This is a genomic window from Paenibacillus antri (assembly GCF_005765165.1).
Taxonomy (GTDB): domain Bacteria; phylum Bacillota; class Bacilli; order Paenibacillales; family YIM-B00363; genus Paenibacillus_AE; species Paenibacillus_AE antri.
The window spans coordinates 57,672-171,840 of record NZ_VCIW01000015.1; the positions used below are offsets into that span (position 1 = coordinate 57,672).

Below are 114,169 nucleotides of genomic sequence, written 5' to 3' on the forward strand. Positions count from 1 at the left end.
TGCGTCCGGAACGGCGTCCCCGAGCGATCCGTCCCGGATGACGTCGCCCGACTCGAAGCCCGTCCCCTCGGCGGGCACGAAAGCCAGCGCGTGAAGATGCGGGTGTTCGGTTCTCATGTCGGCAAGCGCCCGCTTGACGCCCTCCTTCGTTCTCGGCATGTTCCGCGCCATGGAGGAGAGGTCGTCGCGGCACTGCAGCCGGCACAGCTCCTCCGTCATGGCGACGTCGTTAGCGAGAATCGTGCGCTTCGCGCGGTGTTCGTCCGCCGCCGCTGGCCTCATGCCGCTCGGCGCCGGGCTTTGCCCCGGCGGATCCGCCCGATTCATAAGAAAGCCGATCGGCAGCGCCAAGGCCGCGAGCCCCGCGATTAACCCTAACGGAAATTTTATCCCTTTCATGCGGTCGTTCCGCTCCCCTCTGTCGCTCGTTAGCTGTTCTTAGGGTGTCAATTGGAATAACGGTTATTCACGTGTACAAGGAGTACCGTTTTTTCGCGTTTTATGTTAGGATTGGGGTTGAGCAAGGCGCCCGCCGGGGCGAAATGAGTAAGGGGGAGAAATCCATTCATGGCTATCCATAACGTCCAACAATTGTGCGAAACGACGAAAGACAAATTGAAATCGGCGATCGAAGCGATCGAACCGTTCCTTAACAGCGTAACGCTGTCGGGACTGAACCCGGATCAAGATCCGGCCATGGACGAATTCAACCGCGGCTTCTTGTCGGACATGCGGCATTTGCTCGTATTTTCCGACGTCAACTATGAGAAGCTAGGCGTGGCGCTGCGCCGTCCGACGTTTAATAACGAATATGCGGAACGCGTATTGTACGACGTTTATCATAGCTCCGTTAACAACTTCTTCTATCCGAAGCATGAATGCTATTCCGAGGACGGCCGTTACGCCTACACCGGACAAGACGCGATTCGGTTCCGGAAGAAGCCGACGCGCGACGTTCGCGATTTGACGCTCGCCTTGTCCAAAATTTTCGAAGAGCTGCGCGAGGACTTGGCGTATTACGAGACGGACTACATTACGCAGCGACGCATGCAAGGCGAACGCGCATAAATATTGGACGACATAATCGCCCCCTGCCGACGGGAAACCTGAGGAGGGGGTGATTGTTTTGACACAAGTCAAATGCAGCGTGTCAAACTGTACTTTTTACAAGGAAGGCAATCGATGCGGCGCGGACTCCATTATGATCGACGTGGATAAGCATGCAAGGATGGACTTCAACGCGGAGTTCGCCGGCGAAAGCTTCGACACGGAGCATCAGGACGATGCCAAGACGTCGTCCACGACGTGCTGCCACACCTTCAAGCCGAAAGAATAACTCGAGGCGCGGCAGCTTCAGCGCCGAAGGAGGAGGGTTCGCGGTGAACGAATCGATGGAGGATCGGTCGGTCTCGGATGACGCCTCGTCGTCTTTCGGTCCGGAGACCGAATTCGAGAGCGAATCGTCCGTATCGGATAAGGCGTTCTTCCAGGAGGAAGCGGTCCATCCGGTAGCGGAGAAGCAAGCTGTGGAAACGTCGGAGCCGAAGGGAACGACGGTCTCGTTGTTCGGGCCGGAGGAGCGGGACACGGAGTTCGGATCCGATCTGGCGGTACCCGCGGGAGCGGCATCGAACGGCGCGGCGGCGAAACCGTTCGACGCGGGAAAGACGATCGGCTGGGTAGGCATCTTTCTCGCGATCGCATCTTTCTTTGTCTTGGGGAGCATTCTCGGGCCTGCGGCGATCGTGGTGGGATTCATGGCGTTCGCGAAAGGGCGCAAGAAACTCGGCATATGGTCGATGGGGTTAGGCATTATTTCTTTCGTTATTTTTTTGGCCCTACTTCCGAACAACGCGGTGTAGCGCAGACAGGGCAATGGAGGACGCCGTCCGTGCGCGGGCGGCGTTTTTTTTCCGTCGTACGCGGCTGGTCGGATTCTCCTTGGAAAAAACGATGGAGCAAACAGGGGAAATCTTTTATAATGAGGACAACCAATCCAAGAATCGGAGCGATAACGTCCCTATGAGCATCAATTCCGTCGACCCTAAGCTGATTACCGCCTGGCTGAAGACGCAGTTTCTGTCCACGACCGAGATTACTTCCGCGTCGCTGGGCGGAAGCGAGGTCGGCTCCGGCTCCTCGCCGAACTTCGCCGCGCTGCTGCAGCTGTTGACCGCGCAGGCCGGCAACGGCACGCTTGCGGACGAGGCGTACGAACGTTCGGCGACGTTCGGCCTCGACGGGCTCGTCGGCGCGATGCCGCTGAAGCTGGCGGGACTGTCCGGAACGACGTACGAAGCCGCGGCGCCCGCCCCCGGGGACATCGACGGCATCATTCAAGAGGCGAGCGCGAAATACGGCGTAGATCCTGCGCTCGTGCGCGCGGTCGTCCGCGTAGAATCCGGCTTCGACCCGACCGCGGAATCGCACGCGGGAGCGAAGGGGCTGATGCAGCTCATGGATGCGACCGCGAGATCGCTCGGCGTCTCCGACTCGTTCGACCCCGTGCAGAACGTCAACGGCGGAACGCGCTTCTTATCGTACCTGCTGACGAAGTACAATGGTAACGAGGGCGTCGCGTTAGCGGCTTACAATGCCGGCCCGGGCCGGGTCGACCGGCTCGGAATTCGAACGGACGCCGATCTGGCGACGGCGATGAACCGTCTGCCGAAGGAGACGCAGGCGTACGTCGGCAAGGTGCTCGGCGCGCGAGGATAATACAACGAAGGGGCTGTCCCAAGAGTAGAGATCAATCTGCTCAAGGGAACAGCCCCTTTCGTTTGCGTCCGACCCCAACATCGGTCGATACATAAAAAAAGCTGCCCCGGTCTTGACGACGTTCGGGACAGCTCCATTTCTCTTACATTTCGTGGTCGGTGGAGGTGGAAGGCTTACCGATGACGCCTCTGGCGTTGCGAAGCTTGCCGGCGACCAATACCCCGACGATGACGACGATAAGGAACGCCCAGTACACCGCAGGGTTCGCGAACCAATCGTGGATGAACGGCTCGTGCGTGATCATCTTCGCCGCGGTGAAGGCCAACACGCCGGAACCGATGTAGACAATCGGCGGGAAGCGGTTGACGATCTTGATGAACAGCGTGCTGCCCCAGACGACGATCGGAACCGATACGAGCAGGCCGATTACGACGAGGAGCAGGTCCCCGTGCGCCGCGCCGGCGACCGCGATGACGTTGTCGAGGCCCATGGCCGCGTCGGCGATAACGATCGTCTGCACCGCCGCCCACAAGTTGTCTTTCGCTTTGACGTCTTTATGCCCTTCGTCGCTCACGAGCAGCTTGTAAGCGATCCAGACGAGCAGCAAGCCGCCGACCAGCTGCAGGCCCGGAATCTTCAGAAGCTCCACGACGAGCACCGTGGCCAAGATCCGAATCGCCACCGCGCCGAACGTTCCCCAGAAGATCGCTTTCTTCTGCTGTTCGGGGGACAGCTTCCGCGCCGCCATCCCGATGACAATGGCATTGTCTCCCGCAAGCACGAGGTCGATGAAAATGATGGTGATTAAAGCTGCCCAGAAATCCGGAGACATGATGTCCATTTTTCTCCCCACTCCTTATAAAATGTATATAAAACACAAAAAGACCTCGCCTATGCGAAAAGAACGCATCGGCAAAGGTCTTGCTAACAACGGTGTCCGTTGCCAACAAAGCCGGGAACGCGGGGTTCCGTATTGACGACTTTGATGTGGCAGCTACTCCCCTTTTTCCAATGTCATAAGTATACGCGCATGTTCCGAAGTCCGTCAAGTGTGTATTCGCCCGTCTCGAAGAACATAATCGGACGGCTTGTCACATACAATGAAACGTAGAAAAGTGGGACGAACCCGAATCGAAGGAGGGAGGCGCGTGGAAAGCCTCTTCTTGATCGTAAAGATCATAATGGTCAATATCGTGCTGAGCGGGGACAACGCGGTCGTCATCGCGATGGCGAGCAAAAACTTGCCCGCCGCTCAAAGGGCGAAAGCCGTATGGTGGGGGGCGGTCGGGGCGGTCGCGCTCCGGATCGTGCTGACGGTGGCGGCAGTGTTCTTGCTGAAAATTCCGATGATCCAGCTGCTGGGCAGTCTGCTCCTGATGTACATCGCGGTGAAGCTGCTACTCGACGACGAGGGACACGAAGACATCAAGAGCGCGGCGACGCTCGGAGCGGCCGTCTGGACGATCATCGTCGCGGACTTCGTCATGAGCCTCGACAACGTGCTGGCGATCGCGGCGATCGCCGAAGGCAACTGGCTCTTGATCGTGATCGGCATCCTGATCAGCATTCCGCTCATCGTATGGGGCAGCACGTTCGTCATGAATTTGCTCCACAAATATCCGGTCTTGATCTACATCGGGGCGGGCATCTTAGGATTTACGGCCGGCGAGATGTTCCTGAAGGATCCGACGGCGGCGCGCTGGATCGGCACGGAATCGCAGGCGGTCCATTGGCTGCTGCCGGCGGCCGCGGCGGCGGTCGTCGTAGCGGCGGGATTATGGAAGAAACGGCGTACGGCGAAAGTAACATAGTGTGGAATTTTCGACAACATTCCGATACACTGGTAGCAAACGGCGTCGTAACTTGACGTCTACGTGTAGACGGGAGTGGTCGAAATGAAAAACCGTACGCTGCCGCTGGGAATCGCTATCATCGCGGCGGGCATCTTCATCGCATTGGGCAAGCTGGGATTTTTCCAAGCGCTCGGAGCCTGGTTTTGGCCGCTGCTTCCGCTCGCCGCGGGCGGACTTCTGCTTTGGGCGGTTTGGACGAGACGGCTGCCTTCGGCGGCTTACGTGCCCGCCGCGTTCCTCGTAGGCGCCTCGATCGCGTTCTTGTTGTGCGCTTGGTTCGGATGGCACTGGATGAAGGCGCTGTGGCCGCTGCTGCCGCTGTCGCTCGCCGCCGGAGCGTACCTCTTCGCCGAAGCGGAACGCATACCGCCGCTCCGCTCGCTGTCGCTCGGCGTCGGCGCCGCCTCGCTGCTCGCGCTGCTCGTGACGCTGCTCGTCTTCGTGAACGGCTTCGTCGTCGCCCTCGTTCTGATCGTGGCAGGCGTCGCCGTCATTGCAAGAAGACCGAATTTCCGCTAAAATGATTGCTTTTTCGCGAATATGCGCGTATAATTTGAAGGACTTAGGCGTAGCGTCGGATCAGTCTCCGGCGCTTCTTTTGTGAACAGATAAAGACATAAATCCAATTGGAGTGGAGAATACGAACATGATTTCAAGAGACAAAATTCGCAACATCGCCATTATCGCGCACGTCGACCATGGCAAAACGACGCTCGTCGACAAATTGCTGCAGCAAGCGGGAACGTTCCGCGAGAACGAAGCCGTCGTCGAACGCGCCATGGACTCGAACGATTTGGAACGCGAGCGCGGCATTACGATCTTGGCGAAAAACACCGGGGTTATGTATAAGGACCACTTGATCAATATCGTGGATACGCCGGGACACGCTGACTTCGGCGGCGAGGTCGAACGGATCATGAAGATGGTCGACGGCGTACTGCTCGTCGTCGACGCGTTCGAAGGCTGCATGCCGCAGACGAAATTCGTGCTTCGCAAGGCGCTGGAAGCGCATCTGACGCCGATCGTCGTGGTCAACAAGATCGATCGTCCGAACGCGAGACCGGCCGAGGTCATCGACGAAGTGCTCGACTTGTTCATCGAGCTCGGCGCGGACGACGAACAGCTCGAATTCCCGGTCGTGTACGCTTCGGGTCTCGTCGGCACGTCGGGTCTCGAGCCGGACGCGCAAGAGCCTACGATGCAGCCGATGTTCGAGACGATCCTGACGTCGATCCCGGCGCCGACCGAGAGCACGGTAGACCCGCTGCAATTTTTGGTCACGCTGCTCGACTACAACGAATACCTCGGCCGCATCGCCGTCGGCCGCATCAACCGCGGCACGATTCGCGCGGGACAATCCGTCGCGGTGCTCGACCGCGAAGGCAAGCAGCGCACGGCGCGCATCGAGAAGCTGTTCGGCTTCCAAGGACTGAAGCGCATCGAGATCGAAGAAGCCGGCGCGGGCGAGATCGTCGCGATCGCGGGCATTAAGGAAATCAACATCGGCGAGACGATCGCCGATCCGGCGAACCCGGAGCAGCTGCCGGTGCTTACGATCGACGAGCCGACGCTGCAGATGACGTTCGTCGTCAACAACTCGCCGTTCGCGGGCCGCGAAGGCAAGTGGGTCACGTCCCGGAAGCTGCGGGAGCGTCTGTACAAGGAACTGGAAACCGACGTCGCGCTGCGCGTCGAAGACACCGACAGCCCGGACGCCTTCGTCGTCAGCGGCCGCGGCGAGCTTCACCTCGGCATCCTGATCGAGAACATGCGCCGCGAAGGCTACGAGCTCCAGGTTTCGAAGCCGGAGGTTATCGTGAAGGAAGTCGACGGCGTGAAGATGGAGCCGATCGAACGGCTGCTCATCGACGTGCCGGAAGAGAGCATGGGCGCCGTCATGGAGAGCCTCGGCACCCGGAAGGCCGACATGGTCAACATGACGAACAACGGCAGCGGCAACGTTCGGATCGAATTCTTGATTCCTTCCCGCGGATTGATCGGCTACCGGACGGATTTCCTGACGTTGACGCGCGGATACGGCATCATGAACCATGCGTTCGACTCTTACGGCCCCTATGCGGGCGCGGGCGTCGGCGGCCGCCACCAAGGCGTGCTCGTGGCGAGCGAAACCGGCACGGCGACGTTCTACGGCATGGCGTCCGTCGAAGACCGCGGCATTTTGTTCTTGACGCCGGGGACCGAGGTGTACGAAGGAATGCTCGTGGGCGAGCATAACCGCGACAACGACATCATCGTCAACATTTGCAAGGAGAAGGCGTTGACGAACATTCGTTCTGCGTCGAAGGACGACACGGTCCGTCTGAAGACGCCTCGCCTCATGAGCCTCGAGCAGGCGCTCGAGTACCTCAACGACGACGAATATTGCGAAATTACGCCGAAATCGATCCGTCTCCGCAAGAAGATCCTCAACAAGAGCGAGCGGGAGCGGGCGGAAAAAAATAAGAAGTTGGTCAACACATGAACGAATGGCTCTTTGAGCACGTTTGGATTACGTACGCCATCATCTACGTGCTCGTAACTTACGTGTACAATAAGGTGTTTCGCGTTCGGAAGCTGCCCTTGCTCAAGGACGCGATCATCTACGTGTTGATCGGGATCGGGACGTTCGTCCTGCTTGTTTTCCAAATGTTCGGCCTGCCGATCGTCTTATGCCTGCTCGTCGCGGTCGGTCTGATGCTGCTCGTGCGCGTGCGATACTTCGTGGAAGGCCGGCAGAAGCGCAAGGCGGACGGCGAAGGACAAAGCGAAGCGAAAGGGTAGATGAGCCGATGTCGGGATATTGGCTGACGCCGATCCAGGGTGAAGATCCGGCGGTGCTGTCGAAGGAGCGGATCCGGCTGTCGCCGGAGGAAGGCGACGCGCTTCGCCGGCTCGCCGCCGAAGCCCACCCTAGACTGCTTCCCAGCTTTAAGCTGGGGATGCTGCTCGGCGACGACGAAGACGCTTGCGGATTCGGTCCTCCGGCGGAGGCGCTCCGGCTCGACGAGGACGTCGACGTCGCGTTAACGGGTCCGCTCGCCGTCTCGCATTGCGGGGCGGCGTTCTTGGATCGCCTGCTTTCTCCGGCGGAGGCGCTCGCTCTCGCAGCGGCGCTCCCGCCGGTTTCGCATGTCCGGACGCTTCTCGGATGGTGGCGCGAGGGCAAACAAGCCATGCTGTTGAAAGAGGAGTGAACCATACATGCGGCTCGAGGACGCCATCTTTAACTGGCTTCAAATCAAGCTCGTCGAGGAAGGCCGCCCGGACGACAACGCCGCCCGGGAGACGGTCGCCTTCTTCGAACAAGTGCTTAGGGAAGACCATGGTCTGGAGTTATTTGCAATTGGCAACGTCGACGACACGATGTATCATGTTAATTATGTAAAGGAAGGCAAGAAGAAGACGCGGATGATCGATCGGGAATCGGCCGAACAGCTGCTCGTCGACATCAACGCCAATCCGAAATATAACGAATAGACCAAGGTGAGAACATGACGAATCCGAATTCAACGTTGCCGCCTCGCGGCGATAAGGCGGTCATCCGGTCGCCGAAACCCGCGAAGTCGCGGGGACTTAGTTTGTTTAAGGGCGTCATCATTCTGATGGTGATCGCGCTGCTGGCGCTGGTAGGCTACGGCGTATGGCTGTACTTGCAGGCGAAGGACGTCGCGGCGGTCATCGGCACGCCGGAAGTCGTCGCGCCGGAGGAACGCGCCAGCGAACGGCCGATCTCGATGCTGCTGCTCGCCACCGACTATCGTGAAGAGCTGCGCAGCGCCAATACCGACACGATCATGGTCGCGACGCTCAACCCGAACAGCAAGACGGCGACCCTTGTCTCGATCCCGCGCGACACGTACATCGATCCGGAAGGGCTGAAGCCGAACAAAGCGAACAGCTTTTATGCCACTTATTTATACGGCAGCCTGAAGGAAGCTCCGAAGGATAAGGACGAACGCCAGAAGTACGCGATGGAAAAAGTCAAGGAGCTGTACGGCGATTATCTCGACGTGCCGATCGATTATGTGACCGTCATCGACTTTCAGACGTTCGTCGACGTCGTGAACGCCTACGGTGGCCTCACGATCGACGTCGATCAGAACATGTGTTATCGGGACCGCGCGGACGGCACGAACATCGATCTTCGAGCGGGCGTTCAGGACCTCGACGGTCAGCAAGCGCTCGACTTCGTCCGCTACCGCAAGTCGTCGTCCAGCTGCAGCCCGAGAACGGCGGAGTCGAACGACTTCGAACGGAACGCGCGCCAGCAGCAGGTCATCTCGAAGCTGTTCGAGAAGATGAAGACGCCGCAAGGGCTGCTGAAGGTCGGAGGGGTGTTCGACGCCGTGTCGAACAATGTCAAGACGAATATTCCTTCCGCGCAAATCGAAAACATGATTCAAACATATATCACGATCGACAACGATAAAATAGAGTACATCCACTTAGAGGGCAAGTGGGACGGCCAGTACGTCCGGCTGTCGTCCGAAGACGTGGAGGAAGCGTCCGTCCATCTCAACGACCAGTTGCTCGTAGACGGCCCGCCGCCGGCGGATCCCGTCCCGGCGGAAGGGGAAGCGAACGCGGACGGCGAGGCGTCCGAAGCAGCGGAATAAAGCCGCTTCGGGGGCGGCGGCAGGCGCGGAATGCGGCTGTCGCGACGGTCCGCGCTATGCTATAATGAGGGTACGGACGGCAACACATGGTATGACTGGGAGGCTAACGGACACATGTCGGAAGTCGTAACGGTTTTGTCACAGGAATTGATCGACCAATTCCAGAAGGAAAAGCTCGTCCTCTTGAGCACGATCGACGCGGAGAGCGGCGGCCCGGCGACGAGCGCGATCTCGTGGGTATTCGCGCCGAACGAGAAGACGGTGCGCTTCGCCGTGGACGGACGGTCACGGATCGTGTCGAACGTAAGAGCGAACGCGCGGGTGAACGCGACGTTGTTCGCGGAAGGCAGCGTGCACGCGGTGTACGGAGCCGCGAAGATCGTCACGGAGAAGCTCGAAGACGTACCTTTCGCCCTGGTGTGCATCGACATCGAGGTGGAAGCGGTGCGCGACGCGATGTTCTACGGCGCGCGCATCTCCGTGGAGCCGGAATATGAAAAAACGTATGACAAGCGCGCGGCCGAGAAGCTGGACAACCAGGTGTTCGCCGCCATGAAGAAAGCCTAGTCGACAATCGACTAGGCTTTCTGTGTTCTTCGCGCATGTTTCGACGTTTTTCAACGACGATTGGGGTGATCCGCGAAATCTCGATTGTCTCTCGGTTCGCCGGCATTCGACGGCGGGGTGGATCGACCGTCCCGGGACGATTCGATCTCCTTCACGCCCTGCTCCTGCGTCGCGGCTTTCGGATCGTTCGGCACCTGTCTTCGCTGTTCGATGTCTCTCGGCAGCTGCGGTACGATGCGTCCGACGATGTCCGCGAGCTCCTCGGCGATGCCCTGCATCGGCCGCCCGTTCTGCATATCTTGGCGAATTTCTTGAAGGCGGTGATTTAAGTCCATATCGGCGGTCACGATGGCGTTGATGCCTACGGGATCCTTCCGCAGCGCCTCCGCCACGGCGTATTTGATCGTTCCGACGCGGGAACGCTCGACGTCGCCGCCGACATCGATGCCGACGATGGCCGTATCGCCCACGATGACGCAATTGGCGTGCTTTACCTCTTGAATGCTCTCGGCCAGCTGCTCGAGCCGCGCTTCGGTCGCGCGGGAACGTTCTTCGTCCCGTTCGGGGGCCGATTGCTGCACCCGAACCCGATACGTATCGTCCGTCTGCTTCGCCTCGGCGCCGGCTCCGCCGTTCCCCGAGCAAGCGGCGACGACGGTCAGCGCGAGGAAGAGCGCGCCCGACAGTCCAAGTTTTTGCTTGCGCATCTCGGTTCCGTCCTTTCGGGAAAATGTATTTTCTATGCAGGTAGTGTTCTCTTTATCCGTTCCGACTATGTATTTCCCGAACCGCTAACCGATCTTGCTATGGAGGGAATTGCGATGAAGAAAATTTACGTGCTGGATACGAACGTGCTGCTCCATGATCCGAATGCCATCTACGCGTTCGAAGACAACGACGTTATCATCCCGGCGGTCGTGCTCGAAGAGATCGATACGAAGAAGCGGAACGCCGACGAGATCGGGCGCAACGCCAGATACGTCTCGAGATTGTTGGACGGTTTAAGGGATAAAGGACGGCTGCACGACTCGATTCTGTTGGACAACGGCGGAACGCTCAAGGTCGAGTTGAACCATAGAAGCTTCTCGCGCATGCAGGAACTGTTCGGCGAATCGACCGTCGACAACCGCATCTTGGCGGTGGCGCTCAATTATTATTACGAAGAACAAGAAAATCCGAATCCGAAGCCGGTCGTCATCGTCAGCAAGGACGTCCTCGTTCGTATTAAAGCGGATGTGCTGGGGCTGCGCGCGGAGGATTATTTGAACGATAGAACGGTCGGCCTGTCCGACCTGTACGCGGGATATTTCACGCTGAAGGTGCACCCGTCGGTCATCGACGAATTTTATTCGTATCGCTTCCTGCCGGTGTCCGCGGTGTCGACGTATACTTCGCTCTATCCGCATACGTTCGTCATCTTGAAGGATGAGATGGGATCGTCGAAGTCGGCGCTGCTGAAGGTGAACGCGGACGGCAAGAAGCTCGAGCCGCTGTATCTAAGCAACGATCCGGTCTGGGGCATCTCGGCTCGCAACGCCCAACAGCGGATGGCGATGGAGCTGCTGCTGAACGACGACGTGCCGCTCGTGACGTTGACGGGCAAGGCGGGCACGGGGAAGACGCTGCTCGCGCTCGCCGCGGGGCTGATGAAGGTGGAGGACGAACGAAAATACAAGAAGCTGCTCATCGCGCGCCCCGTCGTTCCGATGGGGAAGGATATCGGCTACCTGCCGGGCGAGAAGGAAGAAAAGCTGCGGCCGTGGATGCAGCCGGTGTACGACAATCTGGAGTATTTGTTCGATACGAAGAAGAGCGGGGACATCGATAAAATATTGGCGGGCCTCACGAGCATCCAGGTCGAGGCGCTGACGTACATTCGGGGCCGGTCGATTCCGGGACAGTTCATCATTATCGACGAAGCGCAAAACTTGTCCCGCCACGAGGTCAAGACGATCGTGTCGCGCGTCGGGGAGGGCAGCAAGATCGTGTTGATGGGCGACCCGGAACAGATCGACCATCCGTATCTCGACGCGACGAGCAACGGCTTGACGCATGTCGTCGACCGGTTCAAATCCGAATCGCTTTCCGGGCATATCACGTTGGAGAAGGGCGAGCGTTCGCACCTGGCGCAGCTCGCCGCCGATTTACTGTAATTCATTCTTTCTTATGAAAATTGTACCGACGCACCGTACCGCGAGGCGATCCCTTCGATCGTCTCGCGGAGATGCGATTCCGCGAAGTACGTCTTCGCCGCCGCATCATCGCCGCCCGCGGCGAAGACGACGAACTCTTCGATCTGCAGCAGGGCGGGCGCGAGCTCCGCGCCCGCCGGCTGGGGATCGGCGAACCGGAAGCGCGAGACGCGGTCCGCGTACAGGTAGGCGTTCCCGAATTTGCTGACGAAGCCGAAATCTTCCGCGCGAGCGTCAAGCTCCGTTCCTTCCGGGAGCAGCCATAACGCGATCGGCTCCCAATCGACGCTGTATTTCGCCAAGACGCCGGCGACGTTGTCGCGCTGTTGTTCGTCGTCCACGACGATAAGCTCCTTGTCTCGATCGAACACCGTCGCCGCCTCGGCGAGCGCCTTCACGATTTGAGAATAGTACCCCGCGCGTTTCCCTTCCGGCAAATCCATTTGCAAGCCGTATTTCAACATTCGTTTTTTTCCTCCGCCTTTCCCGAAATGTTCCGATGTAGGTCGTAAGTCATCATTCTAAAGCAGTCTTCCTTGTAACACAAATGAAATCCACGCCGCCTCCGACTTCTGGTAAGATGGGAAGTAGGCGGGAGGGAACGCATTCATGCGCAAATGGTTCGTCATCGTCATGGCCGCTATCGGCATGACGTTATTTATGTTGCTCGGCCTCGGCGACGTCGCGCGCGTAGAAGCGCCCGACCCGTTCGGGACGACGGCCGCGCCGGAGACGGGGTTGCCGGACGAAGCGACGGCGCCTCGCGTCGCGCTGCGAGCGGTCGTCTCCTTAGAGCCCGGCACGTTCGAAGGACTGCGGCGCGCGACGGAGCGTTACGAGTCGATTCGTCCGAACGTGGCCGTCTCGCTGCAGAACGTTGCCGCGGACGAGCTCCGGGGGAACGTGCGTACATCGACGGAAACGGGCGATGCGCCCGATATTATGTTATATCCGACCGAATGGGTGCGCCGCGAAGCGGCGGAGGGGCGTCTATTGTCCTTGGACGACTATGTCCCGGCCGAGCGGCAATCGCAATGGTTCGAGACGGTGCGGGGCGCTGTGCGTTGGAACGGCTATTTATGGGGCGTGCCGGCGGACTGGGACCCGTACGTCTTCGTGTTCCGGGAGGACGACGCGTTCGGCTCGTCGATCGCGGACGCGCCTCCCACGGCGTCCGCTTGGCTCGAGTACGCGGACGGAGGAGACGCGGGCGCGCTCGCCGGCGCGACGGCGGAATACGGCGCGGCGCTGCTGCGGCATTGGTCGGCGCGGCTCGAGGACGAAGCCGCCGAGAGCCCGGCGAATGACGAAGGGCCCGATGCCGTCGCCGCCGCGTCCGGCGAAGCCGAGGCGGCGGAGTCCGGCGACGCGGAGCCGCCGGAGGCCGCGGAAGGGGCGCAACTAGATGAGGCGAGCGCCGAGGCGGCGCCGATCCGCGGCACCGCCGCCGCGGTAGCGAAAGGGGAGGCGGTATGGGCGCTCGCGCCGCTCAGTCAAGCGTTGGCGGCGCAAGCGGCGGAGCCGTCGGCGCGGCTGACGGCGTCGGCGTTCGTGCCCGACCCGGAAGCCGCCGGCGGGCTGCCGCCCTTCGCGGGGCGCAGCTACGTCGTTTCGCCGGCGACGGACCATGCGGCCGAAGCGGCGGATTGGATCCGCTTCGTGACCGACGCGTCGACCGTGGAGGAATTCGGCACCGTGGGCGGCGAGCGGTGGCCCGTAACCCGGTCGTCGTTCGGTCTTCCGTCTTCGTTCGCGAGCGGGAAGCCGACAGTGCTCGGGGCGACCGGGCCGGCCGGCGCCTTGGCGCTTCCCGACGCGAACGGGCTCGACGCGAGAGACGCGATGAACGCGCTGCGTCCGCTCATCCGGATGATCGACGCGGCGCGCGCTTCGTACGGCACGCCGCCCGAGGAGCTTCCGCCTTCGGGGGACGGACCGTAACGGCGCGGCTTAGGAGCGCGAAGCGAAGTTGAAGCTGAGCTTCACGCGCATGCGGCCTTCCTCGTTGGCGAGCTCCGAGACGGTTAGACCCGCTACGAGCCTGCCGGGCTCGAACGAGAGATCGTATCGATTTTGCAGCTCGGTCCTCGTCGTATCCGGCAGCTCGTAGCCGTTGAACGCGACATTGTCGATTTGGAAGCGGAGCGTGTTTTCCGGTTCCTTTTCCAATATGTAAACCCCTTGAAGCGTTGCCGCGTTGCCGCCGATGCCTCCGGTTACCGTCATGCCGGAAGGCCCGAACCCGAAGTCGAAGCCTTCGAACAGCTCGTTCCGCTCCCGCAAGAAGTTGTTGAACACCTCGTCGGTGAGCCTGATTTCCATCGACGCGCCGCTCACCGTCATGAGCGTCGGGTCGGACAACAGCTCCGGCAAATCCTGCATCGCCGCGCTTAACGCCGTAAGGACGTCCTCGAACAGCGGCACCCCTTCTTCTTCCCACGCGCGGGTCGTCGCTTCGATCGCCGCCAGCTGCGCCTCGCGCTCGAGCTCGGTCAGCTCGGCCAGTCTCCGATCCAGCTCGGCCTGTTCCTCGATCAACCTCGTTCGCTGGCGTTCATGCTCGGCAATGACGAATTGGAGGCGATCTTGCCGCGCGGCCAGCTCCGCGAGCAGCTCCTGCTGCTCCCGATACGCCTCGCGATACGTCTCCAACGTCCGGAAGTCGTTGGTCACGATCGCCTGCAGATAGTCGATGGCGACCAACGCTTCTCCCAGCGAACGCATCCGGAACACCAACATCCACAGCCGATCCCGCTGCCCCATATAGTAAGCCCGAAGGATTTTGCCGGCGGCTGCCGTGCGCGCGTCCAATACGACTTTCTGGCGGTCGATCGCGTCTTCTTGCAGCGCGATGGATTCGTCGACGCTCGCTTCTTCCGCCTTGAGGCGAACCAATTCCTTATCCAGCTCGTGGATCGTCAACCCTTGCTGCACGAACGTCGACGCGTCGTCCGTTACGGCCGCCGCTTGCTCCGCGGGCCGTTCTTCCGCAGCGGGCCGAGGCAAGGCCGGACCGGCGAACGCGGGAACGGCCGCGCTCGTTATCGCCAGCGCCAAAGCCAATCCGGCGCCGAACCACTTCCGCATACTCTCCACCGCCCGTCCAAAATATCTTTATTCATTATGCCTATCGTTTACCGATCGCTTGCATGACAAAAACCCTCGAAAATCGAGTCGCTTTTCGAAGGGCATCGTCACGGGTTCGCCGCATCGGCGCCGGACAGCAAAAAGGCGAGCACGTCCTTGAACGGAATGACGTTCGGCGGTACGGTCTTCGTCAACTCCGGCGAGCCGTTCGGCTCCGTCAACCGTACGGCGTACGCGAAGCGGTCCGAGGAGGCGTTCTCCGCCGAGGAACTCGCGTCGGTCGCGCTTCCGTCCTCGGACGATGCCTCCGCGCCGCGGACGACGTCGAGCTCGACGGCTTGATCGACGACGTACCCGTTCTCGTCGAGCGAGATCGCGATGCTGCCGCCCGGCGCAAGCGAGAACGACGCGTCGCCCGCGATCGACAGGCGATCCGCGCCGAGCTCCGGCGGAAGTCGCTCCGCCCATACCGCGTAGCCTTCTCGGAATGCCGCCGCGACATGTTCTGCGTTCTCTTCCGTCACTTCGACGACGAAGCGGCGCGGTTCCTCCGCCGGATCGCTCTCCGCGGCGCCTCCGTCGCCGTCGAGAGCGACGTCCGGCGTCCGAATCCATTGCGGATCGACGCGATCGACGATTGCATAGGCCAAGTCGTCGAAGGCGGCGGCGGCGTCGAGCAGCGGCCGGATCGGAAGCGGGCCGGTTCCTGCTTCGGCTTCGGCCAAGTCGATGGCGAAATATTCGTCCGGCGCGTTCACCGGGGGGATGCTGACGTATAGCAAGCCGTCTTGCGCGAGCAGCGGAACGGATTGCGCCGCCGCTCCGTCGCCGCCCGCAGTCCCTTCGAAGCGTACGTCCGCTTCGAGCCGCAGCGGGTCGCGGTATAGGATGCCGCTCCAGGACAGGCCTTCGCCGAGCATCGGCAGCAGCGCCGCCGGTCCGGCGGCGGCCGTCGGTTCGCCCTTCGTAGGGAAGGCGATCGAGCCTTCGAATCGGTAATTGTCTAAGGAGGCGTTCCGCTCGTATGCATCGGCGATCCGCGCCTTCCACGCCTCGCCCTCGGCCGCGTAATCGCGCGCCGGGGTCCGTTCGCAGCCGGCGAGCAGCGCCAGCAGGGCGACCGCGAAGGCGGCTGCCCGAAGCAGCGGTTTCCGTCTCGCGCGTACGGTATTCATCATAAACGTGTGACTCCTCCCTAAAAGCCTAGTATTATTATAACGACGGCGCCGTCTTTTGTCTGTACGGGACGGATGCGAAACGATGGGAATTCGGAAAGGGGCGAACCGACATGGCGGAGCGGCGCAATCGGGCGGTGGAGGAAGCGCTCGCCGAGCGGCTGCGGCTTCAAGGCGGACGGATGACGTTCGCCGACTATATGGAATTATGTTTATACCTCCCGGAGGCCGGGTATTACCAACGGAGCGAGCCGAAGCTCGGCAAGAACGGGGATTTCTATACGAGCGCGCATATCGGCTCCTTCATGGGCGGCTGCATCGCGGCGAGTCTCGATGCGGCGGCACGGCGGCTAACGCCGGACGGAGGAGACGTCGCCATCGTGGAATGGGGCGGGGGGGACGGCCGGCTCGCCGAAGCGGTGCTCTCCGAGCTGCGGGACGTCTACCCGGAAACGTACGCACGCGTTCGATTTCTTGGGGCGGAGGGCAGTCCGTACCATCGCGCGCTGCAACGGGAGCGGCTGCGCGGACACGAGGAGAAGATCGAGGGCATCGTCGAACCGGACGACGACATCGTCGAACGGGCGTTCCGGGACTCGACGACGCTGATCTTCGCGAACGAGCTGTTGGACGCCTTCCCGGTTCGCCGTTTGGTTCGAGCTCGGGGCGAGTGGATGGAGCTGTACGTCGAAGGCGATCCGGCGGCCGGCACGCTGCGGGAGGCGCCGGGGCCGATCGGCGACGCCCGGCTTGCGGCGTGGCTGGCGGCGCATCCGGTGCGCGGCAAGGAGGGGCAGCGCATCGAGGTCGGCCTCGCCGGACTCGAATGGCTCTCGGCGCTCGGCCGGCGGCTGCGGCGCGGCTTCGTCCTGCTGGCGGACTACGGCGACGTGTCCGCGGAGCTGTATGCGCCGCATCGGATGACGGGGACGCTGCTCGCCTACCGCAAGCATGCCGCCGACGAAGCGTGGTTCCGCGAGCCGGGCGAGCAGGACCTGACGGCGCACGTGAATTTCGAATGGTGCGCGGCGGTCGCGGGCGAAGCGGGCTTCGGCGAGATCGGCGTGACGACGCAGAAGTCGTTCCTCGTCGAACACGGCATCTTGAACAAGCTGCGCAATCACGACGGAGCGGACCCGTTCTCGCCCGAGGCGAGAGCGAACCGGGCGATCCGGCAGCTGCTGCTGAGCGACGGGATGAGCGAGCTGTTTAAGGTCATGACGATGTGGAAGGGCGTAGATGCGGAATAATCGAAAAAAAAGAAGGGCTGTCCGAGATCGCGCCTCGGACAGCCCTTCTTTCGCATTTTCTAGATATCCATCTTGAAGAAAGACCAGTACGTGAATCCCGTGAACGAAAGGATCATGTACCCCCAGAACAGGAGTATGTAGGTCCGTTCCTTCAAATTCATGTAACCCAAAATGACGAAAGCGGCCGTCTGGAAAAAGAACAGCAAGGCCATCGTGTACATATCGCCCGCTAACGCCATCAAGCCGATGACGAGGGTCCAGAAGCCGAGAACGCGAAACATGCGCGGCATGACGCTCCCCCTCTCTACATGCAGTCATTAAAACACATCTATTCGTCATTATATCCTTTTGCGGCATCCATGTAAACGACGCAACCGTGACAGAAACGGAAACTTTTCCAGTAGGACCAAAGACGTATGTTCCGGAACCATTTTGGACATACAAATTAGTATGAAATAGATTCTATGAACTCTACTATGGGCATAGAGATAAAGTGTGCATCTATACCCGAAACATTGGTTAGGAGGTTTACGGAACATGTCGGCAGTGCGACAAGACGCTTGGAGTCCGGAAGACGATTTAATGTTGGCGGAGGTAACCCTTCGGCATATACGGGAAGGCAGCACCCAGCTGCTCGCGTTCGAGGAGGTCGGGGAACGAATCGGCAGAACGGCGGCGGCCTGCGGGTTTCGTTGGAATTCGTGCGTTCGGAAAAAGTACGACGCCGCGATTCAAATCGCCAAAGCGCAGCGGCAGAAGCGGAGCTCCCGCAAGGCGGTAGGCGCGGCGCTGGACGCCGAGCGGACGGCTTCCGTCGCGGCGCTCGAGGCGGATGCGGGGCGATACGAGAACGGGACGGAAGAGTCGGTGTCGTTCGACGGCATCATTCGCTTCCTGCGCCAGTGGAAGGGCACGCAGACGGAGCTGACCCGGCAAATCCGCCAGCTGGAGAAGGAGCTTCGAGAGAAAGACGAGGAGCTCGCGCGGCTTCGGGAAGAGAATGAGAGACTCTCGAGCGAAGTGAATCATGTTCAGACCGATTACCGTACGGTGAACGACGACTACAAGGCTTTGATTCAAATTATGGATCGGGCGCGCAAGATGGCGTTCCTCGTCGAGGACGAGGAAGAGCTGAAGTCGCGGTTCAAGATGGATGCGAACGGCAACCTGGAACGCATCGAGTAGACGAAAATGCAAGATCCCGAGCCTCGTATCGTAGAAGTAGGCTAGGGATCTTTTGCGTTTCCGGCGGACATGGTATAATTCGGCATATACGCGCTCCGCGGACCAAGCCGTTCGGAGGAGCGGGAAGCGGGTGCCGCAATTGTCTTGGATCGGAGCCGTCGCCGCCTGGGTCGCGGACGTATTCATACATATCTATGCCGTTCTGGCGATCGCGCCCGTTCTGCCGTTCGCCGTCGTCTGGCTGGCCGTGTATATATATAAGAAAGAGAAGAAGCTCGCGACAAAGCGGGCGATGGACGTCACCACCGCGCTGCTGATCGGCGTCGTAGCCGTATTATTTAACGAGGTTTTCGGTTCGACCTTCGGCATATACTTGTTGCTGCTCGTCTTCTTGCTCGGTTTCGGACTGCTCGGCAACTTGCAGCAGCGAGCCAAGGGCAAGGTCGATCTCCGGAGAACGGTCAGAGCGGTGTGGAGACTCGGATTCATGGGACTCTCGGCCGCTTACGTTCTTCTGATGGCGATCGGAATCACGAAAAATTTATGGTAAAGCGGGGGAACGCTCATGACGGTTCGCAATTTAATGGAGGAGATCGTCGGCAAGGTGTTGAAGGAGATGGCGGCGGCGCAGCCGGAGCTGGCGAACCTGGACCCGATCCATCGGGACGATATGATGGCGATCGCCCTGAATAAGCTGCCCCCGCGGTATACGACTACGACTCGCGGCGAAGTGATCGTGAAGTCGCAGGTGCGGGCCCAGCTCGAGAGCGACGTGTACCGCGAGCTTACGGAAGCCTTCAAAATTGTCACAAAATCGCCAAGATAATGCAAACGACCGGCCCGCGAGGCGGTCGTTTTCTTTTGCGTAAAAATTGTAAGCGTTTGCTTGCCTTTTCTTGCGCTTTTATTTAAACTACGGTTAATAGGGCCAAGGAAACGGGTCCATTCGAGTAGAAGGGGATGTTTTCCATGGATGTTATATCCATGTTACGTACGCGTTAGAATGCCTGACAAATATGGAAAATTCATTATTGACCTTTTTGACCGGTGGTTGTATATTAAACTGCAGTAGAACCACACTACTAAAAATTCTTGAGGAGGAAAAGCCTAATGTCGAAGGGGATCAAGCGCAGCATGCTCTCGCTGCTCGCCATCGTATTGATGATGGGAACAGTGTTGGCGGCATGCGGCACAAGCTCCGAGGGCGAAACAACGACACCGCCCGCGAGCGAAGGCAACACGAACACGGAAACACCTGCAGAGGAGCCTGCAGCCGGAGGGAAAGCGGACAACCAAGCATTCCGTATGAACATCTCCACGGAACCGCCTTCTCTCGACCCGGCGCAAGCGCAAGACCAAACGTCCTTCACGGTCATGGTCGGTTTGTACGAAGGCCTTACTCGCATGAACGCGGCAGGCGAACCGGAGCCGGCGGTAGCCGAATCCTGGACGACTTCCGAAGACGGCAAAACTTGGACGTTCAAGCTTCGCCAAGACGCGAAGTGGAGCAACGGCGATCCGGTTACGGCACATGACTTCGAATATTCCTGGAAGCGGACGCTCGACGCGAACCTGAATCCTCCCGCGCCTTACGCTTACCAGTTGTACTACCTTGTGAACGGCGCGGAGTATAACACGCCGGACAGCGGCGTAACGGCCGATCAAGTCGGCGTCAAAGCCCTTGACGACTACACGCTCGAAGTTCAACTCGTGAACCCGACGCCTTACTTCCTTAGCCTTACGTCGTTCTTCACGTACTATCCGGTACACAAAGCGACGGTCGAAGCGAACCCGGCATGGGCGACGGAAGCCGCTAGCTTCGTAGGCAACGGTCCGTTCACGCTTGCAGAGTGGAAGCACAACGACTCCATCAAGCTCGCGAAGAACGACAACTACTTCAATAAAGATCAAATCAACTTCACGGAAGTTTCGATGGCGATGATTTCCGAGCCGCAAACCGAGTTGAACTTGTACAACACGGGCGAGCTCGACTGGACGGGCGGTCCGAACGGCGAAATCCCGACGGAACAAATCCCGGTTCTCAAGAACGATCCGGAAGCGAACTTGGTCATTCAAGGTATCGCATCGACGTACTACATGAACTTCAACAACACGAAGAAGCCTTTCGACAACGCGAAAGTTCGTCGCGCGCTTGCGATGGCGGTGAACCGTCAGCTCATGATCGACAAGATCACGCTCGGCAACCAGCAGCCTGCATACGGCTTCGTATCGACGGGTATCAAAGGTTTGGAGAAGACGTTCCGCGAAGAAGTCATCGACACGAACTACTTCACGGAAGATTTGGAAGCGGCGAAGAAGCTGTGGGCGGAAGGCATCGCGGAAGCGGGCTGGGATCCGGCGACGGGCTTCACGATCACGCATAACACGGGCGAAGGCCACAAGAAGATCGCTACGGCGCTCGCCGACATGTGGAAGACGGCATTCGGCGTAACCGTCAAGATCGAAGAGCAAGAGTGGGCCGTATTCCTCCAAAACCGCACGGCGCTCAACTATGACGTCGCTCGCGCAGGTTGGGGAGCGGACTACAACGATCCGATGACGTTCATCGACATGTTCACGTCCACTTCGGGCAACAACGACCTCGGCTTCAACAACGCCGAGTACGATCAGCTCGTGAAAGACGCCTACGCGACGCAAGACAATGCGAAGCGCATGGAGCTCATGGCGAAAGCCGAGCAAATCTTGATCGGCGACAATACGGCGCTTCTCCCGCTGTACTACTACACGCGGATTTGGATGAACAAACCGTACGTGAAAGACGTTGTAATCGACTACTCCGGCAACATGGACTACACTCGCGGGTACATCGAGAAACAATAAGGTACAACTAGAGTTTTGCGCTGAAGGAGATCGGGGTATATATAGCGTCCCTATATATGCCCCTTTTTCTGTGCTATGAAAGAAAACACACCTGATTCTGATCATTCCGGTAATTATGGCAACATTTTAAAATAGCTTGATGCGTTGCCGCCGTTTACAATAATGAGAGAAATATAGACGGGAAGAGGTGTTCCGGGTTGGCTCGTTTTGTCATTCAAAAGCTCGTTTCAACGGTGGCTTCGCTGCTTGTATTGGCCACGGCGACGTTCGTTCTCATGAAATTAATCCCGGGGAATCCGTTTTTAAACGAGAAGACGCCCAGAGCGATTCAAGAGAGAATCATGTCTTTTTATGGCTTGGATCGCCCGATTTGGGAGCAGTATTTTAAGTATATGGGCAAGCTGCTCTCGGGCGACTTGGGCATTTCGATGAAATATCAGTACCGCTCCGTCGCGACGATGATCAACGAATCGTTCTACTTGTCCGCGCAGCTCGGCATCGTGTCGATCATCGCGTCGGTCATTTTCGGCGTCGGCATGGGCGTCGTCGCCGCGTTGTACCATCGGAAATTGCTGGACAACCTGACGATCGTCATCGCCGTTCTCGGCGTGTCCATTCCGAGCTTCGTTCTAGCGCCGGTTCTTCAATACTACTTCTCCGCGGAGCTTCGTTGGTTCCCGGTCACCGGTCTCAATAGCCCGTTCTCGTACGTGCTGCCGACGATCGCCTTGAGCGCATTGTCCGTCGCGTTCATCGCGAGACTGACGCGTTCGACGATGGTCGAAGTATTGAATTCCGATTACATTCGAACCGCGAGATCGAAGGGGTTGTCGGGCTTCGTCGTGACGACGCGCCATGCGCTTCGGAACGCGCTGCTCCCGGTCGTTACGTATCTCGGTCCGCTCACCGCGAACGTCATCACGGGTTCGATCGTCATCGAGCAAGTGTTCGGCATCGCCGGCATCGGCCAGCATTTCGTTACCAGCATCAACAATCGCGATTATACGCTCATTATGGGCCTTACTATTTTCTACGGCATTATTTTGATGGTTTGCAGATTCTTAACGGATATCGCTTATGCGTTGGTCGACCCTCGCATTAAGTTGACCGGCGGAAAGGGAGGTTGACCGACGTGACGCAATTGAAACCTTCGGATTTGCGTCCGGAGCTGTTCCGGAAAATTTCGAAAAACGAAGTGAGCGCGGAGAAGATCGAGCGCGAGAGCTTGTCCGCATGGGCGGATATCTGGTATCGATTCCGGAAAAACACGGTCGCGATGATCGGTTTGTACATTATAGGCGTGATGTCGCTGTTCGCCATATTCGGACCGATGATCGTGCCGTGGGACGCGACGGTCAACGAATTGCTCGCGACGAACGAGCCGCCGAATCTCTCGAGCTGGAACGCGCACTGGTTCGGCACCGACGATTTCGGCCGGGATATGTTCGCCCGCACATGGGAAGGCGCGAAAGTATCGCTCTTGGTCGGTCTTTGCGTCGCGGCGGTCGACTTGCTTGTCGGCGTCGTCTACGGCAGCATCATGGGTTATGTGGGCGGCCGCGTCGACGAGGTCATGAACAAGACGGCGGAAGTGCTGTACTCCATTCCGAACCTTCTCGTCTCGATTCTGCTCGTCGTCGTCTTCGAACCGAGTCTGCTGGTCATTATTCTCGCGCTTTCGATCACCGGCTGGATCAACATGGCCTGGATCGTGCGCGGTCAAATCATTCAATTGAAAAACCAAGAATACGTTCTGGCGTCCCGTTCGCTCGGCGCCGGCATGTGGCGCATCATGTTCCGCCACCTCGTGCCGAACGCCATGGGTCCCATTATCGTTACCTTGACGTTGACGATTCCGTCCGCCATCTTCGCCGAAGCGTTCCTCAGCTACCTCGGTCTCGGGGTGCAGGTGCCGAACGCGTCGTGGGGTACGATGATCGACAACTCGCTCGCCGTCATTCAAATTTATCCGTGGCGCTTCCTCTTCCCGGCGTTCTGTCTCTCGCTGACGATGCTCGCCTTCAACGTCATGGGCGACGGGCTGCGCGACGCGTTCGATCCGAAAATGAAGAAGTAGGAGGTGCCGACCATGGCCGAAACGATTTTGGAAGTCAAAGATTTACGCGTGTCCTTCAACGTCCGCGGCGGCGAGGTGCAAGCCGTGCGCGGCGTCGACTTCGAAGTCAAGAAGGGCGAAGCGGTCGCGATCGTCGGCGAGTCCGGCTGCGGCAAGAGCGTTACCGCGCAGACGATCATGAGATTGATTCCTACTCCGCCAAGCGTCATCAAGAGCGGTTCTATTAAATTTAAAGGCGAAGACCTGATCAAGAAGTCGGAAAAGGAAATGGAAGCCATACGGGGCAAGGATATCGGCATGATCTTCCAAGATCCGATGACGTCGCTCAATCCGACGCTTACGATCGGCCGCCAAATTACGGAAGGCCTCATCAAGCATCAGAAGATGTCGAAGCAAGCGGCGAAGGATCGCGCGATCGATATTTTGAAGCTCGTCGGCATTCCGAACCCGGAAGCGCGCTTCGCGCAATATCCGCACGAGTTTTCCGGCGGCATGCGGCAGCGGGCGATGATCGCCATCGCGCTCGCCTGCAACCCGTCGCTGCTCATCGCGGACGAACCGACGACGGCGCTCGACGTGACGATTCAAGCGCAAATCTTGACGCTGATGAAGGATCTTCAATCGACGCTCGGCACCTCGATCATCTTGATCACGCACGACCTCGGCGTCGTCGCCGATATGTGCGACCGCGTCATCGTCATGTACGCGGGCAAGGTCGTCGAGACCGGGACGAAATGGGAAGTGTTTAAAAACCCGAAGCACCCGTACACGAAGGGTTTGCTTCGTTCGGTGCCGCGCCTCGACCAGAAGAAGGACGAGGAGCTTATCCCGATTATCGGTACGCCGCCGGATCTCATCAAGCCGCCGGCGGGCTGCGCATTCTGCGCGCGCTGCGACGAGGCGATGGCGATCTGCCAGACGCAGGACGTCGACATGACGGAGGTCAGTCCGGGCCATAAAGCGGCTTGCTGGCAGCTCCACCCGATGGCGCAAAGCGCGCAGGTGGCGGCAGGGAAGGAGGACGCACGATGAGCGCGAATTTGCTCGAAGTTAACAATCTAACGAAGTTTTTCAACGTCGGCGGGGGCAACACCCTCAAAGCCGTGAACGATATCAGCTTCGCATTGAGGAAAGGCGAGACGCTCGGCCTCGTCGGCGAATCCGGCTGCGGCAAGTCGACGGCGGGCCGCACGATTCTTCGCTTGTACGAACCGACGAACGGCGAAGTGAAGTTCGAAGGCACGAACATCTACTCGCTGCGCGGCTCGAAAATGAAGGCGCTGCGCCGCAACATGCAGATGATCTTCCAAGATCCGTACGCGTCGCTCAACCCGCGGATGACCGTCACGGACATTATCGGGGAAGCGCTAGACGTGCATAAGTTGGTCGGCAGCCGCGCCGAGCGCAAGAAGCGCGTCGAGGAGCTGCTCGATCTCGTCGGCCTGAACCCGGATCACGCGACGCGGTACCCGCATGAATTCTCGGGCGGTCAGCGTCAACGGATCGGCATCGCCCGCGCGCTCGCGGTCGATCCGAAGTTCATCGTATGCGACGAGCCGATTTCGGCGCTCGACGTATCGATTCAGGCGCAGGTCGTCAACCTGCTCATGAAACTGCAGAAGCAATTCGGCCTGACGTACTTGTTCATCGCGCACGACCTTGCGATGGTAAAGCACATCAGCGACCGCGTCGCGGTTATGTATCTCGGCAAGATGGTCGAGCTGACGACGTCCGAAGAGCTGTATGCGAATCCGATGCATCCGTATACGAAGGCGCTCTTATCCGCGATTCCGATTCCGGATCCGGAGATCGAAGCGTCTCGCGAGCGGATCGTGCTGAAGGGCGACATCCCGTCCCCGATCAACCCGCCGAGCGGCTGCCACTTCCGGACGCGCTGCCCTGCGGCGACGGAGAAGTGCGCGAAGGAAGCTCCGGCGTTCGTCGAGACGAAGCCGGGCCACTGGACGGCTTGCCATTACGTTTAATCGTCTTGTTCGCGAAGAGCCGCGGCCGAAGGACTTTCCTTCGCGCCGGGCTCTTTTTTTCATGCGCTCGCGTTTTGACGGGAACGATTCGCGGGGGTACAATGATAGCATTGACCGGACAGGCAACGATGGTGAAAAGAGGGAATCCGATGCGGTTTGAAACGTATGAACATATGAAGGCGCACCCGATCGCGGCGGATTACGGCAAGGGCCTTGCCGCCGCGCTTTCGCGGTTCGATGCGTCGAGTCCGTACCTGGCGCCGGAGCGCGCCTGGATCGACCGAGCGGCGCGCGTCGACGCCGCGAGAGGGGCCGCGCCCGCCGCGGACCGCGGCAACGTCGCGGACGCGGTGCTGCGCTACAACCGGGCGCACAATGACGTGCCGGCGGCGATCGCCGCCGCCGAAGCGCTGCGCGACCCGACGGCGCTCGTCGTCGCGGGCGGGCAGCAAGCGGGCTTGTTTACCGGCCCGATGCTAGTCGTCTATAAGGCGATGACGATTTTGCGGACGGCGCGGCATGCGTCCCGCGTCCTCGGCCGACCGGTCGTGCCCGTGTTTTGGATCGCGGGCGAAGATCACGATTGGGACGAGGCGAACCATACATACGTCGTGACGCCGCAGCTGGAGACGCGGAAGATCGCCGTCCCGCACCCGGGGACCGACGGGCGCACGGCGGTCAGTCGTACGCCGGTTTCCCCGGAAGCGTGGCAAGCCGCGATCGATGCGCTCGGCGAAGGGCTGATGGACACGGAGTTCAAGCCTGGCGTGCTGGAGTCGCTGCGCGGCATCGCGGCGTCGTCGGCGACGTTGTCCGACGCGTTCGCGAAGACGATGTCGCTGCTGTTCGGACGTCACGGCCTCGTCCTGATCGACGCCGACGATCCCGGACTGCGCGCCGCGGAAGGACCGATGTTCGAGGCGCTGCTCGGCAAGCGGGACGAGCTGTCGGCGGCGCTGAAGGCGGGCGAACGCGAGGTGACCTCGCTCGGGTACCCGCTGCAAGCCGAATCCGCCGAGGACGGCGTCAATCTGTTCCTGTTCGACGGCGGAGAGCGCAAGCTGTTGTTCCGAGACGGGGCTGACGCGGTCGACCGCAAGGGGACGTTCCGCGTTCCGTTCGAGGAGCTGCTTCGACGGGCGGGCGCCGAGCCGACCGCGTTCAGCAACAATGCGTTGACGCGGCCGCTGATGCAAGAGTTCTTGTTTCCGACGGTCGCGACGGTGCTCGGGGCGAGCGAGATCGCCTACTGGAGCACGCTGAAGGAGGCGTTCGCGCTCTTCGGCTTCTCGACGCCGATTATCGTGCCTCGCCAGCAGTACACACTGCTCGAAGGCACCGTGCAGAAGCAGATGGACAAGTTCGGCGTGTCGTTCGACGACGCGTGGCAGCGGCTTCCGGAGCTTCGCGACGCGTGGCTTCGGGCGCAGGACGCTTTGGGGCTGTCGGCGCGGTTCGCGCACGCCAAGGAGTCGTTCGCCGACGTATACCGTCCGCTCGTGGACGCCGCGGCTTCGATCAACCCGGGGCTGCGCAAGCTCGGCGAGACGAATATGGGCAAGATTCTCGAGCAGATCGATTTCTTGGAGACGAAGGCGACGGACGCGCTGAAGCAGCAGCATGAATCGGGGCTGCGGCACTGGGAGCGCATCCGCACGACGACGGCGCCCGCGGGCAAGCCCCAGGAGCGGGTCGTGAACGTGTTCCAATACGTGCATCGTTACGGCTTCCCATGGCTGGACGACTTGATCGAGCGGGCGGAGCTCGATTTCGGAGCGGGGTACAAGCCTCACGAAGTGATTTACTTATAATGAAGGAGATGGCGTTTCGATGACTATGCTAACGAAGAGCATTATCGCGAACCCGGCATTGGCCGCGGAAGGAAAGCTGAAGATCGATTGGGTGGAGGCGCATATGCCGGTGCTGAACCGGATTCGCGCGACGTTCGAGAAGGAACAGCCGTTCAAGGGACTTCGCGTCGCGATCTCCCTCCATCTCGAGGCGAAGACGGCATACTTGGCGAAGGTCGTGCAGGCCGGCGGCGCCGAAGTCGTCATCACCGGCAGCAATCCGCTCTCGACGCAGGACGACGTCTGCGCGGCGCTCGTGCAGGACGGCATCACCGTCTTCGCGAAATACAATCCGGAACCGAAGGAATACAAGGATCTGATGATCAAGACGCTGGAAACCCGGCCGGATCTGATCATCGACGACGGCGGCGACCTCGTGACGATCTTGCACGCCGAACGCCAAGATTTGCTTTCGCAAGTGCGCGGCGGCGCGGAGGAGACGACGACGGGCATTCTGCGTCTGAAGTCGTTGGAGCGCGACGGCAAGCTTCAATTCCCGATGGTCGCGGTGAACGACGCGTATTGCAAGCACTTGTTCGATAACCGTTACGGTACGGGGCAGTCGGTATTCGACGGCATCAATCGGACGACGAATCTCGTCGTCGCCGGCAAGACGGTCGTCGTCAATGGCTACGGCTGGTGCGGCAAGGGCGTCGCGATGCGGGCGAAGGGACTCGGCGCGAACGTCGTCGTGACGGAGATCGACGCGATTAAGGCGGTAGAAGCGTACATGGACGGCTTCGCGGTCATGCCGATGGCGGAAGCGGCGAAGGTCGGCGATTACTTCGTGACGGTAACGGGCAACAAGGACGTCATTCGCGGCGTACATATCGAGAATATGAAGGACGGCGCCATTCTGTCCAATGCCGGCCACTTCGACGTCGAAGTGAACATTCCGGAGCTTGAGGCATTGTCGGTGTCGCGCCGCACCGTGCGCAAGAACATCGAGGAGTTCCGGCTGAAGGACGGGCGTAAAATTTACCTGCTCGCCGAAGGACGCCTCGTCAACTTGGCGGCGGGCGACGGCCACCCGGCGGAAATCATGGACATGACGTTCGCGCTGCAGGCGATGGCGCTGAAGTACGTGAACGAAAACTACGAGAAGATCGGCAAGCAAGTCGTGAACGTGCCGTACGAGACGGACGAGCAAGTCGCGCGGTATAAGCTCGAAGCGCTCGGCACGAGCATCGATACGTTGACGGACGAGCAGAAGGCGTACTTGGACAGCTGGGCGGAGCATTAATCGGGACGGCGAGCCGACGCGATGGAGGGGTTGTTTCCCTAAGTAGAAAGTTTACTTAGGGGAACGGCCCCTTCTTTCTTTTTCGAAAACATTCAGGGCCGTTCGTTTATTGACATCTTATGAATAAAATAATATTATATTCATGAATAAAAATAAAATATATTCATTGGTGGCGAGCGGAGTGGTCAAAAGGTTTTCCGAATCCGAGAAGGAGTCTATTCGCAGCAAGCTAATAGCCGTAGGCCGAGAGCTGTTCGCGGAACGCGGCTTGCAAAAAACCGGCGTAGCCGAAATTACGTCTCGCGCGGGTATCGCGCAAGGCACGTTTTATTTGTTTTTCGAAAGCAAGGAAGCGTTGTTTTTCGAAATTTTGCAGCGGGAGGAAGAGAGCATCCGAACGTCGCTTTTCGACGAGCATCTGTCGGGCGACGGTCGCGTTACGCGAGAGGGATTCGAACGATTTCTGACGGACTCGTTGTTTTCGATCCGGCGCCACCCGCTGATCCGTCACCTCTACGACGAACGGACGATGGAATCGCTGTTTCGCAAGCTTCCGCCGGAAACGTTAGCCGCCCATGCTTCTAAAGACGAAGAGACGCTTCTCCCGTTCATCGACCGAGGACGGCGGGAAGGATGGCTCGTTCCGGCGGAGCCGAGCGCGATCGTAAACCTCATTCGTTCGGCGGTGCTGCTATCGTTCCAAAGGGAGCGCATCGGGGAACCGTCGTACGACGCGACGCTTCGCTTGTTGGCGCACTGTATCGCATGCGGTTTAATTCTGGAGGAGGGCGACAACGATGCGTCTTCGCGTTGAGGGGCTGCAATATACGTATCCGGGGGCGTCCGAACCGACGCTGCGCGGCATCGATCTCGAGGCGGAGGAAGGCGAGATTATCGGCATCCTCGGCGCGTCCGGCGCCGGCAAGACGACGCTGCAACGGGTGTTGATCGGTTTGCTTCCGGGGTACGAAGGAGGGGTATACGCGTTCGGAGCGGAGATCTCCTCGCTGGGAAGAGAATACAACGAGCGAATCGGCGTCGCGTTCGAGTTTCCTAATTTTTATCAACGGCTTACGGCCGCGGAAAATTTGCGATTTTTCCGTTCCTTATATCGTTCGCCCGGCCCTTCCGTCGAAGCGCTGCTCGCTTCCGTCGGTTTGGCGGAAGACGCCGGCAAACGCGTGTCTTCCTTCTCTAAAGGCATGCGCATGCGCCTGAATTTCTGTCGAGCGCTGGTGAACGATCCGGAGGTATTGTTTCTGGACGAACCGACGTCGGGGCTCGATCCGGAGAACGCCAGGCGGATGAAGGATTCGATTCTCGCCTTGAAGACGCGCGGGAAGGCGGTGCTGCTGACGACGCATAACATGGCGTTAGCGGAGGAGCTGTGCGATCGAATCGCTTGGCTCGAAGGAGGCCGGTTCCGATTGTTCGACAGTCCGGCGTCGTTGAAGTCGGGGCGAGGCGCCCGACGCGTGCGCGTCGAATACGCGGACGGCGGCGCGGTCCGAAGGGCGGAATTCGATCTAGCGTCGCTCGGCGACGACGGCGGCTTCGCCAAGCTGCTCCGAAGCGGCGTCATCCTGACGATGCATACGACGGAGGCGTCGCTCGAAGACGTGCTGTTGGATTCGTCCCGGGAAGGGAGACGATCGTCGTGATTCGATTGCGCTCCGCGCTCCTGTTCGATGCGCGGCTGCAAGCCCGGCACGGATTTTATGCAGCGTACGCGATCGTGTCGCTCTTGTATGTCGCGATGCTCCGCGCCTTGCCGGAAGCATGGAGGGAGCTCGCGCATCTGCTCGCGACATTCTCCGATCCGGCCGCGCTCGGCTTCTACTTTGTTGGGGGACTTGTGCTTTTGGAGAAGCAGCAGCGTCTCTTCGACCCGCTGTTCGCCACGCCCTACGCGGCGTCGGAATACGTTCTGTCGAAGACGGCGACGTTGACCGGGCTGTCCGCCGCCGCGATCGTCGCCGTGCGCCTCGGCGCGTTCGGCTTCGAAGGACGATGGGCGTTGTTTTTGTACGGGTCCGTCGCGACGGCCGCTTTCTTCACCCTGCTCGGTCTCGGCATCGCCGTAAGCTGCCGTACGCTGAACGGCTATTTCGTCGCCTCGACCGTATATACGTCCGTCTTCGCCCTCCCGCTCGTCGAGCCGTTGGGGCTTGCGTCCTGGCCCGCGCTGTCGATGCTGCCTACGCACGCGTCCCTGCTCGCCCTGGAATCCGCGTTCGGCCCCGAACCGACGGTTCGAACGACGATATACGTCGTCGTCTGGTTGGCCGGATGGACGGTCGCGGCGTACGCATGGGCGCTGCGGCGGCTAACGAGGGAGAGGGAGGCGGGCGCCGAATGATCTGGCTGCGAATGTCCGTCGTCGACGCGAAGCAGACGCTGCGCGATCCGATGCTGTTCTTTATGACGGCCGCCCCGTTGCTCATCTTGGCGGCGCTGCGTTACGCGGCTCCTTACGGGCTCTCGCTGCTGCCGGGCGATCCGGAATCCGGCGCGCTCGACTTCGCGGCGATCGTCTCGGCCGTCGCCTTGCTGCTCGTGCCGCTGCTGCCGGGAACGATGGCGGGGCTGCTGCTGCTCGACGAACGAGACGAACGCCTCGTGGCGGCGCTGGCGGTAACCCCGCTGCGGAAGAGCGGTTACTTCGGGTACCGTTTGGCCTTTCCGTTCGTCTTGTCCGCCGGGTACGCGGCGGCGCTGCCTTCCGCCTCGGGGCTATTGCCGCCGGGGGCGAACGCCTTATCGCTGGCGCCGTCGCTCTTCGCCGCCGCGGCGCTCGCGCCGATGTTCGCCGTTCTGATGGGCGCGCTGGCCGCGAATAAGCTGGAAGGACTCGCCGTCTCGAAGCTGTCCGGCTGGGTCGTCTTCGCTCCCGCGCTGCTGCTTGCGCCGGAACCCGCGCAATGGGTCGGGGCGCTCGTACCGACGTATTGGATCGCGAAGTCCTACGTTTCGGCGGCGAGCGGAGACGCCGCAGCCGCGTATGGATGGGGAATAGGGGCATTATTATACCTCGTCGCTTTGTTTGTCTGGCTGTTCGGAAAATACTTGCGCCGGATCGAGTAATGCTGCAACCTTCGTACCGCTTCCTACCGTCTAGGAGGTAACCGGAAATCCGGGAACGATTAGGAAAAAGGCGGGGGTCGCGATGCAACGGAAACGGAAATGGGAAGGGAAAAAGTGGATAGCGGTCGCGCTGCTGGCGTTGGCGGCGCTGACGGCGGGCTGCAGCGGCAGCGGCGGATCGAGCGCCGACCGCGCGTCGAGCGGAACGGCGGAGATGGCGTCGTCCGAGTCGGCGAACGTCGCGATGGAGACGCCGGCGGAGGCGCCGATGGCGGACATGATGTACTCCAAAGCGGAAGAAGGGGCGGCCGCCGGCGAAGGCGCGTCGAGCGGGGACGCCGTTTTGGCGGGAGGCGCCGCGCCAAGCGGGACGGCCGTCGCGCCGGTCGCCGCGCAAGGACGGATGCTCATCTACAAGGCGAACGTAACGATGGAGGTAGAGAGCTACGCCGACACGTATACGGCGGTGCAAAACTTAATCCACTTGTCCGGCGGCTATTTGCTTCAGTTTTCGGAGCAAGCCGGCGGCTCGGAGAAGTCGGGGCTGTTCACGATCAAGGTACCGGCCGCGGACTTCGGCGGATTCATGGATCGGCTGGAGGAAATCCCGAACGCGGGACTCAATCGCAGTATGAACGCGCAGGACGTGTCCGAGGAATTCGTGGACCTGGAAGCCCGGTTGAAGGCGAAAGAGCTCGTCGAGTCCAGATATTTGAAATACATGGAGCAGGCGAGCCGGTCGGAGGATCTGATCCGGTACACGAACGAGCTCGCGGCCATCCAGGAGGAGATCGAACGGCTGAAGGGACGGATGCGTTACCTGCAGCAAAACGTCGACTTCTCCACGATCGAGCTGCGCGTCTACGAGCGGTCCGGCCTCGGTCTGGCGAGCCAAGGCGGCGACGCGACGCTGGCCGAAAAAATGAGCGCGGCATTGAAGAGCAGCCTGAACGCGCTCGTCGTCGTCGCGGAAGGCGTCATGATCGTCGTCGCCGGCGCCCTGCCCGTGATCGTCGTCGCGATCCTCGTCGGAACGCCAATATACTGGTTCGTTCGACGGCGAAAAGCAAAAAACGAAAAAAACCGACCCTTAATTCCATAAAATATTTTTTTGAAATCCTGTTTTTTAAGCAGGATTTTTTCTTTTGTCATCGAATTTGAGTAAAAGTGGTGGAAAGTGGGGGTAAGTGGGGGATAAGGGTGAGTAGGTGGTGAAGTCGGTATGTTCATGGGTGAATTTCAACATAGCGTTGATGATAAGGGCCGCATGATCATCCCGGCGAAATTCCGCGACGAGCTCGGTTCTTCCTTCGTGATGACCCGCGGCCTCGATCAATGTTTGTTCGTATACCCGATGTCGGAGTGGGCGGTCATGGAACAGAAGCTGAAGTCCCTGTCGCTTATGAAGTCCGACGCGCGCGCGTTCACCCGGTTTTTCTTCTCCGGGGCGGTCGAATGCGAGCTGGACAAACAGGGAAGGGTAAATATACCAAGCAATCTCCGGGAGCACGCGAAGCTCGACAAGGATTGCGTCGTCATCGGCGTCTCCACCCGCGTGGAAATTTGGGGCAAAGAAGCTTGGGAAGCGTACTCTCAGCAGTCGGAGGAATCCTTCAACGAAATCGCCGAGAAGCTGGTCGATTTCAACTTCGATCTGTAAGCGAGGCAAGGAAAAGGGGTTACAACATGTTTACACATATAACGGTGCTTAAAGAAGAGGCGGTCGACGCTCTGGCGGTGAGGCCGGACGGCGTCTACGTCGATTGCACGCTCGGGGGAGCCGGGCACAGCGCGATGATCGCCTCCCGCTTAAGCGGCGCCGGGCGCCTGATCGCCTTCGATCAAGACGACGCGGCGCTCGCTCACGCCGGCGAGGTCCTAGCGAAGTACGGAGACCGGGTGACGTTCGTTCGGTCCAACTTCCGAAGGCTGAAGGAGAAGCTGGCGGAGCTGGGAATCGAGAAGGTCGACGGCGTGTTATTCGATCTCGGCGTGTCGTCGCCGCAGCTGGACGAAGCCGATCGAGGCTTCAGCTACCACCATGACGCGGACCTCGACATGCGGATGGACCGCAGCGGCGGCATTACCGCTTACGACGTCGTGAACGATTGGTCGGAGGCGGAGCTGGCGCGTATCTTGTTCCAGTACGGCGAGGAGAAATTTTCGCGGCGTATCGCTCGCGAGATCGTCGCCGCGAGAGAGAACGCGCCGATCCGCACGACCGGAGAACTGACTGAGCTGGTGAAGGCGGGCATTCCCGCCGCCGCGAGACGGACGGGGGGGCATCCCGCGAAGCGATCGTTCCAAGCGATCCGCATCGCCGTCAACGACGAACTCAGGGCGTTCGAAGAGGCGCTCGAGCAAGCGATCGACGTCGCCTCGCCCGGCGGGCGCATCGCCGTCATCACGTTCCATTCGCTGGAGGATCGCATTTGCAAGACGGCGTTCGCCGCGAAGCTAGGCAAGTGCATCTGCCCGCCGGATCTTCCGATGTGCGGCTGCGGCGCGAAGGGCGTGCTGAAGCTCGTCTCCCGCAAGCCCGTGGAGCCGTCGGCGGAAGAGCTGGAGCGCAATCCGAGAGCGCGTTCCGCAAAGCTGAGAGTCGCTGAGAAGTTGTAGAGACGCCGAAGCCTTTTCTGGAAAATAGTACATAAGCCGAAAATCGGGACGCGCCGGCGTCGACCGATTATAATAAGGGGGATTTATATTATGTCCGCATACATACATGGCAGCTTGGCGCTCGACGAGCGCCGGTCGCAGCCCGTCGAGCCGGGCAACAAGCGCAAGCCCGACATCAAGAAGGAGACGCGCGCCAAGACGATTTCCGGCGCGGAGAAGCTGGCCTGGATCGGGCTGGTGTTCTTCGTGTGCGGCGTCGCCGGAATCTATCAATTCCGCGAGGCGTCGAAATACGAGATGAACGCGGAGATCGTGAAGGTAGAAAGAGAGATTCGCGCGTTGGAAGACGAGAGCGCCAAGCTGAAGAACGAGGTCGCTCGACTCGGGAGCCCGGAGCGCTTGATCGAGATGGGCGTCCAACTCGGACTTGCGGAGCAAGGCAGCGTACCGGCGGCCCAAGCGACGAACGAAACGGCTGTCGCGCTCGGCGCGGCGGAATAACGGTCATTCGATAAGGTGGGATATACACATGCCGCAGAAAATTAGAGTGCGTTCGCTCCTGCTCGGGGCAGCGTTCACTCTTCTTTTTATTTTGCTGATCGGTCGACTCTATTGGCTGCAAGTCGTAGAAGCGTCTTGGCTGACGGCTAAGGCGGAGGCGATGTGGGAGACGGGCGACACGCTCCCCGCGAAGCGCGGCACGATCTACGATCGTAATATGGAAGTGCTTGCGGGCGACGCCAAGGGCTATAACGTGGTGTTGAATCCGAAGCTCATCAACGAATTGGGACTGGAGCGCGAGGTGGCCCGAGGGCTGTCGGAAGTGATCGGCGTCAGCGAATCGTTCCTGCTCGAGCAGGCGACGAATCGGGATGCGAACGGCAATTTCCGCATCTACCGGCAGATCGGCAACGAAGGCCGCAAGCTGACCGAGGAGAAGGCGCAAGCCGTCCGCGACTGGAAGGCGGCGTTCGTCGAGAAGCACGGCATCAAAGGGAACAACTGGCAGGGCGTCACGCTCGAGGAAGATCAGGCGCGATTTTATCCTAAAGGCTCCTTAGGCGCGCACGTAATCGGATTCGTCAACAAGAACGGGGACCCCGGCTCGGGGCTCGAGCTTGCGATGGACGAGCTGCTGCGCGGCACGCCGGGATCGATCGCGTACGAGAAAGACCGCCTCGGCCGCAAGCTCCCGGATTCGAAGCCGGAGCTGATCCAGCCGGTGGACGGCCAGAGCCTCGTGCTGACGATCGATCAGACGATCCAGCATTACACCGAGACGGCGCTGAAGAAGAGCTACGATCAGTACAAGCCGAAGAACATGACCGCCATCGCCGTCGATCCGCGGACGATGGAGGTGCTCGCGTTGGCGAACTTCCCGACGTTCGATCCGAACGAATATTGGAAGTACGACCAGAAGGATTTTAAGAACATGGCGATCCAGTCGCGTTACGAGCCGGGTTCGACGTTCAAGCTCGTGACGTTGACGGCGGCGGTCGATCAAGGCGTGTTCGATCCGAACGCTACATACAAATCCGGCTCGATCCGAGTGCCGGGGCGAACGCTGAACGACCACCGCCGCGGCGGGTGGGGCGACATCACGTATTTGGAAGGGCTGCTGCGCTCGAGTAACGTCGCCTTCGTCAAGCTCGGATACGAGACGCTCGGCGAGAAGCTGCTGCGCGACTATATCGAGAAATTCGGATTTTCGCGCAAGACGGGCATCGACTTGCCGGGGGAAGTCGGAGGTTTGATCGACTTCAAATATCCGGCGGAAATCGCGACGACGACGTACGGTCAAGGCGGCGCCATCGTAACGCCGATCCAGCAATTGGCCGCTTACGCGGCGATCGCGAGCGGCGGCAAGCTGATGCAGCCGCACGTCGTCAAGAAGGTCGTCGACTCCGCGACGGGCGAGGTGCTCTCCGAGACGAAGCCGAAGGTCGTCGGCCAGGTCGTGTCGGAGGACGTCGCGAAGCAGGTAACGGAGTACTTGAAGCAAGTCGTGTCGGACGACCGCGGCACCGGCCGGCGCGCGCGGATCGAAGGATACGAGGTCGCGGGCAAGACGGGAACGGCGAACGTCGTCGTGAACGGCGGCTATTCGGCGGACACGTGGGTCGTGTCGTTCATCGGCTACGCGCCCGCCGACGATCCGCGCATCGCGGTGGCGATCATCGCGGACCAACCGGATCTCGGCGGCGATTCGAACCGCGCCGGCGAAGTGACGGGGGCCGTCTTCAAGGAGATCGTCTCGCAGAGTCTCCGTTATATGGGCGTGAAGCCGGATACGGAGCTGCCGTCGGCGCTTGCCGCGTCGGGCGGCGACGCGCTCTCCGCGGTGCCGGACTTGATCGGGCTCGCGCCGGATGCGGCTGTCAAGGAGCTTGACGCGCGCGGCTTCGGCGCGCGGCTCGTCGGCGACGGCGCGAAGGTCGTCGGTCAGTATCCCGCGGCGGGCGAGAAGGTAGCGGGTTCGACGCAAATTTTCTTACTGACGGTGCCGCAGGAGGAAGCGCCCGTTCCGGACGTTATCGGCGCGAGCTTACGCGATGTCGTGCAGCTGTGCGCGCTGCTGGGCCTGAAGTGCGACGCGCAAGGCGAAGGTTACGTCATCAAGCAGGAGCTGGCGGAAGAAGGCGGCGCCGCGACGCTGCGCGTGAAGCTGGAGCCGCTCGGGAAAGCCGCGAGCGGCGGCGCGACGGAAGACGGCTCGGGCGAGGCGTCGGACGACGGCGCCGGCGGGGAAGGCGAAGCCGACTCCGACGCCCCGGACGCGAACGCCGACGAAGAAGCGCCGCCGGAAGACGGCGGCGAGGCGGAAGGCGAAGGCGCCCCCGTGTAATAGGCTTGTTCTACCCCCCGTACGACTTGAATAGTCTAAATCTAGGAACATTGTAGACGGGCTTTTCGAGTGAAGGGGAGGGTGGACATGCGCGTTTCGAACGTCACGCTGCGCCGTAGACTGTACTTGGTGCTGCTGCTCGGATCGGTGCTGTTCCTTGCGTTGATCGCGAGGCTGGCTTGGGTGCAGCTGGTGATGGGGCCGGAATTGACGGAGCTGGCGGAGGAATCCTGGCGCCGGGAGGTACCGTTCGCGGCATCGCGGGGCGAGATCTGGGATCGCAACGGAGAACGGCTCGCCTATAACGTGAGCACGCCGACGATCATGGCCGTTCCCGCGCAGATCAAGGAGAAGGAAGCGACGGCGAAGGCGCTGGCGCCCGTGCTCGGCATGACCGAGAAGAAGGTGCTGGAGACGATCGGCAAGCGCGAGTCGATCGTTCGGCTCCAGCCGGGCGGCCGCAAAATTACGCAGGACAAAGCCCAGCAGGTCCGCGATCTCGCGCTGCCGGGCATCTTCGTTGCCGAGGACAATAAGCGCTATTATCCGTACGACGGACTGGCCGCGCACGTGCTCGGCTTCACGGGCATCGACAATCAGGGACTGACAGGCGTCGAAGCCCGGTACGACGAGCTGCTCAAGGGGATCGGCGGCAGCGTGGCTTATTTGTCCAACGCGAGAGGCGAGGAGATGCCGGGTTCCTCGGAGGAGTACATTCCGCCGAAGGACGGGCTCAACCTGCAGCTGACGATCGATAAGCAAATCCAGACGATCATGGAGCGCGAGCTCGATCAAGCGATGGTGAAATATCAACCGAAGCATATTATCTCGATCGCCGTCGACCCGAAGACGGGCGAGGTGCTGGCGATGGCGAGCCGCCCGGGCTACGAGCCGGGGCAATATCAGCAGTACGATTCCGCCGTGTATAACCGGAATCTGCCGATTTGGATGACGTACGAGCCCGGCTCGACGTTCAAGATCGTAACGCTGGCGGCGGCGCTCGAGGAAGGCAAGGTCAGCTTCGCCGAGAGCTTCCACGACAAGGGCGCCATCGAGGTCGGCGGCGCGAGGCTGCGCTGTTGGAAGCCGGGCGGCCACGGGGCGGAAACGTTCCTCGAGGTCGTGGAAAATTCCTGCAACCCGGGCTTCGTCGTCATGGGACAGCGGCTCGGCGCGGAAACGCTGTTCGACTATATCAAGAAGTTCGGCTTCGGCTCCAAGACGGGCATCGATCTCGGCGGCGAAGAGAACGGCATTATGTTTAAACCGGAGAGAATCGGTCCGGTGGAGCTGGCGACGACCGCATTCGGCCAAGGGGTATCGGTGACGCCGATCCAGCAGGTCATGGCGGTGTCGGCCGCGATCAACGGCGGCAAGCTGTATAAGCCGCATGTCGGCAAGGCGTGGGTCGATCCGGTGACGGGCGACGTCGTCGACGAAATCGAGCCGACACTCGTGCGCGAGAATATTATCTCCGAGGCGACGTCGAAGCTCGTCCGAGAGGCGCTCGAGAGCGTCGTGGCGAAAGGGACCGGCCGGAACGCCTTCATCGAAGGCTACCGCGTCGGCGGCAAAACAGGGACCGCGCAGAAAGTCGTGAACGGCCGGTATTCGCCGACGGAGCACATCGTTTCGTTCATCGGCTTCGCGCCGGCGGACGATCCGCAGATCGTCGTCTATACGGCGGTAGACAATCCGAAAGGGCTTCAATTCGGCGGTCTTATCGCGGCGCCGATCGTCCAAAATATAATGGAAGACAGTCTTCGGTATATGGGCGTGCCGCCTCGGAAGGATCAAGTCGAACCGGAATATCGATACGGCCTGGACGTGATGATGGCCGAGGTGCCGGATCTCGTCGGTCGGACGACGACGGAAATTTACCAAAGCCTTAATATGAACTTTACGCTCGCGAAATACGGCGCCGGCAATACGGTCGTCATGCAGGAGCCGAAGGCGGGAACGAAGGTGCCGGTCGGCTCGACGATCCAGATTTATTTGTCCGATCAGGCGGCGCCTCCGCCCTCGGACTAAAAACGCCGAAGGGGTTCTTTTTCCGGCTATGCACGTTGCAATCGCCAAATCTTGTCTATAATAATGATCAACCTTTCTGAACGGAGGGGAATCCCATGCTGCTGCAAGAGCTTGCCTCGTTGTTTTTAAAGAAGGAGCTTCACGGAGACGAAGCCGTAACCATATCCGGCCTCGCCGTCGATTCGCGGCGAGTGTCCGCCGGCGACTTGTTTATATGTATCTCCGGCTTTACGCAAGACGGACACGACTACGCGGCGGCGGCCGTCGAGAGCGGCGCCGCGGCGCTCGTCGTCGAGCGGGAGCTGCCGCTCCCGGTGCCGCAGCTGATCGTATCGAACGCGCGATACGCCTCCGCGGTGATCGCGCGCCACTTCTACGGCGACCCGAGCAAGCAGGTGCGCGCGATCGGCGTCACCGGCACGAACGGCAAGACGACGACGTCGACGCTGATCGAAGCGATTCTGTCGGCGGCGGGCCAGGAGACGGGACTGATGGGGACGATCCGGGTGAAGATCGGCGGCCGGACCGAGACGGCGGAGCGCACGACGGCCGACGCCGTCTCGCTGCAACGGACGCTCCGCCGCATGGCAGACGCCGGCGCGTCGTATTGCGTGATGGAGGTGTCGAGCCATGCGCTCGATCAAGGGCGGACGATCGGGATCGACTTCCGGACGGCCGTCTTTACGAATTTGACGCAGGACCATCTCGATTACCACGGCACGATGGAGCGTTACGCGGACGCGAAGGGGCTGTTCTTCTCCCGACTCGGCAACGCGTCGGAGCCCGGGGAAGCGGCGCGCAAATACGCGGTGCTGAACGCGGACGACCCGGCGCACGAGCGCTTCAAGGCGATGACGGCGGCGGAGACGATCCTGTACGGCATCGACGCGCCGGCGGACGTGCGCGCGAGCGACATCCGCCTTACGGCGCGGGGCACCGCGATGAAGGTGTCTACGTTCGCGGGAGACGTCGAGCTCAGCGTCAACATGCTGGGCAAATTCAACGTGTATAACATATTGGGCGCGATCGCCGCAACATTGGCCGAGGGTGTACCGTTATCCGTTATTAAAGAGGCGTTGGAGCGGCTGCCGGGCGTGGAAGGCCGCGTCGAGCCGGTCGACGCGGGCCAGCCGTTCACCGTGCTCGTCGATTACGCGCACACGCCGGACGGCCTGCTGAACGTGCTGGATACGGTGAACGAGTTCGCCAAAGGCCGCGTCATTACCGTGTTCGGCTGCGGCGGCGACCGCGACCGGAAGAAGCGTCCGATCATGGGGGCCATCTCCGCCGAGCGGAGCGACTACACGATTCTGACGTCCGACAATCCGCGATCGGAGCGTCCGGAAGCGATTCTGGCGGAGATCGAAGCCGGCGTGCTCGAAGCCGGCGCCGACGCCGCGAAGTACGAGATCGTCGAGGACCGGCGCCGCGCGATCGAAAAAGCGGTTGAAATGGCCGAGCCCGACGATGTAGTATTGATTGCGGGCAAGGGACATGAGACGTATCAAATCATCGGCGGCGTCACGCTGCCGTTCGACGATCGCGTCGTCGCGAAGGACGCGATCCTCGGGAGGTCGAAGGCATGACGCGGAAGGCTTTAGGTCACAAAGATGAACGATCTTACGAACACTATATGACGCGTGCGAGGGGCACCGTAGAAGGGGGACGGCAGTGGAACTGAATCCGATATTGATTACGACAGGCGTTTCCTTCGCGCTGGCCGTCATTCTCGGGCCGCTATGCATTCCGATTCTAAGAAGGTTGAAGTTCGGACAGCAAATTCGCCAAGAGGGTCCGCAAGGGCATCAGAAGAAGGCCGGCACGCCGACGATGGGCGGCATCATCATCTTGATCGCGCTCACGCTGGCGTTCCTCCGGTTTTCCGACCGTTCGCTCGAAGTGTATATTTTGCTAGTGGCGTGTCTCGGGTTCGGGCTCATCGGCTTCCTGGACGATTACATCAAGATCGCCTTCAAGCGATCGCTCGGCCTCACCGCGAAGCAGAAGCTTCTCGGGCAGCTGTTTTTCTCCCTCGTCGTCTGCGCGATGCTGTACATGGACGGCCATAATACGGATCTCGGCATTCCGGGCACCGATTTCGTCCTTCCGCTCGGCTTTCTGTATTATCCTTTCCTCGTTTTGTTAATGCTTGGAATGAGCAACGCGGTCAACTTCACCGACGGCCTCGACGGCTTGTTGTCGGGAACGAGCGCCATCGCGTTCGGCGCGCTCGCCGTCATCGCGATGATGCGGACGGAGCCTGAGGCTGCGTTCTTCTCGGCGGCGATGATCGGCGCGGTGCTCGGCTTCCTCGTATTTAACGCGCACCCGGCCAAGGTGTTCATGGGCGACACCGGCAGCCTCGGCATCGGCGGCGGCATCGTCGCCGTCGCGGCGCTGACGAAGACGGAGCTTCTGCTCTTGCTCGTCGGCGGCGTCTTCGTCGTCGAGGTGCTGTCCGTCATTATCCAGGTCGTGTCCTTCAAGACCCGAGGCAAGCGGGTGTTCAAGATGAGCCCGATCCACCACCACTTCGAGCTCGTCGGATGGTCCGAGTGGCGCGTCGTCATCACGTTTTGGCTGACGGGACTCGCGTTGGCGGGGCTCGGAATCTATATCAACGAGGGGTTGTAGACGTATGCAACATCCGGATCGGTATCAAGGCCGCCGGGTCGTCGTGCTCGGCTTGGCGAGAAGCGGCGTCGCGGTCGCCGAGCTGCTCCACCGGCGCGGCGCGGACGTCGTCGTGAACGATAAGAAAGAACGCTCTTCATGCCCTGAGGCCGATCCGTTGTCGGCTCTGGGTATTTCTGTTGTTTGCGGGCATCATCCGGACGACCTGATCGACGAGAACGTCGCCCTCGTCGTGAAAAATCCGGGAATCCCGTATTCGATCCCGCCGATCCGCAGGGCGCTCGAGCTCGGCATCGAGATCGTGACGGAGGTGGAGGTGGCGGACGCCGTCAGGCGCTCCCCGATGATCGGCATTACCGGCTCCAACGGAAAGACGACGACGACGACGCTCGTCCACCTGATACTGAAACAGGACGGGCAAGGCGCGATCGTCGCCGGCAACATCGGGCGGGCCTTGACGGAGGCGGCGCTCGAGGCGCGTCCGGACGAATGGCTCGTCACGGAGCTCAGCAGCTTCCAGCTGAAGGGGACGGTCGGATTCCGTCCGAACATCGCTTGCCTCTTGAATTTGTACGAGACGCATCTCGACTACCACGGGACGATGGACGACTACGCCGCGTCGAAGGCGAAGCTGTTCGCGAATCAGACGGCGGACGATACGGCGGTGTTTAATTGGGACGACCCGTTCTGCCGTTCGCTCGCGCCTCGGCTGTCGGCGAGACCGTTCCCGTTTTCGTCGAAGGAGCCGCTCGAGCAGGGAGTATACATACAGAACGGCGTTATCCGGGTGGCGGACGGGAACCGCGAGCCGGAAGAGCTGATGCCGGTCCGGGAGATCGCCGTTCGAGGCGGCCACAACGCGGAAAACGCGATCGCCGCCGCCGCCGTCGCGCTGTCGGCGGGCGCGAGCCCGGAGAGCGTGCGAACCGTGCTGCGGACGTTCCGCGGCGTCGAGCACCGGCTCGAATTCGTGCTCGAGAAGGACGGCATCGCGTATTACAACGATTCGAAGGCGACGAACCCGACCGCGACGTCGAAGTCGATCGAATCGTTCGACGGCGGCGACATCGTGCTCGTGTGCGGCGGGCTCGACCGCGGCTCCGATTACATGGAGCTGCTTCCCGTCTTCGAGCGATCCGTAAAGGCGGTCGTCGCGCTCGGCGAGGCGCGGGAGAAGCTGCTTCGCGTCGCCGAGCTGGCCGGCGTCGCGAAGCGGACGGCGGTGGACGCGGCGGACCCCGAGGAGGCGGTGCGCCTCGCGGCGGAGGCGGCGCGAGGCTTCGCGGAGCCGGGACAGACGGTGCTGCTGTCGCCTGCATGCGCGAGCTGGGATATGTTCCCGTCGTACGAGGACCGAGGACGCATGTTTAAGCATTCGGTGCATACCTTGTAATAAGGGTTGTACTACTGAGTGCGAAAGGGTGTCTCGTATGTCCAAAGCGCGTTCCGCGCCAGACGTGTACCTATTGATCGCGACGCTCGGGCTGCTGGCTTTAGGCGTCGTCATGGTGTACAGCGCCAGCGCGGTTATGGCGTTCCGCGAATACGGCGATTCGTTTTATTACTTGAAGCGCCAGCTGATCTTCGCGGGACTCGGTCTCGTAGCGATGTATTTCACTATGAACGTCGATTATTGGGTTTGGAAGAAGTATGCTAAGATCGGATTGATCGTGTGCTTCGCGCTGCTCGTCGTCGTGCTCGTCCCGGGCATCGGGGTCGTGCGCGGCGGGGCGCGAAGCTGGCTCGGCATCGGCAGCTTCGGCATTCAGCCGTCCGAGTTCATGAAGCTCGCCATGATTATTTTCCTCGCGAAGCTGTTGTCCGAGCATCAAGCCCGTCTGTCGAAATTCGTGACGGGCCTTCTTCCGCCGCTCGGCATCGTCGGCCTCGCGTTCGGCCTCATCATGCTGCAGCCGGATCTCGGCTCCGGCGCGGTGCTCGTCGGCGCGTCGCTCATCGTCATCTACGCGGCCGGGGCGAGAATGTCCCACATGGCCGGGCTCGCCGCGCTCGGCGCCGCCGGCTTCATCGGCCTCATCGCCGCGGCGCCGTACCGAATGCAGCGCATTACCGGTTATTTGGACCCATGGTCGGACCCGCTCGGCTCCGGCTATCAGATCATCCAATCGCTCTTCGCGATCGGTCCCGGCGGCCTCGTCGGCCTCGGTCTCGGCGCCAGCCGGCAGAAGCACAGCTACTTGCCGGAGCCGCAGACGGATTTCATCTTCTCCATCGTCGCGGAGGAGCTCGGCTTCATCGGAGGCGCGCTGCTGCTCGCGTTGTTCCTGCTTCTCGTCTGGCGAGGCATGCGCGCGGCGATTACCGCGCCGGACACGTTCGGCAGCTTGCTCGCGGTCGGCATCGTCGGCATCGTGGGCGTGCAAGTATTCATCAATATCGGCGTCGTGATCGGCATGCTTCCGGTCACCGGCATTACGCTTCCGCTCATCAGCGCGGGGGGGTCTTCTCTCACGCTGCTGCTTACCGCGATCGGCGTTCTGCTGAACGTATCGAGGTTCGCGAGATAGGCTGTTGTCACACTTCCGCGTGCGGAACATACCATAACGTATGACTGTGACGTCGGGAGCGAAGCATTCCGGATCACGCGTCGTTTTCTAGTAAGGAGGTACGGCCTATGAATCATTGGATCGACGAACTTCGCGAGAGAGGCGTCGGCGAGATCCTGACGGAGGAGGCGCTGGCGCCCCATACGACTTGGAAGATCGGCGGACCGGCCGACGTTCTCGTCATCCCTTCCGGGAAGGAACAGTTGGCGGCGACGGTCGAGATATTGCACCGGCACGGCGTCCCGTGGACGCCGCTCGGTCGCGGCTCGAACGTACTCGTGTCGGACCGCGGCATCCGCGGGGTCGTGATCAAGCTAGGCGACGCGTTCGATTACGTTCGTTTCGACGGCGAGCGGGTCATCGCGGGCGGCGCGTATTCGTTCATTAAGCTGTCCGTCATGGCCGGCAAGGAAGGACTCACGGGCCTGGAATTCGCAGGGGGCATTCCGGGCAGCGTGGGCGGCGCCGTCTACATGAACGCAGGTGCGATGGCTTCCGACGTCTCACGCATCTTGATATCCGCCGAAGTAGTGTTGGAAAACGGGGAATTGGCCGTGTGGAGCCGCGACGATTTTCGCTTCGCGTATAGACATTCGGCGCTGCACGGCAGCCGTGCGATCGTGACGGAGGCGGAGTTCCGTCTCGCTTACGGCGATCGCAGGGAAATCGCCGCCGCCATGGCGGCTTATAAAGATCGCCGCAAACGGACGCAGCCGCTGAGCTCGGCTTGCGCGGGAAGCGTCTTCCGGAACCCGGAAGGCCATCACGCCGCGAAGCTGATCGAAGACGCGGGATTGAAGGGACTTCGCGTCGGCGGCGCGGAAGTGTCGACGCTGCACGCCAATTTTATCGTCAACACCGGCAATGCTACGGCGGAAGACGTGCTCACCTTAATCGAACGTATCCAACAGACGGTAGAAAGCCAGACGGGAATTCGGCTCGTGCCGGAAGTGTTGGAGGTCGGTGAGCGCTAATTCCGGAGGTGGGACTTTGGAGAAGTTAGTAATCGACGGCGGCCGGCCTCTACAGGGAACGGCGCGGATCGAAGGAGCGAAGAACGCGGCCCTGCCGATCTTAGCGGCCTCCCTCTTGGCGGATGGCGTCGTTGCGATCGACAACGTACCGGATTTGCTGGATATCCACGTGATGTTAGATATTTTGCGTTCGCTCGGTCTCGAAGCGACGCTGACCGGCAAGACCGCGGTCGTCGACGCGACGAACGTACGGACGACGGAAATTCCGGAGACGCTGATGAGCCGAATGCGTTCTTCCATCTTCTTGATGGGGCCGCTTCTCGCCCGATTCGGCGAAGTGACGATCTCCCAACCGGGCGGATGCGCCATCGGTGAACGGAAAATCGATTTGCATCTCAACGGCCTGAAAGCGCTCGGCGCGAACATTACGGAAACCGACAGCAGAGTCGTATGCCAGGCTAAGAGATTGAAAGGCGCCGACATCGTGCTCGACTATCCGAGCGTCGGCGCGACGGAAAACCTGATGATGGCCGCCGTGAAGGCGGAAGGCATCACTACGATTTCGAACGCGGCCCGCGAGCCGGAGATCGCCGACCTGCAGCTGTTCCTGAATCGGATGGGGGCGAAAATCATCGGCGCCGGCACGGACACGATTACGATCGAAGGCGTCGAGCGGCTCTCCCCTTGCGAGCATCGCGTCATCTCCGATCGGATCGTCGCCGGCACGCTTATGGTGGCCGCCGCAGCGACGCGCGGCAACGTTACGCTCGAAGGCGTCGTCCCGAGCCACTTGACGTCGGTCATTCACGCGCTTCGCAGAGCGGGTATTCAAATCGCGATCGACGATGATATAATGAATGTTGTCGGCGCCGGACGGCCGCGGGCCGTCGAGCGGATCGTCACCAGCCCGTACCCGTCGTTCCCGACGGACCTGCAGGCGCAGATGATGGTGCTGCTCTCGCTCGCCGACGGCCTCAGCGTCATGAAGGAAACCGTGTTCGAAGGCCGGTTCAAGCATGTGAACGAATTGACGGTCATGGGCGCCGATATTCGGGTCGACATGAACTCCGCATTCATTCGCGGCGTGCCGCGCTTGTACGGGGCTACGGTCGAAGCGACCGATCTGCGCGCGGGCGCCGCGCTCGTCATCGCCGGTCTCGCGGCGAACGGCCGAACGGTCGTCGAGCAAATTCATCACATCGATCGGGGTTACGAATCGATCGAGACGATGTTTCGCCGGTTGGGCGGACGCATCGAACGCACGTCGTCCTTGGCGACGAACCGCATCGCCAGCTCCATGTAATTCTTCTTACCTAATATGCGAAGTACGACGCACGTCCCTTCCGGACCCGGAGGGGACTGTCTTATTGCAGGGATTGGGACAATCTGGTATGTAAGGCGGTGTTTATCCTTGCCCGGAATCGAGCCGATGCCCGTCGTCCGCGGCGAACGTCCGCGACGAAGAGGGAACCGGAAGCTTTTGTTTTTCTTGTTCGTCTTTTTCGTAGCGTTGCTTGGCGTCTTGTTCTTTCAGTCGTCGTTCAGTAAAATTCATCAGATCGAAGTGGAAGGGAATCGGCTGCTCACGAAGGAACAAATTATCGAAGCCGCGGGCATTGCTGTCGGGGATCACTTCTTTGCGGTAAGCGGCGGAGAAATCGACGAGCGCGTCTCGCGCCTCGGCGCAGCGGAGCAGGTGACGACGGCGAAGCGGTTTCCGGGCATGGTGACTATCATCGTGAAGGAATACCCCGTCGTCGCGCTCGAGTTGACCGATACCGGCGACATCGCGGGCATTCTGACCAACGCGACGTCCGTGCCGTACGGCAACGTCGAGAACGCGGCGTCGCGACCGATTTTGTCAGGGTGGGAAGATGCGGATCTCAAACGGCGCTTGACCGAAACGCTCGCCTCGATCGAGACGGAGCATCTTCAAGACGTGTCGGAAATTCGGCCGAGCCCGACGGACTCGTTCCCGGACCGCATCGTGCTATACACGCGTTCCAAGTACGAAGTGGTGACTCGAATTTCTTATTTGAAGGAGAAAATATCCCTCCTCGACGATTATGTATATGATTTGCGGAACGAGGATAGAACGTCCGGGCGGATCGTTCTGATGGATACGAACTACGCGGAAGCGCTGGAAGAGGAGACGGAACAACCGTCCTCGGACGCGGAGGAATAAGGGGACCGCGCAATTCCTCTCTATTCAAGCGGTGGTTAACATGTTAGAATTGTCCTTATGGATTTTCGGCATTTTTCACAAAAGTTTTCATAACGAATCCCTACGACAAGCGAAAATAATTTTCTGCGTTAATAAAAAGAGTGATATAAAAAAGAGGGAATCGAACGATCGTGTGGAATATGTATAAAGTTATTTTCTTCTTCTTTTCTTTGAAGTCTTTATCACTGCGGGAGGTGCCAACGCTTTGAGCGGCAACGACATCATTGTGAGTTTGGACATCGGAACGTCCAAAGTCCGCGCCATCATCGGGGAAGTGACAGGCGGCTCCATCAATATCGTAGGCGTCGGCTCCGCCGATTCCGAAGGTATCCGAAAGGGAGCAATCGTTGATATAGATCAAACGGTGCAATCGATTAAGAGCGCCGTCGATCATTCCGAGCGGATGGTCGGCGTCACGATATCGGAGGTTTTCGTCGGCATCGCCGGCAACCATATTCAGCTTCAATCGAGTCACGGCGTCGTCGCGGTGTCCAACGAAGATCGAGAGATCGGCGGCGAGGACATCGAGCGGGTGCTGCAAGCCGCTAAGGTCATCGCGCTGCCCCCGGAGAGGGAAATCATCGGCATCGTTCCGAAGCAGTACATCGTCGACGGCTTGGAAGGCATTCACGATCCTAGGGGGATGATCGGCGTTCGGCTCGAGGTCGAAGCGATCGTCATCACCGGCGCCAAGACGGCGATACATAACCTCATCCGATGCGTGGAGAAGGCGGAGCTCAAGGTCGCCGGCCTCATCTTGATGCCGCTCGCGGCAGGTCATCTGGCACTCTCCAAGGACGAGAAAAACTTGGGCACCGTTCTGGTCGATATCGGGGCGGGCGCGACGACGATTTCCATCTTCGAGAATGGCACCATCACCGCCACGGCAACGCTGCCGATCGGCGGAGAATACGTATCGAACGACATTACGATCGGACTTCGGACGCAGCTGGAAATCGCGGAGAAGATTAAGCTGAAGTACGGCTGCGCTTCGATTCAAGACGCGGATCCGAGCACGACGTTCAAGGTCACTCGCATCGGCAGCAACGTCGAGAAGGAGTTCTCGCAAGCGGATCTCGCCAGCATCGTCGAACCGCGGATGCAGGAAATCTTCGAGTTGATCAAAGCCGAAGTGAAGCGGATGAAGCCGGGGGGAGAGCTCGCGGGCGGATACGTTCTTACGGGGGGAGCCGTTTCGATGCCGGCCGTCCTGTCCGTCGCGCAATCGGTGCTCGAAACGTCGGTTCGGATCGCTTCGCCGGATTTCATCGGCGTGCGGGAGCCGGCTTACGCGAGCGGCGTCGGCGTCATCGCCTACGTCGCCAAGTTTTTGCGGACGCGCAGTACGGTTTCCGTGAAAACCTCGACGGGTCGTAAAGCGGCGGCAGCCAACAAACCGAGTTTGATCGAACGGATCAAAAATTTGTTTAGTGAGTTCATCTAGGGCCAAGGGGGACCTTTCATGTTAGAATTCGATCTCGACATGGACCAATTAGCGCAAATTAAAGTCATCGGCGTCGGCGGCGGCGGCAGCAACGCCGTCAACCGAATGATCGATAACGGCGTTAAGGGCGTCGAATTTATTACAGTCAACACGGACGCGCAGGCGCTCCATCTGGCCAAGGCCGAAACGAGACTTCAAATCGGGGACAAGCTGACGCGCGGTCTCGGCGCCGGCGCGAACCCGGATGTCGGCAAGAAAGCGGCGGAAGAATCGAAAGATTTGATCGTGAACGCGCTGAAGGGCGCGGACATGGTGTTCGTTACGGCGGGCATGGGCGGCGGCACGGGCACGGGGGCGGCGCCGGTCATCGCCGATATCGCACGCGAGTGCGGCGCGCTGACCGTCGGCGTCGTCACGCGTCCGTTCACCTTCGAGGGCCGCAAGCGCCAAGCGCAAGCGGAGCTCGGCATCGCGGCGCTGAAGGAGAAGGTCGATACGCTGATCGTCATTCCGAACGATCGGCTGCTCGAGATCGTCGATAAGAAGACGCCGATGCTCGAAGCGTTCCGCGAAGCGGACAACGTGCTTCGTCAAGGCGTCCAGGGCATCTCCGATCTGATCGCGGTGCCGGGTTTGATCAACCTCGACTTCGCCGACGTGAAGACGATCATGACCGAGCGCGGTTCGGCGTTGATGGGCATCGGTCGCGCGAGCGGGGAGAATCGCGCCGCGGAAGCGGCGAAGCGGGCGATTATGAGCCCGTTGCTCGAGACGTCGATCGACGGTGCGCGCGGCGTTATCATGAACATCACCGGCGGCGTCGACCTGAGCTTGTACGAGGTTAACGAAGCGGCGGAGATCGTCATCGCCGCAGCCGATCCGGAAGTGAACATGATTTTCGGCGCGATCATCGACGAGTCGCTGAAGGAAGAAATCAAAGTGACGGTCATCGCGACGGGCTTCGAGCATAAGCCGCATACGCCTGCGCCTGCGCCGCGCCGTCCGGGTATCGCCTCCGAGCCGGAGCAGCGTCATACGCCGAACGTGCGTCCATTCGGCGGCAATGCGCCGAGCAACGATCAGTTGGACATTCCGACGTTCCTTCGGAACCGGAACAAGAACTTCTTGGACGATTAAGACGACGGTCACCCTTGGCCGTGTGAAGCCTCACCTTATCCGGGTGGGGCTTTTTGTCGTTTTCCGGCTGGTTGTCGTCGTTGAGAGGAGGGGGAGGTGTGTCTCCCGGAACCCCTTAGCAGGGTTATCCCATCGGCTCAGCTTGCGTACGCCCCTAGTTCATGCAAGTAGGTGTATACCTGGCTTAACGGTGTTGAATAGAAAGTTGTATCAGGAGCCGCGAATGAGTCTTAGCGGTCCGTACGATAGGACCATATGCCGCATCCGGGGTGTCGAGTTATGCGACAGATGAAAGACTATCGAACTGCGCAGGATTCTTGCAGACAATATTCATACTGCATGCGGCGATCGTCTCGAACGGGTCGAGGCGATGAAGCTTCGCGTTTCTTCTAAGGCAAAACTCGTCCAAATACGATTCGAGATAGCGCCGACTGACGCCATGGAAGACGCGGTTCAACCAATGTACGGCTTGTTTGAACAGGACCGGTAATAGGTCGTGTTTGCAAAACGGGATGTTCCGTAGGATCTTAACGGGACGATCCGTTCGGACATGCCGATTCCGGAAAGCTTCTTCTCCTGGATAACGAAGGATGAAGTCCGGGTAATGCTCGGGTTTGATGGGTTTCATCTTCATATATATCGTTTCGTGATTGTCGTTGTAAGCCAAGCCGACGATCACCGGGTATATTCGCGGATGTGCGATGAAGCAGCGAAGTCTTCTGGCTTCGTAATATCCGACGCCGGCCTCGACCTTGTTCGTTAACGGCTGCCGCTCGTCCATCGCGTGGATCGCTTGGCGCAGCTTGCGGAGCATGGACCACGCCGTCTTATAGGTTACCTGAATCTCTTCCATCAGTTGGACTGCGTTCACGCTATGTTCGAGCGACATCGCCTGGATGGCCGCAGCCCACTTCGATAGAGGCGTTCTGCTTTTCTCCAAAGCGGTGCCGGCTCTTAGGGAGGTCTGGTGCCGACATGCCAGACATTGATAAAGCGGAAGCGAACGTCTGCTGCCGACGATCGTATATGCGTGCGGATGCTGACATCTCGGGCAACGAAACCCGTGCGGCCACTTCATTCGATAGAAAAAGGCGATCAGTTCGTCCATTTACCCACCGCCGAACATTTGTTCTTGTTTTGATAATAGCAAACAAATGTTCGTAAATCAAGTATTGTTTTCAACAAATAATGGTGTCATTGCCAATGCGACTCTATGCTGAACTGACGGGATAACAGGCATAAGGGGTTTGCGGAGAGACGCCGCCTACCCGTTGCTGAGCCGATGGGATAGCGCTGCTAAGGAGGCCGAGGAGACACGCCCGACGCTCCGACTGGAAGCGTAACGCCGCACCCTTAAGGCGCGCCGCCGCCGTCGAACAACTCGATCGGGACCTCCGGAGGCGGCATCGTCGACAACTCTCGACCGGCTTCTTCGACAAAAGAAGCCCCTATTTTACAGCGGGATTAGACAGACTTTGGATGGGGGATTCGATATACTAGCTTTCGTAGACGAGAGAAGCGGTCGTCCCGACCGACGAGGGCAGGCAACGGAGGAAGAACGAATGGTCGTATACGTGGACATCGTATTTTTGACGAACTTCGTTCTCGATTTCGCGATGCTCCTTGCGGCGGCGAAGGTTCGCAGCGTATCGCCTTCTTATTGGCGAGTGGGCGTCGCTTCGGCGATCGGCGCTTCTTATGTATTGCTGATGTTCGTTCCTGCGCTTGCGGTGTTTTACACATTTGTTGTTAAATGTTTATTTTCGGCCGTAATGATTATGACAGCTTTCGGCTACAAAAGTTTCTCCCGATTCGCCGGACTCTTGGCCGCCTTCTATGCGGTGAACGCGGCGGCGGCGGGGACGATCGTCGGCTTTCATTATATGCTTCAGTCGTCCAACGACGTATGGAGCGGCATCTTGTTCTCGCAAACCGGCGGCTATCAATACGCGTTGGGCGTATCGTTATGGCTCGTCGCGCTAGGGGGAGCGGTCGGCGCCGTATTGTTCCGCAAGGTGAACGGCGGAGCGAAGCGCAAGGAGAAGAAGGCGGAGTTTCTCGCCGAGGTGGAAATTCGGATCGACGGCGCGTCGTACCGCTGCACAGGGTTGATCGATACGGGCAATCATCTGTACGATCCGTTGACCCGAACGCCGGTCATGGTCCTCGAAGCCGCCGTTTGGAAGGACGCGATTCCGAAAGCTTGGCTGCAAGCGATCCGCGCCGACGAGGCGGACCGGATCGTTCAGTTTTTAAGCGAGGCGGACGAAGCCGAGACGGAGGCGGCCGCCGCGGGATCGGAAGGACCGCCCAGGGCGCCGTTCCCGTGGCGAGAGCGCATCAGGCTCGTGCCGTACCGCGGCATTAACGGGAGCGCGAGGTTTATGCTGGCGGTCAAGCCCGACGCGGTTTCCATCCGCCAAGGCGAACGAGAGTCGACCGCGGAGAAAGTGTTCGTCGGCATCGAAGGCGGTACGCTCAGCGCGGACGGGACGTATCAAGCGATCATTCATCCGGCCATGGTCCCATAAACGAATCCGAATGTCGCAACATAGAAAAACCGAGGAGGAAATGGCTTATGCTGCTACGATGGAAGTTGACGATGACGATTTGGTATTATCGCCTGTTGTTCCTGCTTCGGTTGAAGGGCGAAGAAATTTATTATATCGGAGGCAGCGAGGCGCTTCCTCCGCCGCTGACGAGGGAAGAAGAAGAGTATCTGCTCGCGAAGCTGTCGACGGGCGACGCGGCCATCCGGTCGATGCTCATCGAACGCAACCTGCGGCTGGTCGTATATATCGCGCGGAAATTCGAAAACACGGGCATCAACATCGAAGACCTCGTGTCGATCGGAACGATCGGACTGATCAAGGCCGTGAACACGTTCGATCCGGAAAAGAAAATCAAGCTCGCGACGTACGCCTCCCGCTGCATCGAAAACGAAATTCTGATGTACCTTCGCCGCAACAGCAAAATTCGGACGGAGGTATCGTTCGACGAGCCGTTGAACATCGACTGGGACGGCAACGAGCTGCTGCTCTCCGACGTGCTCGGCACGGAAAACGATACGATCTACCGCAACATCGAGGAGCAGGTGGACCGCAAGCTGTTACATAAAGCGCTCGACAAGCTGTCGGAGAGGGAACGAATCATCATGGAGCTCCGCTTCGGCTTGCAGGACGGGGAGGAGAAAACCCAGAAGGACGTCGCGGACCTGCTCGGTATCTCGCAATCGTACATTTCTAGGCTGGAAAAGCGTATCATTAAACGGCTTCGCAAGGAGTTCAATAAGATGGTTTAGCCCGCCGATCCGGCGGGCTTGACTTTTTTCTGGGAGTTGTTCAAGAATATTCTCCCACCTCTCGGAGATAATGTTCATTAATGTCTCTCCTTGGGAGGTATTTACGCATGACCCGCAATAAAGTCGAGATTTGTGGTGTGGATACTTCGAAACTACCGGTATTAACCAATGCCGAAATGCGCGAATTGTTCGTCTCGCTGCAACAGAAGGGGGACCGGTCCGCAAGGGAGAAATTGGTGAACGGCAATTTGCGCCTGGTATTAAGCGTCATTCAACGGTTCAATAACCGCGGGGAGTTCGTAGACGATCTGTTCCAAGTCGGCTGCATCGGCTTGATGAAGGCGATCGACAACTTCGACCTCAGCCAAAACGTAAAGTTTTCCACGTACGCGGTGCCGATGATTATCGGCGAAATTCGGAGATACCTTCGGGACAACAACCCGATTCGCGTCTCTAGAAGCCTGCGCGACATTGCTTACAAAGCTCTGCAAGTCCGCGATCAGCTGACGAACCGCAACTCGCGGGAGCCGACGATTACGGAAATTTCGATCGAGCTGAACGTACCGAAGGAAGACGTCGTCTTCGCGCTCGACGCCATTCAGGATCCGGTATCGCTGTTCGAACCGATCTACCAAGACGGCGGAGACCCGATCTACGTGATGGATCAGATCAGCGACGACAAAAGCAAGGACGTCTCGTGGATCGAGGAGATCGCGCTGCGCGAAGCGATGCAGCGGCTGAACGACCGCGAGAAGATGATTTTATCGATGCGCTTCTTCGAGGGCAAGACGCAGATGGAAGTGGCGGAGGAAATCGGCATCTCTCAAGCGCAAGTATCGCGGCTCGAGAAGTCGGCGATCAATCAGATGCAGAAGCACGTCAAGACGTAACGCTCCATTGTCCGTTCCGTTCCGCTCTCCGCGGCGGGACGGGCCTTTTTCATTGAGAACGGAAACTTTCGGGACACAAATGACGACCCGCTACATATAGTAGTAGAGATAGGCGGGTGTCCGTGATGAAAATTTCCGACTTCCAAACGAAAGACGTCATCAACATCGTTGACGGCAAGAAGCTCGGCCAAATCAGCGACATCGAGCTCGATTTGCGCGTCGGGCGCATCGATTCGATCGTCGTCCCGAGTTCGGGACGGTTTTTCGGCTTCTTCGGCGGCGGGACCGACGTGGTCATCCCGTGGCGTTCGATCGTGAAGATCGGCGCCGACGTCATCTTGGTGAAGCTGGACGACCCGAAGGTGTATCGGGTGGACGAACGAGGCAAGGACAGTGCGAAAACCTACCGCGAGCGGGAACGGGATCGGGAACGAGACCGGGAGTGGCAGCAACGCGAGCGGGGGCGGGACGAACCGGAGGACGACGAATACCGGTAGTCTCCCGATGCGGCATACGCGCGAAGCGGATCCGGCCTTGCCGGCCGGGTTCGTTCGTATGCCGTTCGGTTTTGTGATACACTGTTGAAAACCGCGTTGCGTATCGAACCGCTTCGAGGACGGAGGGATGAACATGGCCGAGGCATGGCGCGAACCGCTCGAGCTGCGCCCGTCGGACGATGGCGCGACGTTGTTTCGTTGGCGCTCTTGGGAAGAGAAGTTTCCTTGGCTGAGCGCCGGCTTCTCGTCGCGCCGCGGCGGCGTCAGCGGCGAACCCTGGGGCAGCCTGAACTGCGGGCTGCACGTCGGCGACAACGACGACGATGTCGCGGAAAACCGCCGCCGCGTGGCGGAGGCCGCGGGCTTCGACTTTCGGCGCTGGACGTGCGCCGAGCAAGTGCACGGCGTCGCCGTGGCCGTCGTCGCAGAGGCGGAGGCCGGCGCCGGACGTCTCGTACGGGACGACGCGCTGCCGTCGAAGGACGCCCTCGTTACGGACGTCCCCGGCGTCATGCTGAACGCGTTCTACGCCGATTGCGTCCCGATCTGGTTCGTCGACCCGGTCCGCCGGGCGGTCGGCGTCGCGCACGCCGGTTGGCGCGGCGCGGTCGCCGATGTCGCCGGCGAGACGGTGCGCGCCATGACGCGCGCCTACGGCTCCGAACCGTCGGAGCTGCTCGCCGCGATCGGGCCGTCGATCCGCGGCTGCTGCTACGAGGTGGACGATCAAGTCGCGAAGCATATTCCGGAAGGCAGCGAATCGATCAAGCCGTCCGCCTCCCCAGGACGGTATTTGCTCGATTTAGCAATTTTCAATCGACAAAAGCTGACAGAAGCAGGAATTTTGGCGAATCATATCGAAATAACACAATATTGCACCAGCTGCCGGACGGATTTGTTCTTCTCCCACCGGAAGGAGAACGGCCGAACCGGACGGATGACAGCGTGGATCGCGCGGAAAGAGTGAGGTGACGCGGTCGTGAACCGATCGCTGCGGGAAGCCGCCGACGAGGTCGAACGCCGGATCGCGTACGCCTGCGCAAGAAGCGGCAGGCGACGCGAAGAAGTGAACGTGATCGCCGTAACGAAATACGTCTCGTTGGAACGAACGATCGAGGCGATCGAAGCGGGGTATCCGAACGTCGGCGAGAATCGCTGGCAGGACGCCAAGGAGAAGTGGGAAGCGCTGCAAGGACGGCCGGACGTCGTCTGGCATTTCATCGGCCATCTGCAGACGAACAAGGTGAAGGACGTGCTGGGACGCTTCTCGACGGTACATTCCTTGGATCGATGGTCGCTTGCGGAGGAGCTGCAGAAGAAGGCGAAGCGGCTCGGCATCGTCGTTCCGTGCTTCGTTCAACTGAACGTATCCGGCGAGCAGACGAAATACGGCCTTGCGCCGGGCGAGCTCCGGTCGTTCTTATCGAAGCTGACCGCGTGCGACGCGATCGACGTCGTCGGTTTGATGACGATGGCGCCGCACGAGGAAGATCCGGAGCGGACAAGACCCGTGTTCAAGGCGCTTCGCGAGCTGCGGGACGAGGCTAATGCGAAGGGCTCGTACGGCAAGCCGATCGAGCATCTTTCGATGGGCATGTCGAACGACTTCGAGATCGCCGTAGAAGAAGGCGCTACGTGGATCCGATTGGGATCCACTCTTGTGGGAAAATAACGATAACAAGGTAAAGGATAGTCGGGGAGGACTAGCAATGGGTATGATGAACCGTATTTTTAATTTTCTCGGACTGCAAGAGGAAGAAGAGGTCGCGGAACGCGAGCCGGCGTACGAAGCTCACGATGAATCCGAGCGGGAGCGGGATCGGGAACGCGAAACCGGCGAATATCGAAAGGTGAAAAATAACGTCGTCTCGCTGCATGCCCAAAAATCTTCGAAACTTGTGCTGTGCGAGCCTCGTAATTATGAGGAGACGCAAGATATCGCGGATCACCTGCGTTCGCGCCGCGCGATCTTGGTGAACTTGCAGCGGGTGCGCCCGGAGCAAGCGATGCGCATCGTCGATTTCTTAAGCGGCACGGTGTACGCGCTCAACGGCGCGATCTCCAAAGTCGGTCCGAACATCTTCGTATGCACGCCGGACTCCGTCGAGATTCAAGGCGTCATCTCCGACATGATGAACGACAATACATAGAACAGAATTGAGGTGGCGGGACGTTGTTGGAATACCAGATTAGTTCCCTCGTTTGGACGCTGTATAACATTTACTTCTACATGATTATCGCGTACGTCTTGCTGTCTTGGGTGCCGAACGCCAGGGACAGCTTCATCGGCCAGTTGCTCGGACGCGTGACGGAACCGTACCTCGGGATATTCCGCAAATTCATCCCGGCGATCGGCGGCGTCATCGACATCTCCCCGATCGTAGCGATCTTCGCCCTTCGGTTTATCGCCTTAGGCGTTGAAGCGGTCATCCTGTTTTTGATTCCGGGCTGATATGCGATCGATTCCTTACGAGCACTTCCATCCCGACGAGAAGTCGTTCGTCGACAGAGCCGCCGAGTGGATCGAGGATGCGGCCGTACGCAAGCAAGTGAAGCGAACGGACTTCCTCGATCCGAGACAGGCGTTCATCGTCGAGTCGCTCGCGAACCGTACGGACGACGCGCTCGTTCGAACGGACGGCGGATACGCGGAGGCGGAGCGGCGACGCGCGATCGTTACGCCGGACTTCCTCGATCCGATCTACAAACCGATCGGGATCGTCGTACTATCGGTAACGAGCGAGGACGAGCGCGTCTCCGAGCTCGAGCACGGCGACTATTTGGGCGCGATTCTCGGCCTCGGCATCAAACGCGATAAAATCGGCGACATCCACGTGCACGAGTGGGGCTCCCACATTCTCGTCGCGGAAGAGATGGCGCCTTTCTTCTCTCTTCATCTGTCGCAAGTCGGCCGCACGCACGTGTTCACCGAGCTGTTGCCCGCGGACAAGCTCATCGCGGCCGAATCGGCGTTCGAAGAGATGTTTTGCACGGTCGCGTCGATGCGGCTCGACGGCGTCGTCGGCGAGGCGACGCGCCTCTCCCGCGCCAAAGCGGCCGCACCGATTCAGGCGGGGCGATGCAAGGTGAATTGGAAGGTCGAGGAGGACCCTTCTCGGCAAGTGAAGGAGGGAGACGTCGTCTCCTTGCAAGGCTTCGGCAGGTTTAAGATCTTGTCCGTGGACGGCGTTTCGAAGTCGGGGCGCATCCGTCTGAAAATCGGGAAATTTGCGTAACCGTGCAGGAATCGGGCGCTTTATGTCGAAATCGTATCGCTAGCGACTTATTCCATATTAAGGTTCGTTCAATGCATTCAGGAGGTGCACCATGCCCTTAACGCCGCTCGATATCCACAATAAAGAATTTAGCAGACGACTTCGGGGTTACGACGAGGACGAGGTGAACGAGTTTCTCGACCAAGTCATTAAAGATTACGAAGCTTTGATTCGGGAAAACAAGGAGCTTCAATCCCAGCTTCAAGCGCAGTCGGAGAAGCTCGGCCACTTCTCGAACATCGAGGAGACGCTGTCGAAGACGATCATCGTAGCGCAAGAGGCGGCCGACGAAGTGAAGTCGAACGCGAAGAAGGAAGCGCAGCTGATCATTCGCGAAGCCGAGAAGAACGCGGATCGCATCGTGAACGAAGCGCTCGCGAAGTCGCGCAAGGTGGCGCTCGAAACCGAGGAGCTCAAGAAGCAGGCTTCGATCTATCGGACGCGCTTCAAGACGTTGATCGAGGCGCAGCTCGAGATGCTCGGCCACGACAGCTGGGACACGCTCGAGTCGAATCCGGCGCTCCATTCGGCCTCAGGCGACCTCAATCGCTGACCCATTGATTTCCCGTCGGAATTCTGATATTGTATATGCAATTCAATGATTGACACCCAAAGCGTAGAATGGAACGAGTACGTCGCAAGCGTCATCCCAGAGAGCCGGGGGCAGGTGAAAGCCCGGCGTTGACGATCGGCGGAAAATCATCCAGGAGCGCTCGGCCGAACGCGTATCGTCGCAAGTAGCCCGAGCCGGTTCATCCCGTTACCGATGACAGAGTGGTCGAGGGCTTGTCATGCATTTCGTTATGCCTCGATCATAAGGGTGGTACCACGAAACCGAAACTTTTCGTCCCTTGGGCGGAAAGTTTTTTTGCGTTTTCAGGAAAGTAATCGAAAGGTGGAGTTCAAGATGGAGAAGATGGACTACAGCAAGACGCTGAATTTGCTCCAAACCGACTTCCCGATGCGGGGCAATCTGCCGTCGGCCGAGCCGGCGATGCAGGAGCGATGGGCGGAGATGGACGTATACGAGGAAGTGCGGAAGGCGCGCGCCGGGAAACCGAAATTCGTGCTGCACGACGGACCTCCGTACGCGAACGGCGACATCCATATCGGGCATGCGCTGAACAAGGTGCTGAAGGATATCGTCGTACGTTATAAGTCGCTGCAAGGCTTCGACGCGCCGTACGTGCCGGGATGGGATACGCACGGCTTGCCGATCGAGCAGGCGATCGCCAACAGCGGCCGCGCCGATCGGAAGAAGATGTCGACGCTCGAATTCCGGAAGCTGTGCGCGGAATACGCGTGGGAATGGGTCGAGAAGCAGAAGAAGCAATTCCAACGTCTGGGCGTTAGGGGCGATTGGGGCAACCCATATGTCACGCTGCAGCCGAAATACGAAGCGCAGCAAATCCGCCTGTTCGGCGAGATGGTGAATAAGGGCTATATCTATAAAGGCTTGAAGCCGGTGTATTGGTCGCCGTCCTCCGAGAGCGCGCTCGCGGAAGCGGAAATCGAATACCGCGAGAAGACGTCGCCGTCGATCTACGTCGCCTTCCAGGTGAAGGACGGCAAGGGCAAGCTGCCGAACGACGCCGAGATCGTCATCTGGACGACGACGCCGTGGACGCTGCCGGCGAACCTCGGTATCTCGGTGCACCCGGAACTCGAGTACGTCGTCGCCGAAGTCGACGGACGCAAGTTCGTCGTCGCCGAAGGGCTGCTGGAGAGCGTGTCGAAGGAGCTCGGCTGGGAGTCGGCGAACGTCGTCTCGCGGCTCCGGGGCGCGGAGCTCGAGTACGTCACGTGCAACCACCCGTTCTACGAGCGCGAGTCGCTCGTCATGCTCGGCGAGCACGTTACGCTGGAAGCGGGCACCGGCTGCGTTCATACGGCGCCGGGCCACGGCGAGGACGACTTCATCGTCGGACAAAAATACGGCATCGGCGTGCTCAGCCCGCTCGACGATCAAGGGCATTATACGGCTGATGCTCCCGGGTTCGAAGGCATGTTCTACGACAGCGCGAACAAGGTCATCACGGAGAAGCTGAAGGGAAGCGGCCATCTGCTGCACATGAGCTTCATCAAGCATCAATACGCGCACGATTGGCGGACGAAGAAGCCGGTCATCTATCGGGCGACCGAGCAATGGTTCGCCTCGATCGACGCGTTCCGCGACAAGATGCTGGAGGAAATTCGCAACGTGAAGTGGACGCCGAGCTGGGGCGAAGTGCGGCTGCATAACATGATCGCCGACCGCGGCGACTGGTGCATCTCGCGTCAGCGCGTCTGGGGCGTGCCGATCCCGATCTTCTACTGCCGCTCCTGCGGCGAGCCGCTCGTCAATGAGTCGACGATCGCGCACGTCGCGGACATCTTCGAATGCGAAGGCTCCGACGCGTGGTTCGCGAAGTCGGAAGCGGAGCTGCTTCCGGCGGGCACGGCTTGCGCCAAATGCGGCCATGCGGAGTTCCGGAAGGAGACGGACATCATGGACGTCTGGTTCGACTCCGGCTCCAGCCATATGGCGGTGCTCGAAGCGCGCGACGACCTGCAGGCGCCGGCGGATCTGTACTTGGAAGGCTCCGACCAATACCGCGGGTGGTTCAACTCGTCGCTCATCACGTCGACGGCGGTTCACGGCAGAGCCCCATATAAGGGGGTCCTTAGCCACGGCTTCACGCTCGACGGCGAAGGGCGGAAGATGTCCAAGTCGCTCGGCAACACGGTCGACCCGCTGAAAGTATGCAACCAGTTCGGGGCGGACATCCTACGACTGTGGGTTTCTTCGACGGATTACCAACAGGACGTGCGGCTGTCGGATAATATCCTGCAGCAAACCGCGGAGGTATACCGAAAAATCCGCAATACGCTGCGCTTCTATCTCGGCAACTTGTCCGGGTTCGACCCGGCGAACGACCGCTTCGCGGCTTCGGAGCTGTCCGAGCTCGATCGGTTCGCGCTCATCCGCCTCGAGCGGATGAAGGAGAAGGTGTTGAACGCGTACGAAAATTACGAGTTCCACACCGTCTACCAAGCGGTGCATCATTTCCTCGCGGTGGAGATGAGCGCGTTCTATCTCGACATCATGAAGGACCGTCTGTACGCGGACGCGGCGGACAGCGTCGCCCGGAAGCAGACGCAATACGTGATGTACGAATCGCTCCTCGCGGTCACGCAGCTCGTCGCGCCGATCTTGCCGCACACGGCCGACGAAGTGTGGCGGTACATCCCGGGCGTCGAAGGCGCGACGGTGCAGACGACCGTCTTCTCCCCGGCGCGCACGGAGTTGTACGACGCGACGCTCGAGCGGAAGTGGGAAGCGTTGATCGACGTGCGCGACGAAGTGCTGAAGGCGCTCGAAGTCGCGCGCAAGGAGAAGCGCATCGGCAACAGCTTGAGCGCGCGCGTGACGTTATACCCGTCGACGAAGGAAACGGCGGAGCTGCTCGGCCGATTCGACGGAGAGCTGGAGAAGCTGTTTATCGTTTCCGAAGCGGCCGTCGTCGGCGGCGAGGCGCCGGCGGACGCCATGGCGTTGAAGGGGCTTGCGGTTAAGGTGGATCAGGCGAGCGGGGAGAAGTGCGAACGCTGCTGGATCGTCACGCCGGAGGTCGGCGCGAACGCCGAGCATCCGACGCTGTGCAACCGTTGCACGCACGTGATCAAACACATTAACGTCTTGTAAGGAGTGAGGGCATGGCGACGGCCGACAAGGTGCAACATCAAGTCGAACGGATCGCGGATCATCTGGAGCGGGTGCAGCTGGCGGAATACGTACAGCTGCTCAATTCTCCCCGGAAGCTGATCGTAAGCAACTTGATCGCGGGTACGGCCCGGGGGGTGGGCATCGCGATCGGCGTCACGATCTTCTCGGCGACGATCGTCTATGTACTTCGCCAGATCGGGGCGTTGGATTTGCCCATCATCGGGCATTACATCGCCGATCTGGTCGAGTCGGTGCAGGCGCATATGAGCGGCGGCGGCTTTTACTATTAGTAATAGCCGTCCGTCAGCTCATCGTCGTCCTCGCGGGCGTCGGGCTCGAGCAGTCCGAAGCCTTCGCCATGCTCCATATATTTTTGATACACGTCGTTCCGGACGAAGGTTACGTTATTGCCGTATATGTCGGTAGCTAAGAAGCTCTCGAGCGGCTCGACGTAACCTTCGTTTTCGTCCGACTCGATTTCCATATCGTTATAGTCGGTGTTGTCCCGGCCTTCCTGCATCGCCGGCGTGTTCGAGGTTCCCCAGCGCTCGACGATCTGCCATGCGTCCTCCCCGTCGAACTGCGTGGTGTCGTCATGGTCCATATCGGAACGCATCGCCGGGGCGAGGAACTTCTCCTCGAGCGGGCGCCGGAACGACGTATCGTCGTCGGGCACGTGCTTCACGCAATATTCGGCGGACGGCAGCGCCTGCAGACGTTCGAGCGGGATCGGCTCCCCGCATTTCAGACAACGGCCGTACGTGCCGGCGTCCATGCGGGCGAGGGCGGCTTCGGCCTTTTCCAACTGGTGTTCCCACAATTCGGCGAGCGCCAAATCTTTGCCCCGTTCAAACATCTCGCTGCCGATGTCGCCGGGATGGTTGTCGACGAGCGAGAGCTCGCCCAACTCGATGCCCATGGGCTCGTTCATGCCGAATTTATCGCTGCGTTCGAGGCGGCTTGCGATTTCGTCTCGTTCGCGAGTGAGATCGCCACGCAATTTTTCGATTTGCGTCGGTTGCAAATGCTTCATGGCTGCGGTCTCCTTCTCCTCGGTAGTAACGTTATGGTTTGCGGGGAGGGAACGTTTTACGAGCGGCAAATGCTAGGCGGACTGCTACATTCGTGGACGTTCTGGGGAATGCTATGGTACAATGACGGTTGGAATTCGACGATTCCGACAGGAGGTTCGGACTTTGATCTACTGGTTGATTGCGCTCGTCGTGTTACTGCTCGATCAATGGTCCAAGTGGCTCGTCGCCACGCGAATGGACCTTGGACAAGTCATCCCGGTGCTGGGCGACTTCTTTATGCTGACGTCTCACCGGAACCGCGGCGCGGCTTGGGGGATCTTGCAAGGCCAACGATGGTTCTTCGTCGTCGTCACGATCGTCGTCGTGATCGGCATCGTGTATTATTTGGTGCGTACGATTCGCGAAGGGCGACGGCTGATGCCGCTCGCGCTGTCGCTGCTGCTCGGCGGCGCGCTCGGGAACTTCATCGACCGCGTCCGGATGGGCGAGGTCGTCGACTTCTTTCACTTCGTCTTCGACTTCCGCGCCATCGGCATCAATTTCGTGTACGATTTCCCGATTTTTAACGTAGCGGATGCGGGCATCAGCGTGGGCATCGCGCTCATCTTCGTGGACACCTTGTTGGAAGCGCGCCGCGAGAAACGGAGGTTAGCCCATGATTCCGTCAACGGATGATATCGAAACGTTCGGCATCGAGATCGGATCGGACGAGGCGGGACAGCGGATCGACAAGCTGTTGGCCGACGCGCTCGAAGACGTCTCGCGGTCGCAGCTGCAGGATTGGATTCGAGACGGGCATGTGCTCGTGAACGGCGCCGCGGTAAAGCCGAATTATAAGGTAGCGGTTAGCGACGAAGTCGTCGTCCGCCCGCCCGATCCGGCGCCGACCGAGCTCGTGCCGGAGAACATCCCGTTGGATGTCGTCTACGAGGACGGCGACGTCATCGTCGTGAACAAGCCGCGGGGCATGGTAGTCCATCCCGCCGTCGGGCATCCGAGCGGAACGCTTGTGAACGCCTTGATGTATCATTGTAAGGATTTATCGGGCATCAACGGCGAAATTCGCCCGGGGATCGTGCACCGGATCGACAAGGACACTTCCGGTCTGCTGATGGCGGCGAAGAACGACGTCGCCCATACGTCGCTCGCCGCGCAGCTCAAGGAGCACTCCGTGACGAGACGGTATGTCGCCGTCGTACACGGCGTGCTGGAGCACGACCAAGGCACGGTGGACGCGCCGATCGGACGGGATCCGCAGGATCGGAAGCTGTTCACGGTAACCGACAAGGGCGCGCGTCATGCGGTGACCCACTTCGTGGTAACCGAGCGGTTTCCGGAATTCACGGTGCTCGAGCTGCTGTTGGAAACCGGACGCACGCATCAGATTCGCGTCCACATGAAGTTCATCGGACACCCGTTGGTCGGAGACCCGGTGTACGGCCGATCCAAGGGACGGGCGATGGAAGTGCCGGGACAAGCTTTGCATGCAGCCGTTCTCGGCTTTACCCATCCGCGAACGGGCGAACGTCTCACGTTCGAGGCGCCGCTGCCGAGCGAGATGCAGTCGTTCATCGAGCAGTTACGTTTAATGTAGATTCTCAATATTTACATATCTAGGAGGGCTTTTTCGCATGGATACGATGGAAATTATTAACTTTATCAAGAACAGCAAGAAAGTAACGCCGGTGAAGGTATACTTCAAGGGCTCGATCGCTTCCGGCGAGCGCGGCAACGTGAAAGTATTCGACTTCGGCGAAGGCGGCGGCGTCTTGTTCGGCGACTTGGCGGAAGTGCATCCGCTGCTCGAGGCGAACGCTTCGACGATCGAATATTACGAGATCGAAAACGACCGCCGCAACTCGGCGATTCCGTTGCTCGACACGAAAAACATTAACGCTCGCATCGAGCCGGGCGCGATCATCCGCGACATGGTCACGATCGGCGACAACGCCGTCATCATGATGGGCGCGTTGCTCAACATCGGCGTCGTCGTCGGCGAAGGCACGATGATCGACATGAACGCGACGCTCGGCGGCCGCGTCCAAGTCGGCAAGATGTGCCATGTCGGCGCGGGCTCCGTCCTCGCGGGCGTCATCGAGCCGCCGTCCGCGCAGCCGGTCGTCATCGAAGACGACGTCATGATCGGCGCGAACGCGGTCATTCTTGAAGGCGTGCGCGTCGGCGCGGGCGCCGTCGTCGCCGCAGGCGCCGTCGTCGTCGAAGACGTACCGGCGAACGCGGTCGTCGCGGGCGTGCCTGCTCGCATCATCAAGATGGTCGACGACAAGACGAAATCGAAGACGGAAATCATTAAAGAGCTTCGGAACCTGAAATAATGAGCGGGGCGACGACGGCAGGCGAGCTCGATCTGATCGCCATCCGCAGAGCGCTGCACCGCATTCCGGAGCCGGGCTTCGAGGAGTACAAGACGCAGCGATTCGTGTTGGACGTCATCGGCCGGTTTCCGTCGGAGCGCATCGAGGTCAAGACGTGGCGCACCGGCGTGCTCGTTCGCGTGAAGGGCCGCGTCGGCGCGCGCTGCATCGGCTACCGCACGGACATGGACGGGCTCGCGATCGAGGAGGATACGACGTATCCTTTCCGCTCCGAGCATCCGGGCTTCATGCACGCCTGCGGCCACGACGTCCATATGTCGATCGCCCTCGGGCTGCTCGCGAACGTGGTCGAGTCGCCCGTGGACGACGATGTCCTCGTCGTCTTCCAGCCGGCGGAAGAAGGGCCCGGCGGCGCCAAGCCGATGCTCGAGAGCGAAGAGTTTCGCGCATGGAAGCCGGATACGATGCTGGCGTTGCATATCGCGCCGGAATATCCGGTCGGTACGATCGCTACGCGTCCCGGCACGCTGTTCGCGAACACGTCCGAGCTGTTCATCGATCTGAAGGGCGTCGGCGGTCATGCGGCGTTCCCGCATCGGACGAACGATACGATCGTCGCGGCGGCTTCGCTGATCCTGCAGCTGCAGACGATCGTATCGCGCAACGTAAACCCGTTGGAATCGGCGGTCGTGACGCTCGGGGTCATTCAAGGCGGGACGCGGCAAAACATCATCGCCGAGAACGTCCGACTCGAAGGGACGATCCGAACGTTGTCGGAGGGCTCGATGCCGGCGGTGAAGGCGCGGATCGAAGCGTTATTGGCCGGCCTTGAGGCCGGATTCGGGGTCGCGGCGAAACTGGATTACGGTTCGAATTATTTTCAAGTGTTTAACCACGAGGCGGTGACGGCTTCGTTCATGCGGTGGGTTCGGGAAGAGATGCCGGACGTGCGCTTGATCGAATGCGACGCGGCGATGACGGGAGAGGACTTCGGGTATTTCTTGAAGGACATTCCCGGGTTCATGTTTTGGCTCGGCGTCGACACGCCTTACGGGCTGCATCATGCGAAGATCGAACCGAGCGAGGAAGCGATCGGCGTGGCGGTGCGCTTGATGAGCTCTTATATTCGGAAAATGGGAACCTCCGCGCGATCTTAGGATCGCGTCGGAGGTTTTTTCGAGGGCGGGGGAGAGGCGGGTATTCCTTCGGAGAGTCCTTAGCAGCGTTATCCCCGTGGCTCAGCAAGGAGGGGGGTGGTATCTCCCACGTAAGTCCTTAGCAGCGTTATCCCGTCAGGTCAGAAAGCGGAGGCGGAATAGCGCACAATTTGATACTATACCCGGTGATAGCGTCATATTTGAGCTTATTACTAAGGGGACGGTGGAAGGGAGGCGGGTGAACCGAAGAACGGAGTGCGAAAAGGTGTGCGGGGAGAGCGGAATAGTGCACAATTTGATCCTATACCCGGTGATAGCGTCATTTTTGAGCTTATTGCTAAGGGGACGGCGGAGGGGAGGCGGGCGAGCCCAAGTATGGAGCGCGACGAGGTATGCGGGGGAGGTGGAATAGTGGACAATTTGATCTTATTTTCGGGAATAACGTCATATTTGAGCTTACCATAAGATCAGTAAAAAAGTGTGTAGAATCCTACTGACCTTTTTACTGAGCCGATGGGATAACGCTGCTAAGAAGCGCGGGGAGAGGAACCCCTCCCCGCTGCTGAGCCGATGGGATAACGCTCCTAAGAGACGTCAGGAGGACGACAGCCCGTCGGCGAAGCGCTCGATCCGATCCAACGCGGCGGCGAGCGTCTCCATCGAGCATGCATACGACAGTCGCACATATCCCTCGCCGAGCGGCGTGAAGGCGCTGCCCGGCACGACGGCGACGCGCTGCTCGTCGAGCAGACGGTAAGCGAACGACGTCGAGTCGAGGCCGAATTTCCGCACGGACGGGAAAATGTAAAACGCGCCTTCGGGTTTCGCGACGTCGAAGCTGGCCGCGACGAGCCGCGCGTACGCGTAGTCGCGGCGGGCGACATACGCCTCCCGCATCGGGAGGGCGTCGTCGATGCCGGCGGTGAGCGCCTCGAGCGCCGCGTATTGGCTCACCGACGCCGCGCAGGTGACGTTGTACTGCAGCACCTTCACCATGTGCTGCGTGATCGCCGCCGGCGCGAACGTGAAGCCGATGCGCCAGCCGGTCATCGAATGCGACTTCGACAGCCCGTTCACGACGATCGTCCGCTCCCGCATGCCTGGATACGAGGCGATGGAGGCGTGGGGACGATCGTATACGAGCTCGCTGTAAATTTCGTCGGAGATGACGAACAGATCCCGGCGCGACAGCAGCTCGGCCAGCGCCGACAGCTCGTCCGGCGCCAGCGCGGCGCCCGTCGGATTGGACGGCGACGCGAGAATGACGCAGCGCGTCCGCTCGGTGAGCGCCGGCTCGAGCTTCTCGGCGGTCAGCTTGAAGCCGCTGTCCGTTACGTCGACGTACACGGGGATGGCTCCGCACAGCCGGATGAGCGGCTCATAGCCGGGGTATACGGGGCCGGGGAGCACGACCTCGACGCCGGGCTCGAGAATCGTCCGCAGCGCCATGTCGATCGCCTGGCTGGCCCCGACGGTAACGAGCGTCTCGTCCGACCCGCGATACTCTAAGCCGTATTTCGATCGAACGAAAGCGGCGGCGGCGTCTCGCAGCTCCGGCAGGCCGGCGTTCGGCGTATACACGGTCTTCCCGTCCCGAGCGGCCCGGGCGGCCGCCTCGACGATATGCGGGGGCGTCGGGAAATCCGGCTGACCGATCGTCAGCGAGAAGACGTCCTTATATTGGGCGACCCGGTTCGCCATCTGGCGAATGCCGGAAATCGCGATGCCGCGAATGTCGCCGCGAATCAAATGTTCTACCATGAATCGACACCTGCCTACATAAAGTAACAACATCATAGCATAAAATGGGTTGACTTGAACGCCGCATCATGTCATAATTCTTTCTAATCGAATAAGCACCTTTAAGGACAGTCCCGTGAGGCTGGCAAGGTGAACGATATTGCGACGAAGAAGCCGAAGGCGGTACTTCGCGGCCCGTGTGCGCACGGATTCCGCGGCGAGCCCTGGAGGTATGTCTTCCTGCGCGCAACAGCGTCTCCTTACCGGACCCGGTAAGGAGATTTTTTTATATGCCTGAGCGAAGGGGCGTGGGAACGTTGGCGGAGACGAAGACGCTTTTGATGGACGAAACGGCGGTAAGGCGGGCGCTGACCCGCATCGCGCACGAGATTTTGGAAAAAAATAAGGGCGTTGATAATTGTACGTTCATCGGCATCCGAACGCGAGGCATCTATCTGGCGCACCGCATCTCGCAAAAGATCGCCGAAATCGAAGGGCAGCGGGTGCCGGTCGGCGACATCGACATCACGAACTTTCGAGACGACGTCGGCGGCGCCCCCTCGAAGCGGACGGACGACCCTTCGATCGATCCCGCGCTCGTCGTCGGACGCAAGATCGTCTTGGTCGACGACGTGCTCTACACCGGACGCACGGTCCGCGCGGCGATGGACGCCTTGATTCGCGGCGGACGGCCGCAGATGATCCAACTCGCGGTGCTCGTCGACCGAGGCCATCGCGAGCTGCCGATCCGGCCCGACTACGTCGGCAAGAACGTGCCGACCGCGAAGCTGGAGTCGATCGACGTCAGCCTCCTCGAGGTCGACGGCAAGGACGAAGTGACGATTACCGGCAAACGGGGGGACGGCGAATGACGACGACGGCGGTAAAGTCGAGGCACTTGATCGGGTTGAAGGGAATGCCCAAGTCCGAGATCGAGGCGATCTTGGATCGGGCGGGGTATTGGGAAGCGCAGCCGGTCGCGGCGTCGAGCGCGCTGAGCGGGAAGTTCGTGGCGAACATGTTTTTCGAAAACAGCACGCGGACGCGCTTCTCGTTCGAGGTCGCGGAGAAGCGGCTCGGCGCGGAGGTGCTCAACTTCGCCGCGGCGGCGTCGAGCGTCCAGAAGGGCGAGTCGATCTACGATACGGTGAAGACGCTCGAGTCGATGGGCATTCACGGCGGCGTCGTCCGCATTAAGGCGGTAGGCGTAATGCAGGAGCTCGCGGAACGCATCAAGGCGCCGCTCATCAACGCCGGCGACGGCAACAACGAGCATCCGACGCAGGCGCTGCTCGACTTATACACGATGCGCAAGCACTTCGGCGCGATCGAAGGGTTGACGGTGTCGATCGTGGGCGACATCCGACACTCGCGCGTGGCGCGCTCGAACTTGTGGGCGCTGCGGGAGATGGGCGCGAGCGTGCGGTTTTGCGCGCCGGACAATATGCGCGCGACGGAGCTTGCGGAGTACGCGCCTTACGTCGGCATCGACGATGCGCTGCAATCGGACGTCGTCATGATGCTGCGAGTACAGCTCGAGCGCCATGAAGGCGGACTGTTCGGCTCGGCGGAGGAATACCGCGCGGCTTACGGGCTTACCGAGGAGCGCGCCGGGCGGATGGCGCCGCACGCGATCATCATGCACCCGGCGCCGGTCAACCGGGACGTCGAGATCGACGACGCGCTCGTGGAGTGCGGGAAGTCGAAAATTTTCGAACAGATGGCGAACGGCGTTCCGATCCGCATGGCGGTGCTGGAGCGGGCGTTGTTGGGATAATCGAAAACCGAAGGGAGAATTGCCGGAATGGGGATATGGATCGTTAACGGTCGAACGGCCGAAGGAGAGAAAATCGCGGTGCTCGCGGAAAACGGCGTCATCGTCGACATCGTTCGCGGCGACGCGGCGGATGCCGTAACGACGGACGGCCGCGAAGTCGTAGACGCAGGCGGGAGGCTCCTCACGGCGGGCCTGATCGATATGCACGTACATTTTCGCGAGCCGGGGTTCGAATATAAGGAAGACATCGAGACCGGGTCGAGGTCGGCGGCCAAAGGCGGCTTCACGACGGTCGCCTGCATGCCGAACACGCGGCCGGTGCTCGACAAGGCGGAAACGGTGGCGAAGGTCGTCGCGCGAGGCGAAAGCGTAGGTCTCACTCGCGTGCTGCCGTACGGCTGCATCTCGATCGGCGAGCTCGGCCGCGAGCTGGCGGATTACGAGGCGCTGCGGGACGCGGGCGCGATCGGCTTCACGGACGACGGCGTCGGCGTACAGAGCGCCGGTATGATGAAGGAAGCGATGCGGCGGGCGGCCGCGCTCGGCATGCCGATCATCGCGCATTGCGAGGACGACACGCTGCTTCCGGGCGGGGCGGCCTTTAGCGTTGGGGAATTCGTCAAGAAGCACGGACTGCCGGGCATCCCGAACGAATCCGAAGCGATTCACGTCGGACGGGACATTTTGCTCGCGGAAGCGACGGGCGTCCACTACCACGTGTGCCATGTCTCTACGGAGCAGTCGGCGCGGCTCATCCGCCTCGGCAAGCAGGTCGGCGTCAACGTGACCGCCGAGGTATGCCCGCATCATCTGCTGCTGAGCGACGAGGACATTCCGAACGCGACGGACGCGAATTGGAAAATGAATCCGCCGCTCCGTTCCCCGCGCGACGTCGAAGCGATGATCGCCGCGGTCGAAGACGGGACGATCGACATCTTCGTCACGGATCACGCGCCGCACAGCGAGGAAGAGAAGGCGCGGGGCGTCGAACGGGCGCCGTTCGGCATCGTCGGTCTCGAGACCGCGTTCCCGTTGCTGTATACGAAATTCGTCGCGACGGGGCGTTGGACGCTGCCGTTCGTGCTCGAGCGGCTGACAAGCCGTCCGGCGCAGCTGTTCGGGCTGCCGACCGGGAAGTTGGAAATCGGCGCTCCCGCGGATCTTACGATCATCGATCTCGAGGAAGAACGCAAGGTCGATCCGGCGACGTTCGCGAGCAAGGGCAAAAACACCCCGTTCGCGGGATGGCATTTGAAAGGCTGGCCGAAGCTCACAATGCTCGGCGGCGACATAGTATGGTCAGAGCTAGCGGAAAAGGGGAGTGACGAGTTTGTTAGCTAAGTTGTACCTAGAGGACGGAACGCTGTTCGAAGGCACCTCGTTCGGGGGAGAAGGCGGACAAGTCGGCGAGGTCGTTTTCAATACGGGCATTACGGGATATCAAGAGGTACTGAGCGACCCGTCCTACTGCGGACAAATCGTCACGATGACGTTCCCGCTTATCGGCAACTACGGCATTACGCGCGACGACTTCGAGGCGGTGCGCCCGTTCGTGCACGGCTTCGTCGTGCGCCGGCACGAAGAGGTGCCGAGCAACTGGCGCGCGCAATACTCGCTCGGCGACTTGCTGAAGGAGTACGGCATCGTCGGCATCAGCGACATCGACACGCGCATGCTGACGCGCAAGCTGCGCAGCTACGGCACGATGAAAGGCATTATCGCGACGGGCGACGTCCGCGTGGAGGAGCTGCGCGAGCGGCTACTTGCGAACGATCTGCTGCGCGACCAAGTGTCCCGCGTGTCGACGAAGAGCGTGTACAACTCGCCGGGCAAGGACCAGCGCATCGTGCTGATGGACTTCGGCTCGAAGAGCGGCATTTTGCGCGACTTGACGCGCCGCGACTGCGACGTCGTCGTCGTGCCGCACGACGCGACCGCGGAGCAAATTCTCCGCCTTCGCCCGGACGGCGTCCTGCTGTCCAACGGACCGGGGGACCCGAAGGACGTGCCGCACGCGGTGGAAACCGTGAAGGCGCTGCTCGGCAAGCTGCCGATCTTCGGCATCTGCCTCGGCCATCAGCTGTTCGCGCTCGCTTGCGGAGCGGACACCGAGAAGCTGAAGTTCGGCCATCGCGGGGGCAACCACCCGGTGAAGGACCTCGAGTCCGGACGCTGCTACATCACGTCGCAAAACCATGGCTACACGGTGAAAGAAGCGTCGCTCGCGGGCACGGGATTAGTGAAGACGCATATCAACAATAACGACGGCACGATCGAAGGGCTGAAGCATGAGAGCCTGCCGGCCTTTTCGGTACAGTATCATCCGGAAGCGTCGCCGGGACCGTTCGATTCGAGCTACTTGTTCGACGATTTTCTTACGATGGTACGGAAGTTCCAATCGGAGCGTCCGAAGACAGCGCGACAAACCGAGCTTGAATTGCTCGCACGGGGGGTGTGACGGGAATGCCGAAAAACGAAAAGCTGAAGAAAATCTTGGTCATCGGCTCCGGTCCGATCGTGATCGGGCAAGCGGCGGAATTCGACTACGCCGGCACGCAGGCGTGCCAGGCGCTGAAAGAAGAAGGCTATGAGGTCGTCCTCATCAACAGCAACCCGGCGACGATCATGACGGATACGAACATGGCGGACCGCGTCTACATCGAGCCGATCACGCTCGAGTTCGTCTCCAGCATTATCCGCAAGGAGCGTCCGGACGGCTTGCTGCCGACGCTCGGGGGCCAGACGGGCCTCAACATGGCCGTCGAGCTCGCGAAAGCCGGCGTGCTCGAGAAGGAAGGCGTGAAGCTGCTCGGTACGCAGCTGACGGCGATCGAGAAGGCGGAAGACCGCGACTTGTTCCGGGATCTGATGCGCGAGCTCGAGCAGCCGGTACCGGAGAGCGTCATCGTGACGACGGTGCCGCAGGCGGTCGACTTCGCGAGCGAGATCGGCTACCCGATCATCGTGCGCCCGGCGTACACGCTCGGCGGCACGGGCGGCGGCATCTGCCAGACGGAGGAAGAGCTGGTCGAGATCGTCTCCTCGGGTCTTCGTTACTCGCCGATCGGCCAGTGCCTCGTCGAGAAGAGCATCGCCGGCATGAAGGAAGTCGAATACGAAGTCATGCGGGACGCGAACGATAACTGCATCGTCGTGTGCAACATGGAAAACTTCGACCCGGTCGGCGTTCACACGGGCGACAGCATCGTCGTGGCGCCGAGCCAAACGCTGTCCGACCGCGAATATCAGATGCTCCGCACGGCATCGCTGCGCATCATCCGCGCGCTGAACATCGAAGGCGGCTGCAACGTGCAGTTCGCGCTTGACCCGCATTCGTATCAATATTACGTCATCGAAGTGAACCCTCGCGTCAGCCGTTCCTCGGCGCTCGCATCGAAGGCGACGGGCTACCCGATCGCGAAGATGGCCGCGAAGATCGCAGTCGGCTACACGCTGGATGAGCTCGTCAACCCGGTCACGGGGCAGACGTACGCTTGCTTCGAGCCGACGCTCGACTACATCGTGTCCAAGATTCCGCGCTGGCCGTTCGATAAGTTCATCCACGCGAACCGCAAGCTCGGCACGCAGATGAAGGCGACAGGCGAAGTGATGGCGATCGGCCGCACGTTCGAAGAGTCGATCCATAAAGCGGTCCGCTCGCTCGAAATCGGCGTACACCGCTTGTTCCTGAAGGACGCGGTAACGCTTGACGACGAGACGTTGAAGCAGCGGCTCGCGAAGCCGGACGACGAGCGTCTGTTCCTGATCGCCGAGGCGTTCCGCCGCGGCTGGGATTTGCTCGATCTGCAGGATCTGACGAAGGTCGATTGGTGGTTCCTGCGCGGCATCCAATCGATCGTCGGCTTCGAGAATCGTCTTCGCGTCGAAGCGCTGACGCCGGAGCTGCTGAAGGCCGCGAAGCGCAAAGGCTTCACCGACCGCGCGATCGCCGAGCTGCGCAAGGAAGGCGGGCATTCGGACTATACGGTCGAATCCGACATCCGCGCGCTGCGCTTCCAGCAAGGGCTGAAGCCGGTATATAAGATGGTAGACACGTGCGCCGCCGAGTTCGAAGCGTCGACGCCATACTACTACTCGACCTACGAGACGGAAAACGAAGTGATCGCTTCCGACAAGCCGAAGGTCGTCGTGCTCGGCTCCGGTCCGATCCGGATCGGCCAAGGCATCGAGTTCGACTACTCGACCGTGCACGCGGTGTGGGCGATCCAAGACGCCGGCTATGAAGCGGTCATCATCAACAACAACCCGGAGACGGTGTCGACGGACTTCAACACGTCCGATCGTCTGTACTTCGAGCCGCTGTTCTTCGAGGATGTCATGAACGTCATCGAGCAGGAGCAGCCGATCGGCGTCATCGTGCAGTTCGGCGGTCAGACGGCGATTAACCTGGCGGGTCCGCTCGCTCGCGCCGGCGTCCGCATCCTCGGCTCCGACCTCGAGTCGATCGACTCCGCGGAAGATCGCAAGAAGTTCGAAGCGCTGCTTCGTTCGCTCGACATCGCGCAGCCTCCGGGCAGTACGGTCATCTCGATCGACGAGGCGGCCGGCACGGCGGCGAAGCTCGGCTATCCGGTGCTCGTGCGCCCGTCGTACGTCCTCGGCGGACGCGCGATGGAGATCGTCTACAGCGAAGACGAGCTGCTCGGCTACATGGTCGAAGCGGTGAAGGTAAACCCGGAGCATCCGGTCCTGATCGACCGATACATGCTCGGCAAGGAAGTCGAAGTCGACGCGATCTGCGACGGCGAGACGGTGCTCGTGCCGGGCATCATGGAGCATATCGAGCGCGCGGGCGTTCACTCCGGCGACTCGATCGCGGTGTACCCGCCGCAGACGCTGTCCGCGGAAATCAAAGCGCAAATCGTCGAAATGACGACTTCGATCGCGAAGGCTTTGAACGTCGTCGGCCTCGTGAACATCCAGTTCGTTATCTATAAGGGCAAGATTTATATCATCGAAGTGAATCCGCGCTCGTCGCGCACGGTGCCGTTCCTTAGCAAGGTAACGGGCGTGCCGATGGCGAACGTGGCGACGAAGGTCATCCTCGGCGCGAAGCTGAAGGATCTCGGCTTCAACAACGGCCTGTGGGCGGAAGACGACAACGTCTCGGTGAAGGTGCCGGTGTTCTCGTTCGCGAAGCTGCGCCGCGTCGACACGACGCTCGGGCCGGAGATGAAGTCGACGGGCGAGGTCATGGGCCGCGACCGCAACTTCTCGAAGGCGTTGTATAAGGGCTTGATCGGCTCGGGAATGAAAATTCCGATGTCCGGCAACATTATCGCGACGATCGCCGACAAGGACAAGGACGACGCGGTCGACGTGTTCCGCGGCTTCGTCGAGCTGGGCTACCGCATCTATGCGACGGGCGGCACGGCGCAGACGCTGACCGACGCCGGCATGCCGGTCGACCATGTGCATAAGCTGAGCGAGGGCAGCCCGAACATCCTCGACATGATCCGCACCGGAGACGCGCAGTTCGTCGTCAATACGCTGACGAAGGGCAAAGCGCCGGAACGCGACGGCTTCCGGATTCGCCGCGAAGCGGTCGAGAACGGCGTCGTCTGCATGACGTCGCTCGATACGGTTCGCGCGCTGCTCAACATGCTGCAGGCGATCAACTTCTCGTCCGAAAGCATGCCGGGCTTCGTCAGCTCCGGCAGCTTCTCGAAGGCGTCGAAGTCGGCGCTGGAGCCGGTGAAGTGATGCGGATATCTGCCGCGGGGCGGGACACGCATCCGATCATGGTCGCGCTGGACGTTCCCGGCGCGGACGAAGCGCTCGCGCTGGCGGCGCGCTTCGAGGGCATTCCCGTATGGATGAAGGTCGGGATGGAGCTGTATTACGCGGCCGGCCCCGACCTCGTCCGCCGGCTGAAGGCGCAAGGTCATCGCATCTTCCTCGACCTGAAGTTTCACGACATCCCGAACACGGTGCGGGGCGCGGCGCGGTCGGCGACGCGCCTCGGCGTCGACATGTTCAACGTTCACGCCGCGGGCGGGTCCGCGATGATGCGGGCGGCGCTGGAGGGCGCGCTCGAGGCAAGCGCCGGCTCCGGCGATGAGACGCCGCTTGTCATCGCGGTGACGCAGCTGACGTCCACGAGCGAGGAGACGATGCGCCGCGAAATCGGCATCGACGCGCCTCTCGCCGACGTCGTCTTGAAGTATGCGCGGCTTGCGAAGGACGCCGGCTTGCACGGCGTCGTCTCCTCCGCGCAGGAGGCCGCCGCGGTGAAGGCGGCGTGCGGCGCCGGCTTCGTCACGGTGACGCCGGGCATCCGGCCTTTAGGCGCCGACGTCGCCGATCAGGCGCGCGTCATGACGCCCGCCGATGCGCTCGCGAACGGGGCGGATTACCTCGTGATCGGGCGGCCGATCACGGCGGCGAACGATCCCCGCGAGGCGCTGGAGCGCATCGTGCGGGAGATCGGCAACGGGAACGCAGCACAACAGTAGAGGAGGACGAAGCACGTGAGCAAGCTGGAACAGGACATCGCCTCGGCGCTCTTGTCGATCGGCGCCGTCTCGCTGCGGCCTCAGGAGCCGTACACATGGACGAGCGGCATCCGCTCGCCGATCTATTGCGACAACCGGCTGACGATGTCGCATCCGAACGTCCGCGAAAGAATCGCGAACGGCTTCGCGGCGCTCATTCAGGAGTATTATCCGGAGGCCGACGTCGTCGCCGGGACGGCGACCGCCGGCATTCCGCATGCGGCGTGGGTCGCGCAGAAGCTTGGCCTGCCGATGATTTACGTCCGGGACAAGGCGAAGGGGCACGGGAAGCAAAACCTGATCGAAGGTCAGCTGGCTCCGGGACAGAAGGTCGTCGTCATCGAGGACTTGATCTCGACCGGGGGCAGCTCGCTGAAGGCCGCGCAGGCGGTGAACGAAGCGGGTGGACAAGCGCTCGCGGTGCTCGCGATTTTCTCGTATCAGTTCGAGAAGGCGGAGGAAGCGTTCCGCGCCGGCGGCATCCCTCTCCGGACGCTGTCGAACTATACGGCGCTCATCGAAGAAGCGCTCCGCGCGAACCGGATTCGTCCCGAGGACGTCGCCGCTTTGTCCGCGTGGAGACTGCAGCCGGAGACGTATTACGCGCAATAAATTTTGGATGGGCCCCGCCAGCGACGGCGGGGCCTTTTTTTGCGTTCGTGTGACGTTCCTCACATCCGAAGGCGCGCCCGAAAGGTACGATAAAGTCAGAAGAAACAAGGAGGCGTTCTTATGAAGAATACCTTGATCGAGAGACAAAAGGAACTTGCGGCGCTGCTGGATAAGATGAAGCCGTTCGAGAAGGAGACGATCGTGCGGTGCGCGGAGGACGCGCGCGCCCGCTTGACGGAAGTGAAGCCGATCGTGGCGGACGTCGTCGAGGCGCTCGAACAGCTGCGCAAGTGGGAAAACGACAATTGGTATCAAGCGGCGCACGCCTACAGCATAGAAGCGCTCGTTCCGCATACGGATGCGCTGTTCGACGACGCGGAGGAAGCCGAGGTGCTTGCGCTCTGGTTCGCCCGCGCGTATCTCGCGAAGATGGAGCTGATGCCGGAGGCGGCGCGGTGGGAAGAGCTGCAAGACGCCCGCGCGCTGCTGCTGCAGGCGGGCAAGGCGCTCGGCGATTTCCTGCGGCGCGAGGCCGAGCTGCCGGAGCCGGCGGGCGTGTAACGCGCCCGGAAGGCTCGCAAGGGCACCCTCTTCAGCGGTTCATATTACAACAAGATCGAAAGGGACGATGACCAATGAGATACAACGTTCGCGGCAAACAAACGACGATCACCCCAGCTCTGCAGGAGTATGTCGAACGCAAGATCGGACCGATCGAAGAGTGGTTCGGCGTCGAGAAACGGGAGGCGGCCCAAGCGCATGTGCTGCTGAGCGTCGAAGGGCAAGGCGCCGTTCATCGGGCCGAAGTGACGATCGCGCTGCCGGGCGTCGAGCTGCGCGCCGAGGTGAAGGGCGGAGATATGTACGCTGCGATCGACGAGGTCGTCGAAAAGCTGGAGCGTCAGGTGCGCCGGCATAAGACGAAGCTCGATCGCGCGCTACGCCATCGCGGCGGCTTGCGGCAGGCGGTGCAGGCGGCGGCGGACGCGGCGTTCGCCGACGTCGCGACCGCGGACCCGGCGGACGAAGCCGCGGCGCCGTTCCCGATCCGACGGACGAAGCGGCTCGATCTGAAACCGATCGACGTCGAGGAAGCGATCTTGCAGATGAATCTGCTCGACCATCAGTTCTATATGTTCCTGAACCGCGAGACGAACGACACCGAGCTCGTCTATCGGCGGAACGACGGCACGTACGGCTGGTTGACGCGCTGATCGATTGGAGGAGACCCGGGGAACCGGGTCTTTTTTGCGCATGAGTGCGCATCGCGTCGGGCGGTCGGGGGTTTGACCCGAAGCGGGTCAGCGGCGCCGGACGGCCGTGGGCGTGGCCCGTTTCGGGTCAGGAGACGGTGCGAGTCGTGCCGTGGTGATCCGAAACGGGCTGGCGGCGTCGAGCGGCCGTGGGCTTGACCCGGATCGGGTCAGGAGACGGCGCGCGGTTGGCCGTGGTGACCCGAAACGGGCCAGCGGCGCCGGACGGCCGTGGGCTTGGCCCGGAACGGGTCAGGGGGCAGCGTGTGGAGTGCCGGCGGCTTGGCCCGGATCGGGTCAGGGGGCAGCGTGAGGAGTGCCGTGGTGACCCGAAACGGGCTGGCGGCGTCGAGCGGCCGTGGGCGTGGCCCGGAACGGGTCAGGAGACGGCGCGGGGCGAGCCGAGGTGACCCGGATTGGGCTAACGGCGCCGAGCGGCCGTGGGCTTGGCCCGGAACGGGTCAGGAGGCGGCGGGAGTCGTGCCGTGGTGACCCGAAACGGGCTGGCGGCGTCGAGCGGCCGGCGGCTTTGCCCGGAACGGGTCAGGAGACGGCGCGGGGCGGTCCGAGGTGACCCGAAACGGGCTAGCGGCGCCGGACGGCCGTGGGCGTGGCCCGTTTCGGGTCAGGAGGCGGTGCGAGTCGTGCCGTGGTGACCCGAAACGGGCCAGCGGCGCCGAGCGGCCGTCGGCTTGGCCCGGAACGGGTCAGGAGGCGGCGGGAGTCGTGCCGTGGTGACCCGAAACGGGCTGGCGGCGTCGAGCGGCCGGCGGCTTTGCCCGGAACGGGTCAGGAGACGGCGCGGGGCGGTCCGAGGTGACCCGAAACGGGCTAGCGGCGCCGGACGGCCGTGGGCGTGGCCCGTTTCGGGTCAGGAGGCGGTGCGAGTCGTGCCGTGGTGACCCGAAACGGGCCAGCGGCGCCGAGCGGCCGTCGGCTTGGCCCGGATCGGGTCAGGAGGCGACGGGAGGCGGTCCGTGGTGACCCGAAGCGGGCTGGCGGCATGGGCGTACCGTCGGCTTGGCCTTGATCGGGTCAGGAGACGGCGCGGGGCGGTCCGAGGTGACCCGAAACGGGCTAGCGGCGCCGGACGGCCGTGGGCGTGGCCCGTTTCGGGTCAGGAGGCGGTGCGAGTCGTGCCGTGGTGACCCGAAACGGGCCAGCGGCGCCGAGCGGCCGTCGGCTTGGCCCGGATCGGGTCAGGAGACGGCGCGGGGCGAGCCGTGGTGACCCGAAACGGGCCAGCGGGGCCGAACGGCCGGCGGTTTGACTCGTTTCGGGTCAGGAGACGGCGCGGGGCGAGCCGTGGTGACCCGAAGCGGGCCAGCGTCGCCGAACGGCCGGCGACGGAACGAAAAAAGACCCGCCTCCGACGAACCCCGGGTTCGCTTCGGCAGGTCAAGCGGAGGGCCGGCGTTCGAGCCCGGCGATTAAGCCGTATACTCGTCCAGCAAGCCGCAGAAGGCGAGATCGGTATCGAGCGGGCGGAAAGCGTCGTCCGTCGGATCGAGGCCGCCGGCTTCCGCCAACGCGAAACCGAAGTCGAAGCAAAATTCGTTCCGAAGCAACTCGGCTCTTGTGATTGTCGTCGTCGTGCGTTCCATAACGATCATCTCCTTGTTGGTATGGTTTTAGTATAAGCCATCGGCGCCCCACAGTATGTGATTGTTTTCACAAGCGACCGTACAACTTTCCCTCCCGATCGGGAGGGGGAGATCAGATGCGGCAGATGTCTACGGGGCAATTTTCGCAATGGCAAATGTCCTTCAAATACTGCAAATCGTGAATGACGATGTACCCGTTATCGTTCGAGACGACGTTCGCGTTCTTTAAATCCGCCAGCATCCGGTTGACGCTTTCTCTCGTCGCTCCGATCATGTCGGCGAGCTCGGTGTTCGTCAGCTTCTTGCCGATCAGCACGGCGCCGTCCTTCCGCTTCTCGCCGTACGTGTTATGCAGCCGGATGAGCGTCGAACAGAGCGCGCCGGGCTTGCCGAACATCATGAGGTCGCGGAATTTCGTCTGCGTCATGCGGTGAATGAGTCCCATCCATTTCATGAATTCGACGGCCAAGTCCCCGTGCTGCCATAAGAGCACTTCAAGGTCTTTCTTCTGAATGACGCCCACGGCGGACGCTTCCGCCACTTCGGCGTTGAAGCCTTGCGTGGAATCTTGATACGGATCCACCTGCCCGAACATGTCGCCGTCTTGGTACATGTACAATATGAAATGGCGTCCTTCGTCGGACGTCTTCGTAATTTTTACGCGGCCTTTGATCAGATAATACAGCTTGTCGGCCGTATCGCCTTCCCAAAACAAATGCGTCCCGGGTTCGGCTTTCATTTCGTACATGATGCTCTTCAGACGCTTGAAGTTTTCTTCGGAGAAGCAACTCGTGTTGTTCACGTTACTTATATCCGTCGGTTTCGTCGCCATCGGGCGTCAGTCCCTTCGTATCTATAACTTTATATCGATATCTTACCCGATCCGTTCTCGCCTTCATGTGACGAATATCACTGCCGGGAAACAATCCCTGATCCCGAACGCCGCGTCGATTCGGCGCAGCCCCCTGTGACGTTGCTCACAGCCGGAAGCGCTTCAAAAATGGTGTAATGGCTATGACAAGTTCGAGCGAGTTAGAAAGCGAGGTGCGACAAGCGATGTTAAGCGGCATTATTTTGGCCGGCGGACCGAATCGCCGCATGGGCGGATCGCCGAAGTCGCTGCTGCGATTCGGCGGCGAGTCGTTAGTCGAGCGGCAGGTCCGGGAGATGCGTCGCCTGTGCGACGAGATGATCGTGGTAACGGACGACCCGCTTCCGTATTTACGTTTATTAGACAGGAACGTGCGCATCATAACCGATTACTACAAGGCTAAGGGACCGCTCGTCGGCATTCACGCGGGATTGATGCTCGCTACGCATCCCCAGGCTTGGATCGTCGGCTGCGACATGCCGTACGTCAGCGCGGACGCGGCGGCGGTGCAGCGGGAGACGCTGCGGTCGGGCGCGCAAGCGGCGGTGCCGCATGTGAACGGCGGATTGTATCCGCTTCACGGGTTGTACGATAGATCCTGCGCGCAGGACGCGGCGAAGCTGATCGAGTCGGGCGAGACGTCGGCGACCGCGCTGCTGAAACATGTAGCGTGGAAAGAGGTCAGGGAGTCCGCCTTCGTAGAGCGGGGGTTGTCGATTCGATTCGTCGCCAACGTGAATACGAAGGAAGACTACGAAGCGATTCGAAGCGAGCTGGAGCCGTCCATGACGATAAAAGAATGCGAAGTATCGTAAGCGCGGGCCGGAGTGATATCGATCACATCCGGCCCGCTTCTTGTGCCGTACAATGAAAATGTAATGAAGCGAGCCGGGCGAAACCCGCCCTTAGAACGCTCGCTCGAAACGATACGGAGGTGCGGGAGAAATGGCAGTAGCGGAACAACGGTTGCAGCAGTCGCCTGAAGCATGGAGAGACTTCGTCCCGGGCAAGTGGGGCAAGTCGATCGACGTCAACAATTTCCTCTCGTTAAATATGACGCCTTATTACGGAGACGAAGCGTTCCTCGCCGATCCGACGCCGGAGACGACGGCGCTCTGGAAGCGAGTGAGCGAGCTGCTTCGCGAGGAGCGGGAGCGCGGCGGGGTTCGGGACGTCGACGTGAACACGATCTCCACGATTACGTCGCACGCCCCGGGATATATCGATCAAGCGTACGAGAAAGTCGTCGGTCTTCAGACGGACGAACCGCTCAAGCGGTCGGTTCAGCCGTTCGGCGGCATTCGGATGGTGGCGGACGCTTGCGCCGCGTACGGATACGAGCTGCCCAAAGAAATCGAGCGGCTGTTCACGGATATTCGGAAGACGCATAACCAAGGCGTATTCGACGCCTATACGACGGAGATGCGGCTCGCCCGCAAAGCCGGCATCGTGACGGGCTTGCCGGACGCGTACGGCCGCGGCCGCATTATCGGCGACTACCGCCGGGTGGCGTTGTACGGCGTGAACCGCTTGATCGAAGGCAAGAAGCGGGATTTGATCGACCTCGAGCTCGATCCGATGACGGAGGACGTCATTCGCCTCCGCGAGGAGCTGAGCGAGCAGGTGCGCGCGCTCGGCGAGCTGAAGAGCATGGCGGCCTCCTACGGCTTCGACATCAGCGAGCCGGCGAACAACGCCCGCGAAGCGGTGCAATGGCTGTACTTCGGGTACCTGGCGGCGATCAAGGAGCAGAACGGCGCGGCGATGAGCCTCGGCCGGGTGTCCAGCTTCCTCGATATTTACATCGAACGCGATTTGAAGGAAGGCGCGCTGACGGAGAGCGAAGCCCAAGAGCTGATGGACCACTTCGTCATGAAGCTCCGCATCGTGAAGTTTCTCCGGACGCCGGACTACAACGAATTGTTCAGCGGCGACCCGACTTGGGTGACGGAATGCGTCGGCGGCATGTCGGCGAACGGGACGCCCCGCGTCACGAAGAACAGCTTCCGGATGCTGCACACGCTCTATAACCTTGGACCGGCGCCGGAGCCGAACTTGACGGTGCTCTGGTCGACGAAGCTGCCGCAGGCGTTCAAGGATTTCTGCGCGAAGGTGTCCATCAAGACAAGTTCCATTCAATATGAAAACGACGACCTGATGCGCCCGATTTACGGCGACGACTACGCGATCGCCTGCTGCGTCTCCGCGATGCGCGTCGGCAAGCAGATGCAATTTTTCGGGGCGCGGGCGAACCTGGCGAAGGCGCTCTTGTACGCCATCAACGGCGGCGTCGACGAGAAGCTCGGCGTACAGGTCGGGCCGGCGACGGCTCCGCTTACGGGCGACGTGCTCGAGTACGGCGAAGTGATGCAGCGGTTCGAAACGATGATGGAATGGCTCGCGGGTCTGTACATCAACACGCTCAACGTCATTCATTACATGCACGACAAGTACAGCTACGAGCGGATCGAGATGGCGCTGCACGACCGCGACATTCTCCGTACGATGGCATGCGGCATCGCGGGCTTGTCGGTGGCGGCGGACTCTTTAAGCGCGATCAAGCACGCGAAGGTGCGTCCGATCCGCAACGAGAAGGGCGTCGCGGTCGACTTCGAAATCGAAGGCGACTACCCGCAATACGGCAACAACGACGACCGCGTCGACGCCATCGCCGTATCGCTCGTCGAATCGTTCATGAAGAAGCTGCGCAAGCATAAGACGTACCGGGACTCGATGGCGACGCAGTCGGTGCTGACGATTACGTCGAACGTCGTGTACGGCAAGAAGACCGGAACGACGCCGGACGGCCGCAAGGCCGGAGAGCCGTTCGCGCCGGGCGCCAACCCGATGCACGGACGCGATAAGAAGGGAGCGCTCGCGTCGCTCGCGTCGGTCGCGAAGCTGCCGTACGACGAGGCGCTGGACGGCATCTCGAACACGTTCTCGATCGTGCCGAAAGCGCTCGGACGCACCCCGGAGGACCGGACGCGCAATCTCGCTTCGATGCTCGACGGGTATATGGGCACGGGCGGTCATCACTTGAACGTCAACGTGTTCGACCGCCGGCAGCTGATGGATGCGATGGAGCATCCGGAGCTGTATCCGCAGCTGACGATTCGCGTGTCGGGGTACGCCGTCAACTTCATCAAGCTGACGAAAGAGCAACAGCTTGACGTCATCAATCGGACGTTCCACGGCAACATGTAACGCCAAATTATCGAAGCAGGAGCGTGGCTGACTATGAAAGGACGAATCCACTCCTTAGAAACTTTCGGCACCGTAGACGGACCCGGCATTCGCTTCGTCCTCTTCATGCAAGGCTGCGCCCTGCAGTGCGCGTATTGCCATAACCCGGACACTTGGGATACGACCGGGGCCGGCTGGCAAGCGACGGTCGAGGACATCGTAGCCGAGATCGAGCCTTACGTCCCGTATTATATGAATTCCGGCGGCGGGCTAACCGTCTCCGGCGGCGAACCGACGCTGCAGGCGCCCTTCGTGGCGGCGCTGTTCCGCGAGGTGAAGCGAAGATTCGGCATGCACACGGCGCTCGATTCGTCGGGCTTCTGCGATCCGGAGCATGCGAAAGAGCTGCTCGACGCGACGGACCTCGTCCTGCTCGATCTGAAGATGATGGATCCGGCGGGCCACGCGAAGCTCACGAGTCAGCCGAACGATCGGATTCTAAAGTTCGCCGAACACTTGAAGCGCATCGGCAAGCCGATCTGGGTACGGCGCGTCGTCGTTCCCGGGCTGACGGACGGTCCCGACGAAATGCGCGCCCTCGGCGCCTACCTCGCGACGCTCCCCAACGTGACGAACGTGGAGCTGCTGCCGTACCATCGGTACGGCGTGTCGAAGTGGAAGGAGCTCGGGCGGGCGTATCCGCTCGAAGGCGTGCCGGAAGCGACGGAACAGGACGTCGAGATCGCCAGAAAGTACTTGGAGGAAGGAAGAGGATCCCCATGGCCGCAATCGAAACCGCAGCAACCCCGAACCGTCATGTCTTAACCCTCGTAAGGAGGGCGCTGCTCGAACACGAAGGCATCCGCAGCCGCATTCGCCGCATTGAGGACGCCATGGCGTCGATGCACCGGTGCCCGGAACAAGCGATGGCGATCGGGCTTCGCCGCGAGGCGATGTCGCTGCTCGCGGAAACCGGCGTCCACGCGAACTGGGAGGAGCGAACACTCGTCCCGGCGCTCGCCGAAGCGGGAAGAGACCGCGGCGGACCGGACGTCGCCTGCACCGCTTGGATGCTGGAGACGAACCATACGCTCGCGGCGGAGCTGCTCGACGGGTTTCTGAACGCCACGAAGTCGGTCGCGCTGTCGTTCGACGACGTCGTCTGGGCGTCGGCGGCGCTGCCGCTGCGCCAGGCATGCGCGCTCATGAAGGAGCAGGTCGAGTTGGAGGAAGCGCTGTTGTTCGACCCGGCGCTCTATGCTGAAGGAGATTGTGAATAAATACACAAATAACATCTAGAGACAGAAGTCCCTCTTGGGGACGAATCGGGAAGGAAGCAGGAACGATGAACAAGACTGCCGAGCAACAAGGGAACGGAGAGACGCTCGTCGCCAACGGAAGGTTTTGGTTGATTTCGCTCGTGTTCGCGGCCAATTTGTTGGAGCCGGCCGTTCGGGACATCCCGCTCGCGAAGTCGATCCATCTATGGATCGTCATGTTCCATATCCCGGCGTTCGCTTTCGCCATGGGATACTATGCGAAAAATTTCACATGGAACGAAAAAGGAGTCGGCTCGCTGCAGCAAATTCTGCTGCAGTACGCAGTGTTCCAGACGATCTACTCGGCCGCTGACGCGTTTGTGTTCCGAACGCCGGACGTCTTATACTCGTTCTTCTTTCCGTTCGGACTGCTCTGGTTTCTGACCGGCCACTTGTTCTGGAAGCTGCTGCTGCTTCCGTTCCGCAAGATCCCCGCTCCCGTGCTGACGGCGGCCGCGCTCGGCGTCGGCATCGGTCTCGCGGCGATGACGCCGAACTGGCTCGGCCTGTCGCGCACGCTCGTCTTCTTCCCGTTCTTCCTCGCGGGGCACGCCTTCGATTACGAACGCTTCTCGCGTCTGCGGGAGCATCGCTTCGCGGTCCCGGCCGCTTGGCTCGCGCTGAGCGCTCTGATGGTCCTCGCGTTCCAAGGCGCGTTCGACGTGTCGGCTTCGTGGTGGTACGGGAACGCCGGCTACGAACAGCTCGGCGCGTCGCCGCTGCAAGGCGTCCTGACGAGAGCGGCCATGTACGTCGTCTCCGCGGTCGGCGTCATCGCTTTCTGGTTCGTCGTACCGACGAAGCGCAGCTTCTTCACGGAGCGCGGCAAGCTGTCCGTATTCGTGTTTTTACTGCACGGCTTGCTCGTGAAGACGATCGTCTGGATCGGCGTCTACCGCTGGATCGAGGGCGACGCTTGGGCGCCGGCGCTGGCGGCGGCCGGCGTGCTCGGGGCGGTACTGCTGTCGCACCCGGCGGTCGCGAAGGCGACGAGGCCGATCGTCGAGCCGAATCCCGAGTCGTGGCGCCGCGCGTTCGCGGGGCTGAGGGCGGTCCCCTTTTCCAACAAAAGATAAGGTATCGGCGCTTCAACGGAACGTCTCTCTCCGGAGGGGCGTTCTTTTTTCATTTTCCGCGTTCGCTGTGATCGTTGTCACTGTGACGGGCGGCGCGCTCCGGTACGATAACCGAAGAAACGCAAGTATGTAGAAGCGGGGGAAGCGACGATGGAACAAAAGAAGCATAGCGAATCGATGACGAACAACGAAGAGAACTCCACGCTGAAGAGCACGTTCGCGCACGTCATGCTGCTCGGCGGATTTATCGCCCTGACGTGGGCCGGCGCCTTCGCCTTGTATTTGATTCGGTCGTAACAGAGGGGAGACAGAGGGAGCATGCATATTCATCGGTTAGAGAAAATTTGGCTCATGTTCGGCTTTGCCATGTTGGTCGTGTTTCTGGTCGTGCTCGGGATCGGCGCGTACGCCTTCGGCATGGGGACGCCGACGTCGCACCATCATTCCGTGGACCCGTCCAAGGTGACCGAGACGGCGCCGTTCGACCAGCCGGGCATCCGCCATGTGGAAGGCAGCGTCTACGAGGCGAACTTGATCGCGTACGCGTTCGGTTATAACCCGGACAAGATGGAGGTGCCGGCCGGCGCGACGGTGCGCTTCAACGTAACGAGCACCGACGTCGTGCACGGCTTCCAGATTCCGGGTACGATCGTCAACTTCATGGTCGTTCCGGGCGAAATCAATCACGTCGAATATACGTTCGACGAGCCGGGCGAATATCTCGTGCTCTGCAACGAGTATTGCGGCATCGGCCACGAATACATGTACACGACCATCGTCGTGAATTAAGAAGAGGAGCGGTGTTCCATCCATGATGAAAATAACGATGAACGAGACGACGCCGTTCCGGAAAGCCGACGGGTCGCTCGTGATCGCCTTCCTGCTCGTCGCCTACGGGGCGCTCTTGATCGGCGGCATCGCCGGGCTGCTGCAAAGCTTGGTGCGGGCCGGCACGATCACGCTGCCGTTCGGAATCGGGTACTATCAATTGCTGACGGCGCACGGCGTGCTGATGGCGCTCGTGTTCACGACGTACTTCATAATCGGCTTCTTGTATTCCGCGGTCGTACGCACGACGGGGCGGCATCTGCTGACCGGCGCGCTGCGCCTCGGCTGGGTCGGCTTCGGCGTCATGACGATCGGCACGGTCATCGCCACCGTGTTCATTCTGCTCAACCAGGCGACGGTGCTGTACACGTTCTATGCGCCGATGAAGGCGTCGCCTTGGTTTTACGTCGCGCTCGTCCACGTCGTCGTCGGCTCCTGGATTTGCGGACTCGGGCTGTTCCTGCAATACGGCTATTATCGCAAGCATCATCCAGGCAAGCCGTCGCCGCTGCTCACCTTCATGGCGGTCGTGACGATGGCGCTGTGGATCATCGCGACGCTCGGCGTCGCCGCGGCGGTGCTCATCCAATTCATCCCGTGGTCGTTCGGCTGGGTCGAGACGATCAACGTCATGGTCAGCCGCACGCTGTTCTGGTATTTCGGCCATCCGCTCGTGTACTTCTGGCTGCTGCCGGCGTACATGTGCTGGTATGCCATCATTCCGAAGATCATCGGCGGCAAGCTGTTCAGCGACGCGCTGGCGCGCCTGTCGTTCCTGATGTTCCTCATATTCTCCATTCCGGTCGGCTTCCACCATCAGCTGATGGAGCCGGGCATCTCGCCGACGTGGAAATACATTCAAGTCGTTCTGACGTTCATGGTCATCATTCCGTCGCTCATGACCGCCTTCTCGTTGTTCGCGACGTTCGAGCGGTACGGCCGCTCGCGCGGCGCCAAGGGGATGTTCGGTTGGTGGAAAACGCTGCCCTGGAAAGACGTCCGCTTCTTCGCGCCGTTCATGGGCATGCTGATCTTTATCCCCGCGGGAGCCGGCGGGGTGATCAACGCCAGCAACCAATTGAACGCGACGGTGCACAATACGCTCTTCATCACGGGCCACTTCCACTTGACGGTCGCGACGAGCGTCGCGCTGACGTTCTTCGGCATCACGTATTGGCTCGTTCCGGCGATGACGGGACGGGTGCTGACCCCGCGCCTGAACAAGCTCGGCATCGCCCAGACGTGGGTATGGGTCGCAGGCATGACGATCATGTCGGGGGCAATGCATATCGTCGGTCTGATGGGCGCGCCGCGCCGTACGGCCTATACGACGTACGGAGGCCATGCCGACGCGACGTCGTGGGTTCCTTACCAAGTCGCGATGGCCGTCGGGGGGACGATTCTGTTCGTCGCGGTCGTGATGATGACCGTAAATATCGTCATGCTGCTGCGCGCGCCGCGAGGGTTTACCGAATATCCGGTCGCCGAAGAAGCCGAAGCGGCGGATGCGGAGCGCGTGCCGGCCGTATTCGAGCGGTGGAGCGTCTGGATCGCCGTCGTCGTCGCGCTCATTTTGTTCGCGTACACGGCGCCGATGGTCGAGATGTTGAACACCGGGGTGCCGGGTTCTCCGCCGTTCCGCACGTGGTAAGGAACCGACAGCAAGACAGCCGAATGCGTTCGGCTGTCTTTTTGGCATTTTCTACGCGCGCGAATGTTGTGGACGTCAAGAAGGACAATGGAGGAAAATGGCAAATGTATAGTACCATCACGAAGTTGCGGGAAGGCCGGTGGGCGAACTGTTTACTTGGTATTATCGTGTCTTTCTTCCGTTGTACGCCGTGTTTATCATCGGTTCGTCGATCGCGCTCCATAAGACGACGTCGACCTTCATGCTGCTCGCCGTCGGCGCGTCGTTCATCGGGAGCGTATATCCGGATCGAAACATCCGGTCCGTTCGCTGGCTGTCTCTCGCGCTCCTCGCCGCGCTGCATTGGTACAGCCAGTTGAATTGGTGCAATATGCTGTATTTGACCTTGCTCGCGAAGGAGGTCGTCACCGCGCGCGGGATCGTCCGGATCGGCGCGTCGGCGCTGTTGTACACGGCCGTCTATTCCTTCGTACGGCTTACTTACATGGAACCGACGGCGTACAACATTCTCGTGACGGGCGCGGATTTCTTCGCTTCGTTCGGCTTAGTCATCGTCATCCGGTATTTGGCGGAGGCGGAATACGTGAAGCGGAGATGGAGGCAGAGCAAGCTAGAGGCGGAAGCGTCGGCGCGGGCGGAGAAGCTGCGGGTCGTCGGAGAGCTGGCGGCCGGCATGGCGCACGAAATCCGCAACCCGCTGACGACGGTCAAGGGATTCGTGCAGGTCGCGCATCGCGACGGGAACCTCGGCAGGTGGTACGAGCTCATCATGGACGAAATTACGAGGATGAACGAATTGACATCGGAATTTCTTCAATTTTCCAAGCCGAGTCTCGCGAACATGAAGCCGCATCCTCTTCAGAGCTGCGCCCGCCGGGCGTTCCAGCTGCTCGAGCCGGAAGGGCTGCGTCAGGGCCACGCGCTCCGGTGCGACTTCGAGGAGGAAGCGATCGTCGTTCGGATGGACCGCGACAAGATCGTGCAGATGCTCATTAATTTAGTGCAGAACGCGTTCGACGCGATGGAGGAGAGCGGGGCCGTGACGATCGCGGTTCGCCGGGAAGGGACGAGCGCCGTCATGACGGTGCAGGATACCGGGAAGGGGATTCCGGCTCCCGCGCTCGAGAAGCTGTTCGATCCGTTCTACACGACCAAGGAACACGGAACCGGTCTGGGACTGTCGATCTCGCAGAAGATCGTGGCGGACCATGGCGGCACGATGGACGTTCGGAGCCGCATCGGCGAGGGAACCGCATTCGTCATGAGGTTCCCGATCGCCGAGGAAGCGAACGAATCGGACGATTAGGCGAATCGATAATACAATAAGATCATTGTGCCGAGCGTAAACAGGAAGTTCAAGCTGACGAACACGATCTGATCGAGCACAGACTTATGCATCTTGATCGGCGGATGGTAGAAGCTGACGCCTTCGATGATGAACAGGATCAAGATGATATGCGGCATCAGGTGGCCGATGATTTCGACCCAGCCGAAGACGGTCGTCGTCAGGATGAAGATGCCGGTCAGCACCATGGCGAGGAATCGGTTGAGCAGACCGACGACGAGCAAATACCCGACGACGAACTCGATGAACGCCGACAAATTGACGAACACGTCCGCCGGGAAGCCGAAGGTGGGGACTTCGTATTCGCGCACGATGCCGATGCTCATGCCGGGAAATACCCATTTCTCGACCGCGACCCAGCAGAGCGACAGCCCCGTGCCGAGGTATAGGAAGGGCATCCCGAATTCCCGATACTTCGTATGGCGGACGGCCAGCGCGACGGCGACGGCGACGTAGAAGCCATAGTCGAGCATGTGGAAGACGCCGTATTCGGCGACGCTGAGCGCGAACAGCGCCAAGATGCCGACGGCGGCGAGCATCGCCGACGCAGCGAACGGCAACAGCAGCAGGACGACGACGACGGCGCCCATATAAAGCTGAAGCTGCGTGACGTGTATGTCCGGCGCGAAGACGGCTCCGGTCGCTAGCTGGATGACCAGCGCCGCGGCCGTCCCGAACCGGAGAATCGGGTACGTCCATTCGCGCTTGCGGTCGAACCAGCCTTCAAGCCGCTTGACGCCGCCGACGCCGGTCAGCTTCGCGTCCACTTGCGGGAGCAAGCCTAGAATGACCGCGGCCAGGAGCGCCACGGTCATAAACAGCGGAGACAGCACGTTCTCGAGCGTCTCCTTGACGGGCGTCTCCGCGCCGTCGAACCACTTGACATGAGCGAACGCGGGCAGCGGCAGCAAGACGAGCAGCGCCGCCGCGAGCGCCGCGGAAATCCGTTTCATGTAAGCAACACCTCTTCCGAATTAGAGTCCGTAATCTTGCTTGGCGATATGCATGAATGCATTCCCCCCACTTGTACCATAAACCGGATGGAAATGCTATGCTTGGGGCATCTAAGAAGGAACGGAGGCGATGCGGATGACGGGACGAAGCGTCGTCATCCTCGCCGGCGGCGGGAGCCGGCGCATGGGAACGGATAAATGGCTGCTCCCCGTCGGGGGAACGCCGGCGCTGGGGCGGCTCGTGGCAGCGCTCGACGGGGTCGCGGACGACATCGCGATCGTCCTGCCTTGGGGAGCGGACGAAGGTCTGCGGTCGCGGGCGCAATCGGCGGCGGCGGTCGCTCGGCCGCGTACGCCGGTGCGGTGGCTCGCGGACGCGGAGCCGGACGCCGGGCCGCTCGCCGGTATCGACGCGGCGTTCGCGGCGGGCGTAGGCGAGCGGTGCCTCGTCGCCGCCGCGGACTTGCCGTTCGCAAGGGCCGAGCTGGCCGAAGCGCTGTTCCGGCTGTGTCTCGCGACCGGTGCGGACGCGGCCGTACCCGAACGCGGCGGACGGCCGCATCCGCTGTTCGCCGTCTACGGCGCGTCGTCGTACGAGCGCCTTCGGGCATATCGCGCCGGGGGCGGTCGCAAGGTCATGGATTGGGTGGCGGCGCTTCGCGTCGCGACGATGCCGGAGGCCGAGACGGCGGCTTACGATCCGCAGGGGGCGGCGTTGTTCAATATGAATACGCCGGACGAGTACCGGCGGGCGCAATCGTTGGTTGACGATTCGCAGTTTCGGTAGTACAGTTGGTTACAAATAGTAACCAATGTGAATGAGGACGGTGGATCGGGATGGAGATGCCATCTTTGTTTTTGGCGCACGGGTCGCCGATGCTGGCGATCGAGCAGTCGCCGTATGCGAGCTTCTTAGAGGCGTATGCCGCGAAGCTCGGCAAGCCGAAGGCGATCGTCATCTTTACGGCGCATTGGGAGACGGAGCGCACGACGATCTCTTCCTCCGACGACGTCTACGAGACGATCTACGACTTCGGCGGCTTCCCCGATGAATTGTATCGGGTGAAATACCCGGCGCGCGGCTCGAGCGTCGTCGCCGGGCTCGTGGCGGACCGGCTCGCCGCCGCCGGCTTGCCGGTAGAGCGGGATTACGAGCGAGGGCTCGATCACGGCTCGTGGACGCTGCTGCGCCGCATGTACCCGGAGGCGGACGTGCCTGTCGTGCAGGCGTCCGTCAATCCGTATGCGCCGCCGGAGCGGCAGTTCGCGATCGGCGCCGCGCTCCGCGGGCTCGGCGAGCAAGGCGTTCTCGTCATCGGCAGCGGCGTGACGGTGCATAATTTGCGGGCGGTGAAGTGGGGGCAGGAGACGCCGGAGCCGTGGGCCGTCGCGTTCGACGATTGGCTGCTCGAGACGACGAACGCCCGCCGGTTGGAGGACTTGTTCGACTACGAAGAGCAAGCCCCGATGGCCCGCATGGCGGTACCTCGCGCGGAACACTTCGTTCCGTATTTCATCGCGTTCGGCAGCGGCGATCCGTCGCGGGCGCCGGAGACGATTCACCGCAGTTACATGTTCGGCACGTTAAGCAATTTGAGCATGAAATTTTAGAGCGAATCGCCGCGTAACGTTCGCCTCCTCGGGGAATCGTAGGGTGAGGAGGTGATTCGGATGGAGCAAGATTGCGACCGCGGGGCGGACTGCGGGATGTCCGCCGAGTCGTTGAAGACGCTGCTCTCCCATTCGATCGAACGGGAGACGGACCTGCTGCGCGACTATACGATCGCCGCGGAGCGAATTCACGACGACGACGAATTGAAAGACAGGCTGCGAAATTTCGCCGAAGGGAACGCCAAGAGATCCAAGCAGCTGACGGACGAATTGAAAAAACTGAAGTAACCGCGCCGCGCTTCCTATTCAGGGATGCGCGGTTTTTGTTTTCCGAAACTTCCGATCCGATACGGGGAACGCACTCTGTAGAAATCAGGAGTTTTCGGCCGAAGAATCAGGGATTTCCCCGAAGTTCAATTTTCGTCCGACGTTCTACAATGAAGGACGTAGGACAATTGAATTTCTGGAGGATGACTCTTATGCAAACATCGATTCAACGTTGGGAGCCGGAAAACGCGGCCTTCTGGGCGGAACAAGGCAAGAAGGTGGCGAACAGAAATCTTTGGATATCGATTCCGGCGTTGTTGTTGTCTTTTGCGGTATGGCAGCTTTGGTCGGTCGTCGCGGTCAATCTGAATACGATCGGGTTCGCCTTTACGACGGATCAGTTGTTTACGCTGGCGGCGCTTCCGAGCTTGGTCGGCGCGACGCTGCGCATTTTTTACAGCTTCTTGGTGCCGATCGTCGGCGGACGTAACTTTACGATTTTGTCCACCGGCACGTTGTTGATCCCCGCGATCGGGATCGGCCTCGCGGTGCAGGATACGACGACGTCGTTCACGACGATGGTCGTATTGGCGGCGCTTTGCGGCTTCGGCGGGGGGAACTTCGCGTCCTCGAGCGCGAACATCAGCTTCTTCTATCCGAAGCGGGTGAAGGGCGGGGCGCTCGGCATGAACGCGGGCCTCGGCAACTTGGGCGTCAGCGTCGTCCAATTTCTCGCTCCGGTCGTCATCACGATGTCGCTCTTCGGCGGTCTCGGGGGCGATTCGCAGACGATGGTCAAGAACGGCGTCGAGAGCGTCGTATGGATGCAGAACGCGGCATTCGTCTTCGTCGTACCGATCGTGTTGACGATGATCGCGGCATTTTTCGGGATGAACAATCTAGCGACGGCCAAGTCTTCGATGAGGGAGCAGTTCGTCGTCTTCAAGCGCAAGCATACCTGGATCATGAGCTTCTTGTACACGATGTCGTTCGGTTCGTTCATCGGGTATTCGGCGGCGTTCCCGCTGCTCATGAAAACCCAATTTCCGGAGATCAACCCGCTTCAATACGCGTTCCTCGGGCCCTTGGTCGGCGCGCTCATTCGTCCGGTCGGCGGCTGGTTGTCCGATAAGCTCGGAGGCGCGAAAGTAACGTTCTACGATGTGATCGCGATGATCGCGGCTACGTTCGGCGTCATTTATTTCATGAACGCCGGCAGCTTCGCAGGCTTCTTGACGATGTTTATGGTTCTGTTCGTCACGACGGGCATCGCGAACGGCTCGACGTTCCGCATGATCCCCGTCATCTTCGGCAAAAATCCGAAGGAAGGCGCGGCGGTGCTCGGCTTCACGTCGGCGATCGGCTGCTACGGCGGCTACTTCATTCCGAAGACGTTCGGGATGTCCATCGAAGCGACGGGCGCTCCCGATTTGGCGTTATACGCATTTATCCTCTACTACGTCGCGAGCCTCATCGTCACTTGGTATTGGTACGCGCGTAAAAACGCGGAAGTGAAATGTTAACGCGTCACGCCTCTTCGATCCGCGCGGAGCTCGCCGCGTTGCGTGAAGCCGCGGGCTGCGATTTCGCCGCTCTCGCTTGGAAGGATTCGAACGGGTACGCGGTTCGCTGGCGATTCGCCTCCGGCGAAACGAACGATCGGTATACGCGGATCGTTCTGCAGCCCGGTCAAGGCATCGCCGGAACGGTACTGCGAACGGAGCGTCCTTATCTGGTGAATACATTGGAGCTGCGTTCCGGAGAGGATCCACGGCAGTACGCGATTATGCTGGCGGAGCAGCTGCAGTCGGCCGCGGGGCACCCCGTGACGGCCGGCGGCGCCGTCCGCGGCGTCGCGCTGCTCGGGTTCCGCGAATCGAACCGGCGGATCGAGGAACCGGAATTGGCGGCGCTGCGCGACGCCGCCGCGCGGATCGGCGCGGCGATCGACGGCGCGGCGATCGACGGCGCGGCGTCGGGCGATCGAAGACGAATAGCGCCGTGAAGGAAATCACGGAGAGAAGCTCAGGGTTTTTTCCGAGTCGAAATCGGGAGAAACCCTGATATGTTTTTAGACGGCTTCGAGGTACGATGAGTGCAGATCTTTTCGAGGAGGGCTTCTTGTGTTGAAATCGACAACGGCGCATTCGAAGCGGTTCGGCAGTTTCGATCGGGCGTTCGCCGGAAAATACGCGATGCGGATGTTTTTCGCGGTGCTCGTCATTCTTGCCATGACGTACGTAGGGACGCGGGCGTTCACGCACATCGATTTGAACTTATACGGGTATATGGTCGGCACGTTCGTTTTTCTGGGAGGGTTGTTCTACCGGTTTCTGTCCTGGAGCGAACGGCCGCCGGCGAAGGCGTTCATTTCCAAAGGAATGAAGCTGCTGCTTCGGCGCCGCGGCGGAATCGAGACGGCGGTCGAGTCGGTCGACAATCTCGGCATGTTCCGCTTTATTTGGAACCGAGGCCCGTACCGTTGGGTTCAGCATATGCTGATGGGCTGGGGCTGCGTCATTTCCTGCCTGGTGACGTTCCCGCTCGTGTTCGGCTGGATGTACTTTACGATGGAGGACAACGGGACGTACACGGTCGTCTTTATGGGGATCGACCTCATGCGCATCGCGGCCGAAGGGCTGCTCGCCTACTTGTTTTATAACGCGCTGAACATTTCGGCGGCGATGGTCATCGCCGGCGCGTCGATGGCGCTCTACCGCCGCTTGAAGAACATGCAGGCTCGCGCGGAGCAGACGTTCCTGTTCGACTTCCTGCCGCTCTATATGCTGCTTCTCGTCAGCGTGACGGGGCTTCTGCTTACGCTCAGCAACTTCGCGCTGCACGGCTGGGGGCATGCCGAGATGTCGCTCGTCCATCAATGGTCGGTCATCGTCACGTTGATCTATCTGCCGTTCGGCAAGTTGGCGCATATCCCGATGCGGCCGCTCGGCGTTCTGGTGAAGCAATATAAAGCGCACTACGCCGAGCAAGCGATGAAAGCGTGCAAGACATGCGGCACGGACTTCATCTCCGTCGAGCAGTCGAACGACGTGATCGACGTCTTGAAGCAGAACGCCATCGCGTTCGAGTCGCCCGAAGGCTTCCACCTTGCCGAGCTATGCCCGGCCTGCCGAAGGAAATACCGGATCGCCCAATTCAGCGGGGCGCCCACGCATCGAATTCCCGTAAAGGAGGCTAACCAAAATGCTAAAGGATAACGTCTTTCCCGTGAAGGATATTCCGAACGTCGTGCATCCGAACGAGACGTTGGTGGCGACGCACTGCTGTTACTGCGGCATGCAATGCGGCATGAACCTTCGCGTGAACACGAAGTCGAACCGAATCGTCGGCGTCGAGCCGCGGTACGATTGGCCGGTTACGCTCGGGAAGATGTGCCCGAAGGGCGTCACCGCTTACCAGACGGTGAACCATCCGGAACGGTTGACGACGCCGCTCATTCGCGACGACGCGTCGAAGAAGGGAACGCCGGACGGCTTCCGAGAAGCGACTTGGGAGGAGGCGCTCGATCGAATCGTCAGCCGATTCAAGGAGCTGCAAGCGAATTACGGCAAAGACAGCTTGTCGGTGTTCAGCGGGGTGTCGATGACGAACGAGAAGTGTTATCTGACCGGCAAATTCGCTCGCGTCGGCTTGCAGACGCGGTACATCGATTATAACGGACGGTTCTGCATGTCGAGCGCGGCGGCCGGGTTCATGCGCTCCTTCGGCGTCGATCGCGGATCGACGGTGCCCTGGACGGACATCCCGGAGACGGATTGTTTGTTCGTCGCCGGCAGCAACGCGGCCGAATGTCATCCGACGTCGATGTTCCGCATCTGGGCCGTGCAGGAGCGCGGCGGCTACTTGATCGTCGCGGACCCCAGGGAGACGCCGATCGCGCGCCGCGCCGACGTTCATCTGGATTTGCGCCCGGGGACGGACCTTGCGCTCGCGAACGGCATCCTGCATCAGCTGATCGAGCGGGGCTTCGCGGACGAGTCGTTCGTCGCCGCGCACACGAACGGATTCGAAGAGACGAAAGCGATCGTCTCCGCGTTCACGCCGGAATACACGAGCGAAATTACGGGCGTAGCGCCGGACAAAATCGTGCGCGCCGCCGAGCTCTACGGGAAGGCGCCGAACGCGATCGTCATGTTCGCCCGCGGCATCGAGCAGCAGCACAAAGGCGCGGACAACGTCTCGGCGTATACGAACCTGGCGCTCGTTACGGGCAAGATCGGCCGGCCGAAGTCCGGCGTCGCGACGTTCACCGGCCAAGGCAACGGTCAAGGCGGCCGCGAGCACGGTCAGAAGGCCGACCAGCTTCCCGGCTATCGAAAGCTGACGGAGCCGAAGCACGTTCAAGCGATTTGCGACGTATGGGGCATCGCGCCCGAGGAGATGCCGAAGCCGGGCGTCTCGGCGTACGAAATGTTCGGGCTGATGACGGACAAGACGATCCGCGGGTTGTATCTCGTCTGCTCGAACCCGGCCGTGTCGGCTCCGAATCAGAACTTCGTCCGCGCGGCGCTGCGCGAGCTGGACTTTATGGTCTGCAGCGATTTCTTCTTGTCGGAATCGGCGGAATACGCCGATGTCGTCCTCCCGGCGACGTCTTGGTCCGAAGACGAGGGGACGGTTACGAATCTGGAAGGCCGCATCATTAAAATCAATAAAGCTCAGGAGCCGGTAGGGGAAAGCAAGCCGGATTGGGCGATTCAGATCGCGATCGCCGAGCGGATGGGCCGAGGCCGCTATTTCAGCCACTTAACGGACCCGAAAGCGATCTACGACGAGCTGCGCCTCGCGTCGAAAGGCGGTTACGCCGACTATTACGGAGCAACTTGGGAGAAGATCGAGCGGCAGCAAGGCGTCTTCTGGCCGTGTAAGAGCGAGGAGGACGAGGGAACGCCGCGGATGTTCCTCGATCGGAAGTTTTTCCACGCCGACGGCAAGGCGAACATCTGCGCGCTGCCTTACCGGCCCGCGGCCGAGGAGCCGGACGCGGAATACCCGCTGCGCCTGACGACGGGCCGCGTCGTGTACCACTACTTGTCCGGCAATCAGACGCGCCGCGTGCCGTTCCTTCGGGACATGTGTCCGGAGCCGTTCGTCGAGGTGCATCCGGCGCTTGCAGCTCAATACGGGATCGCCCACGAGGACCGGGTGCGGCTGTACACGCGGCGGGGCGAGGCGGTATTCGCGGTGAAGATTACCGAGGCGATCCGCCAGGATACGGTGTTCGTTCCGTACCACTTCGGTAAGGAGCAATCGATCAATCTGCTGACGAACGACGCGCTCGATCCGATGTCGCGCATGCCGGAATTCAAAGCGTGCGCGGCGCAGATGGTCAAGATCGGGTAATAACGAACACGAGAGGAGAGGGAAGCCCCATGGAAAACACCGCCAAGAGCGTCTTATATATCGAGCTCGACAATTGCATCGGCTGCCGATCCTGTCTCGCGGCTTGCACGCAATGCGGCGGACACGAGGAGCGGAACCGGAACTACGTATACGACGTGAATCCGCTCGTGAACCGACAAACGATGCCGATCATGTGTCTGCACTGCGTCAACCCCGCCTGCGCGCGCAGCTGTCCGGTGCAAGCGATTCAAGTGCACGAGACGGGCGCCGTCCTGTCGGCGATGGTCGAGAAATGTCTCGGCTGCCAAAATTGCACGATCGCTTGCCCGTACGGCATCCCGAAGTTCGACGAAGAGCAGAAGCTAATGTATAAGTGCGACTTGTGCATCGACCGAACGAAAGACGACATTCCGCCGATGTGCGCGAGCGTCTGTCCGACGAATACGCTGCAGTGGATCTCGAAGGAGGAGCTCGCCGCGAAGAAGAAGAAACATACGCTCGATAATGAGAATTGGGTCGCGAGCGCACCCTATCTTGAGAACGAAACGAACGTGCGCATCAACCTGCCGGGCATTCTGCAGGGCACGGCGAAATTATTCTGAATAAGGAGGGCGAAACGGAATGAGCGAAAAACAACCGGACCGAAATAACAAGATTCCGTTCGAAGAGGATAACTACACGCACAATATCCGCAAGAACGAGGAACGGAGATTGGATCGGCGGACGTTCATGAAGACGATCGTCGGAGCCGCCGGCGTGTTCGCGGTCTCGACGCTGCCTTGGGGGGCGCTCGCGATGCGCGAGCTCGCGAACGGCGGCGAGAAGTCGTACGCGAAGGCCGCGATCCCGGGATCGGCCGGGCTACGCGTCGGAGAAGCGGTCGAATTCGCTTACCCTTCGGAGCATGATACGGCGCTGCTCATCCGGCTCGGAGAGAACGAATACAAGGCGTACCAGAACGCTTGTACGCACTTGCGCTGCCCCGTCGTCTGGGACGGAGGCCGTACGGAGCTCGTGTGCCCGTGCCATCACGGCTTCTTCGACCCCGCGAACGGCGCGCCGACCGCCGGCCCGCCGCGCCGGCCGCTGCCGGAAATCGCGCTGTCCGTCGAGGCGGACGGCGTATACGCGATCGGAGTGAAACGATATGAAGCGTAGCTGGCGCGGCGTTCTGCTTATGTGTCTGGTCTTGTTCCTGAACATCGTCTTCACGCAGAAGGCGATTCATCAATATTATTATGAACATTATGTCGCGACGATCGTCTACGCCGCGTTGAACGTGATTTTGTTCCCGATCGCCGTCTGGTTGTATCGCGTCGAAAGGAAGGTGCGCTGATGACGGCCTTCAACGCATTCGTATTGGAGCTTTGCTTCGTGGGCGGGGAACGGGACGCGTCGGCGATGGGATCGAAGGTTCGAAGCGACGTTCGCGCGTTGTTCGGCGACGCGTTCCTGCACGTCGAGGAGAAGGTCGCGGAGGGCGCGCGGATCGTGACGGCCGAAGTTCGCGGCGTCGGGGAATGGGAGGACGAACGCGAGCTGGTCGAATACGTCGAGCGGGCGGCGGACGAGGAATTGGCCGCCGCGCTGTACGGGTACCGGGTCGAAATTTTCCGAACGAAGCGGGGGAAAGGCGGGTGCAGAGCCTGTGGATAACGGATGGAGCCCGGAGTTGATCGAGCCGTTCGTCGGAAAGTCGGTGCTCGTCTCGATCCAGGGCCCGGCGGGCGAGGCGGTCGGGAAGCCCGTGCCGAAGCGGGTGGCGAAGATCGTGGAAGACGGAGCGTACGTGAAAGTGTATTTCGACGCCGCGACGTTCGTGGCCGTCCCCCGCAGGGGCGCGGCCTCCGTCACGAACGAATCCTTCACCGCGGTCGACGAAACGAAGGAATTGACGTATAAGATGACTTTATGCAAGTCGTGGCTCGTCTGAGCGGCGGAAGAGGAAGATCATGCGGGAGAGGAGGGCGTTGGCGCCTATGATACGCATCTTAATCGTGGACGATCATGCGCTCGTTCGTTCCGGCTTGTCCGCGCTGCTCGGGTCGAAGCCGCATTTGAACGTCGTCGGAGAAGCGGCGGAAGGGAACGAAGCGATTCGCAAAGCGGCGGAGCTGTCGCCGGACGTCGTGCTGATGGACCTGAGCATGCCCCTGGGCAAGGACGGTTTAAGTACGACGTCGGAACTGAAGAAGGCGCAGCCGAACGTACAGGTTCTAATTTTAACGATGCACGACGACGAGGAATATTTATTCCGCGCGATTCATGCGGGAGCGTCCGGATACCTCTTGAAGAGCGCGCCCCACGACGAGCTCGTATCCGCGATCGAGACCGTCTACGGAGGGAATGCGTATTTAAACCCGAACGCCACCAAACGGCTCATGTCCGAGTACCTCGACCGTCTAAAGCGCGGCGAAAACATCGATACGTACGAGTCGTTGTCCGACCGGGAGAAGGAGGTTTTGGCGCTGATCGCCAAAGGGTATTCCAACAAGGAAATATCCGAGCACTTGATGATCAGCGTCAAGACGGTCGAGACGCACAAAGGGAATCTAATGGAGAAGCTGAACGTACGCACCCGGCCGGAGCTCGTGAAATACGCGGCGAAGAAGGGGCTGCTTCACTTCGATTAATAGGGAGGAAGGTTTCCTTGCCCCATCGGCGAAAACAATTCGAACATCCGGTGTATCCCGAGGTGATCGGGGAACACGTCAATACGCTGTTGCGGCGGATCGACGACGGCGGCTTGGAGGGCGAGGCGAAGGAGCGACTAAGAGACACGTTGTATCAGCTGCTCGATTTAAAGACGGCGCTCGACGAGTCGTCGATCGTGGCCGTCACGAATCGTCGGGGCGACATTACATATGTGAACGATACGTTTTGCCGCGTCTCGAAGTATTCCAGAGAGGAGCTTCTCGGGCAGGATCACCGGATCATCAATTCCGGTCACCACTCCAAGGCGTTCTTCCGAGAGCTGTGGGCGACGATTTCGCGCGGCGGCATCTGGAAGGGCGAGGTGAAAAACCGCGCCAAGGACGGGACTTTCTATTGGGTGAATACGACGATCGTCCCGTTCCTAGGAGAAGACGGCGTCCCGTATCAATATCTTGCGGTTCGCAGCGAGATTACGCAGCTCAAGGAAGCCGAGGAAGAGCTTCAGCTTATGATGAACAAGATGATGCAAGTGCAGGAGGAGGAGCGAAGGAGATTGTCCCGAGAGCTGCATGACGGGCTCGGGCAGTCGCTCTTCTCCCTCTTGATCCGCATCGACAAGCTGGCCGACGAGACGGGGCGCGAGGAGTTCGGCGACGTGCGCAGGCAGATCGAGCACTTGATTCAAGACGTACGGGGCATGTCGTGGGCGCTCCGTCCTTCCGTGTTGGACGATCTGGGCCTCGCGCCCGCGATTCGAAGCCATGTCCAAATCTACGGCGAGCATTACGGCATCGAAGTTCGCACCCGCATCGGGCTGAAGGACCGGCTGCCCGACGACGTCGAGACGGCCGTGTACCGCGTCGTGCAAGAGGCGCTGACGAACGTCGCGAAGTACGCGGACGTGACGGAGGCCGATCTGGAGATCGTCGCGAAGGACGGCTTCGCTTCGGTCGTCGTCGAAGATCGCGGCGTCGGCTTCGACGCGTCCGCAATCCGCCGCGGCGTCGGGTTGTTCGGGATGGAGGAGCGCGCGAAGGCGGTCGGCGGATCGCTGCGCGTGTCGTCGACCCCGGGAACCGGGACCCGCGTCGAGCTGTCCGTGCCGATCGCGGCGCCGGAGGAGGACGCGCTCGATTCCGGGAGAGGCAATTCCGGAAAAATATAGTATACTGTCTGGTATCGAGTACAAGTACCATGACGGCATGGGCGCGAAACGGGGGACGGTTACGATGTTGAACATCTTGATTTTTGCAGGGCTGGCCGAAGCGGTCGGCGCCTCCGCGGTCCGGCTCGAGACGGAGCTGCCCGCGACGGTGGCGGACGCGAAGCGCGCCTTCGCGGAAGCGTATCCGGTCGCGTCGGATCGGCTCGCGAGCTGCTTCGCGGCGATTAATCAGGAGTACGCCGGCGATGAGGCGATCATTCATCCGGGCGACGAGGTGGCGTTCCTGCCGCCGGTCAGCGGCGGATGAACGAGGCGTCGAGACGATTTCAACGCACGGCCGTCGGCGTCGAGGAGGCGCGCCTTCGCCTCCTCGCGCACGCCGCGCCGGTCGGCGTCGAGCGAGTGCCGCTGGCGGCGGCGTACGGCCGGCTGGCGGCCGAGCGGGTCGCCGCGGCGGACCCGGTGCCGCACTTCCGCCGCTCGGGCATGGACGGCTACGCCGTTCGGGCCGCCGACACGGCGGGCGCGGCATCGGAGTCGCCCGTCTTGCTGCGCGTCGTCGGCGCGGTCGCCTGCGGCGACGTGCCGGAGACGGCGCTGGCCCCCGGCGAGGCGATGCGCGTCATGACCGGCGCGATGCTGCCGGAGGGCGCCGACGCCGTCGCGATGCTCGAAGCCGTCGCGGAGACGACGGTCCGGGGCGCCGCGCACGTCGTCCTTCGCCGCTCGGCGGCGCCCGGCGCGAACGTGAGCGCGATCGGCTCCGACGTCGAGGCCGGGACGACGGTCGTCGAGCCGGGCCGCCGGCTCGGTCCGGCCGAAATCGCGCTGCTCGCGACGGTCGGCCGGACCCATGCGAACGTGTATCGCAAGCCGCGGGTAGCGATTCTGGCGACCGGCTCGGAGCTGCTCCCTCCCGAAGCGCCGCTCGTTCCGGGCAAGATCCGCAACAGCAATGTCTACATGTTGGCGGCGCAGACGATCGCCGCGGGCGCGGAGCCGGTGCCGCTTTGCGCCGCCCCGGACGACATGGCCCGCATCGCGGCCGCGGTGGAGGAAGGGCTGTCGTCGTGCGATCTTACGATTACCACGGGCGGCGTGTCCGTCGGCGATTACGACGTCGTTACGGACCTGCTCCACGAGTGGGACGGCGAGCTGCTCTTCAATAAGGTGCGGATGCGTCCCGGGAGCGTCACGTCCGCAGGCGCCCGCCGAGGGAAGCTGCTGCTTGCGCTGTCGGGCAATCCGGGCGCTTGCTTCGCCGGCTTCGAGCTGTTCGCGCGGCCGGTCATTCTCGCGCTGCAAGGCGATCCGCGGTCCGGGCCCGCGGCGTTCGAAGCGCGGCTCGCCGAGGCGTTCCCGAAGCCGAACGCATACCCGCGCTACGTGCGGGGCCGCTGGTGGAGCGAGTCCGGCGTCCTGTACGCCGCGGCGGGCGGCGGCGACCGGTCGAGCCGGATGCTGCCGGGGCTCGGCGCGGACTGCTTCGTCGTCATCCCGCCCGGCGGAAGCGGGACCGCGGCCGGCACGCTCGTGACCGTCGTACCGTTGCGCGGATAAGAGAGGGGCTTCTGCGGTGAAGGAACGACTTACGGTGGTGCAAATCGTCGGATATAAGAAAACCGGGAAGACGACGCTCGTCTGCGACTTGGCGGAGCGGTTCGCCGGGCTCGGGCTGCGGGTCGGGACCGTGAAGCACGACGGTCACGACTTCGACCCGGACGTCCCCGGCACCGACTCGTGGAAGCATCGCCGCGCCGGGGCGGCCGTCACGGCGGTCGTCTCGGCGCGGCGGACGGCTTGGTTCGAGGAACGTCCGTCCGAACTCGACGACGTCTTGTCCCGCATGGCGGGGCGGGTCGACCTAGTACTCGTGGAAGGCTGGAAGCGGGAGAAGTATCCGAAGCTGGCGCTCGCCCACTCGGCGGAACAGCTGTCGCTGCTGAACGAGCTGGACGGCGTAATCGCGGCCGCGAGCTGGGATGCCGCGACGCGGGAAACGTTGGCTCGGGAGGGGCGCCTGCCGACGTTCGACTTCGGCGAGACGGAGCGGATTGCAGCTTACTTAATTGAACGTTTGAAGCATTAATTGGAAGGCGGGGCCGACATCGGCTGCGCTTTTTTTTGTTGAGCCGGAAGTCCTCCATTCCAAATTGGCTTGTTACGGTGCGGGGCGGCGTCGCGCGTCTCTCCCGACTCCTTCTCCTCGAGCTCCCTTGGCTCAGCTGTCGGACCTTTTCGGAGGAAGCTGACTGAACGTGAAATCGAGGGAAAACGCATAATGAAAACAAACAATTCTGTACAAAAACGAACCCAAACGGTACAATGGGGTATGAGAACGGAACAAAACGGAAAACGGAGGCGTTACGATCATGGAATTTCGTCAAGCGGCTACGGCCGAAGCTTCGAAGAGCTACGACACGGAGAAGCTTCGCAAAGAATATTTGGTGGAATCGTTATTCGTCCCGGGCGAGCTGAAGCTCGTGTACAGCCATGTCGACCGGTACATCATCGGCGGCGTCGTGCCGACGAACGCGGCGGTCGCTCTTGAAGTCGACCTGAAGCTTATCGGCGCGAACTCCTTCCTCGAGCGCCGCGAGATCGGCATCGTCAACATCGGCGGCGCCGGCACGGTGACGGCGGACGGCGTCGACTACGCGATGGACGCGAAGGACTGCCTCTACATCGGACGCGGCACGCAGGCGGTCTCGTTCGCGAGCGCCGACGCGTCGAACCCGGCGAGATATTACCTGATCTCGGCTCCGGCGCATATGACGTACCCGACCGTGAAGGCGGCGCTCAGCGAAGCGACGCCGCAGCATCTCGGCAGCATCGCCAACTCGAACGAGCGCACGATTTATAAATACATCCACGCCGACGGCATCCAGAGCTGCCAGCTCGTGCTCGGCATGACGCTGCTGAAGCCGGGCAACATGTGGAACACGATGCCGTCGCACACGCACGAGCGCCGCTCCGAAGTATACCTGTACTTCGATATGCCGGAAGACGGCGTCGTCTTCCACATGATGGGCGAGCCGACCGAGACGCGGCACCTCGTCGTTCGCAACGAGCAGGCGGTCATCTCGCCGAGCTGGTCGATCCACTCGGGCGTCGGCACGAGCAACTATACGTTCATCTGGGCGATGGCGGGCGAAAACCAGTCGTTCTCCGACATGGACATGATCCCGATGAAGGCGCTTCGGTAAGAGCCGTCGATGCTGGCCGTTCAACGACACGAGCACATCATACGGACGCTTGCCCGCGAGCGGACCGTCCGGGTCGCGGAGCTCGCCGCCGCGCTCGGGGTTACGGAGAAGACGGTCCGCGAAGACTTGGAGAAGCTTGAGGAGAAGGGGCTGCTCCGCCGCATTCACGGCGGGGCGGTCGCGGCGACGGACGAAGGCGAGCCGATGCTGCCGCCCCCGGTGCCGAATACGAAGTATCCGGCGGAGAAGGCGAGCATCGCGTCGCGCGCGGCGGCGGCGATCCAGCCGGAGGAGATCGTCGCGCTCGACGGCGGCAGCACGACGCTCGAAATCGCGAAGCTGCTGCCGAACGCGCCGATCACGGTCGTAACGAACGACCTGTTCATCATCGCGGAGCTGTCCCGCAAGGAACAGATTCGCCTCGTGGTGCCCGGGGGGTATCGAGAGCGGAATCTGCTCGTCGGACCCGAAGCGGTGGAGTTCGTCCGCGGCCTGAACATTCACAAGGCGTTCTTGTCGGCGACGGGCATTCATCCGGAATACGGGCTGACGGTGTTCACGGGAACGCAGCTGCCGATGAAGCGGGCGCTCGTCGAGAGCGCCGGCGTCGTGCATTGCGTCGCGGACCGGAGCAAGTTCGGCCGCAGCGCGCTCGTGACGTTCGCGTCGCTCGGCGAGATCGACACGATCTACACCGATGCGGGACTGCCGAAATCCGTCGCGGACGAATATCGGGCCGCCGGCGTCGCCGTCGATTGCGGATACGAGGAAGAAGGAGAGGATCATCCATGAGCAAGCTGTTCGACTTAACGGGGAAAGTCGCGGTCGTGACGGGCGCGGGACGCGGGCTCGGCCAAGGTCTCGCTCTCGGGCTCGCGGAAGCGGGCGCCGATCTGGCGCTCGTCGTCAACCGGACGGCGCCGGAGGAGACGTTAAAGGCGGTCGAAGCGCTCGGACGGAAGGCGGTCGTCGTGGAAGCCGACCTGTCCTCCGAAGAGGGAGCGGCCCGCGTGTCGGCCGCCGCGTTGGAAGCGTACGGCAAGGTCGACATCTTAGTGAACAACGCGGGCATCATCCGCCGGACGCCGGCGGCCGAGCACAGCTACGCGGATTGGCAAGAGGTGCTGGACGTCAACTTGAACTCCGTCTTCCTGCTGAGCCAATCGCTCGGTCGAGAGATGGTGAAGCAGGGCTCCGGCAAAATCATTAACATCGCTTCGATGCTTACGTTCCAAGGCGGCATCAACGTCCCGGGCTACACGGCGAGCAAGCACGCGGTCGCCGGCCTGACGAAGGCGCTCGCGAACGAGTGGGCGGGCCGGGGCGTCAACGTCAATGCGATCGCCCCGGGGTATATGTCCACGGACAATACCGAGGCGCTGCGGAACGACGAGACGCGCAACCGCCAAATTCTCGAGCGCATCCCGTCGGGACGTTGGGGTACGCCGGAAGATATGAAAGGTCCGGTCGTCTTCCTCGCGTCGTCCGCCTCCGATTATATGAGCGGCCACGTGTTGTGCGTGGACGGCGGATGGATGACAAGATAAAAGTCGAATAACGTAACATCGCGTCGACCGGTCGTGTCGACGCGCGTCGAGGCGCCTTCGGGCGCCTTTTCTTTTTACCAAATCTTTTTTGTCCAAGCGGTGTAACTTTTTGGGTTTTCGCTGCGTCTTAGATGTAGTGCAATCGGCATGGGAGGGACTATATAGAGATGGATGCGGATAGAACGGGGCAATCGGCCCCAGGAACGCTGCTTTCCGTGCGCGGCGCGGAGCGGACGTTCCAGGTCGGCGGACAGAAGATTCCCGTGCTGAAGGGAATCGACATGGAGCTGCGCCCGAACCAGCTGGTCATGCTGAGAGGGAGATCCGGCTCGGGGAAGACGACCCTGCTCAATATGCTGGGCGGCCTCGACGTGCCGACGAAGGGCGAGATCGTCTTTCACGGCCATGCGTTTCATAAGCTGGGGGACGAAGAACGGACGGCGATTCGGCGGGAGAAGATCGGATTCATTTTCCAGACGTATGCCCTTATGCCCTTATTATCCGCTTGGGAGAACGTGGAGCTGTCGCTCCGCATGGCGGGCGCGCCCCGCGGCGAATGGAAGGCTCGCGTCTCGCATTGCCTCGAGCTGGTCGGATTGACGAAGCGGGCCGATCACCGTCCGTACGAGTTGTCCGGGGGCGAGCAGCAGCGCGTCGCCATCGCGAAGGCGATCGCGCACCGCCCGGCGATGCTGCTGGCCGACGAGCCGACGGCGGAGCTGGACAGCCAGATGGGCGCGCAGGTGATGGCCGTGTTTCGCGAAATCATCGCGACGGAGAACGTTACGATTTGTATGACAACTCACGATCCTACGATTTTGGAGGTTGCCGATCATGTTTATGAGATGGTGGACGGACGCTTCAAGGCGTCCTAACCGTTCCGCGCGCGTCGCGTTCGCATTGACTTTGGCGGCGGCGCTCGCCGTCACCTCCGGCTGCTCGCTGTTGCCGAAGGAAGCCGAGGAGGAAGTGCTGCCGACGATTACGCCGCCGAAGCTGTCGGAGAAGCCGACGTACGACGTTCGCGTCGAGACGATCGAGCAGAAGGTGCAGGGCATCGGCAAAATTATGTCGCTGCGCGAGGAGAACCTGTTCTTCACGAGCAGCGGCGAGACGGGCGGCGCCGGCAGCTTCCGCGTCAAGGAAGTGTACGTGAAGTCGGGCGAGACGGTCGCGGCGGGCGATTTGATCGCCGTGCTGGACGTCGCCGAGAAGGAGCGCGAGCTGCGCCGGCAGAAGCTCGAGTTCCGGCAGGAAGAGCTGAAGATGATCGACATTCTCCGCAAGGCGGACGAATACGAGCCGGAGGAGTTGGAGCAGCTGAAGGTCGATTTCGAGCTGAAGCGGACGACGCTCGTCGAGCTGGAAGAGACGATCGCGAACGCGCAGCTGACGGCGCCGTTCGACGGCTCGGTCGTGTCGCTTAAGGTGAAGGCCGGCGATACGGTAGCGGCGTACGACACGATCGCGGTGCTCGCGGACTTGTCCGAGCTCGCCGTGGCGGTCGACTTCTCGCGGGACGATCTGAATAAGGTCGCCGTCGGCATGGACGCGGTCGTCAGCATCAGCGCGGCCGGCGAGCATAAGGGGAAGGTCGAGCGGCTGCCGACGGCCGAAGAAGACAATAACAACGGCAACCCGAATCCGAATCAGCCCGAGGAGGATTCGGTGGACAACTATTTGCTCGTCGAGCTCGAGTCGTGGCCGGAAGGCGTGACGCGCGGCACGCCGCTCAGCGTGACGGTCGTTACGGATCGGATCGAGCAAGCGGTCGTCATTCCGCCGGCGGCGCTGCGATCGTATAACGGCCGAAGCTACGTGCAGGTCGTAGACGGCGAGGGGAACAAGGCGGAGGTGGACGTCGAGGTCGGCAAGCAGACGTCGACGCAGGTTCAGATCGTGAAGGGGCTCGAGCCCGGACAGAAAGTAGTTGGTCGCTAATGGGACTCCTTCTATTACGGTTTCTTTACCGTAAGATGTGGAACACCCGCTGGCTGACGATCTCGACCTTGATCGGCTTGATCGTGGCGGTGGCTTTCACGACCAGCATTCCGATGTATTCGGACGGCGCCTTGAAGCGGGTCGTCTCGTCGTCGCTGAAGGAAAACAGCGAAGGCTTCCCCGCCGGCTCGCTGCTCATGCGCTATCAAGCGACGGGCAGCGACAAGGCGGATCTGGACGCGTTCGCGGACGTGAAGCGGTTCATCGAGGAAGACGTCCCGGCGCGCGTCGGCTTCCCGTTCGCGACTTACGTGCAGGCGGTCTCGATTCGCGGCGCGCAGCTCGCGGTCGTCGACCCGAGTACGGTAGACCCGAGCAAGCGGCGCCAGATGACGTTAACGGCGATGAGCGACTTCGGGGAGCATGCCGAGCTCGTGAACGGCGCGTTGCCGTCCGCGGAAATCAAGAACGGCGTCATCGAGGCGGTCGTGCTCGAGGAAGGCGCGTTCCGCAACTCGTTCCGCGTCGGCGACGAATTTTATTACCCGGCGTTCGGCGGGAACGAGCAGCTGCGGGTGAAGGTCGTCGGCGCGTACGTGCCGAAGGACGACACAAGCCCGTACTGGTATCAAGGGCTCGAAGGACTCGTCAACACGCTCGTCGTCGACGAATCGCTCATGATGAACGAGCTGCTGCAGAAGCGGGGGCTTCCGATCAATCTGGCGACTTGGTATTACGCCTTCGACCTTCGGGAGATTCAGACGAGCGACTTGTCGCCGCTGTCGTCCTCGCTGTCGCGGCTCGACATCGAACTGTACCAGCATCTGCAAGGGACGCAGGTCGACTTGTCGTTCCGCGACATGCTGCAGGACTTCCGCTCGCAGAGCCTGCAGCTGCAGCTGCTGCTCTTCACGCTGGCGGCGCCGATGATCGCGATGGTGTTCTATTACATCTCGATGAACGCCAAGCAGGCGCTCGACCGGCAGCGGAGCGACATCGCGGTGCTGCGCAGCCGCGGCGCCGGAACGAAGCAAATTATTTGGATGTACTTATTGGAAGGCTTCATCTTGGGCGGCATCGCGCTCGTCGTCGGCCCGATGCTCGGCTGGTTCATGGCGAAGAGCATCGGCTCGGCCAGCGGCTTCCTGACGTTCGTCGACCGCCAGTCGATTCCGGTCGGCTTCGGCACGGACGCCATGCTGTACGGTATTGCGGCGGTGCTGATCGCGGTCATCTCGACCGTCATTCCGGCGATTCAATCCGCGCGGTCGTCGATCGTCGGATTGAAGCAGCAGATGGCCAGGGCGAACAAGGCGCCGGCGTGGCAGCGATACTTCCTGGACGTCGCCTTGATCGGCGTCGTCGGCTACGGCTGGTATTTGTTCAAGGAACGCCAGATGATTTCGATGCAAACCGGGTTGACGACGGATCAACTGCAGGTGCAGCCGACGCTGTTTTTCGTGCCGGCGCTTGCGATTTTCTCGATCGGGCTGTTATGCTTACGACTGTTCCCGTTGATCTTGAAGCTGTTCAATTGGCTCGGGCGATCGTATTTGCCCGTTCCGCTCTATTTGACGCTGACGCAATTATCCCGTTCTTCGAAGTCGTATTATCCGTTGATGCTGCTGCTCATCTTGACGCTCGGCCTCGGCGTGTACAACTCCGCCGCGGCGCGGACGATCGACCTGAACTCGACGGAACGGACGCTGTACCAATACGGTACCGACGTCGTCGTCCAGACCGTGTGGGAAGGCTTCGTCGAATCGAGCGGACCGCCGCCGGGCTCGCAAAACCCGGGCGGCCAACCCGTAGGACAGCCTGGAGGTCAACCGGGCGGTCAGCCCGGAGGCCAACCCGGCGGGCAGCCGGGCGGACAGCCGGGAGGCGGGGCGCCTCCTCCGCAGCAGGTGTTCTACATCGAACCGCCGTTCCAGGTGTTCGAGGAGCTGCCGGGCGTGGAGCACGCCGCTCGCGTCCTTCAGACGAAGGGCAGCGTCGTCATCTCCGGCAAGTCGATCGGCACCGGTACGATCATGGGCATCGACAACGACAAATTCGCCGAGGTCGCATGGTGGCGGAACGATCTGTATCCGGCGCACCCGTTCTTGTACCTGGATCTGATGGGCGATTTCGAGCAAGCGTTGATCATTCCGCAGAACGTCGCGGATAAATATCAATTGAAGCCCGGCGATTTGGCGTCGATCAGCATCTCGGGCCAGCTCATCGAATTCGTCATCGTCGGGACGCTGCCGTATTGGCCGTCGCAGTACCCCGACGTCACGCCGTTCTTCATCGCCAACCTCGAGTACATCTACGATCAGGTGCCGATCATTCCGTACGAGGTGTGGCTGAAGATGGAGCCGGACGCGCGGGTGACTCCGATCGTCGAAGCGCTGCAGGGGAAGGGCATCGATCTCGCGTCCGTGAAGGACGTGCGGAACGAGCTGATCGTGCAGCAGAAGCATCCGGCGCGGGGCGGCGTTTTCGGAATACTGAGTTTGGGCTTCTTGGTTTCGGTCATCATCTCGTTAATCGGATACATTCTGTATTGGTTCTTTAATTTATCGAGCCGCGTCGTGCAATTCGGCGTGCTGCGTGCGATGGGGCTGTCGCGTCGAGGGTTGACCGGCATGCTGTTCCTGGAGCAGGCGTTCACCGCGGGTCTCTCGATCGCGCTCGGCCTGACGATCGGCCGCGTCGCGAGCCTCTTGTTCCTGCCGTTCCTGCAGACGACGGAGAGCGCGGCGAGTCAAGTGCCGCCGTTCCGCGTCGTCTTCGAGGCGGGGGACACGTACCAGCTGTACGGCGTCGTCCTCGTCATGGTCGCGCTCGGCGCGGGCCTCCTGCTGACGCATATCCGCAGGCTGCGGGTGCACCAAGCGGTGAAACTCGGAGAGGAGCGGTAACCGATGATTACGTGCGAAGGACTCGTAAAGATTTACAAGACGGACGAGGTCGAGGTCGTCGCCCTCCAAGGCCTCAACCTGACCGTCGAACGCGGCGAGATGATGGCGATCATCGGCAACTCCGGCAGCGGCAAGTCGACGTTCATGAACATTCTCGGCGGGCTCGACCGTCCGTCGGCGGGTACGGTGAGGGTCGGCGACTGGGATTTGCTGAAGATCAGCGACGAACAGCTCGTGGAGTATAAGCGGAGCACCGTCGGCTTCGTCTGGCAAAACAACGCCCGCAACCTGCTCCCGTACCTGACCGCGCTCGAGAACGTCGAGATGCCGATGATGCTCGGCGGAAAGCTCGACCGCGCGTACGCGAAGCAGCTGCTCGAATGGGTCGGGCTGAAGGAACGGATGAACAACAAGCTGCATCAGCTGTCCGGGGGGGAGCAGCAGCGCGTCGCGATCGCGATCTCGCTGTCGAACCGCCCGAAGCTGCTCCTCGCCGACGAGCCGACGGGCTCCGTCGATTCCGCGACGTCGGATCGGATCATGGACATCTTCCGCACGTTCAATCGGGAGCTCGGCGTCACGATCGTCATCGTCACGCACGACCTGGAGCTGGCGGGCAAGGTGGACCGCGTCGTCGCGATCCGCGACGGATTAACGAGCACAGAATTTATTAAGCGCAACCCTGAGCTCGATTCCGCCGTCTATAATACTGAAACCGTTGGAAGGCGCACGGTGAAGGAAGAGCACGAAGCGTACGTCGTCATCGACCGGGCCGGTCGATTGCAAATTCCCAAAGAATATTTGGAAACGCTCGGAATCGGAAACAAAGCGTCGCTCGAATTCGACGGTGAGAAAATCGTCATTAAAGCACCTAAATCACTGGAGGGAAAAGTATGAAGCTTCTTTCGAGGAAATCGAAGCTTACTCGCACGGTGGCCGTCTCGATGGCCTCCGTGCTCAGCCTGTCGGCGCTGGCCGCTTGCTCGCAAGGGGAAGCGCAGACGGACAATACCGAGCGCGTATTGCGAATCGGCACATTGCAAGGCTACGGCGACGACGAATGGTTCCGTTCGCAGTTCACCGAGCTGTTCGAGTTCGCGAATCCGAACATCAAGATCGAGATCGTCCCTGCGGTCGACAGCAGCATGTACCGTTACAGCAGCGAGCCGTACGATCCGTCGAAGCAGCCGGATCCGATGGAAGAGCTGAAGAAGATGATGCAAGGCGATAATCCGCCGGACCTCGTCATGATGGAGTTCAACAACTTGTCCGAGCTCGTGAACGAAAACTTGCTCATGCCGCTCGACCCGCTCATTACGGCGGATAAATTCGACACGAGCAAGATCGTGCCGACCGTGCTCGACGGCATCAAGGAATCGTCTCCGGACGGGAAGCTCTATGCGCTGGCGCCGTTGTTCAGCTCCTCCGCGTTGTTCTACAACAAGAAGATGTTCCAAGACGCGGGGGTCGCGTTCCCGACGGACAACATGACGTGGGACCAAGTGTTCGACTTGGGCCGCCAGCTGTCGGGCGGCGAAGGCGAAAACCAGAAGTACGGCTTCTCGTTCACGACGTACCAAGGCGGAGACTCGTTCTACGAGATGCAGATGTACACCCAACCGCTGCAGCTGAGCTATTACGATCAGACGGGCGACAAGATGGCCGTCGATTCCGACAGCTGGGAGAACGTATGGAAGAAGATCGTCGACCTGCGCAAGCAGAAGATCATCCCGGGTCCTCCGAACTGGGAGGCGCAGCCGATGAAGGAGCCGGGACCGTTCGACTGGGATAACTTCTTGTCGGGCCGTACGGCGATGGCGATTTCGAGCTACTATTATATCAACGAACTTATCAATGCGAACAAGACGGCCGAGACGAACGACAAGCTCGATCCGATCGATTGGGACGTCGTCACGCTGCCGACGCATCCGGAAGCGCCGGGCATCGGCGGGCAGATTTACCTGCAAGGCATGATGGGCATCAACGCGAAAGCGCAAAACGACAAAGACGCATGGGAATTCATGAAGTTCGTCAACGGCGACGACTGGGCACGCTTGAAATCCAGAAGCCAAGGCACGCTTGTTTCGAACAAGGAGTATCTCCAGCCGAAGGAAGGCATGAGTTACAACATCGGCGCGTTCTATCAGCTCAAGCCGGCGCCGATCCAAGACGAGATGGAGATGTACCGCAAGTACCCGAACATCTATATGGTGCAGTCTATCGGTCAGCAGAAGTTCCAAGAAGTGCTCGACGGCAAGAAGGAAGTGCGTCAAGCGCTCAAGGAATGGCAGACGGAAGGCGACGCGATGCTGCAGCAGATGCGCGAGGACCCGAACTTCCAAGGCGGGAACTGGGGCGAGCCGGGCATGCCGGAACCGCTGCC

General features: G+C 60.9%; 116 protein-coding genes, 1 pseudogene and 1 other annotated feature (2 of these 118 only partly in view). Of the genes and pseudogenes, 103 read left to right on the plus strand and 14 right to left on the minus strand.

What is annotated here, in order from left to right; genetic code table 11:
* Positions 1-399: the start of a S8 family peptidase gene (locus tag FE782_RS20245; protein ID WP_138196069.1), read on the minus strand. 1,518 nt of this gene lie to the left of the window's left edge; 399 of the gene's 1,917 nt are visible here — the first part of the coding sequence; its start codon is at positions 397-399; its stop codon lies beyond the left edge, outside the window.
* A gap of 168 nt (positions 400-567) precedes the next feature.
* On the opposite strand from FE782_RS20245, the gene FE782_RS20250 reads away from it, so the two are divergent.
* The 4 genes from FE782_RS20250 (at position 568) to FE782_RS33130 (ending at position 2,718) form a co-directional block, all read left to right on the plus strand.
* On the plus strand, positions 568-1,068 hold the full coding sequence (locus FE782_RS20250) for a YpuI family protein (protein WP_138196070.1): 501 nt from the start codon (positions 568-570) through the stop codon (positions 1,066-1,068).
* A 58-nt stretch (positions 1,069-1,126) separates the two neighbouring features.
* Entirely contained in the window at positions 1,127-1,336 is a 210-nt protein-coding gene (locus FE782_RS20255; protein WP_138196071.1) for a DUF1540 domain-containing protein, read from the plus strand.
* Between the two features lie 43 nt (positions 1,337-1,379).
* Positions 1,380-1,862, plus strand: coding sequence for a hypothetical protein (locus FE782_RS20260; RefSeq protein ID WP_138196072.1), 483 nt, complete (start codon positions 1,380-1,382; stop codon positions 1,860-1,862).
* Positions 1,863-2,022: 160 nt separating this feature from the next.
* On the plus strand, positions 2,023-2,718 hold the full coding sequence (locus FE782_RS33130) for a lytic transglycosylase domain-containing protein (protein WP_274388734.1): 696 nt from the start codon (positions 2,023-2,025) through the stop codon (positions 2,716-2,718).
* A gap of 142 nt (positions 2,719-2,860) precedes the next feature.
* Here the strand turns inward: FE782_RS33130 and FE782_RS20270 are convergent, their stop codons facing one another.
* Positions 2,861-3,559: a TerC family protein gene (locus tag FE782_RS20270; protein ID WP_138196074.1), complete on the minus strand. Its 699-nt coding sequence runs from the start codon at positions 3,557-3,559 to the stop codon at positions 2,861-2,863.
* 307 nt (positions 3,560-3,866) lie between these two features.
* Here FE782_RS20270 and FE782_RS20275 point away from each other — a divergent pair, with 307 nt between their 5' ends.
* The 8 genes from FE782_RS20275 (at position 3,867) to FE782_RS20310 (ending at position 9,754) form a co-directional block, all read left to right on the plus strand.
* The gene (locus FE782_RS20275) at positions 3,867-4,529 is read left to right on the plus strand and encodes a TerC family protein (protein WP_238392582.1); all 663 of its coding nucleotides are present in this window, start codon (positions 3,867-3,869) and stop codon (positions 4,527-4,529) included.
* An 84-nt stretch (positions 4,530-4,613) separates the two neighbouring features.
* Positions 4,614-5,090 (plus strand): hypothetical protein, encoded by a 477-nt coding sequence (locus FE782_RS20280; RefSeq protein ID WP_138196076.1) that lies wholly within the window; start codon positions 4,614-4,616, stop codon positions 5,088-5,090.
* A gap of 127 nt (positions 5,091-5,217) precedes the next feature.
* A complete protein-coding gene (gene typA / locus FE782_RS20285; protein WP_138196077.1) occupies positions 5,218-7,053 on the plus strand; it encodes a translational GTPase TypA in 1,836 nt (611 codons plus the stop codon).
* Positions 7,050-7,352 (plus strand): YlaH-like family protein, encoded by a 303-nt coding sequence (locus FE782_RS20290; RefSeq protein WP_138196078.1) that lies wholly within the window; start codon positions 7,050-7,052, stop codon positions 7,350-7,352. Before typA ends, FE782_RS20290 begins: the two co-directional genes overlap by 4 nt.
* Before the next feature lie 8 nt (positions 7,353-7,360).
* The gene (locus FE782_RS20295; RefSeq protein ID WP_138196079.1) at positions 7,361-7,765 is read left to right on the plus strand and encodes a hypothetical protein; all 405 of its coding nucleotides are present in this window, start codon (positions 7,361-7,363) and stop codon (positions 7,763-7,765) included.
* Positions 7,766-7,772: 7 nt separating this feature from the next.
* Complete coding sequence (locus FE782_RS20300) at positions 7,773-8,048, plus strand: hypothetical protein (RefSeq protein WP_138196080.1); 276 nt, start codon at positions 7,773-7,775, stop codon at positions 8,046-8,048.
* 14 nt (positions 8,049-8,062) lie between these two features.
* On the plus strand, positions 8,063-9,187 hold the full coding sequence (locus FE782_RS20305; protein ID WP_138196081.1) for an LCP family protein: 1,125 nt from the start codon (positions 8,063-8,065) through the stop codon (positions 9,185-9,187).
* A gap of 114 nt (positions 9,188-9,301) precedes the next feature.
* The gene (locus FE782_RS20310) at positions 9,302-9,754 is read left to right on the plus strand and encodes a pyridoxamine 5'-phosphate oxidase family protein (protein ID WP_138196082.1); all 453 of its coding nucleotides are present in this window, start codon (positions 9,302-9,304) and stop codon (positions 9,752-9,754) included.
* A gap of 50 nt (positions 9,755-9,804) precedes the next feature.
* Here the strand turns inward: FE782_RS20310 and FE782_RS20315 are convergent, their stop codons facing one another.
* Complete coding sequence (locus tag FE782_RS20315; protein WP_138196083.1) at positions 9,805-10,461, minus strand: YhcN/YlaJ family sporulation lipoprotein; 657 nt, start codon at positions 10,459-10,461, stop codon at positions 9,805-9,807.
* A gap of 114 nt (positions 10,462-10,575) precedes the next feature.
* On the opposite strand from FE782_RS20315, the gene FE782_RS20320 reads away from it, so the two are divergent.
* Positions 10,576-11,907 (plus strand): PhoH family protein, encoded by a 1,332-nt coding sequence (locus tag FE782_RS20320; protein WP_138196084.1) that lies wholly within the window; start codon positions 10,576-10,578, stop codon positions 11,905-11,907.
* 11 nt (positions 11,908-11,918) lie between these two features.
* On the opposite strand, the gene FE782_RS20325 is transcribed toward FE782_RS20320, so the two are convergent.
* Positions 11,919-12,410, minus strand: a complete 492-nt coding sequence (locus FE782_RS20325; RefSeq protein ID WP_138196085.1) for a hypothetical protein — start codon at positions 12,408-12,410, stop codon at positions 11,919-11,921.
* Positions 12,411-12,555: 145 nt separating this feature from the next.
* Between FE782_RS20325 and FE782_RS20330 the strand changes: the two genes are divergently transcribed.
* Positions 12,556-13,887: an extracellular solute-binding protein gene (locus FE782_RS20330; protein ID WP_138196086.1), complete on the plus strand. Its 1,332-nt coding sequence runs from the start codon at positions 12,556-12,558 to the stop codon at positions 13,885-13,887.
* A 9-nt stretch (positions 13,888-13,896) separates the two neighbouring features.
* Here FE782_RS20330 and FE782_RS20335 read toward each other — a convergent pair whose 3' ends face one another.
* Both FE782_RS20335 and FE782_RS20340 read right to left on the minus strand, forming a co-directional pair.
* Positions 13,897-15,033 (minus strand): hypothetical protein, encoded by a 1,137-nt coding sequence (locus FE782_RS20335; RefSeq protein ID WP_138196087.1) that lies wholly within the window; start codon positions 15,031-15,033, stop codon positions 13,897-13,899.
* A gap of 107 nt (positions 15,034-15,140) precedes the next feature.
* Complete coding sequence (locus FE782_RS20340) at positions 15,141-16,211, minus strand: hypothetical protein (RefSeq protein ID WP_138196088.1); 1,071 nt, start codon at positions 16,209-16,211, stop codon at positions 15,141-15,143.
* A 110-nt stretch (positions 16,212-16,321) separates the two neighbouring features.
* On the opposite strand from FE782_RS20340, the gene FE782_RS20345 reads away from it, so the two are divergent.
* Positions 16,322-17,458: a class I SAM-dependent methyltransferase gene (locus FE782_RS20345; RefSeq protein WP_238392583.1), complete on the plus strand. Its 1,137-nt coding sequence runs from the start codon at positions 16,322-16,324 to the stop codon at positions 17,456-17,458.
* A gap of 59 nt (positions 17,459-17,517) precedes the next feature.
* On the opposite strand, the gene FE782_RS20350 is transcribed toward FE782_RS20345, so the two are convergent.
* Positions 17,518-17,748 carry a DUF2626 domain-containing protein gene (locus tag FE782_RS20350; protein ID WP_138196089.1) on the minus strand — a complete coding sequence of 77 codons (231 nt, stop codon included), beginning with the start codon at positions 17,746-17,748 and terminating at the stop codon, positions 17,518-17,520.
* A 247-nt stretch (positions 17,749-17,995) separates the two neighbouring features.
* On the opposite strand from FE782_RS20350, the gene FE782_RS20355 reads away from it, so the two are divergent.
* From FE782_RS20355 to ftsZ, 29 genes are all read left to right on the plus strand, one after another.
* Positions 17,996-18,643 (plus strand): RsfA family transcriptional regulator, encoded by a 648-nt coding sequence (locus tag FE782_RS20355; RefSeq protein WP_138196090.1) that lies wholly within the window; start codon positions 17,996-17,998, stop codon positions 18,641-18,643.
* A 130-nt stretch (positions 18,644-18,773) separates the two neighbouring features.
* Entirely contained in the window at positions 18,774-19,193 is a 420-nt protein-coding gene (locus FE782_RS20360; RefSeq protein ID WP_338016908.1) for a DUF3397 domain-containing protein, read from the plus strand.
* A 15-nt stretch (positions 19,194-19,208) separates the two neighbouring features.
* Complete coding sequence (locus tag FE782_RS20365; RefSeq protein WP_138196091.1) at positions 19,209-19,469, plus strand: late competence development ComFB family protein; 261 nt, start codon at positions 19,209-19,211, stop codon at positions 19,467-19,469.
* A gap of 284 nt (positions 19,470-19,753) precedes the next feature.
* Entirely contained in the window at positions 19,754-21,484 is a 1,731-nt protein-coding gene (locus FE782_RS20370) for a peptide ABC transporter substrate-binding protein (protein WP_138196092.1), read from the plus strand.
* A gap of 197 nt (positions 21,485-21,681) precedes the next feature.
* Entirely contained in the window at positions 21,682-22,611 is a 930-nt protein-coding gene (locus FE782_RS20375) for an ABC transporter permease (protein ID WP_202914575.1), read from the plus strand.
* Positions 22,608-23,561: an ABC transporter permease gene (locus tag FE782_RS20380; protein ID WP_138196093.1), complete on the plus strand. Its 954-nt coding sequence runs from the start codon at positions 22,608-22,610 to the stop codon at positions 23,559-23,561. Before FE782_RS20375 ends, FE782_RS20380 begins: the two co-directional genes overlap by 4 nt.
* 12 nt (positions 23,562-23,573) lie before the next feature.
* The gene (locus tag FE782_RS20385) at positions 23,574-24,593 is read left to right on the plus strand and encodes an ABC transporter ATP-binding protein (protein ID WP_138196094.1); all 1,020 of its coding nucleotides are present in this window, start codon (positions 23,574-23,576) and stop codon (positions 24,591-24,593) included.
* A complete protein-coding gene (locus FE782_RS20390) occupies positions 24,590-25,546 on the plus strand; it encodes an ABC transporter ATP-binding protein (RefSeq protein ID WP_138196095.1) in 957 nt (318 codons plus the stop codon). The genes FE782_RS20385 and FE782_RS20390 overlap by 4 nt, the downstream gene beginning before the upstream one ends.
* Positions 25,547-25,695: 149 nt before the next feature.
* Positions 25,696-27,357 (plus strand): bacillithiol biosynthesis cysteine-adding enzyme BshC, encoded by a 1,662-nt coding sequence (gene bshC / locus FE782_RS20395; protein WP_158299477.1) that lies wholly within the window; start codon positions 25,696-25,698, stop codon positions 27,355-27,357.
* A gap of 19 nt (positions 27,358-27,376) precedes the next feature.
* Positions 27,377-28,639, plus strand: a complete 1,263-nt coding sequence (locus tag FE782_RS20400) for an adenosylhomocysteinase (protein WP_138196097.1) — start codon at positions 27,377-27,379, stop codon at positions 28,637-28,639.
* A gap of 181 nt (positions 28,640-28,820) precedes the next feature.
* Positions 28,821-29,453: a TetR/AcrR family transcriptional regulator gene (locus tag FE782_RS20405; RefSeq protein ID WP_158299478.1), complete on the plus strand. Its 633-nt coding sequence runs from the start codon at positions 28,821-28,823 to the stop codon at positions 29,451-29,453.
* Complete coding sequence (locus FE782_RS20410) at positions 29,437-30,300, plus strand: ABC transporter ATP-binding protein (RefSeq protein WP_138196099.1); 864 nt, start codon at positions 29,437-29,439, stop codon at positions 30,298-30,300. The genes FE782_RS20405 and FE782_RS20410 overlap by 17 nt, the downstream gene beginning before the upstream one ends.
* Positions 30,297-30,998: a fluoroquinolone export ABC transporter permease subunit gene (locus FE782_RS20415; RefSeq protein ID WP_138196100.1), complete on the plus strand. Its 702-nt coding sequence runs from the start codon at positions 30,297-30,299 to the stop codon at positions 30,996-30,998. Before FE782_RS20410 ends, FE782_RS20415 begins: the two co-directional genes overlap by 4 nt.
* The gene (locus tag FE782_RS20420) at positions 30,995-31,723 is read left to right on the plus strand and encodes an Rv2686c family ABC transporter permease subunit (RefSeq protein WP_138196101.1); all 729 of its coding nucleotides are present in this window, start codon (positions 30,995-30,997) and stop codon (positions 31,721-31,723) included. Before FE782_RS20415 ends, FE782_RS20420 begins: the two co-directional genes overlap by 4 nt.
* An 82-nt stretch (positions 31,724-31,805) precedes the next feature.
* Positions 31,806-32,825 (plus strand): DUF4349 domain-containing protein, encoded by a 1,020-nt coding sequence (locus FE782_RS20425; RefSeq protein WP_138196102.1) that lies wholly within the window; start codon positions 31,806-31,808, stop codon positions 32,823-32,825.
* A 120-nt stretch (positions 32,826-32,945) separates the two neighbouring features.
* Complete coding sequence (gene mraZ / locus FE782_RS20430) at positions 32,946-33,383, plus strand: division/cell wall cluster transcriptional repressor MraZ (protein WP_138196103.1); 438 nt, start codon at positions 32,946-32,948, stop codon at positions 33,381-33,383.
* Positions 33,384-33,409: 26 nt separating this feature from the next.
* Entirely contained in the window at positions 33,410-34,342 is a 933-nt protein-coding gene (gene rsmH / locus FE782_RS20435) for a 16S rRNA (cytosine(1402)-N(4))-methyltransferase RsmH (protein ID WP_138196104.1), read from the plus strand.
* A gap of 90 nt (positions 34,343-34,432) precedes the next feature.
* Positions 34,433-34,843: a hypothetical protein gene (locus FE782_RS20440; RefSeq protein ID WP_138196105.1), complete on the plus strand. Its 411-nt coding sequence runs from the start codon at positions 34,433-34,435 to the stop codon at positions 34,841-34,843.
* 28 nt (positions 34,844-34,871) lie between these two features.
* Positions 34,872-37,187 carry a penicillin-binding transpeptidase domain-containing protein gene (locus FE782_RS20445; protein ID WP_138196106.1) on the plus strand — a complete coding sequence of 772 codons (2,316 nt, stop codon included), beginning with the start codon at positions 34,872-34,874 and terminating at the stop codon, positions 37,185-37,187.
* Positions 37,188-37,274: 87 nt separating this feature from the next.
* Positions 37,275-39,218 (plus strand): stage V sporulation protein D, encoded by a 1,944-nt coding sequence (locus FE782_RS20450; RefSeq protein WP_138196107.1) that lies wholly within the window; start codon positions 37,275-37,277, stop codon positions 39,216-39,218.
* A 95-nt stretch (positions 39,219-39,313) separates the two neighbouring features.
* Positions 39,314-40,804, plus strand: coding sequence for a UDP-N-acetylmuramoyl-L-alanyl-D-glutamate--2,6-diaminopimelate ligase (locus FE782_RS20455; RefSeq protein ID WP_138196108.1), 1,491 nt, complete (start codon positions 39,314-39,316; stop codon positions 40,802-40,804).
* A gap of 85 nt (positions 40,805-40,889) precedes the next feature.
* Positions 40,890-41,852: a phospho-N-acetylmuramoyl-pentapeptide-transferase gene (gene mraY / locus FE782_RS20460; RefSeq protein ID WP_138196109.1), complete on the plus strand. Its 963-nt coding sequence runs from the start codon at positions 40,890-40,892 to the stop codon at positions 41,850-41,852.
* Between the two features lie 4 nt (positions 41,853-41,856).
* A complete protein-coding gene (gene murD / locus FE782_RS20465) occupies positions 41,857-43,245 on the plus strand; it encodes a UDP-N-acetylmuramoyl-L-alanine--D-glutamate ligase (protein WP_138196110.1) in 1,389 nt (462 codons plus the stop codon).
* A 37-nt stretch (positions 43,246-43,282) separates the two neighbouring features.
* Positions 43,283-44,380 carry a stage V sporulation protein E gene (gene spoVE / locus FE782_RS20470; RefSeq protein ID WP_138196111.1) on the plus strand — a complete coding sequence of 366 codons (1,098 nt, stop codon included), beginning with the start codon at positions 43,283-43,285 and terminating at the stop codon, positions 44,378-44,380.
* Positions 44,381-44,487: 107 nt separating this feature from the next.
* Positions 44,488-45,393: a UDP-N-acetylmuramate dehydrogenase gene (gene murB / locus FE782_RS20475; RefSeq protein ID WP_138196112.1), complete on the plus strand. Its 906-nt coding sequence runs from the start codon at positions 44,488-44,490 to the stop codon at positions 45,391-45,393.
* Positions 45,394-45,409: 16 nt separating this feature from the next.
* A complete protein-coding gene (gene murA / locus FE782_RS20480; RefSeq protein WP_138196113.1) occupies positions 45,410-46,696 on the plus strand; it encodes a UDP-N-acetylglucosamine 1-carboxyvinyltransferase in 1,287 nt (428 codons plus the stop codon).
* Positions 46,697-46,804: 108 nt separating this feature from the next.
* A complete protein-coding gene (locus FE782_RS20485; protein ID WP_158299479.1) occupies positions 46,805-47,578 on the plus strand; it encodes a cell division protein FtsQ/DivIB in 774 nt (257 codons plus the stop codon).
* Between the two features lie 244 nt (positions 47,579-47,822).
* The gene (gene ftsA, locus FE782_RS20490; protein WP_138196115.1) at positions 47,823-49,061 is read left to right on the plus strand and encodes a cell division protein FtsA; all 1,239 of its coding nucleotides are present in this window, start codon (positions 47,823-47,825) and stop codon (positions 49,059-49,061) included.
* Between the two features lie 18 nt (positions 49,062-49,079).
* On the plus strand, positions 49,080-50,198 hold the full coding sequence (gene ftsZ / locus FE782_RS20495; protein ID WP_138196116.1) for a cell division protein FtsZ: 1,119 nt from the start codon (positions 49,080-49,082) through the stop codon (positions 50,196-50,198).
* 277 nt (positions 50,199-50,475) lie between these two features.
* On the opposite strand, the gene FE782_RS20500 is transcribed toward ftsZ, so the two are convergent.
* Positions 50,476-51,138, minus strand: a complete 663-nt coding sequence (locus tag FE782_RS20500; RefSeq protein ID WP_238392584.1) for a hypothetical protein — start codon at positions 51,136-51,138, stop codon at positions 50,476-50,478.
* Positions 51,139-51,174: 36 nt separating this feature from the next.
* Positions 51,175-51,306, minus strand: a pseudogene (locus FE782_RS33345) (transposase family protein); the annotation flags it as partial.
* Between the two features lie 454 nt (positions 51,307-51,760).
* Here FE782_RS33345 and spoIIGA point away from each other — a divergent pair.
* From spoIIGA to FE782_RS20560, 12 genes are all read left to right on the plus strand, one after another.
* Positions 51,761-52,729: a sigma-E processing peptidase SpoIIGA gene (spoIIGA, locus tag FE782_RS20505; protein WP_138196118.1), complete on the plus strand. Its 969-nt coding sequence runs from the start codon at positions 51,761-51,763 to the stop codon at positions 52,727-52,729.
* Positions 52,730-52,776: 47 nt separating this feature from the next.
* Positions 52,777-53,499 (plus strand): RNA polymerase sporulation sigma factor SigE, encoded by a 723-nt coding sequence (gene sigE / locus FE782_RS20510; protein WP_138196119.1) that lies wholly within the window; start codon positions 52,777-52,779, stop codon positions 53,497-53,499.
* 107 nt (positions 53,500-53,606) lie between these two features.
* Complete coding sequence (sigG, locus tag FE782_RS20515) at positions 53,607-54,389, plus strand: RNA polymerase sporulation sigma factor SigG (protein WP_138196120.1); 783 nt, start codon at positions 53,607-53,609, stop codon at positions 54,387-54,389.
* Between the two features lie 125 nt (positions 54,390-54,514).
* On the plus strand, positions 54,515-54,886 hold the full coding sequence (locus tag FE782_RS20520; RefSeq protein ID WP_138196121.1) for a YlmC/YmxH family sporulation protein: 372 nt from the start codon (positions 54,515-54,517) through the stop codon (positions 54,884-54,886).
* 133 nt (positions 54,887-55,019) lie between these two features.
* The gene (gene pgeF, locus FE782_RS20525; protein ID WP_138196122.1) at positions 55,020-55,853 is read left to right on the plus strand and encodes a peptidoglycan editing factor PgeF; all 834 of its coding nucleotides are present in this window, start codon (positions 55,020-55,022) and stop codon (positions 55,851-55,853) included.
* 12 nt (positions 55,854-55,865) lie between these two features.
* Positions 55,866-56,558, plus strand: coding sequence for a YggS family pyridoxal phosphate-dependent enzyme (locus tag FE782_RS20530; RefSeq protein WP_138196123.1), 693 nt, complete (start codon positions 55,866-55,868; stop codon positions 56,556-56,558).
* Positions 56,559-56,595: 37 nt separating this feature from the next.
* Entirely contained in the window at positions 56,596-57,036 is a 441-nt protein-coding gene (locus tag FE782_RS20535) for a cell division protein SepF (RefSeq protein ID WP_138196124.1), read from the plus strand.
* 23 nt (positions 57,037-57,059) lie between these two features.
* Complete coding sequence (locus FE782_RS20540) at positions 57,060-57,338, plus strand: YggT family protein (protein ID WP_138196125.1); 279 nt, start codon at positions 57,060-57,062, stop codon at positions 57,336-57,338.
* 1 nt (position 57,339) lies between these two features.
* Positions 57,340-58,122 (plus strand): YlmH family RNA-binding protein, encoded by a 783-nt coding sequence (locus FE782_RS20545; protein ID WP_138196126.1) that lies wholly within the window; start codon positions 57,340-57,342, stop codon positions 58,120-58,122.
* Positions 58,123-58,213: 91 nt separating this feature from the next.
* Positions 58,214-58,714 (plus strand): DivIVA domain-containing protein, encoded by a 501-nt coding sequence (locus FE782_RS20550; protein WP_138196127.1) that lies wholly within the window; start codon positions 58,214-58,216, stop codon positions 58,712-58,714.
* Positions 58,715-58,769: 55 nt separating this feature from the next.
* Positions 58,770-59,016: a binding site (T-box leader), on the plus strand.
* 61 nt (positions 59,017-59,077) lie between these two features.
* On the plus strand, positions 59,078-61,846 hold the full coding sequence (ileS, locus tag FE782_RS20555; protein ID WP_138196247.1) for an isoleucine--tRNA ligase: 2,769 nt from the start codon (positions 59,078-59,080) through the stop codon (positions 61,844-61,846).
* An 11-nt stretch (positions 61,847-61,857) separates the two neighbouring features.
* On the plus strand, positions 61,858-62,157 hold the full coding sequence (locus FE782_RS20560; protein WP_138196128.1) for a DUF5665 domain-containing protein: 300 nt from the start codon (positions 61,858-61,860) through the stop codon (positions 62,155-62,157).
* On the opposite strand, the gene FE782_RS20565 is transcribed toward FE782_RS20560, so the two are convergent.
* The gene (locus tag FE782_RS20565; protein WP_138196129.1) at positions 62,154-62,900 is read right to left on the minus strand and encodes a TraR/DksA C4-type zinc finger protein; all 747 of its coding nucleotides are present in this window, start codon (positions 62,898-62,900) and stop codon (positions 62,154-62,156) included. The genes FE782_RS20560 and FE782_RS20565 overlap by 4 nt on opposite strands.
* Positions 62,901-63,063: 163 nt before the next feature.
* Between FE782_RS20565 and lspA the strand changes: the two genes are divergently transcribed.
* From lspA to FE782_RS20585, 4 genes are read left to right on the plus strand one after another with little or no spacing between them, the layout of a single operon-like run.
* A complete protein-coding gene (gene lspA, locus FE782_RS20570; protein ID WP_138196131.1) occupies positions 63,064-63,576 on the plus strand; it encodes a signal peptidase II in 513 nt (170 codons plus the stop codon).
* On the plus strand, positions 63,557-64,495 hold the full coding sequence (locus FE782_RS20575) for an RluA family pseudouridine synthase (protein WP_138196132.1): 939 nt from the start codon (positions 63,557-63,559) through the stop codon (positions 64,493-64,495). The genes lspA and FE782_RS20575 overlap by 20 nt, the downstream gene beginning before the upstream one ends.
* A 37-nt stretch (positions 64,496-64,532) precedes the next feature.
* Positions 64,533-65,237 (plus strand): 2,3,4,5-tetrahydropyridine-2,6-dicarboxylate N-acetyltransferase, encoded by a 705-nt coding sequence (gene dapD, locus FE782_RS20580; RefSeq protein WP_138196133.1) that lies wholly within the window; start codon positions 64,533-64,535, stop codon positions 65,235-65,237.
* The gene (locus FE782_RS20585; protein ID WP_138196134.1) at positions 65,237-66,394 is read left to right on the plus strand and encodes an N-acetyldiaminopimelate deacetylase; all 1,158 of its coding nucleotides are present in this window, start codon (positions 65,237-65,239) and stop codon (positions 66,392-66,394) included. Before dapD ends, FE782_RS20585 begins: the two co-directional genes overlap by 1 nt.
* Before the next feature lie 594 nt (positions 66,395-66,988).
* Here the strand turns inward: FE782_RS20585 and FE782_RS20590 are convergent.
* Complete coding sequence (locus tag FE782_RS20590; protein WP_138196135.1) at positions 66,989-68,155, minus strand: aminotransferase A; 1,167 nt, start codon at positions 68,153-68,155, stop codon at positions 66,989-66,991.
* 269 nt (positions 68,156-68,424) lie between these two features.
* Between FE782_RS20590 and pyrR the strand changes: the two genes are divergently transcribed.
* The 9 genes from pyrR to hpf all read left to right on the plus strand — a co-directional run bounded on the left by pyrR (position 68,425) and on the right by hpf (position 78,252).
* Positions 68,425-69,006 carry a bifunctional pyr operon transcriptional regulator/uracil phosphoribosyltransferase PyrR gene (gene pyrR, locus FE782_RS20595; RefSeq protein WP_138196137.1) on the plus strand — a complete coding sequence of 194 codons (582 nt, stop codon included), beginning with the start codon at positions 68,425-68,427 and terminating at the stop codon, positions 69,004-69,006.
* The gene (locus FE782_RS20600) at positions 69,003-69,911 is read left to right on the plus strand and encodes an aspartate carbamoyltransferase catalytic subunit (RefSeq protein WP_138196139.1); all 909 of its coding nucleotides are present in this window, start codon (positions 69,003-69,005) and stop codon (positions 69,909-69,911) included. Before pyrR ends, FE782_RS20600 begins: the two co-directional genes overlap by 4 nt.
* A 27-nt stretch (positions 69,912-69,938) precedes the next feature.
* Positions 69,939-71,252 (plus strand): dihydroorotase, encoded by a 1,314-nt coding sequence (locus FE782_RS20605; RefSeq protein WP_138196141.1) that lies wholly within the window; start codon positions 69,939-69,941, stop codon positions 71,250-71,252.
* The gene (gene carA, locus FE782_RS20610; protein ID WP_138196143.1) at positions 71,242-72,369 is read left to right on the plus strand and encodes a glutamine-hydrolyzing carbamoyl-phosphate synthase small subunit; all 1,128 of its coding nucleotides are present in this window, start codon (positions 71,242-71,244) and stop codon (positions 72,367-72,369) included. Before FE782_RS20605 ends, carA begins: the two co-directional genes overlap by 11 nt.
* A gap of 5 nt (positions 72,370-72,374) precedes the next feature.
* Positions 72,375-75,635: a carbamoyl-phosphate synthase large subunit gene (gene carB, locus FE782_RS20615; RefSeq protein ID WP_138196145.1), complete on the plus strand. Its 3,261-nt coding sequence runs from the start codon at positions 72,375-72,377 to the stop codon at positions 75,633-75,635.
* On the plus strand, positions 75,635-76,387 hold the full coding sequence (gene pyrF / locus FE782_RS20620; RefSeq protein WP_138196249.1) for an orotidine-5'-phosphate decarboxylase: 753 nt from the start codon (positions 75,635-75,637) through the stop codon (positions 76,385-76,387). The genes carB and pyrF overlap by 1 nt, the downstream gene beginning before the upstream one ends.
* Before the next feature lie 15 nt (positions 76,388-76,402).
* Positions 76,403-77,038, plus strand: coding sequence for an orotate phosphoribosyltransferase (gene pyrE, locus FE782_RS20625; protein ID WP_138196147.1), 636 nt, complete (start codon positions 76,403-76,405; stop codon positions 77,036-77,038).
* Positions 77,039-77,158: 120 nt separating this feature from the next.
* A complete protein-coding gene (locus FE782_RS20630; RefSeq protein ID WP_138196149.1) occupies positions 77,159-77,599 on the plus strand; it encodes a hypothetical protein in 441 nt (146 codons plus the stop codon).
* A 74-nt stretch (positions 77,600-77,673) separates the two neighbouring features.
* The gene (hpf, locus tag FE782_RS20635; protein ID WP_138196151.1) at positions 77,674-78,252 is read left to right on the plus strand and encodes a ribosome hibernation-promoting factor, HPF/YfiA family; all 579 of its coding nucleotides are present in this window, start codon (positions 77,674-77,676) and stop codon (positions 78,250-78,252) included.
* A 1,469-nt stretch (positions 78,253-79,721) separates the two neighbouring features.
* Here the strand turns inward: hpf and FE782_RS32370 are convergent.
* Together FE782_RS32370 and FE782_RS20640 are read right to left on the minus strand one after the other, a co-directional pair.
* The gene (locus tag FE782_RS32370; RefSeq protein WP_158299480.1) at positions 79,722-79,895 is read right to left on the minus strand and encodes a hypothetical protein; all 174 of its coding nucleotides are present in this window, start codon (positions 79,893-79,895) and stop codon (positions 79,722-79,724) included.
* 112 nt (positions 79,896-80,007) lie between these two features.
* Entirely contained in the window at positions 80,008-80,727 is a 720-nt protein-coding gene (locus FE782_RS20640) for a Crp/Fnr family transcriptional regulator (protein WP_138196153.1), read from the minus strand.
* Between the two features lie 182 nt (positions 80,728-80,909).
* On the opposite strand from FE782_RS20640, the gene mobA (FE782_RS20645) reads away from it, so the two are divergent.
* The 9 genes from mobA (FE782_RS20645) (at position 80,910) to FE782_RS20685 (ending at position 90,132) form a co-directional block, all read left to right on the plus strand.
* The gene (mobA, locus tag FE782_RS20645) at positions 80,910-81,581 is read left to right on the plus strand and encodes a molybdenum cofactor guanylyltransferase (protein WP_158299481.1); all 672 of its coding nucleotides are present in this window, start codon (positions 80,910-80,912) and stop codon (positions 81,579-81,581) included.
* A 130-nt stretch (positions 81,582-81,711) separates the two neighbouring features.
* On the plus strand, positions 81,712-83,973 hold the full coding sequence (pflB, locus tag FE782_RS20650) for a formate C-acetyltransferase (protein ID WP_138196157.1): 2,262 nt from the start codon (positions 81,712-81,714) through the stop codon (positions 83,971-83,973).
* A gap of 33 nt (positions 83,974-84,006) precedes the next feature.
* The gene (gene pflA, locus FE782_RS20655) at positions 84,007-84,777 is read left to right on the plus strand and encodes a pyruvate formate-lyase-activating protein (RefSeq protein WP_138196159.1); all 771 of its coding nucleotides are present in this window, start codon (positions 84,007-84,009) and stop codon (positions 84,775-84,777) included.
* Positions 84,732-85,232 carry a hemerythrin domain-containing protein gene (locus FE782_RS20660; protein ID WP_138196161.1) on the plus strand — a complete coding sequence of 167 codons (501 nt, stop codon included), beginning with the start codon at positions 84,732-84,734 and terminating at the stop codon, positions 85,230-85,232. Before pflA ends, FE782_RS20660 begins: the two co-directional genes overlap by 46 nt.
* Positions 85,233-85,297: 65 nt before the next feature.
* Positions 85,298-86,347, plus strand: a complete 1,050-nt coding sequence (locus tag FE782_RS20665) for an acyltransferase family protein (protein ID WP_138196163.1) — start codon at positions 85,298-85,300, stop codon at positions 86,345-86,347.
* A 150-nt stretch (positions 86,348-86,497) separates the two neighbouring features.
* Entirely contained in the window at positions 86,498-86,644 is a 147-nt protein-coding gene (locus tag FE782_RS20670) for a cytochrome c oxidase subunit 2A (RefSeq protein ID WP_238392585.1), read from the plus strand.
* 21 nt (positions 86,645-86,665) lie between these two features.
* Entirely contained in the window at positions 86,666-87,136 is a 471-nt protein-coding gene (locus FE782_RS20675; RefSeq protein WP_138196165.1) for a cytochrome c oxidase subunit II, read from the plus strand.
* Positions 87,137-87,158: 22 nt separating this feature from the next.
* Positions 87,159-88,826 carry a b(o/a)3-type cytochrome-c oxidase subunit 1 gene (locus FE782_RS20680; RefSeq protein ID WP_439116444.1) on the plus strand — a complete coding sequence of 556 codons (1,668 nt, stop codon included), beginning with the start codon at positions 87,159-87,161 and terminating at the stop codon, positions 88,824-88,826.
* 139 nt (positions 88,827-88,965) lie between these two features.
* Positions 88,966-90,132 (plus strand): two-component system sensor histidine kinase NtrB, encoded by a 1,167-nt coding sequence (locus tag FE782_RS20685; protein WP_138196167.1) that lies wholly within the window; start codon positions 88,966-88,968, stop codon positions 90,130-90,132.
* On the opposite strand, the gene FE782_RS20690 is transcribed toward FE782_RS20685, so the two are convergent.
* The gene (locus FE782_RS20690; protein ID WP_138196169.1) at positions 90,129-91,124 is read right to left on the minus strand and encodes a DoxX family membrane protein; all 996 of its coding nucleotides are present in this window, start codon (positions 91,122-91,124) and stop codon (positions 90,129-90,131) included. The two genes, FE782_RS20685 and FE782_RS20690, sit on opposite strands and share 4 nt — an antisense overlap.
* Positions 91,125-91,260: 136 nt before the next feature.
* Between FE782_RS20690 and mobA (FE782_RS20695) the strand changes: the two genes are divergently transcribed.
* The 25 genes from mobA (FE782_RS20695) to FE782_RS20815 form a co-directional block, all read left to right on the plus strand.
* On the plus strand, positions 91,261-91,911 hold the full coding sequence (gene mobA / locus FE782_RS20695) for a molybdenum cofactor guanylyltransferase (protein ID WP_158299482.1): 651 nt from the start codon (positions 91,261-91,263) through the stop codon (positions 91,909-91,911).
* Positions 91,912-91,961: 50 nt separating this feature from the next.
* Positions 91,962-92,735 (plus strand): DODA-type extradiol aromatic ring-opening family dioxygenase, encoded by a 774-nt coding sequence (locus FE782_RS20700; RefSeq protein ID WP_138196172.1) that lies wholly within the window; start codon positions 91,962-91,964, stop codon positions 92,733-92,735.
* A gap of 60 nt (positions 92,736-92,795) precedes the next feature.
* Entirely contained in the window at positions 92,796-93,023 is a 228-nt protein-coding gene (locus tag FE782_RS20705) for a hypothetical protein (RefSeq protein ID WP_238392586.1), read from the plus strand.
* Positions 93,024-93,214: 191 nt separating this feature from the next.
* Positions 93,215-94,525, plus strand: a complete 1,311-nt coding sequence (locus tag FE782_RS20710) for a NarK family nitrate/nitrite MFS transporter (RefSeq protein WP_274388736.1) — start codon at positions 93,215-93,217, stop codon at positions 94,523-94,525.
* On the plus strand, positions 94,519-95,007 hold the full coding sequence (locus FE782_RS20715) for a GAF domain-containing protein (RefSeq protein ID WP_138196176.1): 489 nt from the start codon (positions 94,519-94,521) through the stop codon (positions 95,005-95,007). The genes FE782_RS20710 and FE782_RS20715 overlap by 7 nt, the downstream gene beginning before the upstream one ends.
* 121 nt (positions 95,008-95,128) lie before the next feature.
* On the plus strand, positions 95,129-96,220 hold the full coding sequence (locus tag FE782_RS20720) for a hypothetical protein (protein ID WP_138196257.1): 1,092 nt from the start codon (positions 95,129-95,131) through the stop codon (positions 96,218-96,220).
* Positions 96,207-98,366: a molybdopterin oxidoreductase family protein gene (locus FE782_RS20725; protein ID WP_138196178.1), complete on the plus strand. Its 2,160-nt coding sequence runs from the start codon at positions 96,207-96,209 to the stop codon at positions 98,364-98,366. Before FE782_RS20720 ends, FE782_RS20725 begins: the two co-directional genes overlap by 14 nt.
* A gap of 29 nt (positions 98,367-98,395) precedes the next feature.
* Positions 98,396-98,968 (plus strand): 4Fe-4S dicluster domain-containing protein, encoded by a 573-nt coding sequence (locus FE782_RS20730; RefSeq protein WP_138196180.1) that lies wholly within the window; start codon positions 98,396-98,398, stop codon positions 98,966-98,968.
* A gap of 19 nt (positions 98,969-98,987) precedes the next feature.
* On the plus strand, positions 98,988-99,524 hold the full coding sequence (locus tag FE782_RS20735) for a Rieske 2Fe-2S domain-containing protein (protein WP_138196182.1): 537 nt from the start codon (positions 98,988-98,990) through the stop codon (positions 99,522-99,524).
* A complete protein-coding gene (locus FE782_RS20740) occupies positions 99,514-99,702 on the plus strand; it encodes a hypothetical protein (protein ID WP_138196184.1) in 189 nt (62 codons plus the stop codon). The genes FE782_RS20735 and FE782_RS20740 overlap by 11 nt, the downstream gene beginning before the upstream one ends.
* Positions 99,702-100,022: a hypothetical protein gene (locus tag FE782_RS20745; protein WP_138196186.1), complete on the plus strand. Its 321-nt coding sequence runs from the start codon at positions 99,702-99,704 to the stop codon at positions 100,020-100,022. The genes FE782_RS20740 and FE782_RS20745 overlap by 1 nt, the downstream gene beginning before the upstream one ends.
* On the plus strand, positions 100,015-100,299 hold the full coding sequence (locus tag FE782_RS20750) for a hypothetical protein (protein ID WP_138196188.1): 285 nt from the start codon (positions 100,015-100,017) through the stop codon (positions 100,297-100,299). The genes FE782_RS20745 and FE782_RS20750 overlap by 8 nt, the downstream gene beginning before the upstream one ends.
* A gap of 46 nt (positions 100,300-100,345) precedes the next feature.
* Positions 100,346-100,999 carry a response regulator gene (locus FE782_RS20755; protein WP_138196190.1) on the plus strand — a complete coding sequence of 218 codons (654 nt, stop codon included), beginning with the start codon at positions 100,346-100,348 and terminating at the stop codon, positions 100,997-100,999.
* Positions 101,000-101,016: 17 nt separating this feature from the next.
* Entirely contained in the window at positions 101,017-102,186 is a 1,170-nt protein-coding gene (locus FE782_RS20760) for a PAS domain-containing sensor histidine kinase (RefSeq protein WP_238392587.1), read from the plus strand.
* A gap of 64 nt (positions 102,187-102,250) precedes the next feature.
* On the plus strand, positions 102,251-102,493 hold the full coding sequence (locus FE782_RS20765) for a MoaD/ThiS family protein (RefSeq protein ID WP_158299483.1): 243 nt from the start codon (positions 102,251-102,253) through the stop codon (positions 102,491-102,493).
* The gene (locus FE782_RS20770; RefSeq protein ID WP_138196194.1) at positions 102,490-103,746 is read left to right on the plus strand and encodes a molybdopterin molybdotransferase MoeA; all 1,257 of its coding nucleotides are present in this window, start codon (positions 102,490-102,492) and stop codon (positions 103,744-103,746) included. The genes FE782_RS20765 and FE782_RS20770 overlap by 4 nt, the downstream gene beginning before the upstream one ends.
* 16 nt (positions 103,747-103,762) lie before the next feature.
* The gene (gene mobB / locus FE782_RS20775; protein ID WP_138196196.1) at positions 103,763-104,275 is read left to right on the plus strand and encodes a molybdopterin-guanine dinucleotide biosynthesis protein B; all 513 of its coding nucleotides are present in this window, start codon (positions 103,763-103,765) and stop codon (positions 104,273-104,275) included.
* A gap of 283 nt (positions 104,276-104,558) precedes the next feature.
* Positions 104,559-105,392 carry a 5-dehydro-4-deoxy-D-glucuronate isomerase gene (gene kduI, locus FE782_RS20780; protein WP_138196198.1) on the plus strand — a complete coding sequence of 278 codons (834 nt, stop codon included), beginning with the start codon at positions 104,559-104,561 and terminating at the stop codon, positions 105,390-105,392.
* A gap of 9 nt (positions 105,393-105,401) precedes the next feature.
* Positions 105,402-106,184: a DeoR/GlpR family DNA-binding transcription regulator gene (locus tag FE782_RS20785; protein WP_138196200.1), complete on the plus strand. Its 783-nt coding sequence runs from the start codon at positions 105,402-105,404 to the stop codon at positions 106,182-106,184.
* Positions 106,181-106,939 (plus strand): 2-dehydro-3-deoxy-D-gluconate 5-dehydrogenase KduD, encoded by a 759-nt coding sequence (kduD, locus tag FE782_RS20790; protein ID WP_138196202.1) that lies wholly within the window; start codon positions 106,181-106,183, stop codon positions 106,937-106,939. Before FE782_RS20785 ends, kduD begins: the two co-directional genes overlap by 4 nt.
* Before the next feature lie 167 nt (positions 106,940-107,106).
* Positions 107,107-107,814 carry an ABC transporter ATP-binding protein gene (locus tag FE782_RS20795; protein ID WP_138196204.1) on the plus strand — a complete coding sequence of 236 codons (708 nt, stop codon included), beginning with the start codon at positions 107,107-107,109 and terminating at the stop codon, positions 107,812-107,814.
* Positions 107,774-108,880 carry an efflux RND transporter periplasmic adaptor subunit gene (locus FE782_RS20800; protein WP_138196206.1) on the plus strand — a complete coding sequence of 369 codons (1,107 nt, stop codon included), beginning with the start codon at positions 107,774-107,776 and terminating at the stop codon, positions 108,878-108,880. Before FE782_RS20795 ends, FE782_RS20800 begins: the two co-directional genes overlap by 41 nt.
* On the plus strand, positions 108,880-111,786 hold the full coding sequence (locus tag FE782_RS20805) for an ABC transporter permease (protein ID WP_138196207.1): 2,907 nt from the start codon (positions 108,880-108,882) through the stop codon (positions 111,784-111,786). Before FE782_RS20800 ends, FE782_RS20805 begins: the two co-directional genes overlap by 1 nt.
* Before the next feature lie 3 nt (positions 111,787-111,789).
* A complete protein-coding gene (locus tag FE782_RS20810) occupies positions 111,790-112,683 on the plus strand; it encodes an ABC transporter ATP-binding protein (RefSeq protein ID WP_138196209.1) in 894 nt (297 codons plus the stop codon).
* Positions 112,680-114,169: the 5' portion of an ABC transporter substrate-binding protein gene (locus tag FE782_RS20815; protein ID WP_138196211.1), read on the plus strand. It continues 64 nt past the right edge of the window; the window shows 1,490 of its 1,554 coding nt (coding positions 1-1,490); its start codon is at positions 112,680-112,682; its stop codon lies off the right edge, out of view. Before FE782_RS20810 ends, FE782_RS20815 begins: the two co-directional genes overlap by 4 nt.

Bases quoted from the DNA above. Each gene is read 5' to 3' on its own strand.
- FE782_RS20270 (WP_138196074.1), bottom strand. From the start codon at position 3,559: ATGGACATCATGTCTCCGGATTTCTGGGCAGCTTTAATCACCATCATT.
- FE782_RS20585 (WP_138196134.1), top strand. From the start codon at position 65,237: ATGAGCGGGGCGACGACGGCAGGCGAGCTCGATCTGATCGCCATCCGC.
- FE782_RS20640 (WP_138196153.1), bottom strand. From the start codon at position 80,727: ATGGCGACGAAACCGACGGATATAAGTAACGTGAACAACACGAGTTGC.
- FE782_RS20290 (WP_138196078.1), top strand. From the start codon at position 7,050: ATGAACGAATGGCTCTTTGAGCACGTTTGGATTACGTACGCCATCATC.
- FE782_RS20590 (WP_138196135.1), bottom strand. From the start codon at position 68,155: ATGGTAGAACATTTGATTCGCGGCGACATTCGCGGCATCGCGATTTCC.
- FE782_RS20675 (WP_138196165.1), top strand. From the start codon at position 86,666: ATGCATATTCATCGGTTAGAGAAAATTTGGCTCATGTTCGGCTTTGCC.
- kduI (WP_138196198.1), top strand. From the start codon at position 104,559: ATGGAATTTCGTCAAGCGGCTACGGCCGAAGCTTCGAAGAGCTACGAC.
- FE782_RS20365 (WP_138196091.1), top strand. From the start codon at position 19,209: ATGACGGTTCGCAATTTAATGGAGGAGATCGTCGGCAAGGTGTTGAAG.
- FE782_RS20310 (WP_138196082.1), top strand. From the start codon at position 9,302: ATGTCGGAAGTCGTAACGGTTTTGTCACAGGAATTGATCGACCAATTC.
- sigE (WP_138196119.1), top strand. From the start codon at position 52,777: ATGCTGCTACGATGGAAGTTGACGATGACGATTTGGTATTATCGCCTG.
- FE782_RS20305 (WP_138196081.1), top strand. From the start codon at position 8,063: ATGACGAATCCGAATTCAACGTTGCCGCCTCGCGGCGATAAGGCGGTC.
- FE782_RS20440 (WP_138196105.1), top strand. From the start codon at position 34,433: ATGTCCGCATACATACATGGCAGCTTGGCGCTCGACGAGCGCCGGTCG.
- hpf (WP_138196151.1), top strand. From the start codon at position 77,674: ATGAGATACAACGTTCGCGGCAAACAAACGACGATCACCCCAGCTCTG.
- FE782_RS20575 (WP_138196132.1), top strand. From the start codon at position 63,557: ATGATTCCGTCAACGGATGATATCGAAACGTTCGGCATCGAGATCGGA.
- FE782_RS20745 (WP_138196186.1), top strand. From the start codon at position 99,702: ATGACGGCCTTCAACGCATTCGTATTGGAGCTTTGCTTCGTGGGCGGG.
- FE782_RS20340 (WP_138196088.1), bottom strand. From the start codon at position 16,211: ATGATGAATACCGTACGCGCGAGACGGAAACCGCTGCTTCGGGCAGCC.
- FE782_RS20335 (WP_138196087.1), bottom strand. From the start codon at position 15,033: ATGCGGAAGTGGTTCGGCGCCGGATTGGCTTTGGCGCTGGCGATAACG.
- bshC (WP_158299477.1), top strand. From the start codon at position 25,696: ATGCGGTTTGAAACGTATGAACATATGAAGGCGCACCCGATCGCGGCG.
- FE782_RS20295 (WP_138196079.1), top strand. From the start codon at position 7,361: ATGTCGGGATATTGGCTGACGCCGATCCAGGGTGAAGATCCGGCGGTG.
- spoVE (WP_138196111.1), top strand. From the start codon at position 43,283: ATGTCCAAAGCGCGTTCCGCGCCAGACGTGTACCTATTGATCGCGACG.
- carB (WP_138196145.1), top strand. From the start codon at position 72,375: ATGCCGAAAAACGAAAAGCTGAAGAAAATCTTGGTCATCGGCTCCGGT.
- FE782_RS20385 (WP_138196094.1), top strand. From the start codon at position 23,574: ATGGCCGAAACGATTTTGGAAGTCAAAGATTTACGCGTGTCCTTCAAC.
- FE782_RS20660 (WP_138196161.1), top strand. From the start codon at position 84,732: ATGGCCGCAATCGAAACCGCAGCAACCCCGAACCGTCATGTCTTAACC.
- FE782_RS20410 (WP_138196099.1), top strand. From the start codon at position 29,437: ATGCGTCTTCGCGTTGAGGGGCTGCAATATACGTATCCGGGGGCGTCC.
- FE782_RS20545 (WP_138196126.1), top strand. From the start codon at position 57,340: ATGCGATCGATTCCTTACGAGCACTTCCATCCCGACGAGAAGTCGTTC.
- FE782_RS32370 (WP_158299480.1), bottom strand. From the start codon at position 79,895: ATGGAACGCACGACGACGACAATCACAAGAGCCGAGTTGCTTCGGAAC.
- FE782_RS20605 (WP_138196141.1), top strand. From the start codon at position 69,939: ATGGGGATATGGATCGTTAACGGTCGAACGGCCGAAGGAGAGAAAATC.
- FE782_RS20725 (WP_138196178.1), top strand. From the start codon at position 96,207: ATGCTAAAGGATAACGTCTTTCCCGTGAAGGATATTCCGAACGTCGTG.
- murD (WP_138196110.1), top strand. From the start codon at position 41,857: ATGCAACATCCGGATCGGTATCAAGGCCGCCGGGTCGTCGTGCTCGGC.
- FE782_RS20785 (WP_138196200.1), top strand. From the start codon at position 105,402: ATGCTGGCCGTTCAACGACACGAGCACATCATACGGACGCTTGCCCGC.
- dapD (WP_138196133.1), top strand. From the start codon at position 64,533: ATGGATACGATGGAAATTATTAACTTTATCAAGAACAGCAAGAAAGTA.
- FE782_RS20740 (WP_138196184.1), top strand. From the start codon at position 99,514: ATGAAGCGTAGCTGGCGCGGCGTTCTGCTTATGTGTCTGGTCTTGTTC.
- FE782_RS20550 (WP_138196127.1), top strand. From the start codon at position 58,214: ATGCCCTTAACGCCGCTCGATATCCACAATAAAGAATTTAGCAGACGA.
- FE782_RS20795 (WP_138196204.1), top strand. From the start codon at position 107,107: ATGGATGCGGATAGAACGGGGCAATCGGCCCCAGGAACGCTGCTTTCC.
- murB (WP_138196112.1), top strand. From the start codon at position 44,488: ATGAATCATTGGATCGACGAACTTCGCGAGAGAGGCGTCGGCGAGATC.
- ileS (WP_138196247.1), top strand. From the start codon at position 59,078: ATGGACTACAGCAAGACGCTGAATTTGCTCCAAACCGACTTCCCGATG.
- FE782_RS20710 (WP_274388736.1), top strand. From the start codon at position 93,215: ATGCAAACATCGATTCAACGTTGGGAGCCGGAAAACGCGGCCTTCTGG.
- FE782_RS20800 (WP_138196206.1), top strand. From the start codon at position 107,774: ATGTTTATGAGATGGTGGACGGACGCTTCAAGGCGTCCTAACCGTTCC.
- FE782_RS20690 (WP_138196169.1), bottom strand. From the start codon at position 91,124: ATGAAACGGATTTCCGCGGCGCTCGCGGCGGCGCTGCTCGTCTTGCTG.
- mraZ (WP_138196103.1), top strand. From the start codon at position 32,946: ATGTTCATGGGTGAATTTCAACATAGCGTTGATGATAAGGGCCGCATG.
- kduD (WP_138196202.1), top strand. From the start codon at position 106,181: ATGAGCAAGCTGTTCGACTTAACGGGGAAAGTCGCGGTCGTGACGGGC.
- FE782_RS20350 (WP_138196089.1), bottom strand. From the start codon at position 17,748: ATGCCGCGCATGTTTCGCGTTCTCGGCTTCTGGACCCTCGTCATCGGC.
- FE782_RS20630 (WP_138196149.1), top strand. From the start codon at position 77,159: ATGAAGAATACCTTGATCGAGAGACAAAAGGAACTTGCGGCGCTGCTG.
- FE782_RS20355 (WP_138196090.1), top strand. From the start codon at position 17,996: ATGTCGGCAGTGCGACAAGACGCTTGGAGTCCGGAAGACGATTTAATG.
- FE782_RS20730 (WP_138196180.1), top strand. From the start codon at position 98,396: ATGGAAAACACCGCCAAGAGCGTCTTATATATCGAGCTCGACAATTGC.
- typA (WP_138196077.1), top strand. From the start codon at position 5,218: ATGATTTCAAGAGACAAAATTCGCAACATCGCCATTATCGCGCACGTC.
- sigG (WP_138196120.1), top strand. From the start codon at position 53,607: ATGACCCGCAATAAAGTCGAGATTTGTGGTGTGGATACTTCGAAACTA.
- FE782_RS20370 (WP_138196092.1), top strand. From the start codon at position 19,754: ATGTCGAAGGGGATCAAGCGCAGCATGCTCTCGCTGCTCGCCATCGTA.
- spoIIGA (WP_138196118.1), top strand. From the start codon at position 51,761: ATGGTCGTATACGTGGACATCGTATTTTTGACGAACTTCGTTCTCGAT.
- FE782_RS20765 (WP_158299483.1), top strand. From the start codon at position 102,251: ATGTTGAACATCTTGATTTTTGCAGGGCTGGCCGAAGCGGTCGGCGCC.
- FE782_RS20325 (WP_138196085.1), bottom strand. From the start codon at position 12,410: ATGTTGAAATACGGCTTGCAAATGGATTTGCCGGAAGGGAAACGCGCG.
- FE782_RS20520 (WP_138196121.1), top strand. From the start codon at position 54,515: ATGAAAATTTCCGACTTCCAAACGAAAGACGTCATCAACATCGTTGAC.
- FE782_RS20250 (WP_138196070.1), top strand. From the start codon at position 568: ATGGCTATCCATAACGTCCAACAATTGTGCGAAACGACGAAAGACAAA.
- FE782_RS20755 (WP_138196190.1), top strand. From the start codon at position 100,346: ATGATACGCATCTTAATCGTGGACGATCATGCGCTCGTTCGTTCCGGC.
- ftsZ (WP_138196116.1), top strand. From the start codon at position 49,080: ATGTTAGAATTCGATCTCGACATGGACCAATTAGCGCAAATTAAAGTC.
- FE782_RS20300 (WP_138196080.1), top strand. From the start codon at position 7,773: ATGCGGCTCGAGGACGCCATCTTTAACTGGCTTCAAATCAAGCTCGTC.
- FE782_RS20565 (WP_138196129.1), bottom strand. From the start codon at position 62,900: ATGAAGCATTTGCAACCGACGCAAATCGAAAAATTGCGTGGCGATCTC.
- FE782_RS20450 (WP_138196107.1), top strand. From the start codon at position 37,275: ATGCGCGTTTCGAACGTCACGCTGCGCCGTAGACTGTACTTGGTGCTG.
- FE782_RS20445 (WP_138196106.1), top strand. From the start codon at position 34,872: ATGCCGCAGAAAATTAGAGTGCGTTCGCTCCTGCTCGGGGCAGCGTTC.
- FE782_RS20810 (WP_138196209.1), top strand. From the start codon at position 111,790: ATGATTACGTGCGAAGGACTCGTAAAGATTTACAAGACGGACGAGGTC.
- FE782_RS20425 (WP_138196102.1), top strand. From the start codon at position 31,806: ATGCAACGGAAACGGAAATGGGAAGGGAAAAAGTGGATAGCGGTCGCG.
- FE782_RS20705 (WP_238392586.1), top strand. From the start codon at position 92,796: ATGGAGCAAGATTGCGACCGCGGGGCGGACTGCGGGATGTCCGCCGAG.
- FE782_RS20330 (WP_138196086.1), top strand. From the start codon at position 12,556: ATGCGCAAATGGTTCGTCATCGTCATGGCCGCTATCGGCATGACGTTA.
- mobA (WP_158299481.1), top strand. From the start codon at position 80,910: ATGACAAGTTCGAGCGAGTTAGAAAGCGAGGTGCGACAAGCGATGTTA.
- FE782_RS20600 (WP_138196139.1), top strand. From the start codon at position 69,003: ATGACGACGACGGCGGTAAAGTCGAGGCACTTGATCGGGTTGAAGGGA.
- pflA (WP_138196159.1), top strand. From the start codon at position 84,007: ATGAAAGGACGAATCCACTCCTTAGAAACTTTCGGCACCGTAGACGGA.
- pyrR (WP_138196137.1), top strand. From the start codon at position 68,425: ATGCCTGAGCGAAGGGGCGTGGGAACGTTGGCGGAGACGAAGACGCTT.
- FE782_RS20400 (WP_138196097.1), top strand. From the start codon at position 27,377: ATGACTATGCTAACGAAGAGCATTATCGCGAACCCGGCATTGGCCGCG.
- FE782_RS20345 (WP_238392583.1), top strand. From the start codon at position 16,322: ATGGCGGAGCGGCGCAATCGGGCGGTGGAGGAAGCGCTCGCCGAGCGG.
- FE782_RS20805 (WP_138196207.1), top strand. From the start codon at position 108,880: ATGGGACTCCTTCTATTACGGTTTCTTTACCGTAAGATGTGGAACACC.
- FE782_RS20560 (WP_138196128.1), top strand. From the start codon at position 61,858: ATGGCGACGGCCGACAAGGTGCAACATCAAGTCGAACGGATCGCGGAT.
- pgeF (WP_138196122.1), top strand. From the start codon at position 55,020: ATGGCCGAGGCATGGCGCGAACCGCTCGAGCTGCGCCCGTCGGACGAT.
- pflB (WP_138196157.1), top strand. From the start codon at position 81,712: ATGGCAGTAGCGGAACAACGGTTGCAGCAGTCGCCTGAAGCATGGAGA.
- FE782_RS20700 (WP_138196172.1), top strand. From the start codon at position 91,962: ATGGAGATGCCATCTTTGTTTTTGGCGCACGGGTCGCCGATGCTGGCG.
- FE782_RS20535 (WP_138196124.1), top strand. From the start codon at position 56,596: ATGGGTATGATGAACCGTATTTTTAATTTTCTCGGACTGCAAGAGGAA.
- FE782_RS20770 (WP_138196194.1), top strand. From the start codon at position 102,490: ATGAACGAGGCGTCGAGACGATTTCAACGCACGGCCGTCGGCGTCGAG.
- FE782_RS20735 (WP_138196182.1), top strand. From the start codon at position 98,988: ATGAGCGAAAAACAACCGGACCGAAATAACAAGATTCCGTTCGAAGAG.
- pyrF (WP_138196249.1), top strand. From the start codon at position 75,635: ATGCGGATATCTGCCGCGGGGCGGGACACGCATCCGATCATGGTCGCG.
- FE782_RS20670 (WP_238392585.1), top strand. From the start codon at position 86,498: ATGGAACAAAAGAAGCATAGCGAATCGATGACGAACAACGAAGAGAAC.
- mobA (WP_158299482.1), top strand. From the start codon at position 91,261: ATGACGGGACGAAGCGTCGTCATCCTCGCCGGCGGCGGGAGCCGGCGC.
- FE782_RS20390 (WP_138196095.1), top strand. From the start codon at position 24,590: ATGAGCGCGAATTTGCTCGAAGTTAACAATCTAACGAAGTTTTTCAAC.
- FE782_RS20665 (WP_138196163.1), top strand. From the start codon at position 85,298: ATGAACAAGACTGCCGAGCAACAAGGGAACGGAGAGACGCTCGTCGCC.
- FE782_RS20420 (WP_138196101.1), top strand. From the start codon at position 30,995: ATGATCTGGCTGCGAATGTCCGTCGTCGACGCGAAGCAGACGCTGCGC.
- FE782_RS33130 (WP_274388734.1), top strand. From the start codon at position 2,023: ATGAGCATCAATTCCGTCGACCCTAAGCTGATTACCGCCTGGCTGAAG.
- FE782_RS20315 (WP_138196083.1), bottom strand. From the start codon at position 10,461: ATGCGCAAGCAAAAACTTGGACTGTCGGGCGCGCTCTTCCTCGCGCTG.
- FE782_RS20455 (WP_138196108.1), top strand. From the start codon at position 39,314: ATGCTGCTGCAAGAGCTTGCCTCGTTGTTTTTAAAGAAGGAGCTTCAC.
- rsmH (WP_138196104.1), top strand. From the start codon at position 33,410: ATGTTTACACATATAACGGTGCTTAAAGAAGAGGCGGTCGACGCTCTG.
- FE782_RS20680 (WP_439116444.1), top strand. From the start codon at position 87,159: ATGATGAAAATAACGATGAACGAGACGACGCCGTTCCGGAAAGCCGAC.
- FE782_RS20280 (WP_138196076.1), top strand. From the start codon at position 4,614: ATGAAAAACCGTACGCTGCCGCTGGGAATCGCTATCATCGCGGCGGGC.
- FE782_RS20715 (WP_138196176.1), top strand. From the start codon at position 94,519: ATGTTAACGCGTCACGCCTCTTCGATCCGCGCGGAGCTCGCCGCGTTG.
- FE782_RS20320 (WP_138196084.1), top strand. From the start codon at position 10,576: ATGAAGAAAATTTACGTGCTGGATACGAACGTGCTGCTCCATGATCCG.